The organism is Pantoea sp. QMID4 (assembly GCF_030270445.1).
In the GTDB taxonomy this organism is placed as follows: domain Bacteria; phylum Pseudomonadota; class Gammaproteobacteria; order Enterobacterales; family Enterobacteriaceae; genus Pantoea; species Pantoea vagans.
This window is the reverse complement of the sequence record NZ_BSXL01000007.1, coordinates 171,360-280,944: the sequence shown is the minus strand read 5'-3', so window position 1 is coordinate 280,944 and position 109,585 is coordinate 171,360. Positions and strand designations below refer to the sequence as shown.

Annotated in this window: 123 protein-coding genes, 1 tRNA gene, 1 other RNA gene, 4 pseudogenes and 1 other annotated feature (2 of these 130 only partly in view); of the genes and pseudogenes, 51 read left to right on the top strand and 78 right to left on the bottom strand. The window is 53.6% G+C overall.

What is annotated here, in order from left to right:
- The 8 genes from rlmH to lipA all read left to right on the top strand — a co-directional run.
- A protein-coding gene (gene rlmH, locus QSK07_RS17460) for a 23S rRNA (pseudouridine(1915)-N(3))-methyltransferase RlmH (RefSeq protein WP_098051231.1) crosses the window boundary here: on the top strand, positions 1-224 show its end. 247 nt of this gene lie to the left of the window's left edge; the window shows 224 of its 471 coding nt (coding positions 248-471); its start codon lies off the left edge, out of view; the stop codon is at positions 222-224.
- 34 nt (positions 225-258) lie between these two features.
- Positions 259-2,163 carry a peptidoglycan DD-transpeptidase MrdA gene (mrdA, locus tag QSK07_RS17455; protein WP_098051232.1) on the top strand — a complete coding sequence of 635 codons (1,905 nt, stop codon included), beginning with the start codon at positions 259-261 and terminating at the stop codon, positions 2,161-2,163.
- 8 nt (positions 2,164-2,171) lie between these two features.
- Positions 2,172-3,284, top strand: coding sequence for a peptidoglycan glycosyltransferase MrdB (gene mrdB / locus QSK07_RS17450; protein WP_098053063.1), 1,113 nt, complete (start codon positions 2,172-2,174; stop codon positions 3,282-3,284).
- 10 nt (positions 3,285-3,294) lie between these two features.
- Positions 3,295-4,389, top strand: a complete 1,095-nt coding sequence (gene rlpA, locus QSK07_RS17445; protein ID WP_285720849.1) for an endolytic peptidoglycan transglycosylase RlpA — start codon at positions 3,295-3,297, stop codon at positions 4,387-4,389.
- A 131-nt stretch (positions 4,390-4,520) separates the two neighbouring features.
- The gene (dacA, locus tag QSK07_RS17440) at positions 4,521-5,732 is read left to right on the top strand and encodes a D-alanyl-D-alanine carboxypeptidase DacA (RefSeq protein WP_275220087.1); all 1,212 of its coding nucleotides are present in this window, start codon (positions 4,521-4,523) and stop codon (positions 5,730-5,732) included.
- Positions 5,733-5,832: 100 nt separating this feature from the next.
- Positions 5,833-6,096 carry a DUF493 family protein YbeD gene (ybeD, locus tag QSK07_RS17435; protein WP_013357093.1) on the top strand — a complete coding sequence of 88 codons (264 nt, stop codon included), beginning with the start codon at positions 5,833-5,835 and terminating at the stop codon, positions 6,094-6,096.
- Between the two features lie 80 nt (positions 6,097-6,176).
- Entirely contained in the window at positions 6,177-6,836 is a 660-nt protein-coding gene (lipB, locus tag QSK07_RS17430) for a lipoyl(octanoyl) transferase LipB (protein WP_285720850.1), read from the top strand.
- 169 nt (positions 6,837-7,005) lie between these two features.
- On the top strand, positions 7,006-7,971 hold the full coding sequence (lipA, locus tag QSK07_RS17425) for a lipoyl synthase (RefSeq protein WP_098051235.1): 966 nt from the start codon (positions 7,006-7,008) through the stop codon (positions 7,969-7,971).
- Positions 7,972-8,093: 122 nt separating this feature from the next.
- Here lipA and tatE read toward each other — a convergent pair whose 3' ends face one another.
- The 5 genes from tatE to QSK07_RS22965 form a co-directional block, all read right to left on the bottom strand.
- Positions 8,094-8,297, bottom strand: coding sequence for a twin-arginine translocase subunit TatE (tatE, locus tag QSK07_RS17420; protein WP_003854033.1), 204 nt, complete (start codon positions 8,295-8,297; stop codon positions 8,094-8,096).
- Between the two features lie 133 nt (positions 8,298-8,430).
- Positions 8,431-9,219 carry a deaminated glutathione amidase gene (locus QSK07_RS17415; protein WP_285720997.1) on the bottom strand — a complete coding sequence of 263 codons (789 nt, stop codon included), beginning with the start codon at positions 9,217-9,219 and terminating at the stop codon, positions 8,431-8,433.
- A 485-nt stretch (positions 9,220-9,704) separates the two neighbouring features.
- A complete protein-coding gene (locus tag QSK07_RS17410; protein WP_098051237.1) occupies positions 9,705-10,136 on the bottom strand; it encodes a GNAT family N-acetyltransferase in 432 nt (143 codons plus the stop codon).
- 224 nt (positions 10,137-10,360) lie between these two features.
- Positions 10,361-10,570: a transcription antiterminator/RNA stability regulator CspE gene (gene cspE, locus QSK07_RS17405; protein WP_006118399.1), complete on the bottom strand. Its 210-nt coding sequence runs from the start codon at positions 10,568-10,570 to the stop codon at positions 10,361-10,363.
- 965 nt (positions 10,571-11,535) lie between these two features.
- Positions 11,536-11,619, bottom strand: a complete 84-nt coding sequence (locus QSK07_RS22965; protein ID WP_019105993.1) for a small membrane protein YohP — start codon at positions 11,617-11,619, stop codon at positions 11,536-11,538.
- Positions 11,620-11,875: 256 nt separating this feature from the next.
- Between QSK07_RS22965 and QSK07_RS17400 the strand changes: the two genes are divergently transcribed.
- Positions 11,876-12,121 (top strand): hypothetical protein, encoded by a 246-nt coding sequence (locus tag QSK07_RS17400; RefSeq protein WP_013357084.1) that lies wholly within the window; start codon positions 11,876-11,878, stop codon positions 12,119-12,121.
- 174 nt (positions 12,122-12,295) lie between these two features.
- On the opposite strand, the gene gntT is transcribed toward QSK07_RS17400, so the two are convergent.
- The gene (gene gntT, locus QSK07_RS17395; RefSeq protein ID WP_013357083.1) at positions 12,296-13,612 is read right to left on the bottom strand and encodes a gluconate transporter; all 1,317 of its coding nucleotides are present in this window, start codon (positions 13,610-13,612) and stop codon (positions 12,296-12,298) included.
- A 291-nt stretch (positions 13,613-13,903) separates the two neighbouring features.
- On the opposite strand from gntT, the gene QSK07_RS17390 reads away from it, so the two are divergent.
- On the top strand, positions 13,904-15,052 hold the full coding sequence (locus tag QSK07_RS17390; RefSeq protein WP_285720851.1) for an iron-containing alcohol dehydrogenase: 1,149 nt from the start codon (positions 13,904-13,906) through the stop codon (positions 15,050-15,052).
- Between the two features lie 83 nt (positions 15,053-15,135).
- On the opposite strand, the gene QSK07_RS17385 is transcribed toward QSK07_RS17390, so the two are convergent.
- From QSK07_RS17385 to QSK07_RS17370, 4 genes are all read right to left on the bottom strand, one after another.
- Entirely contained in the window at positions 15,136-15,972 is an 837-nt protein-coding gene (locus QSK07_RS17385; RefSeq protein WP_098051239.1) for a Cof-type HAD-IIB family hydrolase, read from the bottom strand.
- 117 nt (positions 15,973-16,089) lie between these two features.
- Positions 16,090-16,572 (bottom strand): RcnB family protein, encoded by a 483-nt coding sequence (locus QSK07_RS17380; protein WP_285720852.1) that lies wholly within the window; start codon positions 16,570-16,572, stop codon positions 16,090-16,092.
- A 271-nt stretch (positions 16,573-16,843) separates the two neighbouring features.
- A complete protein-coding gene (locus QSK07_RS17375) occupies positions 16,844-17,941 on the bottom strand; it encodes an ABC transporter substrate-binding protein (protein WP_098051241.1) in 1,098 nt (365 codons plus the stop codon).
- A gap of 231 nt (positions 17,942-18,172) precedes the next feature.
- Positions 18,173-19,459, bottom strand: coding sequence for an HAAAP family serine/threonine permease (locus QSK07_RS17370; protein WP_285720853.1), 1,287 nt, complete (start codon positions 19,457-19,459; stop codon positions 18,173-18,175).
- A 363-nt stretch (positions 19,460-19,822) separates the two neighbouring features.
- Between QSK07_RS17370 and QSK07_RS17365 the strand changes: the two genes are divergently transcribed.
- Positions 19,823-20,413 (top strand): hypothetical protein, encoded by a 591-nt coding sequence (locus tag QSK07_RS17365; protein ID WP_098051243.1) that lies wholly within the window; start codon positions 19,823-19,825, stop codon positions 20,411-20,413.
- 150 nt (positions 20,414-20,563) lie between these two features.
- Positions 20,564-21,757, top strand: coding sequence for a zinc-dependent alcohol dehydrogenase (locus tag QSK07_RS17360; protein ID WP_285720854.1), 1,194 nt, complete (start codon positions 20,564-20,566; stop codon positions 21,755-21,757).
- Between the two features lie 55 nt (positions 21,758-21,812).
- On the opposite strand, the gene QSK07_RS17355 is transcribed toward QSK07_RS17360, so the two are convergent.
- Both QSK07_RS17355 and QSK07_RS17350 read right to left on the bottom strand, forming a co-directional pair.
- Complete coding sequence (locus QSK07_RS17355) at positions 21,813-22,019, bottom strand: hypothetical protein (protein WP_285720855.1); 207 nt, start codon at positions 22,017-22,019, stop codon at positions 21,813-21,815.
- A gap of 139 nt (positions 22,020-22,158) precedes the next feature.
- Complete coding sequence (locus QSK07_RS17350) at positions 22,159-22,851, bottom strand: DUF421 domain-containing protein (protein ID WP_285720856.1); 693 nt, start codon at positions 22,849-22,851, stop codon at positions 22,159-22,161.
- A gap of 576 nt (positions 22,852-23,427) precedes the next feature.
- Between QSK07_RS17350 and QSK07_RS17345 the strand changes: the two genes are divergently transcribed.
- Positions 23,428-27,189, top strand: a complete 3,762-nt coding sequence (locus QSK07_RS17345; protein ID WP_285720857.1) for an NAD(P)-binding protein — start codon at positions 23,428-23,430, stop codon at positions 27,187-27,189.
- A gap of 14 nt (positions 27,190-27,203) precedes the next feature.
- On the opposite strand, the gene QSK07_RS17340 is transcribed toward QSK07_RS17345, so the two are convergent.
- Positions 27,204-27,533 (bottom strand): hypothetical protein, encoded by a 330-nt coding sequence (locus QSK07_RS17340; protein WP_285720858.1) that lies wholly within the window; start codon positions 27,531-27,533, stop codon positions 27,204-27,206.
- 351 nt (positions 27,534-27,884) lie between these two features.
- Here QSK07_RS17340 and QSK07_RS17335 point away from each other — a divergent pair, with 351 nt between their 5' ends.
- Positions 27,885-29,123 (top strand): AI-2E family transporter, encoded by a 1,239-nt coding sequence (locus tag QSK07_RS17335; protein ID WP_285720859.1) that lies wholly within the window; start codon positions 27,885-27,887, stop codon positions 29,121-29,123.
- 62 nt (positions 29,124-29,185) lie between these two features.
- On the opposite strand, the gene QSK07_RS17330 is transcribed toward QSK07_RS17335, so the two are convergent.
- The 3 genes from QSK07_RS17330 to QSK07_RS17320 form a co-directional block, all read right to left on the bottom strand.
- Entirely contained in the window at positions 29,186-29,503 is a 318-nt protein-coding gene (locus QSK07_RS17330; RefSeq protein ID WP_033731819.1) for a KPN_00521 family repetitive protein, read from the bottom strand.
- Positions 29,504-29,641: 138 nt separating this feature from the next.
- A complete protein-coding gene (locus tag QSK07_RS17325; protein WP_285720860.1) occupies positions 29,642-30,067 on the bottom strand; it encodes a DUF4186 domain-containing protein in 426 nt (141 codons plus the stop codon).
- A gap of 12 nt (positions 30,068-30,079) precedes the next feature.
- Positions 30,080-30,352, bottom strand: coding sequence for a cupin domain-containing protein (locus tag QSK07_RS17320; protein WP_285720861.1), 273 nt, complete (start codon positions 30,350-30,352; stop codon positions 30,080-30,082).
- A 168-nt stretch (positions 30,353-30,520) separates the two neighbouring features.
- On the opposite strand from QSK07_RS17320, the gene QSK07_RS17315 reads away from it, so the two are divergent.
- Positions 30,521-31,426 carry a lipid kinase gene (locus QSK07_RS17315; protein WP_285720862.1) on the top strand — a complete coding sequence of 302 codons (906 nt, stop codon included), beginning with the start codon at positions 30,521-30,523 and terminating at the stop codon, positions 31,424-31,426.
- Between the two features lie 17 nt (positions 31,427-31,443).
- On the opposite strand, the gene QSK07_RS17310 is transcribed toward QSK07_RS17315, so the two are convergent.
- The 4 genes and pseudogenes from QSK07_RS17310 to QSK07_RS17295 all read right to left on the bottom strand — a co-directional run bounded on the left by QSK07_RS17310 (position 31,444) and on the right by QSK07_RS17295 (position 34,964).
- A complete protein-coding gene (locus QSK07_RS17310; RefSeq protein ID WP_098051254.1) occupies positions 31,444-31,677 on the bottom strand; it encodes a BssS family protein in 234 nt (77 codons plus the stop codon).
- Between the two features lie 507 nt (positions 31,678-32,184).
- Complete coding sequence (locus tag QSK07_RS17305) at positions 32,185-33,150, bottom strand: magnesium and cobalt transport protein CorA (RefSeq protein WP_098053066.1); 966 nt, start codon at positions 33,148-33,150, stop codon at positions 32,185-32,187.
- 104 nt (positions 33,151-33,254) lie between these two features.
- A pseudogene (locus QSK07_RS17300) lies at positions 33,255-34,271 on the bottom strand (DUF481 domain-containing protein).
- 96 nt (positions 34,272-34,367) lie between these two features.
- Positions 34,368-34,964 carry a DUF1349 domain-containing protein gene (locus QSK07_RS17295; RefSeq protein ID WP_285720863.1) on the bottom strand — a complete coding sequence of 199 codons (597 nt, stop codon included), beginning with the start codon at positions 34,962-34,964 and terminating at the stop codon, positions 34,368-34,370.
- A 353-nt stretch (positions 34,965-35,317) separates the two neighbouring features.
- On the opposite strand from QSK07_RS17295, the gene QSK07_RS17290 reads away from it, so the two are divergent.
- Complete coding sequence (locus QSK07_RS17290; RefSeq protein WP_013357057.1) at positions 35,318-35,554, top strand: DUF2171 domain-containing protein; 237 nt, start codon at positions 35,318-35,320, stop codon at positions 35,552-35,554.
- A 181-nt stretch (positions 35,555-35,735) separates the two neighbouring features.
- Here the strand turns inward: QSK07_RS17290 and ddpX are convergent, their stop codons facing one another.
- Positions 35,736-36,317, bottom strand: coding sequence for a D-alanyl-D-alanine dipeptidase (ddpX, locus tag QSK07_RS17285; protein ID WP_285720864.1), 582 nt, complete (start codon positions 36,315-36,317; stop codon positions 35,736-35,738).
- Positions 36,318-36,511: 194 nt separating this feature from the next.
- Positions 36,512-37,691, bottom strand: a pseudogene (locus QSK07_RS17280) (IS3 family transposase).
- 284 nt (positions 37,692-37,975) lie between these two features.
- On the opposite strand from QSK07_RS17280, the gene QSK07_RS17275 reads away from it, so the two are divergent.
- Both QSK07_RS17275 and QSK07_RS17270 read left to right on the top strand, forming a co-directional pair.
- Positions 37,976-38,779, top strand: coding sequence for a DUF3289 family protein (locus QSK07_RS17275; protein WP_285720865.1), 804 nt, complete (start codon positions 37,976-37,978; stop codon positions 38,777-38,779).
- Positions 38,772-39,218 (top strand): DUF943 family protein, encoded by a 447-nt coding sequence (locus QSK07_RS17270; RefSeq protein ID WP_285720866.1) that lies wholly within the window; start codon positions 38,772-38,774, stop codon positions 39,216-39,218. The genes QSK07_RS17275 and QSK07_RS17270 overlap by 8 nt, the downstream gene beginning before the upstream one ends.
- Positions 39,219-39,352: 134 nt before the next feature.
- Here QSK07_RS17270 and QSK07_RS17265 read toward each other — a convergent pair.
- Positions 39,353-40,035 (bottom strand): annotated as a pseudogene (locus tag QSK07_RS17265) (tyrosine-type recombinase/integrase); the annotation flags it as partial.
- 387 nt (positions 40,036-40,422) lie between these two features.
- On the opposite strand from QSK07_RS17265, the gene QSK07_RS17260 reads away from it, so the two are divergent.
- From QSK07_RS17260 to QSK07_RS17240, 5 genes are all read left to right on the top strand, one after another.
- Complete coding sequence (locus tag QSK07_RS17260) at positions 40,423-40,794, top strand: hypothetical protein (protein ID WP_285720867.1); 372 nt, start codon at positions 40,423-40,425, stop codon at positions 40,792-40,794.
- A gap of 60 nt (positions 40,795-40,854) precedes the next feature.
- Positions 40,855-41,319, top strand: coding sequence for a hypothetical protein (locus QSK07_RS17255; protein ID WP_285720868.1), 465 nt, complete (start codon positions 40,855-40,857; stop codon positions 41,317-41,319).
- 221 nt (positions 41,320-41,540) lie between these two features.
- A complete protein-coding gene (locus tag QSK07_RS17250; protein WP_285720869.1) occupies positions 41,541-41,939 on the top strand; it encodes a hypothetical protein in 399 nt (132 codons plus the stop codon).
- Positions 41,940-42,018: 79 nt separating this feature from the next.
- Positions 42,019-43,092 (top strand): type II toxin-antitoxin system RnlA family toxin, encoded by a 1,074-nt coding sequence (locus tag QSK07_RS17245; protein WP_285720870.1) that lies wholly within the window; start codon positions 42,019-42,021, stop codon positions 43,090-43,092.
- Between the two features lie 2 nt (positions 43,093-43,094).
- Positions 43,095-43,451 (top strand): type II toxin-antitoxin system RnlB family antitoxin, encoded by a 357-nt coding sequence (locus tag QSK07_RS17240; protein WP_285720871.1) that lies wholly within the window; start codon positions 43,095-43,097, stop codon positions 43,449-43,451.
- 229 nt (positions 43,452-43,680) lie between these two features.
- On the opposite strand, the pseudogene QSK07_RS17235 reads toward QSK07_RS17240, so the two are convergent.
- Positions 43,681-43,826, bottom strand: a pseudogene (locus QSK07_RS17235) (terminase small subunit); the annotation flags it as partial.
- Between the two features lie 73 nt (positions 43,827-43,899).
- Here QSK07_RS17235 and QSK07_RS17230 point away from each other — a divergent pair.
- Entirely contained in the window at positions 43,900-44,343 is a 444-nt protein-coding gene (locus QSK07_RS17230; protein ID WP_285720872.1) for a hypothetical protein, read from the top strand.
- A 920-nt stretch (positions 44,344-45,263) separates the two neighbouring features.
- Here the strand turns inward: QSK07_RS17230 and QSK07_RS17225 are convergent.
- The 29 genes from QSK07_RS17225 to QSK07_RS17085 form a co-directional block, all read right to left on the bottom strand.
- Positions 45,264-45,938, bottom strand: coding sequence for a DUF6246 family protein (locus QSK07_RS17225; protein ID WP_285720873.1), 675 nt, complete (start codon positions 45,936-45,938; stop codon positions 45,264-45,266).
- A gap of 5 nt (positions 45,939-45,943) precedes the next feature.
- The gene (locus tag QSK07_RS17220; RefSeq protein WP_285720874.1) at positions 45,944-46,168 is read right to left on the bottom strand and encodes a hypothetical protein; all 225 of its coding nucleotides are present in this window, start codon (positions 46,166-46,168) and stop codon (positions 45,944-45,946) included.
- Positions 46,158-46,376, bottom strand: a complete 219-nt coding sequence (locus QSK07_RS17215; protein ID WP_285720875.1) for a hypothetical protein — start codon at positions 46,374-46,376, stop codon at positions 46,158-46,160. The genes QSK07_RS17220 and QSK07_RS17215 overlap by 11 nt, the downstream gene beginning before the upstream one ends.
- Complete coding sequence (locus QSK07_RS17210; protein WP_285720876.1) at positions 46,369-46,587, bottom strand: hypothetical protein; 219 nt, start codon at positions 46,585-46,587, stop codon at positions 46,369-46,371. Before QSK07_RS17210 ends, QSK07_RS17215 begins: the two co-directional genes overlap by 8 nt.
- The gene (locus QSK07_RS17205; protein WP_285720877.1) at positions 46,584-47,018 is read right to left on the bottom strand and encodes a hypothetical protein; all 435 of its coding nucleotides are present in this window, start codon (positions 47,016-47,018) and stop codon (positions 46,584-46,586) included. The genes QSK07_RS17210 and QSK07_RS17205 overlap by 4 nt, the downstream gene beginning before the upstream one ends.
- Before the next feature lie 82 nt (positions 47,019-47,100).
- The gene (locus QSK07_RS17200; protein ID WP_285720878.1) at positions 47,101-47,259 is read right to left on the bottom strand and encodes a hypothetical protein; all 159 of its coding nucleotides are present in this window, start codon (positions 47,257-47,259) and stop codon (positions 47,101-47,103) included.
- Between the two features lie 91 nt (positions 47,260-47,350).
- Entirely contained in the window at positions 47,351-49,714 is a 2,364-nt protein-coding gene (locus QSK07_RS17195) for a phage tail tape measure family protein (protein ID WP_285720879.1), read from the bottom strand.
- Positions 49,715-49,723: 9 nt separating this feature from the next.
- On the bottom strand, positions 49,724-50,050 hold the full coding sequence (locus tag QSK07_RS17190; protein ID WP_285720998.1) for a hypothetical protein: 327 nt from the start codon (positions 50,048-50,050) through the stop codon (positions 49,724-49,726).
- On the bottom strand, positions 50,050-50,223 hold the full coding sequence (locus QSK07_RS17185; RefSeq protein WP_285720880.1) for a hypothetical protein: 174 nt from the start codon (positions 50,221-50,223) through the stop codon (positions 50,050-50,052). Before QSK07_RS17185 ends, QSK07_RS17190 begins: the two co-directional genes overlap by 1 nt.
- A gap of 187 nt (positions 50,224-50,410) precedes the next feature.
- A complete protein-coding gene (locus QSK07_RS17180; RefSeq protein ID WP_285720881.1) occupies positions 50,411-51,550 on the bottom strand; it encodes a hypothetical protein in 1,140 nt (379 codons plus the stop codon).
- Between the two features lie 42 nt (positions 51,551-51,592).
- Positions 51,593-51,949, bottom strand: coding sequence for a hypothetical protein (locus tag QSK07_RS17175; RefSeq protein WP_285720882.1), 357 nt, complete (start codon positions 51,947-51,949; stop codon positions 51,593-51,595).
- Positions 51,950-52,053: 104 nt separating this feature from the next.
- Positions 52,054-52,323 carry a PerC family transcriptional regulator gene (locus tag QSK07_RS17170; protein ID WP_285720883.1) on the bottom strand — a complete coding sequence of 90 codons (270 nt, stop codon included), beginning with the start codon at positions 52,321-52,323 and terminating at the stop codon, positions 52,054-52,056.
- 173 nt (positions 52,324-52,496) lie between these two features.
- A complete protein-coding gene (locus tag QSK07_RS17165) occupies positions 52,497-55,280 on the bottom strand; it encodes a TOPRIM and DUF927 domain-containing protein (protein ID WP_285720884.1) in 2,784 nt (927 codons plus the stop codon).
- Complete coding sequence (locus tag QSK07_RS17160; protein ID WP_285720885.1) at positions 55,273-55,629, bottom strand: hypothetical protein; 357 nt, start codon at positions 55,627-55,629, stop codon at positions 55,273-55,275. Before QSK07_RS17160 ends, QSK07_RS17165 begins: the two co-directional genes overlap by 8 nt.
- 11 nt (positions 55,630-55,640) lie before the next feature.
- Positions 55,641-56,252, bottom strand: a complete 612-nt coding sequence (locus QSK07_RS17155) for a hypothetical protein (RefSeq protein ID WP_285720886.1) — start codon at positions 56,250-56,252, stop codon at positions 55,641-55,643.
- Complete coding sequence (locus QSK07_RS17150) at positions 56,249-56,479, bottom strand: hypothetical protein (RefSeq protein ID WP_285720887.1); 231 nt, start codon at positions 56,477-56,479, stop codon at positions 56,249-56,251. The genes QSK07_RS17155 and QSK07_RS17150 overlap by 4 nt, the downstream gene beginning before the upstream one ends.
- Positions 56,476-56,661 (bottom strand): hypothetical protein, encoded by a 186-nt coding sequence (locus QSK07_RS17145; protein WP_285720888.1) that lies wholly within the window; start codon positions 56,659-56,661, stop codon positions 56,476-56,478. The genes QSK07_RS17150 and QSK07_RS17145 overlap by 4 nt, the downstream gene beginning before the upstream one ends.
- Entirely contained in the window at positions 56,658-56,828 is a 171-nt protein-coding gene (locus QSK07_RS17140; protein WP_276724950.1) for a hypothetical protein, read from the bottom strand. The genes QSK07_RS17145 and QSK07_RS17140 overlap by 4 nt, the downstream gene beginning before the upstream one ends.
- The gene (locus tag QSK07_RS17135; RefSeq protein ID WP_285720889.1) at positions 56,821-57,030 is read right to left on the bottom strand and encodes a hypothetical protein; all 210 of its coding nucleotides are present in this window, start codon (positions 57,028-57,030) and stop codon (positions 56,821-56,823) included. The genes QSK07_RS17140 and QSK07_RS17135 overlap by 8 nt, the downstream gene beginning before the upstream one ends.
- A complete protein-coding gene (locus QSK07_RS17130) occupies positions 57,023-57,730 on the bottom strand; it encodes a host cell division inhibitor Icd-like protein (RefSeq protein ID WP_285720890.1) in 708 nt (235 codons plus the stop codon). The genes QSK07_RS17135 and QSK07_RS17130 overlap by 8 nt, the downstream gene beginning before the upstream one ends.
- A complete protein-coding gene (locus QSK07_RS17125; RefSeq protein ID WP_285720891.1) occupies positions 57,727-57,906 on the bottom strand; it encodes a DUF4222 domain-containing protein in 180 nt (59 codons plus the stop codon). Before QSK07_RS17125 ends, QSK07_RS17130 begins: the two co-directional genes overlap by 4 nt.
- Positions 57,906-58,493: a BRO-N domain-containing protein gene (locus QSK07_RS17120; RefSeq protein ID WP_285720892.1), complete on the bottom strand. Its 588-nt coding sequence runs from the start codon at positions 58,491-58,493 to the stop codon at positions 57,906-57,908. Before QSK07_RS17120 ends, QSK07_RS17125 begins: the two co-directional genes overlap by 1 nt.
- A 13-nt stretch (positions 58,494-58,506) precedes the next feature.
- Entirely contained in the window at positions 58,507-58,920 is a 414-nt protein-coding gene (locus tag QSK07_RS17115) for a PM1773 family protein (RefSeq protein WP_283342749.1), read from the bottom strand.
- Positions 58,920-59,117, bottom strand: a complete 198-nt coding sequence (locus tag QSK07_RS17110) for a helix-turn-helix transcriptional regulator (protein ID WP_239952730.1) — start codon at positions 59,115-59,117, stop codon at positions 58,920-58,922. The genes QSK07_RS17115 and QSK07_RS17110 overlap by 1 nt, the downstream gene beginning before the upstream one ends.
- A gap of 212 nt (positions 59,118-59,329) precedes the next feature.
- The gene (locus tag QSK07_RS17105; protein ID WP_239952731.1) at positions 59,330-60,016 is read right to left on the bottom strand and encodes a hypothetical protein; all 687 of its coding nucleotides are present in this window, start codon (positions 60,014-60,016) and stop codon (positions 59,330-59,332) included.
- 9 nt (positions 60,017-60,025) lie between these two features.
- Entirely contained in the window at positions 60,026-60,391 is a 366-nt protein-coding gene (locus tag QSK07_RS17100; RefSeq protein WP_285720893.1) for a hypothetical protein, read from the bottom strand.
- A 144-nt stretch (positions 60,392-60,535) separates the two neighbouring features.
- On the bottom strand, positions 60,536-61,750 hold the full coding sequence (locus QSK07_RS17095) for a tyrosine-type recombinase/integrase (RefSeq protein ID WP_285720894.1): 1,215 nt from the start codon (positions 61,748-61,750) through the stop codon (positions 60,536-60,538).
- Positions 61,751-61,916: 166 nt separating this feature from the next.
- Positions 61,917-61,993 (bottom strand) — tRNA-Arg (locus QSK07_RS17090).
- 94 nt (positions 61,994-62,087) lie between these two features.
- Positions 62,088-62,591, bottom strand: coding sequence for a DUF1198 family protein (locus QSK07_RS17085; protein WP_285720895.1), 504 nt, complete (start codon positions 62,589-62,591; stop codon positions 62,088-62,090).
- A gap of 173 nt (positions 62,592-62,764) precedes the next feature.
- On the opposite strand from QSK07_RS17085, the gene folD reads away from it, so the two are divergent.
- Together folD and ybcJ are read left to right on the top strand one after the other, a co-directional pair.
- Entirely contained in the window at positions 62,765-63,631 is an 867-nt protein-coding gene (gene folD / locus QSK07_RS17080; protein ID WP_033731804.1) for a bifunctional methylenetetrahydrofolate dehydrogenase/methenyltetrahydrofolate cyclohydrolase FolD, read from the top strand.
- Positions 63,632-63,844 (top strand): ribosome-associated protein YbcJ, encoded by a 213-nt coding sequence (gene ybcJ, locus QSK07_RS17075; protein ID WP_285720896.1) that lies wholly within the window; start codon positions 63,632-63,634, stop codon positions 63,842-63,844.
- 27 nt (positions 63,845-63,871) lie between these two features.
- Here ybcJ and QSK07_RS17070 read toward each other — a convergent pair whose 3' ends face one another.
- Both QSK07_RS17070 and cysS read right to left on the bottom strand, forming a co-directional pair.
- Positions 63,872-64,978, bottom strand: a complete 1,107-nt coding sequence (locus QSK07_RS17070; protein ID WP_285720897.1) for an AAA family ATPase — start codon at positions 64,976-64,978, stop codon at positions 63,872-63,874.
- A gap of 33 nt (positions 64,979-65,011) precedes the next feature.
- Positions 65,012-66,397 (bottom strand): cysteine--tRNA ligase, encoded by a 1,386-nt coding sequence (gene cysS, locus QSK07_RS17065; RefSeq protein ID WP_285720898.1) that lies wholly within the window; start codon positions 66,395-66,397, stop codon positions 65,012-65,014.
- A 212-nt stretch (positions 66,398-66,609) separates the two neighbouring features.
- On the opposite strand from cysS, the gene ppiB reads away from it, so the two are divergent.
- The 4 genes from ppiB to purK all read left to right on the top strand — a co-directional run bounded on the left by ppiB (position 66,610) and on the right by purK (position 69,518).
- Positions 66,610-67,104 (top strand): peptidylprolyl isomerase B, encoded by a 495-nt coding sequence (gene ppiB, locus QSK07_RS17060; protein ID WP_013357047.1) that lies wholly within the window; start codon positions 66,610-66,612, stop codon positions 67,102-67,104.
- Positions 67,104-67,820: a UDP-2,3-diacylglucosamine diphosphatase gene (gene lpxH, locus QSK07_RS17055; RefSeq protein ID WP_285720899.1), complete on the top strand. Its 717-nt coding sequence runs from the start codon at positions 67,104-67,106 to the stop codon at positions 67,818-67,820. Before ppiB ends, lpxH begins: the two co-directional genes overlap by 1 nt.
- Positions 67,821-67,950: 130 nt before the next feature.
- Positions 67,951-68,457, top strand: coding sequence for a 5-(carboxyamino)imidazole ribonucleotide mutase (purE, locus tag QSK07_RS17050; RefSeq protein ID WP_285720900.1), 507 nt, complete (start codon positions 67,951-67,953; stop codon positions 68,455-68,457).
- Positions 68,454-69,518 (top strand): 5-(carboxyamino)imidazole ribonucleotide synthase, encoded by a 1,065-nt coding sequence (gene purK, locus QSK07_RS17045; protein ID WP_285720901.1) that lies wholly within the window; start codon positions 68,454-68,456, stop codon positions 69,516-69,518. Before purE ends, purK begins: the two co-directional genes overlap by 4 nt.
- A gap of 84 nt (positions 69,519-69,602) precedes the next feature.
- Here purK and ybbP read toward each other — a convergent pair whose 3' ends face one another.
- Together ybbP and ybbA are read right to left on the bottom strand one after the other, a co-directional pair.
- Positions 69,603-72,020, bottom strand: a complete 2,418-nt coding sequence (ybbP, locus tag QSK07_RS17040) for a putative ABC transporter permease subunit YbbP (RefSeq protein WP_285720902.1) — start codon at positions 72,018-72,020, stop codon at positions 69,603-69,605.
- Positions 72,017-72,703 carry a putative ABC transporter ATP-binding protein YbbA gene (ybbA, locus tag QSK07_RS17035; protein WP_098051272.1) on the bottom strand — a complete coding sequence of 229 codons (687 nt, stop codon included), beginning with the start codon at positions 72,701-72,703 and terminating at the stop codon, positions 72,017-72,019. Before ybbA ends, ybbP begins: the two co-directional genes overlap by 4 nt.
- Here ybbA and tesA point away from each other — a divergent pair.
- Positions 72,671-73,297, top strand: a complete 627-nt coding sequence (gene tesA / locus QSK07_RS17030) for a multifunctional acyl-CoA thioesterase I/protease I/lysophospholipase L1 (protein WP_285720903.1) — start codon at positions 72,671-72,673, stop codon at positions 73,295-73,297. The genes ybbA and tesA overlap by 33 nt on opposite strands.
- Positions 73,298-73,617: 320 nt before the next feature.
- Here tesA and QSK07_RS17025 read toward each other — a convergent pair whose 3' ends face one another.
- Both QSK07_RS17025 and QSK07_RS17020 read right to left on the bottom strand, forming a co-directional pair.
- Positions 73,618-73,803 (bottom strand): hypothetical protein, encoded by a 186-nt coding sequence (locus QSK07_RS17025; protein WP_127645014.1) that lies wholly within the window; start codon positions 73,801-73,803, stop codon positions 73,618-73,620.
- Between the two features lie 135 nt (positions 73,804-73,938).
- Positions 73,939-74,409, bottom strand: a complete 471-nt coding sequence (locus QSK07_RS17020; RefSeq protein ID WP_285720904.1) for a hypothetical protein — start codon at positions 74,407-74,409, stop codon at positions 73,939-73,941.
- A 359-nt stretch (positions 74,410-74,768) separates the two neighbouring features.
- Here QSK07_RS17020 and QSK07_RS17015 point away from each other — a divergent pair, with 359 nt between their 5' ends.
- The 4 genes from QSK07_RS17015 to QSK07_RS17000 all read left to right on the top strand — a co-directional run bounded on the left by QSK07_RS17015 (position 74,769) and on the right by QSK07_RS17000 (position 77,897).
- Positions 74,769-75,542 (top strand): SDR family oxidoreductase, encoded by a 774-nt coding sequence (locus tag QSK07_RS17015; RefSeq protein WP_098051275.1) that lies wholly within the window; start codon positions 74,769-74,771, stop codon positions 75,540-75,542.
- 79 nt (positions 75,543-75,621) lie between these two features.
- A complete protein-coding gene (locus QSK07_RS17010; protein WP_098051276.1) occupies positions 75,622-76,479 on the top strand; it encodes a thioredoxin family protein in 858 nt (285 codons plus the stop codon).
- A gap of 57 nt (positions 76,480-76,536) precedes the next feature.
- Positions 76,537-77,451: an SPFH domain-containing protein gene (locus QSK07_RS17005; protein WP_061061862.1), complete on the top strand. Its 915-nt coding sequence runs from the start codon at positions 76,537-76,539 to the stop codon at positions 77,449-77,451.
- Positions 77,451-77,897 (top strand): NfeD family protein, encoded by a 447-nt coding sequence (locus QSK07_RS17000; RefSeq protein WP_285720905.1) that lies wholly within the window; start codon positions 77,451-77,453, stop codon positions 77,895-77,897. Before QSK07_RS17005 ends, QSK07_RS17000 begins: the two co-directional genes overlap by 1 nt.
- Here the strand turns inward: QSK07_RS17000 and cueR are convergent.
- Positions 77,885-78,289, bottom strand: a complete 405-nt coding sequence (gene cueR, locus QSK07_RS16995) for a Cu(I)-responsive transcriptional regulator (RefSeq protein WP_098051278.1) — start codon at positions 78,287-78,289, stop codon at positions 77,885-77,887. The two genes, QSK07_RS17000 and cueR, sit on opposite strands and share 13 nt — an antisense overlap.
- Before the next feature lie 97 nt (positions 78,290-78,386).
- Here cueR and copA point away from each other — a divergent pair, with 97 nt between their 5' ends.
- The 3 genes from copA (at position 78,387) to ybaK (ending at position 82,428) form a co-directional block, all read left to right on the top strand.
- Positions 78,387-80,900, top strand: a complete 2,514-nt coding sequence (copA, locus tag QSK07_RS16990; protein WP_285720906.1) for a copper-exporting P-type ATPase CopA — start codon at positions 78,387-78,389, stop codon at positions 80,898-80,900.
- A gap of 71 nt (positions 80,901-80,971) precedes the next feature.
- The gene (locus QSK07_RS16985) at positions 80,972-81,775 is read left to right on the top strand and encodes a TraB/GumN family protein (protein WP_275219941.1); all 804 of its coding nucleotides are present in this window, start codon (positions 80,972-80,974) and stop codon (positions 81,773-81,775) included.
- Positions 81,776-81,948: 173 nt separating this feature from the next.
- The gene (gene ybaK, locus QSK07_RS16980; RefSeq protein ID WP_285720907.1) at positions 81,949-82,428 is read left to right on the top strand and encodes a Cys-tRNA(Pro)/Cys-tRNA(Cys) deacylase YbaK; all 480 of its coding nucleotides are present in this window, start codon (positions 81,949-81,951) and stop codon (positions 82,426-82,428) included.
- Here ybaK and QSK07_RS16975 read toward each other — a convergent pair.
- The gene (locus QSK07_RS16975) at positions 82,425-83,294 is read right to left on the bottom strand and encodes a LysR family transcriptional regulator (RefSeq protein ID WP_098053067.1); all 870 of its coding nucleotides are present in this window, start codon (positions 83,292-83,294) and stop codon (positions 82,425-82,427) included. The two genes, ybaK and QSK07_RS16975, sit on opposite strands and share 4 nt — an antisense overlap.
- 89 nt (positions 83,295-83,383) lie before the next feature.
- On the opposite strand from QSK07_RS16975, the gene QSK07_RS16970 reads away from it, so the two are divergent.
- Positions 83,384-83,815: a multidrug/biocide efflux PACE transporter gene (locus tag QSK07_RS16970; protein ID WP_275219942.1), complete on the top strand. Its 432-nt coding sequence runs from the start codon at positions 83,384-83,386 to the stop codon at positions 83,813-83,815.
- Positions 83,816-83,849: 34 nt separating this feature from the next.
- On the opposite strand, the gene ushA is transcribed toward QSK07_RS16970, so the two are convergent.
- The gene (gene ushA / locus QSK07_RS16965; RefSeq protein WP_285720908.1) at positions 83,850-85,616 is read right to left on the bottom strand and encodes a bifunctional UDP-sugar hydrolase/5'-nucleotidase UshA; all 1,767 of its coding nucleotides are present in this window, start codon (positions 85,614-85,616) and stop codon (positions 83,850-83,852) included.
- A gap of 554 nt (positions 85,617-86,170) precedes the next feature.
- On the opposite strand from ushA, the gene ybaL reads away from it, so the two are divergent.
- Positions 86,171-87,865, top strand: a complete 1,695-nt coding sequence (gene ybaL, locus QSK07_RS16960; RefSeq protein ID WP_098051284.1) for a YbaL family putative K(+) efflux transporter — start codon at positions 86,171-86,173, stop codon at positions 87,863-87,865.
- A 358-nt stretch (positions 87,866-88,223) separates the two neighbouring features.
- Here the strand turns inward: ybaL and QSK07_RS16955 are convergent, their stop codons facing one another.
- From QSK07_RS16955 to QSK07_RS16910, 10 genes are all read right to left on the bottom strand, one after another.
- Complete coding sequence (locus QSK07_RS16955; RefSeq protein WP_098051285.1) at positions 88,224-89,525, bottom strand: inosine/guanosine kinase; 1,302 nt, start codon at positions 89,523-89,525, stop codon at positions 88,224-88,226.
- Positions 89,526-89,582: 57 nt separating this feature from the next.
- Positions 89,583-90,542 (bottom strand): ferrochelatase, encoded by a 960-nt coding sequence (gene hemH, locus QSK07_RS16950; RefSeq protein WP_098051286.1) that lies wholly within the window; start codon positions 90,540-90,542, stop codon positions 89,583-89,585.
- A 113-nt stretch (positions 90,543-90,655) separates the two neighbouring features.
- Positions 90,656-91,300 carry an adenylate kinase gene (gene adk / locus QSK07_RS16945; RefSeq protein ID WP_098051287.1) on the bottom strand — a complete coding sequence of 215 codons (645 nt, stop codon included), beginning with the start codon at positions 91,298-91,300 and terminating at the stop codon, positions 90,656-90,658.
- 71 nt (positions 91,301-91,371) lie between these two features.
- Positions 91,372-91,602, bottom strand: a complete 231-nt coding sequence (locus QSK07_RS16940) for a hypothetical protein (protein WP_098051288.1) — start codon at positions 91,600-91,602, stop codon at positions 91,372-91,374.
- A 78-nt stretch (positions 91,603-91,680) separates the two neighbouring features.
- Positions 91,681-93,555, bottom strand: a complete 1,875-nt coding sequence (gene htpG / locus QSK07_RS16935) for a molecular chaperone HtpG (RefSeq protein ID WP_285720909.1) — start codon at positions 93,553-93,555, stop codon at positions 91,681-91,683.
- Positions 93,556-93,652: 97 nt separating this feature from the next.
- A complete protein-coding gene (gene recR / locus QSK07_RS16930) occupies positions 93,653-94,258 on the bottom strand; it encodes a recombination mediator RecR (RefSeq protein ID WP_013357024.1) in 606 nt (201 codons plus the stop codon).
- On the bottom strand, positions 94,258-94,590 hold the full coding sequence (locus QSK07_RS16925; RefSeq protein WP_003850423.1) for a YbaB/EbfC family nucleoid-associated protein: 333 nt from the start codon (positions 94,588-94,590) through the stop codon (positions 94,258-94,260). Before QSK07_RS16925 ends, recR begins: the two co-directional genes overlap by 1 nt.
- A 55-nt stretch (positions 94,591-94,645) precedes the next feature.
- The gene (dnaX, locus tag QSK07_RS16920) at positions 94,646-96,715 is read right to left on the bottom strand and encodes a DNA polymerase III subunit gamma/tau (RefSeq protein ID WP_285720910.1); all 2,070 of its coding nucleotides are present in this window, start codon (positions 96,713-96,715) and stop codon (positions 94,646-94,648) included.
- Positions 95,243-95,304 (bottom strand) — a sequence feature (DnaX frameshifting element). Its footprint overlaps the gene before it by 62 nt.
- A 158-nt stretch (positions 96,716-96,873) precedes the next feature.
- Complete coding sequence (gene apt, locus QSK07_RS16915) at positions 96,874-97,425, bottom strand: adenine phosphoribosyltransferase (protein WP_275219949.1); 552 nt, start codon at positions 97,423-97,425, stop codon at positions 96,874-96,876.
- 144 nt (positions 97,426-97,569) lie between these two features.
- Positions 97,570-97,959 carry a DUF454 family protein gene (locus tag QSK07_RS16910; protein ID WP_285720911.1) on the bottom strand — a complete coding sequence of 130 codons (390 nt, stop codon included), beginning with the start codon at positions 97,957-97,959 and terminating at the stop codon, positions 97,570-97,572.
- 57 nt (positions 97,960-98,016) lie between these two features.
- Here QSK07_RS16910 and priC point away from each other — a divergent pair, with 57 nt between their 5' ends.
- The 3 genes from priC to rsmS are packed head-to-tail and all read left to right on the top strand — an operon-like array spanning position 98,017 to position 99,011.
- Positions 98,017-98,547 carry a primosomal replication protein PriC gene (gene priC, locus QSK07_RS16905; protein WP_285720912.1) on the top strand — a complete coding sequence of 177 codons (531 nt, stop codon included), beginning with the start codon at positions 98,017-98,019 and terminating at the stop codon, positions 98,545-98,547.
- Positions 98,548-98,604: 57 nt separating this feature from the next.
- A complete protein-coding gene (locus QSK07_RS16900) occupies positions 98,605-98,850 on the top strand; it encodes a GlsB/YeaQ/YmgE family stress response membrane protein (RefSeq protein ID WP_285720913.1) in 246 nt (81 codons plus the stop codon).
- An 8-nt stretch (positions 98,851-98,858) separates the two neighbouring features.
- Positions 98,859-99,011 (top strand): pleiotropic regulatory protein RsmS, encoded by a 153-nt coding sequence (rsmS, locus tag QSK07_RS16895; protein ID WP_275219951.1) that lies wholly within the window; start codon positions 98,859-98,861, stop codon positions 99,009-99,011.
- Here the strand turns inward: rsmS and acrR are convergent.
- On the bottom strand, positions 99,008-99,646 hold the full coding sequence (gene acrR, locus QSK07_RS16890) for a multidrug efflux transporter transcriptional repressor AcrR (RefSeq protein WP_275219952.1): 639 nt from the start codon (positions 99,644-99,646) through the stop codon (positions 99,008-99,010). The genes rsmS and acrR overlap by 4 nt on opposite strands.
- 142 nt (positions 99,647-99,788) lie before the next feature.
- Here acrR and QSK07_RS16885 point away from each other — a divergent pair, with 142 nt between their 5' ends.
- From QSK07_RS16885 to ykgO, 4 genes are all read left to right on the top strand, one after another.
- On the top strand, positions 99,789-100,982 hold the full coding sequence (locus QSK07_RS16885; protein WP_275219953.1) for an efflux RND transporter periplasmic adaptor subunit: 1,194 nt from the start codon (positions 99,789-99,791) through the stop codon (positions 100,980-100,982).
- A gap of 16 nt (positions 100,983-100,998) precedes the next feature.
- On the top strand, positions 100,999-104,154 hold the full coding sequence (locus tag QSK07_RS16880; protein ID WP_098051295.1) for a multidrug efflux RND transporter permease subunit AcrB: 3,156 nt from the start codon (positions 100,999-101,001) through the stop codon (positions 104,152-104,154).
- Between the two features lie 160 nt (positions 104,155-104,314).
- Positions 104,315-104,569: a type B 50S ribosomal protein L31 gene (locus QSK07_RS16875; protein ID WP_033782196.1), complete on the top strand. Its 255-nt coding sequence runs from the start codon at positions 104,315-104,317 to the stop codon at positions 104,567-104,569.
- An 11-nt stretch (positions 104,570-104,580) separates the two neighbouring features.
- Entirely contained in the window at positions 104,581-104,721 is a 141-nt protein-coding gene (ykgO, locus tag QSK07_RS16870; RefSeq protein WP_098051296.1) for a type B 50S ribosomal protein L36, read from the top strand.
- Between the two features lie 45 nt (positions 104,722-104,766).
- On the opposite strand, the gene QSK07_RS16865 is transcribed toward ykgO, so the two are convergent.
- Genes QSK07_RS16865 through QSK07_RS16855 form a run of 3 tightly spaced genes read right to left on the bottom strand, consistent with a single transcriptional unit; the run spans position 104,767 to position 107,165 of the window.
- The gene (locus tag QSK07_RS16865) at positions 104,767-105,645 is read right to left on the bottom strand and encodes a metal ABC transporter substrate-binding protein (protein ID WP_098051297.1); all 879 of its coding nucleotides are present in this window, start codon (positions 105,643-105,645) and stop codon (positions 104,767-104,769) included.
- Positions 105,646-105,660: 15 nt separating this feature from the next.
- Positions 105,661-106,500, bottom strand: a complete 840-nt coding sequence (locus QSK07_RS16860) for a metal ABC transporter permease (protein WP_098051298.1) — start codon at positions 106,498-106,500, stop codon at positions 105,661-105,663.
- On the bottom strand, positions 106,497-107,165 hold the full coding sequence (locus QSK07_RS16855; RefSeq protein WP_098053069.1) for a metal ABC transporter ATP-binding protein: 669 nt from the start codon (positions 107,163-107,165) through the stop codon (positions 106,497-106,499). Before QSK07_RS16855 ends, QSK07_RS16860 begins: the two co-directional genes overlap by 4 nt.
- Positions 107,166-107,494: 329 nt before the next feature.
- Between QSK07_RS16855 and QSK07_RS16850 the strand changes: the two genes are divergently transcribed.
- From QSK07_RS16850 to hha, 3 genes are all read left to right on the top strand, one after another.
- On the top strand, positions 107,495-107,848 hold the full coding sequence (locus QSK07_RS16850) for a hypothetical protein (RefSeq protein ID WP_275219956.1): 354 nt from the start codon (positions 107,495-107,497) through the stop codon (positions 107,846-107,848).
- A 147-nt stretch (positions 107,849-107,995) separates the two neighbouring features.
- On the top strand, positions 107,996-108,373 hold the full coding sequence (gene tomB / locus QSK07_RS16845; RefSeq protein WP_013357010.1) for an Hha toxicity modulator TomB: 378 nt from the start codon (positions 107,996-107,998) through the stop codon (positions 108,371-108,373).
- Between the two features lie 24 nt (positions 108,374-108,397).
- Positions 108,398-108,613, top strand: a complete 216-nt coding sequence (gene hha / locus QSK07_RS16840) for a hemolysin expression-modulating protein Hha (protein ID WP_003850458.1) — start codon at positions 108,398-108,400, stop codon at positions 108,611-108,613.
- Between the two features lie 138 nt (positions 108,614-108,751).
- Here the strand turns inward: hha and ffs are convergent.
- An RNA gene (ffs, locus tag QSK07_RS16835) (signal recognition particle sRNA small type) lies at positions 108,752-108,848 on the bottom strand.
- A gap of 187 nt (positions 108,849-109,035) precedes the next feature.
- Between ffs and QSK07_RS16830 the strand changes: the two genes are divergently transcribed.
- Entirely contained in the window at positions 109,036-109,380 is a 345-nt protein-coding gene (locus QSK07_RS16830) for an MGMT family protein (RefSeq protein ID WP_285720914.1), read from the top strand.
- Position 109,381: 1 nt separating this feature from the next.
- Here the strand turns inward: QSK07_RS16830 and QSK07_RS16825 are convergent, their stop codons facing one another.
- On the bottom strand, positions 109,382-109,585 hold the end of the coding sequence (locus tag QSK07_RS16825) for a YbaY family lipoprotein (protein WP_098051301.1). Its footprint extends 354 nt past the window's final position; 204 of the gene's 558 nt are visible here — the last part of the coding sequence; its start codon lies off the right edge, out of view — the gene reads right to left on this strand; it ends in the stop codon at positions 109,382-109,384.

Sequence of the window (109,585 nt, the reverse complement as noted above, 5' to 3'; positions counted from 1 at the left end):
CGCAACTGGCGCAGCAGCTTGAGCGCTGGAAGCTGGATGGTCGCGATGTCAGCCTGCTGATCGGCGGGCCTGAAGGCCTGGCTCCCGCCTGTAAAGCGGTGGCAGAGCAGAGCTGGTCACTGTCGGCATTGACGTTGCCTCATCCGCTGGTGCGCGTGCTGGTGGCCGAAAGTCTGTATCGGGCCTGGAGTATAACGACTAATCATCCTTATCATCGTGAATGACCGATCAGCCCACATCAGACATGACAAGTAGCGGATGAAATTACAAAGCAACGCCTTTCGCGATTACAGCGCCGAACAGAAACTCTTTGTCCGTCGGGCGTTCATCGCCTTCGTCGGTATCTTACTGCTCTCTTCAATCCTGGTAGTTAACCTTTACCATCTGCAGATTCTTCGCTTTGATGATTACAGCACCCGTTCCAACCAGAACCGCATTAAACTGGTGCCTGTCGCGCCCAGCCGCGGCATTATCTATGATCGCACCGGCACGCCGCTGGCACTGAACCGCACCATCTATCAGGCAGAACTGGTGCCGGAAAAAGTTGATAACCTGCAGCAGACGCTGGAAAACTTACGCCCGGTACTTGAGCTGACGGACGAAGACCTCGAAAACTTCCAGAAAGAGCGCAAGCGCTCGCGTCGCTTTACCTCCATTCCGGTTAAAACCGGTCTGAATGAAGTTCAGGTGGCACGCTTTGCGGTCAATCAGTACCGCTTTCCCGGCGTGGAAGTTAAAGGCTATCAGCGCCGCTACTACCCCTACGGCGCCACGCTGACGCATGTGGTCGGCTACGTCTCAAAAATCAACGATCGTGACGTTGCACGCCTCGATAAAGAAGGCATATGGCCGAACTACGCTGCCACGCACGACATCGGCAAGCTGGGGATAGAAGCATATTACGAGAGTCTGCTGCACGGCAAAACCGGCTTTGAAGAGGTTGAGGTCAACAACAGGGGCCGGGTTATTCGCCAGCTGCATGAGGAGTCACCTCAGGCAGGCCGCGATATCTATCTGACTATCGATCTCAAACTGCAGCAGTATGTCGAGACCCTGCTGGCGGGCAGTCGCGCCGCTGTTGTCGTCAGCGATCCGCGCACCGGCGAAATTCTCGCCATGGTCTCCACACCCAGTTACGATGCCAACTTGTTTGTCGACGGCATTTCCAGTAAGGATTATCGCGGCCTGCTGGAAGATGAAAATCGCCCACTCTATAACCGTGCGATTCAGGCAGCTTACCCGCCAGCTTCAACAGTGAAACCTTATGTGGCGGTCTCTGCCATGAGTGCGGGCGTAATTAACCGCAACACCAGCCTGTTTGATCCGGGCTGGTGGCAGCTTCCCGGTTCAGAAAAGCGCTTCCGCGACTGGAAAAAGTGGGGGCACGGTCGTCTTAACGTCACCAAAGCGCTGGAGGAGTCTGCCGATACCTTCTTCTATCAGGTCGCCTATGACATGGGCATCGACCGACTGTCAGAGTGGATGAATAAATTTGGCTATGGCAACCGGACCGGCATCGACTTACCGCAGGAGAGCGCCGGTAACATGCCCACCCGCGACTGGAAAATGAAACGCTTTAAAAAGCCGTGGTATCAGGGCGACACCATTCCGGTGGGGATCGGCCAGGGTTACTGGACGGCAACCCCGCTGCAGATGAACAAAGCGATGATGATTCTGATCAACGACGGTGTCGTCAAGGTGCCGCATATGCTGCGTGCCACCCGCGAAGGCCGGACCCTTGTGCCCTATCGCCAGCCGCCTGAGGCTCCAATCGGTGATATCCATTCCGGCTACTGGGAAATCGCCAAAGATGGCATGTACGGCGTGGCGAATCGCCCCAACGGCACCGCCCACAAAAGCTTTGCTGATGCGCCTTATAAAATTGCTGCCAAGTCCGGTACGGCGCAGGTCTTTGGCCTGAAAGAGAACGAAACCTATAACGCCCACAGAATTGCTGAACGATTACGCGATCATAAATTAATGACCGCGTTTGCCCCTTATGACAAGCCTCGGGTCGCAGTGACCATTATCCTGGAAAACGGTGGCGCCGGTCCGGCTGTCGGCACCGTCATGCGCCAGATTCTGGATCACATTATGTTGGGTGATAACAATACTGTCCTGCCGGACGCCGCCCCTGTGCCGCCCGGTTATGAAGGTGAATAAACATGTCGATGCAAGATAGTCCGCAGAAACGATCGATCTGGATGCGTATCCACATCGATCCGCTGTTTATGCTGATCATTCTCGGCCTGCTGACCTACAGCGCCGTGGTGATCTGGAGTGCCAGTGGTCAGGATCCCGGCATGATGGAGCGTAAACTCGGTCAGATCGCGATGGGGCTGGTGATCATGATTGTGCTGGCGCAGGTACCGCCGCGCGTTTATGAGGGCTGGGCACCTTACCTTTATATTGTCTGCGTCATTCTGCTGGTGGCGGTTGATGCCTTCGGGCAGATCAGTAAAGGCGCACAGCGCTGGCTCGATCTAGGCTTTGTTCGCTTTCAGCCTTCTGAGATTGCCAAAATCGCGGTGCCGCTGATGGTGGCGCGCTTTATTAACCGCGATGTCTGTCCGCCAACCCTGAAAAATACCGGCATTGCGCTTTTGCTGATCTTTGTGCCGACCCTGCTGGTCGCTGCACAGCCCGATCTCGGCACCTCGATTCTGGTTGCCGCTTCCGGTTTGTTTGTCCTGTTCCTTTCGGGAATGAGCTGGAAACTGATTGGCGTCGCCGTCCTGCTGGTCGCGGCCTTTATCCCGATTCTGTGGTTCTTCCTGATGCACGACTATCAGCGTGACCGCGTCATGATGCTGCTCGACCCGGAAACGGACCCGCTGGGCGCGGGTTATCACATCATCCAGTCGAAAATCGCCATAGGGTCGGGAGGACTGCGTGGCAAAGGCTGGCTGCAGGGCACCCAGTCTCAGCTGGAGTTTTTGCCGGAGCGTCATACCGACTTTATCTTCGCGGTTCTGGCCGAAGAGCTGGGTCTGTTTGGCGTACTGCTGCTGCTGACCCTCTATCTGCTGCTGATCATGCGGGGACTGATTGTCGCAGCACGCGCGCAGACCACGTTTGGCCGGGTCATGGCGGGCGGTTTAATGCTGATTTTATTCGTTTATGTTTTCGTTAACATTGGCATGGTTAGTGGTATCTTACCGGTAGTTGGCGTGCCACTGCCGCTGGTCAGTTACGGCGGCTCCGCTCTTATCGTGCTTATGGCGGGATTCGGCATTGTGATGTCGATCCACACTCACCGAAAAATGTTATCTAAAAGTGTCTAAGAGGCTGCAGATGCGTAAGGAATGGCTTGGCGTTGCACTGGCATCACTGGTTCTGGCGGCCTGTACCACGCCCGAACCCCAAAAGACGGCGCCGCCGCAACCGGCTTATAATGGGCCGGTAGTAGAGATTCCAGGCGTTGAGCCTCGTTATGAGCCAATCAATCCGGGTACCAGCCAGGATTACAGCGTTAATGGCAAAAATTATCGCATCATCAAAGATCCGTCGAACTACAGCGAGGTCGGCCTGGCTACCTGGTACGGCGAAGAGGCACAGGGCAACCGCACCGCTACCGGCGAAGCCTACGATCCCGATGCGCTGACGGCCGCCCACCCCACTCTGCCGCTGCCGGGCTATGTGCGCGTGACGAATATCGCGAACGGCCGTCAGATTGTGGTGCGCGTTAACGATCGTGGCCCCTACACGCCAGGACGTATCATTGACCTGTCGCGGGCAGCCGGTGACCGTCTGAACATCTCCAATAATTCACGGGTGCGGGTCGACTATATCAAGGTGGCTCCCGACGGTACGCTCTCAGGTCCGGGCACCATTGGTACTGTGGTCGCCAAACAGAGCTACTCGCTGCCTGCCCGCCCGGACCTGAGCGGTGGTGCGGTGATGAATGGCGGCAGCGCCGCAAACGCTGAGCCGCCTGCCCAAAACGTGGAAGCTATCAGCAACAGCACGCTGCAGGGCGGTGACAATATGGGCGCGCCAGTACAGAGCAGCGGCTTTCTTGGCGCACCTCAGCCATTAGCGAACGGCGTGCTGGAAGGAAGTGAACCACCCGCCGCCGCGCCCGTCAGTGCACCGGCCGCCAGCAGTGCTGCTCCTGTAGCCGCCAGTGCCGCGCCGGCAGCCAGCAGTGGTGCCGCAGCCGGATATGTTGTGCAGGTCGGTGCACTGAATGATCCGGCACGTGCTCAGCAGATGATGAAAAGCCTGAGCCAGCGTTACGGTGTGCCCGGCAAGGTCGAAGACGCGGGCAACAACGTTTATCGCGTTCAGCTCGGCGGCTACAGCTCCCGCGCTGAAGCGGCTGCGCTGCAACAGCGCCTGAGCAGTGAAGGCCAGACCGCCTCATTTATTACTAACACGCATCGCTGATCGGTTTATCAGACAGTGACACGTTACGTCTGCTAACAACCCAATCATCACGCCCGGTGCCAGACTGACTGGCATTGGGTATGATGAGTGACATTTTTAACCTCAAACTCACGGATGTTGTAGTCCTACACATGAACACGCTGAAATCATCTCGTTTGCTGAAACGCCTGACAGTGGGATCACTGATCGCTTTCTCTCTCAGCCATGCTGCTATTGCTGATGACGTCAATCTCAAGACCATGATTCCGGGTGTGCCGGACATTGATGCCGAAGCGTATGTCCTTATCGACTACAACTCGGGCAAAGTGCTGGCAGAGAAAAACGCCGATGCACGCCGCGATCCTGCCAGTCTGACCAAGATGATGACCAGCTATGTCATTGGACAGGCCGTGAAAGCGGGCAAAATTCATCAGGACGATATGGTCACCGTCGGTCCGGATGCCTGGGCGACCGGCAACCCGGTGTTCAAAGGCTCTTCGCTGATGTTCCTGAAGCCAGGCGACCGCGTGCCGGTCTCACAGCTGACCCGTGGGATTGTACTGCAGTCCGGTAACGACGCCTGTGTTGCGATGGCTGACTATGTCGCCGGCAGCCAGGATGCGTTCGTTAATCTGATGAATAACTACGTCAAAGCGATTGGCCTGCAGAATACTCACTTCGGGACCGTCCATGGTCTGGACGCTGAAGGTCAGTACAGCTCTGCGCGCGATATGGCGCTGATTGGCCAGGCGTTAATCCGCGACGTGCCGGAAGAGTACGCTGTTTATAAAGAGAAAGAGTTCACCTTCAACAATATCCGCCAGATGAACCGCAACGGTCTGCTGTGGGACACCAACCTGAACGTGGATGGGATCAAAACCGGTCACACCAATTCAGCCGGTTACAACCTGGTGGCGTCAGCGACCGAAGGCCAGATGCGCCTGATCTCGGCGGTCATGGGCGGCCATACCTTTAAAGGCCGTGAAACCGAGAGCAAGAAACTGCTCACCTGGGGCTTCCGTTTCTTTGAAACCGTTGCGCCACTGAAAGCGGGTAAAGAGTTCGCCTCTGAGCCGGTCTGGTTTGGTGATAATGACCGTGTACAACTGGGCGTGGAAAAAGATGCTTACCTGACCATTCCGCGTGGCCGTATGAAAGATCTGAAAGCCAGCTATGTGCTGAATAACACAGAACTGCATGCCCCACTGAAGAAAAACCAGGTTGTTGGCAGCATCAACTTCCAGCTGGATGGCAAGACGATCGAACAGCGTCCTCTGGTGGTGCTGAACGAGATCTCTGAGGGTGGTTTCTTTGGCCGTATCGTGGATTACATCAAACTGATGTTCCATCACTGGTTCGGTTAAGCGTTAAGGGTGATTGAAAAATCGCCCCTCCGTCCCCATTACCAGATATTATGATGCTCCCGCTCAGGCGGGAGCCTGTTTTTTATGCACCGGAGTGAATATGAAAACCAAACTGAATGAGCTGCTCGAATTTCCTACCCCGTTTACCTATAAAGTAATGGGTCTGGCGCAACCGGAGCTGGTTGATCAAGTGGTTGAAGTGGTGCAACGTCATGCGCCCGGCGACTACAGCCCTGAAGTTAAGCCGAGCAGCAAAGGCAACTATCACTCCGTAAACATCACTATCAACGCCACCCATATCGAGCAGGTTGAACGCCTGTACGAAGAGCTGGGCCAGATCGAAATTGTGCGGATGGTACTGTAATTTACGGGTCGGCAAGGCGCCGCTATCTGACGGTTTGCCGATGTTATCCTCAGCGTTTTTTCCTTTAGCGGGCTATCGCTTTGTCAGTTGAAACCCTCTTTGTCCGCCAGTCAGGTCTGCGTGACTGGCAATCAGTTTCCGACGCCATGCACCACTATACTGACCAGCGCGACGACCAGAGTCGTGACGAAATCTGGCTGGTCGAACATCCTCCGGTCTTTACTCAGGGTCAGGCGGGAAAAGCAGAACATCTGCTGATGCCCGGTGCTATTCCTGTGGTGCAGAGCGATCGTGGCGGTCAGGTCACCTATCACGGGCCGGGACAACAGGTCATGTATGTCCTGATCGATGTGAAACGCCGTAAGCTCGGCGTGCGCCAGCTGGTGACTATTCTGGAAGAGACGGTTATCGCCACGCTGGCAGAGTTCGGCGTCAGCGCCCGCGCCCGCGCAGATGCACCCGGCGTTTATGTCGGGGAAGAGAAAATCTGCTCGCTGGGATTGCGCATTCGCAAAGGCTGCTCGTTTCACGGTCTGGCGCTGAATGTTGCGATGGATTTATCGCCTTTCCTGCGCATTAATCCCTGTGGTTATGCCGGGATGAGCATGACCCAGTTAAAAAATTTCCAGCCAGAGGTCACCACAGAGCAGGTACGCGCTCCGCTGGTCAGCGCTTTTGCGCGGCTGGCAGGTTATGAAAAGGTTGAATGGTTAGCAGGCGATCCTTCTGTTAAGCCTTAACGCAGAATGCGAATTTACAAATATGTAACTTTTCAGCGCTGACGGTGGCTGCTTCCCAGACGATGAGATGATATAATTTTTGCACTTTTTTCAAATAAAGTTGAAAGCCCCTTTCCCGGTTTGAGTGGGAACGCTTTCAAATCGCAATCCGACCGGAACCTGCTGATTTATGAGTAAACCAATTCAGATGGAACGCGGCGTCAAATATCGTGACGCGGACAAAATGGCGCTGATCCCGGTGAAAACCGTGGTTGTTGAACGGCAGGAGATGTTGCGTAAGCCGGAATGGATGAAAATCAAGCTGCCAGCCGACTCCAGTCGTATTCAGGGTATTAAAGCTGCGATGCGCAAAAACGGGCTGCACTCGGTCTGCGAAGAGGCGTCCTGCCCTAATCTTGCCGAATGCTTCAACCACGGCACCGCCACCTTTATGATCCTGGGCGCAATCTGTACCCGTCGTTGTCCTTTCTGTGATGTGGCGCATGGCCGTCCTAATGCACCGGATGCTAACGAACCCGCTAAACTGGCGCAGACGATTGCCGATATGGGCCTGCGCTACGTGGTCATCACCTCGGTTGACCGTGATGATTTGCGTGATGGCGGCGCGCAGCACTTTGCCGACTGCATCAGCGCGATTCGCGAAAAAAATCCTACCATCAAAATTGAAACGCTGGTACCGGACTTCCGTGGCCGTATGGATCGCGCACTGGAGATTCTCACCGCGACGCCACCGGATGTGTTTAACCACAACCTGGAAAACGTACCGCGCGTCTACCGCCAGGTACGTCCGGGCGCGAACTACGAGTGGTCCCTGAAGCTGCTGGAGCGTTTTAAAGAAGCACATCCTGATGTTCCGACCAAATCAGGTCTCATGGTGGGACTGGGTGAAACCAACGCCGAAATCGTTGAGGTGATGCGCGATCTGCGTCGTCACGGCGTCACCATGCTGACGCTGGGACAGTATCTGCAGCCGAGCCGCCATCACCTGCCGGTTCAGCGCTACGTCAGCCCGGCTGAGTTCGACGAGATGAAAGCAGAAGCGATGGCGATGGGCTTTACCCATGCCGCGTGCGGTCCGTTTGTGCGCTCTTCCTATCATGCGGATATGCAGGCTAAAGGCGAAGAAGTGAAATAAGTACGCTTTACGGTCGGAAGCCTGAAAAAACAAAAAACCAGACTGGAAACAGCCTGGTTTTTTTATACCTGCCTGAAATGGTCTGAAATAAAAAGTAACAGTTATTTGCAGCAAATAACCGATTAATCTTTATGAACGACGCGTTCTGCCGGCACGTCTTCAGCCGTTGTTCGGGTTGCACTGGTATCTTCGTCTTTCATGGCTTTTTTGAAGCCCTTGATCGCGGAGCCCAGATCGCCGCCCAGTGAGCGCAACTTGTTGGTACCAAAAAGCAGTACGATAAGCGCACCAATAATCAGCAGCTTGGCAATACTGATACCTTCCATAATTAACCTTTCAACTTTATCGAATCACGGTGACTGTTATTTACGCGCAGTTTGCCTGCGACGACAACTGGAATCTGTAACAGAGTAAGATCTCTGCTGTAGCGAATTTGCGGTTGCTTCCCATTTCAGCCAATTACTTCAGTTCAGGCCGTTTAAAACGCCGGTTTTCAAGAACCGGTAATACCCGGCGGGCATAGGCGACACGCTCAGGATCAAGATCGGCAAACAGCAGTGCCGGAGACTCAGCCGCATTTGCCACTACCACGCCCAGCGGATCGACGACCAGACTATTACCAATATTGCGTGAGCCGCATTCACCCACCGCCACCATATAGCACGTGTTCTCCAGCGCACGGGCGCGTGTTAACAGCTCCCAGTGCATCTCTTTAAGCGGACCTTTAACCCAGGCGGCAGGAAGGACCAGAACTTGCGCACCATCCAGCGCCAGCCGACGCGCCAGCTCCGGGAATCGCACGTCATAGCAGGTCATTAATCCCACTTTCATACCCGCCACCTCAATCAACGGCGGAATGACATGACCCGGATTGACCCGCTGTGACTCCTGCATTGCAAAGGCGTCGTACAGATGCAGCTTTTCATAGGCGGCAATGACTTTACCCTCACGGATAGCCACCAGCACGTTAAGCGCTTTATGCGGATCGGTGGGAACATGCACGCTCATCATGGTAGTCAGCGCATTGTGCTCACTGGCAGCCAGCAACTGGCGGAGGAAAGGGCCATCCAGTGGCTGCGCCGCCTTCACGACTAAATCGGGATCGGCATTATCGCGCGCCAGCACCGCTTCCGGCAGCACCAGCAGATCTGCCCCCCCATCTGCCGCCCGCTGCATTAAGGCCAGACAGGTATCAGCGTTCTCCTGCCATTCCCGGCTCACTGCAAATTGCCCCAACGCCACTTTCATCATTTCTCTTCTCCCGCAGCGCCGGTCATATCACTACCAGCGTCACTTATGGGTGGATCAGTCTCTGCTGATAATGCCCGTATCCGGCGTACGCCGTCATCTTTCTGTTGGCGCTAAAACCATTCGGCTGACAGCAGAGCAGACATTGCTGCGTTGTGTACTGCAAATCCTCAGCCAGGCACCGCATCGTCCTGTTTTACGCTTAACGGTCTCTGCATGGATGTTCGCTCACCTCAGCTTAAAGCTACTGGCGGGCTGTGCACGGCTTTACCTTAGACAGAGTGCCACGTGTGTGCAGATGCCTTCTGCCCGCCATAGGATGTAGCCATGCTGGCAACCGTTTCTGCTATCTGGCTGCCACCGTGAAAGCAGAAAGTGCTGACAGGCACAGGATGCAGCGATCAGTCATCATTTCTGTCGCCAGCCTCAGAAAGGCACTGCGGAAGAATATCGCCGGAGTGCGGATCGTCCCTGCGTACGGTAAATTAACCCGCTTGCAGATCTTTGATGAGATAACGGGGGGACTCAATATAACCTTCACGGGCGTAGAATTGATTCGCCTTAAGACGTGACTGATGGCAATGGACTTCCATACGGTCGCAGCCACGACGCGCTGCCAGCGTTTCAGCGTGCTGAAGCAGCTGCTGGCCGACGCCTTTACTGCGCTCTCCTTCTGCAATGCAGAAATAGCTGATGCGGGCAAAATCACCGGCCAGGGCCAGCTGAGGTATAAAGTGCAGGGAAAGGAAACCCAGCACCTGGCTGCCATGTTCAGCCACCAGCAGCGCTTCACTGGGATCGCTGCATAACTGCGCCAGGCGCTGTTCAATGAAGCTTTCGGTCCCGCCATAGCCTAACTCGCTCAACAGGGCACTTAGCGCAAAACTGTCTTTTAACTCTGCCTGACGTATGTTCATCCTGCCTCCTCACTTACCCGGTTCTGTCGCACAGTTATATAGCGTCGCACGCTAAAAAGCAGCATGTCGTAATGTTATGAATATGTTACGAGGATTTATTGTGAGCCGCCGCGCAGTTTGTGCGGCAACCTGCCGATAAAGGGTACGATGGCGGGGATGAAGCGCAGATTACAGCCATAAAAAAACCCGCCATCAGGCGGGTTTTTAGAATTCTTACTGTTAACTTACAGACTGATAACGTTAGCAGCAGATGGGCCTTTAGCGCCGTCGGTGATTTCAAACTCTACGCGCTGACCTTCAGCCAGAGTTTTGAAGCCGTTGCTCTGGATTGCAGAGAAATGTACGAATACATCTTTGCTGCCATCTTCAGGAGTAATGAACCCGAATCCTTTAGATTCATTAAACCACTTAACGTTACCTTTGATCTTAGACATCTATATTACCTTTACATGAAAAATGGACACTAAACTGTGTCGGTGTCTAGTACAGCAATTGCGGAGGAATTTGTCCAGTACGATTTGATGAAAAAGTGATAAATATCGACTTTACGTGCATCCATCACACTTTCCTGCTTCCGGACTTGCGAATCGTCCGTAAACAGCTAGCAGGCCCATAACCTGCACTGGCCGTTAACCCGCTGTAAAGCCGCACCTTTTCTCTTTAAGAATTACACAGCACTCGCGTTAAAAAGAAAAATCTTATTGAAACGTATTCCTCTTCTTAATGATGGCGACATAAGTAAAAACGCAATTTTTTAACTTCATCGGGACAGCGCTTTTCTCTGTCAGATCCATTTTTTAAGGGTTCTCGCAGTTATCGTGGCAAAAACGCTCATTAAATGAGCATAAATTCTTGGATTTCTGAGCGCAGTTCCTGCTTTTAATTGCACCCGGTTAAGCGTTCAGTGCCAATAATCCCAGTCAGAGTGGGGTATTCGCGGGTATTTCAGCCAACAGCAAAGAAACATTGAGCGAGATCAAGGAAGTGCTTTTTAGTGATTGAATTCGCATTTGGCAACAAACATTCAACGTTATAAGAAATTACGTTTCTCATCGCAGTCCGAAATAATATTGCGCAGCAATAGATAAAACCTGCTTAACCGATCAGAGGCAGGCATCCGTCAGGGCGCTTCAAAAAGGAGGATGAGACGCAGAATGGTGATGAAGATACGCTGTAGCCAGTGTGGAAGCGCACGGTTCGTTTTCACTGATTATCGGGAGGGTAAGCGCAACTTTCATGGTGCCTGCTGCGCATGCTGTAAAAAACAGCTGAACTCTCAGGATCTGCTACCAGATACGCCGATGGATCCCATCAGCCAGTATTTGCTAGCGAGCCAGAAAACAACCCGGGCACCTGATTAGGTGCCCGCTGTCGCTGAAGCTTTAACAAAGCTATGACATCAGAAAATCAGTTTGAACACCCCTGTCAGGGTCAGCAAGCCCACGATAAAAATGATCGCGATAATCCACAGAATAATTTTCATTTCCTTTCTCCCTCACTGATTAAACATTTTTCCTGTAAGCAGTATAGACAGAAAAATTTGTCACGCCGCTTCAGTCAGTGTTCAACTGCTCATAAGTTCAGCAACTTTCGTTTTTATTTATGTTCTGAGATAACGATCGCAACACCACTTCTTACTGGCCCTCTTTCTTCGTTTTACTCACCACTCCTGGCTAAAATTCAGGCGGCAAGGCAGGCCTCAGTAGTGATGAGATTGAAGTGAGTCGCGAGGAGATCTTATGAGCACGATTAATACCAGCATGGGCCGCTACAGCCTTAAGGCAAAAAACAGCGGTAACCACATCAAAGGTTCTTTCGCCATCAACGATGAAGGCGGCACGCAGCTCTCTATGCAGGAGTTTGACGAGCACTATCTTGATGATGTGGTCAATAACGTGATCTATCCGGTCACCGGCGGCAATCGCGAAATTGCGCGTGCGCTACGGGAACAGATGGTCAAAGCCGGTTTTGAACCGCCTCATTAAGAGGCCAGATGTATGCTATTACAAACCTGTGGGCCGCGTTTTGCGGCCCTTATTATGTTCGTGGTCACGGGCTGCAAATAAACCAGCCTGGGAAGCAGTCCGCGATATAAAAGGAAACGGGCTGGAGAGAAGCAACGCGGAGGAGCCGCTGGCAGGGTTGCCAGCGGCCAGAGGTTAAATCGCCCAGGAGAGCAGCAGGCAACCCACCAGACCACAGACCGAAATAATAGTCTCCAGCGCCGACCAGGAGCGAATGGTTTCACCAATCGTCAGGTTGAAATACTCTTTGAAAAGCCAGAAGCCTGGGTCATTAACGTGCGAGAAGATCACACTGCCGGAACCCACGGCGATCACCATCAATTCCGGGCTGGCACCGCTGGTGACAATCAACGGTGCCACAATGCCCCCGGCGGTAATCGCCGCAACCGTGGCAGAACCCAGTGCAATACGCAGCACAGCAGCAATCGACCAGGCCATAAAAATGGGTGAAAGCTGAGTCGAATGCATCATGCTGGCGATATATTTATCCACGCCGCTGTCCACCAGTACCTGTTTAAAGGCACCGCCACCGCCAATGATCAACAGCATCATAGCGATGATTTTGATCGAGTCGGTCAGGGTATCCATCACCTGTTCCATCGTACGACCGCGATTCAGGCCAAAGGTGAAGATCGCAATCAGTACCGCAATCAGCGTTGCCATTACCGGGTCGCCAAAGAACTCCGCATAGGGCAGCAGTACATGGCCTTTTGGCAACAGCATCTCCGCCACGGCACGCAACGCCATCAGCACCACCGGCACCAGTGCTGTCCAGACGCTGACGCCAAAACTGGGCATTTCCGCTTCGGTAAAGGTCTTCGGGTTATAAAGCCCCTGTGGAATCGGTTTGTCGATGTTTTTCAGGAAACGGGCATAAACCGGCCCCGCCAGAATCACCGTAGGGATACCCAGCAGCGTACCGAACAGCAACGTTTTACCCATGTCAGCATTAAACAGCGTAGCAATGGCTGTAGGGCCAGGATGCGGGGGAAGGAAACCGTGCGTCACTGATAAAGCAGCCGCCATCGGCACCCCGACGTAGAGCAGCGGCACACGCGCTGACGCCGCCACGCTGAACACCAGCGGCAGCATCAGGACAAAGCCAACTTCGTAGAACAGCGCAAAACCGACGATAAAACCGGTCAGTACCAGCGCCCACTGAATATGCTTTGTACCGAATTTTTCAATCAGGGTGGTGGCAATGCGCTGCGCGCCGCCGCAGTCGGCCAGCAACTTACCGAGCATGGCACCAAAGCCCATGATCAGTGCCAGGCTGCCCAGCGTGCCACCTACGCCCGCTTTAATTGAGGTAATAACTTTATTAACCGGCATGCCCTGCATCACACCGACCGCCAGCGCCACCAGGATCAGCGCGATAAATCCATTAAGCTTAAAGCGAATCATTAGCAGCAGCAGTAACGCGACGCCGATCGCCACATAGAGTAATGGCATAGGTTTTCTCCACCTTGCGCACTGAAGGGAATTCAGTGTCGGTTTATTATCATGATCCCCGGAGGGCTGCAAAACAGCGCGCTGTAAGATGCTTACACACCCCGACAAACGCTGTTACCGATAACATGTTAAGGGTAACATCCGCAGGAAAGCACCACCCCGCCGACGGTGAATTTCTGTTTTGCGAAGATGATCAACTTTTTGCCAGTGTGTTATCAGAAAGTTTGCCCATGCTGGCGCCGCGCTTTTCGTTACACTCAGATTTTAGCGAAATGTAAAAAGGATGCGCTGGTGAGTGAGAACCTGAGTGAGCTGTACAGTAATCAACGAACCCTCTTTGGCCGCGGTAGTCTGGATAAACTGGTGCCGCTGCTGGCCGCACGGTCACAACCTACTCTGCTGTTTTGCGGACAATCTTTCCTGCAGGGGCCGGCCTATGCCCGGATAAAAGCTGACCTCAACGATCATATTCTCGGCTATGAAATTGTCAGCCATGAAGCCTCGCCCGCTGAGATCGATGGCTGGGTTGCACGCTGGCGCGGTCATGTTGATCGGGTGGTCGCGATTGGCGGAGGCAGCGTGCTGGATGCGGCGAAAGCCTTCAGCGCCATGATCCAACACCCGCTGCCCACGGCCCGCTATCTGGAAAAAGTGGGTGACACTGCAGTTCAGCCCATCACGCTGCCGCTGATTGCGGTTCCGACAACGGCCGGGACCGGCAGCGAAGTCACGCAAAATGCGGTAGTGACTGACCAGCAGGAAATTCAGATCAAAGCGTCACTGCGCCACCCTGTCTTTGTGCCGGAAGTAGCGATTCTTGACCCGGATCTGCTGAAAGGCGCGCCTGACCAGGTGCTGGTGACCTGCGGCATCGATGCTTTCACCCACCTGTTTGAAGCGTATCTCTCCGGCAAAGGCAACCTCTTCACCCGCCAGCTGGCGCTGACCGGTCTGCGTCAGTTTGTTCAGGCGTGGCCTGCCCTCAATCGCGAAGATGCGGCGGGTGACGCGGCACGTGAAGCAATGATGATGGCATCGTGGCTGGGAGGGGTCAGTCTCAGCAGCGCGGGTCTGGGGGTGATCCACGGTATTGCCGGGGAACTGGGCGCGATTAAACCGTTCCATCACGGTGAAGTGTGCGGACGCCTGCTGTTTCCGTTCCTGGATCTGCTGTCTGATAGCCAGCAGCCGCTGCAGCTTAAGCTGATGGCGGAGCTGCACCCGCAGCTCTTCAGCGAATCCACAGATTCACCGGCACAGTTTCTGAAGCAGTGGCTGCAGCAGCAGGCCATCACGCCATTCTGGCAGGAAGGCCCGTCGCTGAGCCGCACTGAGGTGGAGTGGATCCTGGCGCGTGCCAATAGCAAAAATTCGCTGGTGAATTACAGCCGCGAACAGATGCAGACAATGATTGCGCAGGCCTGGCCGATCACGGCGTGATCCAGGGCCACTTTGGCCTCTTGACTGACCTGCCAGCCTGGCAGGTCATGCAGCAGCCCAGCGCTATCCTGGCACGTTCAGTCTCAGTGCCGCGGTGCGGCAAAAGGCCCCTCACCTGCCAGCATCTGCTCAATGACCTGCAACACGCCCTGCTCATTATTAGACGGCGCGGCATAACGTGCCGCCTGCTTTACCCGCTGCGGCGCATTGTCCATGGCAAAACTGAAGCCGGACTGCTTCAGCATCTCCAGATCGTTACCGCCATCGCCAAAGACCAGCACCTGGTCATGCGTGATCCCCCAGCGTTTTGCCAGCAGATCCAGACCGTGCGCTTTGTGATTTCCCGGTACGATCAGATCCACCGAGCCATGACCACTTGACGTCGCGGCCACGCGTCCCTGGTGCAATCGCTCAATATCCGCCATCAGTGGCTCGATGTAATCATCCGAGAGGTTCAGCGCGAACTTAAACAGCCGGTCATCCTGCACCTCATCCAGATGATGAATTGGCTTCAGCCGGTGACAGTAATGGCGCATCTTCTTCAGCCAGCTCTCTTCCATGCCGTCGAAGTAATAGGCGCTGTCACGGCCACACAGCAGGTAACGCAGGCCGGGATAGTCGCCGTTTTGCAGGGTGCTGATTACCGCTTCAACGTCGCGGCGTTCAAAGGCACCGCAAAACAGCTCCTCATCGCGGTCAATAATCCATGCGCCGTTTTCCGCCACAAAGGCGATATCGCTGGCGATCTCCGGGAAAAAGGATTTGAGCTGGTAGTACTGATTGCCGCTGGCCACCACAAATTTGATGTCGCGGGCGGTGAGTTGCTGATAGCAGGCGAGAAAGCGGGATCGGTTGTACAGCTTATTATCGTCCAGAAACGTGCCATCCATATCGACTGCAACCATCTTGACCGTCGTCATCATGACTCCTTATACAGGAAATTTTCAGCGTGGAGTCTCAGGATAGCCGCTGGCGCAGCAAAACGGAAAGAAAGAGGGATGGCCGCAGCCATCCCTGGTGAAGGGTTCAGGATAGAATCAGTTCAGGGCGCTGTTCAGCACCAGCGCGGTAATCACACCGGTCGCGGCAGCAATCAGCACATAGTTGCCGTCGATGTTTGCCCAGTGATAACCGCGCGGCGGTTCACGCAGACCGCGTTCATGCCAGTCGGCTACGCGATAATGGTCGCCACGATATTCCTGCGGGACAGGATGGCCGCGACGGAAGTCATGACCCTGCCAGGCGAAATGGTCACGGTCATTGCGGGATTCTCTGCCACGATGGTAGTTACCTTCATCATGACGATTATTGCCCATGTCGCGAGGATTTTTATCATCATGGCGATTGTTGCCGCGGTCTCGATTCTGATCGGGGCCGCGATTATCAGGGCGTTTATCACTGTTCTGATGCGGCACCGGCTTACGCTGTCCGTCATCATGATCGTCTGCCAGTGAAACCTGAGAGAAGAGCGTGCTGCATGTTAAAAGTGAAGCGATAAGCGTTAATGTTGTTTTTTTCATGATACTGCCTCCGAAAATAACGGCTGTTCAGGCACCGTTGATCGGCATCATGGCAATAATTCTGGCGGGAGACATCGGCAAAAGTCTTAAAATCCGGTAACTTACACAGTATTACGCTTGCTTAGCGATTTCTTAACACTGGTCATATCTTTACAACTTTTCTGACGCAATCCAGATCTTAACCGGGCAGCCTGAACATCACGTCTCAGGCTAACCCGTTAAAACCTGTTCAACGTCAGGGTGCTGAAATGCACCCCGACGCTTCACCCGGTTATGGCGTGCTGAGGATCACCGGCGCATCCGGCAATCCCGTAAACTGTTTTACGATATGGTGATAATCGGCCGTCGGATCCAGATCGCTGAACAGGTCCGGATAGAGATCTTTAGCCAGAATTTCCATACCGATGATGTTGTAAGGGTGATTATAAAAATGGTGATAGACGCCATAGACCCGTTTCTGTTTCACCGGTTCGATCTGCTCCAGCCCGGTACGGTTCTGCAGGCGGTTAAAGGTGGCGGTCACGTCGCTCTGACTGGCACCATAACCAAACGGCAGCACGTTGCTGTTCGGACGCTTCGAACCGGTCATGATGTAAACGTCCGGCTTCATGGCGATAATCTTCTCCAGCGACACAAAACCTGAGCTGCCGGGCAGCAGCGCTGAGCCGATATTTTTCCCGCCGACCGCTTCCACCAGCGCACCCCAGCCGTTATGACCATGGGTAAAGCAGCAGTTGTCACTGTTACCGGCAATCGGTTCAATAAATACCGTCGGCTTGTGCGGCACCTGAGCGATCTTCTGCTGAAGCATCTGCCAGCGCTGCTGATAAAAATCAGCATAGGCTTTTGCCTCGGTTTCACGATTCAGAACGGTACCCAGCACTTTCACACTCTTCAGGGTGTTTTCTTTAGGGTGAAGCTCATCATCCAGGAACAGCACCGGGATATGCAGATTTTTCAGGGTAGCCAGCACGCCCGACTGCGCCAGTGCCGGTTTAGCGCGCAGCTGCGCAATCATCAGATCGGGCTGCTTCGCCAGCACGCTTTCCAGATTGACCTGCCCCTGATCGTTAAAGCCCATATCCACAATCGATGCCGCCTGCGGCCAGCGCTGCTTCAGCAGATCCCAGGTCTGGGTGTCCTGCTTTTTCGGCAGGTTATTCCAGGCAACGACCCGCTGAAACGGGTTCTGTCGATCCAGTAAGGCCAGCGCCATCACGTCGCGTCCATCCTGCAAAATCACATGCTGCGGCTCCTTTTGCAGCGTAATTTTCTGACCATCCATATCGGTCACCGTGACCGGATAGGTGGTCGCCGCGCAGGCGGTTGACAGTAACAGTGTGGTGGCAGCAACAATCCCGATTTTCATTTTTCTCCAGTCCTTTAAAGGAATAATAATTATTCGCGTTAACTCTACCATGTGAAAAAGTAACAAATGTAAATATTGCTGACGAGATGCGTCTGAGAGAGAGGGTTCACTGTGCGGCGGCTGGCTAAAACAGGGGGGCGCGGGTTGGCGATACACGGAGAAAATGACGCGTGGTGGGCAGAACAGCAGACGCCTCTCAATACTGCTGAGAAGCGCCTGTTGAGTGACCTGTTACTTCACCAGCGAATAGAAAATCGCGGAGATGGCAATCAGACCAATCAGCACAACAAACAGGTTACTGATTTTCCCGCTGTACTTACGCATCGCCGGGACTTTGTGAATGGCATACATCGGCATCAGGAACAGGATCATGGCAATCACCGGCCCGCCCAGCGTCTCAATCATGCCGAGAATATTCGGATCCAGCGTTGCCACCAGCCAGGTGGTAAGCAACATAAAGAGTGACGTCAGGCGATTCAGTCTGGCAGGCGCGATGGTTTTACCGCGGCTGCGCAGCGCCTTATTCACCATACCATTAAACCCTTCACGCGCGCCCAGATAGTGGCCGAGGAACGATTTGGTGATCGCTACAATGGCGATCAGCGGCCCGAGCCAGGCAATCATCGGCACCTGAAAATGGTTCGCCAGATAGGAGAGAATGGTAATGTTCTGCGCCTTAGCGGCATGCAGATCGTCAGGCGACAGGCTCAGCACGCAACTGAAGACAAAGAACATCACCGTCACCACCATCATCAGGTGTGAGCAGGCCAGAATGCGCGAGCATTTTTTCTCAGCGGCGTCGCCATACTCTTCGCGCTTCGCCAGTGCAAAGGAGGAGATGATCGGTGAGTGGTTAAACGAAAAGACCATAACGGGTATCGCCAGCCACAGCGTCATCCACAGACTTCTGCCCGCAGGCTGAACGTTCAGGGTTGAGAGTACAGCGCCGTGCCAGTGCGGGATCAGATAGCAGGCCATCAGCATCAAAACCGCCACAAAAGGATAGACCAGCACGCTCATCGCTTTGACGATCATCTTTTCGCCGAAGCGCACAATGGTCATCAGGCCGACAATCAGCAGCAGCGACAGCAGCACACGCGGCGGTGGCACAAGGCCGAGCTGATTCACCATCAGGCTTTCCACCGTGTTGGTAATCGCCACGCTGTACATCAGCAGAATCGGGTAAATTGCGAAGAAATAGAGCAGCGTAATCAACTTGCCCGCGCCAACGCCGAAATGCTCCTCAACTACCTCAGTGATATCACCCGCCGGATTTTTACCGGAAAGGACAAAACGCGTCAGGGCGCGGTGCGCGAAGAAGGTCAGCGGAAAGGCCAGCACCGCCATGATGATGAGCGGGATCAGACCGCCGACACCAGCATTGATGGGCAGGAACAGCACCCCGGCTCCGATTGCGGTGCCGTATAAACCCAGCATCCACATCGTGTCGGTTTTACGCCATCCCGTATCGACGTCACTCTCAAGCGCGCCCAGCGTGCCAGTTTGCGTGGTTTTCATCAGATAGTCCGTGTTAAAAGCCGCCAGTAACCTGAGCCGTCAGGCAGGTAACGTATGCCCCACTCTCAGCCTTAGCTGCAGACAGATCGGTGAAGCGTAAAAATGATCCGCACATGCATAAGTAATCGATTGCGTGCGCCACTTTTTACACTACCTGACGATAAAAGTTCAAGCCGCGAAGACAAACGCGCATGGATTGCTGAAAAAACCGTCAGGTTGTGCAAAGTGACTGCACAGCGATCATGCCATTTTTGCGCCCGTTTTACTGCCCCTGAAAAGGTGATCCCTGTAACGATTAAGCGCAACGGGCTACGCTTAAACGGACGCTGTCGCAATCACGCCAACAGGGACACAGGAGAAAAAATGAAAATTGCCTGCCTGGGATGGGGATCGCTGATCTGGAAAACCGGCGCACTACCGGTGGCCAGTCAGTGGCATCATGATGGACCTGCCATACCGATTGAGTTTGTGCGCATCGCTGACGGCGGTGAGTTGTCGACCGCCATCTGCCTGAATGCCCGCCCGGTGCCAGTGTTCTGGGCCTGGCTGAACACCGCTTCACTGGAGAGCGCCTGCAGCGCGTTGCGCATTCGGGAGGCGATACCGGAGAGCCGTGCCGATGGCATCGGGATGATGACGGTAACAGAAACCCCGGTGGGACCGCTGGCGGAGTGGGCGCAGGCGAAAGGTATTGAAGGAGTCATCTGGACCGGTCTTCCTGCCCGTATGGCGGGTGTTGAAGGTCAGATCCCGACGCTGGAGGAGGCGCGGCACTACCTGCAGAATCTCACCGGTGAAACGCGTGAGCACGCTTTTCACTACCTCGGCCAGATTCCGGCACAAATTGACACCCCTTACCGGCGCGCGCTGGCTGATCTCACCGGCTGGCAACCAGATGCGCTGTCCGTTCCTGCCGCCACACTGCAAAGGCCTTCACCCAGCCCGCCGGTCTGAAATCGCCCCGTCTCCAGCACCGCTCTGCTTACTCCTTAAAGAGTTACTACACTTCAGGCAGGTTTCGATTTCAGATTCACTGAGTCTTCCTCGCAGGTAGCCACACCTTCTGGTCTGGCCGCCCTTCCCCCGTCAGCAGGAGATCAACAAATGAAAGCATTAACGTATCACGGCCCGCATAAAGTCAGCGTGGATAACGTGCCCGACCCGGGTCTGGAAGCAGCCGATGACATTATTCTGCGCGTGACCGCTACCGCCATTTGCGGTTCAGACCTGCACCTTTATCGCGGCAAAATTCCCGGTACCGGGCATGGCGATATTTTTGGTCATGAGTTTATGGGCGAAGTGGTTGAAGCGGGCAGCGCAGTGACTGCCGTCGCCAAAGGCGACCGGGTAGTCATACCGTTTGTGATCGCCTGTGGCGACTGCTTTTTCTGCCTGCTGAGCCAGTATGCCGCCTGTGAAAATACCAACAGCGGACGGGGCGCTATTCTGAACCGTAAGAACATCACGCCGCCCGCGGCGCTGTTTGGTTTCAGTAAGCTCTATGGCGGTGTGCCCGGCGGCCAGGCCGAGTATGTCAGGGTGCCGAAAGCCAATACCGGCCCATTCAAAGTTCCGGCTGTGCTGTCAGATGAGAAAGTGCTGTTCCTGTCGGACATTCTGCCCACCGCGTGGCAGGCGGTCAAAAATGCCGAAGTTAAACCCGGCTCCAGCCTGGCGATTTTTGGTGCCGGCCCGGTGGGCCTGCTTAGTGCCGCCTGCGCACGGCAGCAGGGTGCCGAACAGATTTACATGATTGACCACAACAACTACCGCTTAAACTTTGCCCGCGATCGCTACGGCGTCATCCCGATTAACTTCGATGAGATCGATGACCCGGCTGGCTGGATTATTGAACACAGCACCGGCAATCGCGGTGTGGATGCCGTGATCGATGCCGTCGGATTCGAGGCGAAAGGCAGCCTGACTGAAACCGTGCTCACCAATCTCAAGCTGGAAGGCAGCAGTGGTAAAGCGTTGCGTCAGTGTATTGCTGCGGTGCGGCGTGGCGGTATCGTCAGCGTGCCGGGCGTCTACGCCGGATTCATTCACGGCTTCCTGTTTGGTGATGCCTTCGACAAAGGGCTGACCTTTAAGATGGGACAGACGCATGTGCATGCGTATCTGCCCGATCTGCTGAAGCTGATTGAACAGGGGCATCTGACGCCGGAAGAGATTGTGACTCATCATCTGCCGCTGGAAGATGCCGCACGCGGCTACGATATTTTCGCTAAACGCAAAGAGGAGTGCCGGAAGGTGATTCTGGTGCCGGGTATGACCGCTACGCAGGCCACGATTTAATCGCCTGAATCTCAATACCGGATCCCCGGCAGAACGCGCTGCCGGGGATCGCATTTTAATACGGCTTGCGCTGCAGACTACTTCGCCACTCCCGCCTCTCCAGCAGATGTTCATCCGGCGAGTCCGCCGTATCGACCTGACTCCCCTGCTCCAGCAGTCGCGCACTGCGTGAATGGGGATGACTTTCGCTTATCACCTGTTGTGAAAATGCACCAAACGATAACAGTAAAAACAGTAATGCACTGGCCACCCTCACTTTCATACGCACACCTCTCTGGTAACGGTGTCGCTATGCTGCCCGACGGGTTTTCATTTTCTGTCAGTAACAGGCAAAGTTATGTGGAGAGCGGGAACAAGCTGCGACGGGTTTAATCGCGGTTCAGCCCGATGCTCTGATACCGCTAATGCAGCCGACGTACGCTCAGTGCCGCAGACCAGCGCTGTCGCTGACAGCGCTCGCAGACAGCCTGCTGCTCCGCCTCAATCCTCTGCGTCTGGCCACAATGGGTGCAGGCGTAGAGCGCGCTGACCGGCACTGTGCTGTAATCCTGTCGGTGCTCTGGCGGCAGCACGCTTAATCCAGCGCGTATCTCGTCATCATCATAGAAATAGAGACTGAGCTGACCATCGACTTCCACCAGCGCCAGCCGGATTTGTCCCAGATGTTCTACGCCGCTCTGGCGCAACTCCATATAGAACTCATCTTCGGAAATATTCAGCTGATCCAGACTTTCCAGCACATACATGCCATCCTTAATCAGGGTAATGACGTCGCCCTGAATCAGCCGTGAAAAGCGCGGACTGTGTGACGTCAGCCAGGTGGTCAGGCGGTAGAGCGCCAGCAATACCACAAACACCATAATCACCGGCAGCACCGGTACATCGTCATAAAACGTGACGTCACCGGACGCAGAACCCAGCGTCAGGATCACCACCAGTTCGAACAACGACAGCTGACGCACGCCGCGTCGTCCTGACACTTTCAGAAAAGTAAAAACTACCAGATAAGCGATTAAAACCCGCGCCACCACTTCAAATAAAAAGGTGGCGGGTTGATCGTTAAGTAAAAAACGGTGCCAGTCGAATGAGAACATAGTCGGTTAAACATCCTGTTTTAAGCGGTGCGCAGCTTAACCCGCCGCCCGTTGATCGCCCACAGATTCAGGCCAGTAATAAGTCAATCTTGTCGCCAGCCCGTTAATAGGCAAGCGAAGCAGTAAGGTTAACACAGGCCAGTCTGACCGCTCTGCATGTTGAGGAAAAGGTTAACAAAGCTGAAACTAACGCTGATGCGCTTTACGCTGCGCTTATCAATCCGACAGCGCAGACAAAAGTGAATAATTCCTGTTTCTGAATGGATGATTTTGCCGCTGCGCTTTTTCCTTTTCACTTCAATAATTTGCGAAGCATCCTTCCCTGTCTATACTTTCCAGTAAGGCTTCCGCAAAATCCGTTAACATTCAGAGAAGCCACTCTTTTTCCTGCCGATAGCGCCGCACGTTTAGTTCTGCTATCTCACGCATCCAAACCGCCACAGGCTCTGTTGCCTGCAATTTAGCGTCTGTGGCTTATGGCAAGGATCGCCAGTCTGCTTTACATATCTGTAACGCCCTGACCCGTTTCACAACGGCTCGTCAGCGGGAAGCGTGTTGCTTTTTTTGGGAGATGCCATGACGCCCTTTTCCAGTTTCTGGCAGGCCGGTTACGAAGGTGCCGATCATATTAACCCGGCCGGTCTTGCGCTGTCGATGAACGATCTGAACCAGCATCAGGCGCGGGCGGCAGAAGATTATGCAGCGCTGAGCCCCTTTGCCATTCGCACCGTGCGGGAAAGCGTCGGCTGGCGGCTATGTGAACGCGATGGCCGCTATGACTTCTCCACGGTCGCTGCACGCATGCAGGCCGCAGAGCAGCAGGGTATTCAGTTAAGCTGGACAATCTGTCACTACGGCTGGCCCGCAGGCCTCAGCCTGTTTGATCACGACTTTATCCCCCGTTTCGCTGCCTTCTGTGGTGCACTGGCCCGCTTCCTGGCGCCCTGGTATCAGCAGGCACCGATCTACTCTCCGATGAATGAAATCTCCTTTGTCAGCTGGGGCATCTCGGTCGGGCTGTTTGCCTGTGAAGCGATTCCGGTGCCGGATCGGGCCGATGCCGCCAAGCGGCAGCTGGTGCGCGCCACCCTGGCTGGCTGTGATGCGATCTGGCAGGCCGATCCGCGCGCCCGTGTGCAGCACTGCGATCCGCTGATTCATATCGCGCCGGATCCCGCCGATCCCGACAGCGACCGTCTGGCGCGTGAGATGTGTGACACCCAGTATCAGGCGTGGGACATGCTCAGTGGTCGCCGTAATCCGGAGCTGGGCGGCGCACCCCGCTATCTCGATCTGATTGGTGTGAATTACTACCACGACAACCAGTGGGAACAGGGTTCAAACCGGCGGCTTTACTGGCATCTGGGCGACAGCCGACGCCAGCCGCTGCATCAGCTGCTGCTGCAGGTCTGGCTGCGCTATCAGCGGCCGTTGCTGCTGGCGGAAACCAGCCACGTGGGCAGCGGCCGCGGCGCCTGGATCCGTGAGATCGCCACACAGGTTGCACAGGCGCAGCTGGCAGGCGCGGACCTGCTCGGCATCTGCCTCTATCCGATTCTCGATCGTCCCTTGTGGGAGGAGACCACCTTCTGGACCCGCAGCGGCCTGTGGGATCTCGATCTTCTGGGCGCTGATCCTTATGCCCGCCAGTTACAGCAGCCTTATGCCGACGCCTTGCGTCAGGCGCAGCGCTTTTTGCAGCACATTACGTCCCTACAACATCCCAGCCAGGAGCACACCATGAAACCACCCGTTCTTATCGTTTTCAGCCATTTACGCTGGGGTTTTGTTTTTCAGCGTCCGCAGCAATTGCTGACTCGCCTGGCACAGCACTATCGCGTGCTATTTGTCGAGGAACCGGTCTGGCAGGCGGGACCACCGGGTCTGCACCAGAGTTCACCTGCCGCCAACATCACGGTGATCCAGCCACACACCGACAGCTACGCGCCCGGCTTTCACGACAGCCAGATCGCCCCGCTGCTGCTGCTGCTGACGCCGCTGCTGGAGGAGAACGAACAGCCGCTGATCTGGTTCTATACGCCAATGGCACTGCCGCTGCTGACGCCGTTTGATCCGGCACTGGTGATTTATGACTGTATGGATGAGCTTTCGGCCTTCCAGAATGCGCCGCGTCAGCTGCAGCAGCGCGAATCGGCGCTGATGACCCGCGCCGATCTGGTCTTTACCGGCGGCTCCAGCCTCTATGAAGCAAAGCGTGATAAACACGCTCAGGTTTACTGTTTCCCCAGCAGCGTTGATGCCATTCATTTTGAACAGGCGCGCGATCGCACGAATCGTCATCCGTTACAGGATGCCATTCCGTCGCAGCGTCTGGGTTATTACGGCGTGCTGGATGAGCGTATCGATCTGCCGCTGATAGCCGCACTGGCAGACAGCCATCCCGAGTGGCAAATCATTATGGTCGGGCCAGTGGTGAAAATTGATCCCGCCAGCCTGCCGCAGCGCGACAATATTCACTGGTTAGGTCAGCAGCCCTATCAGGCGCTGCCGCAGTTCCTGGCGGGCTGGGATGTCTGTCTGATGCCGTTTGCCATCAATGCTTCGACCCGCTACATCTCTCCGACCAAGGTGCTGGAGTATATGGCGGCGCAGCTGCCAATTGTCAGTACTGCTATTGTCGATGTGGCACGCCACTACGCAGAAGAAGTGGCGGTTGCAGAGACGCATGCGGAATTTATTGCCGCCTGTAAACAGGCAATGGCAATCAGTGCCGCAGAACGGCTGGCGCTGACGGGACGGATGCAGGCAAAAGTCGATGCCACCTCCTGGGACCGCACCGCAGAGCAGATACATGGCCTGATCGAACAGGCGCTGACGCAGCGTCAGCCTGCTCTGAAGTCTGCCAGCCAGACCCGCGCGCAGGCTAACATCAAGCCTTTAACGCCAGCGATGCTGGAGAGCGATGCGGTGCCCTGCCTGATTATTGGCGCCGGACCGACGGGTCTGAGCGCCGGGTATCACTATGGCGAAGGCGCGGTGCTGCTGGAGAAAAACAGTACGCCGGGTGGCTGGTGCCGCTCGATTGACGATCAGGGATTCACCTTCGACTATGCCGGTCACATCATGTTCTCGCAGGATCCCTACGTGTTGCAGCTCTATGAGATGCTACTGGGCGACAATCTGCACTGGCAGGCGCGCGAGGCCTGGGTTTACAGCGACGGTGTTTATACCCGCTATCCCTTCCAGTCAGCGCTGCATGGCCTGCCGGTCGAGGTGGTAAAAGAGTGTGTGCTGGGCGCTATCGAAGCGCGTTATGGCGAAACAGCGGTGGCTGCCGTGCCGCTGGATCGGGCGCGGGCGCGGCGGGATTGCTGCGCGGATGGCGCAATCCCTGATGAGGGCAGCAGCGCCGGTGTGGTGGAAGGCGAAGAGGATTTCCAGCACTTTATTATGCGCACCTGGGGCAAAGGCATCGCGCGGCATTTCGCCCTGCCCTACAACCAGAAACTGTGGAAAGTGCCCCTGACCGACATGGAAACCTCATGGCTCGGCGGACGCGTGCCGCTGCCCGATCTGTCACAGATTATCGATGGCGCGCTGCAACCGCTGGCGAAACCGGTCGGCCCTAACGCCCGATTCGGCTATCCGCTGCGCGGTGGCTTCCAGGCACTGATGTCAGGCTTTTTACCGCACCTGAAATGTAAGCTGGAAACCGATACAACGTTGACGCGCATCTACCCGCAGGCGCATGTCGCCCTGCTGGCGGATGGTCGCCACTACCGGTATGAGCAGTTGATCAGTACCATGCCGCTGCCGGAGCTGATTAAGCTAATGGGTGATGAGGTGCCAGAGAGCGTCCAGCTGGCGGCGCAGCAACTGCAGTTTGTGTCGGTGCGCTGTGTGAATCTGGGCATTGGCCGGGCTGACCTGACTGAAAAACACTGGATTTACTACCCTGGCGATACACTGTTCCATCGCATATTTGTGCAGGGTAATGCCAGTCCACACTGCAATCCGCCGGGTGGTTTCGGCTTAACCTGTGAAATTACCTACAACGCGGCTAATCCGCTGCCGCTGGAGGGTGATGCACTGATTGAGCGCTGCCGTCAGGATTGCATCCGGGTCGGCATGATTACCACAGACGATCCGTTACTCTGCGCATCAGAGGTTGATATGCCTTACGCCTACGTGGTCTATGACCATGCGCGCAGCGATAACGTGGCCTTGATCCGCCAGTGGCTGCTGACTCAGGATATCCATCTGTCGGGTCGTTACAGCGAGTGGGAATATTACAACTCGGATCACGCCTTTCTGGCCGGTAAACGCGCGGCCGAAAATGTCCGTTTGCAACATCTCAGCGCAGGGAAGCTTGGCTGATCTGACGCAGCCCGTTATGAAAGACGCTGGCTGCACTTTGCGGCTTTCAGCGACTGCAACGCAGTGACCCGCTTTTCCGCTTTACGGGTGGCATTGTATTTTGCAATGCCATTGCCCAGTCCGAAATCCCCGATAAAGCCCAGCACGGTCAGGGCATTGAACTGGCCGGTCTGCTCGATATCACTTTGCACGCTGTGCGCTTTGACCAGTTCCTGATCCAGGGCGTTGCAGCTCAGCGTCGCTGTCTCTTGCGGCGTCACCGCAGCCGCCTGTGGATAATGCTTGGTCGCGCAGCCGGTCAATACCAGCGTTACCAGCACCACTAAGACTCTCTGTTTACGCATTTCTCACTGCCTGTTTTTTGCTCACTCAATGATGTTATCGGCAGCATACACCGGGAACATGAGTTTCTGACCTACCAATAATGGTCGAAACCGCTACGCTAATGTAGGATTCAGCGCGCTGCCGTCAGAGGCAGCCCGCTACTGACCGAAAGTCACGCAGCGAACGCACATTACCCGTTCATCACTTCTGCAAGACCTTTCAGACAGTTAGCCAGAATAATGCTGCCCGCAGCAGCATTTAACGTGCAAAGCCTGAGCGTTATTTGTCACGAGGCTATCGCGCAAGCGAAGCCGGACACAGCAAATTTGCGCGTCGGGTTTATCAGAGTTTGTTCCAGATGAGGTTTCTCCATGCGTTTTAAAGGATTGAACATCGGGTTTTTCATTTTGATTCTGGCTATTGCCACCGTCGCATTTTTCGAGGTGCTTTCGCCCTATTTCTCGCCGATTTTATGGGCGGCGATTCTGGCGGTGATTTTCCATCCGCTGAAAACCTGGCTGCGCAGCCGACTGGGTGACCGCAACGGCGTGGCTGCGCTAATTACCCTGTTCTGTATCTGCCTGATTGTCTTCACACCGCTGGCGATTATTGCCTCCTCATTGGTGGTTGAAACCAACGCGGTCTATCACAAACTGCAGACCAACTCATCGCAGTTCCCGGCCGTCTTCGCCGATCTGCTACAGCATCTGCCGCGCTGGGCGAAGCATTTCCTGGCTGAAAATAATCTGGATAACGCCGAACAGATTCAGCAGAAGCTCTCCTCGTTTGCGCTGAAGGGCGGTCAGTATGTGGCGGGCAGCGCCTTTATCATTGGTAAAGGGACGTTCAGCTTCACCGTCGGTTTTGGCATCATGCTCTATCTGCTGTTCTTCCTGCTGAAAGATGGCTCCTATCTGGTGCATCTGATTCTGGAAGCATTGCCGCTTTCTACTTATGTGAAGCATCACCTGATGGTGAAGTTTGCTGCTGTGGCGCGCGCGACGGTGAAAGGTACGGTGGTAGTCGGCGTCGTGCAGGGTATTCTCGGCGGGCTGGCCTTCTGGTTTACCGGCATCGACGGCAGCCTGCTGTGGGGCGCGCTGATGGCATTCCTCTCCCTGATTCCGGCGGTCGGTTCCGCTATCATCTGGGTGCCTGCGGCGATCTTCTTCTTCGCCACTGGCGCACTGTGGAAAGGGCTGTTCCTGGTCGGTTTCTTCGTGGTGATTGTCGGTCTGGTGGATAATATTCTGCGTCCGCTGCTGGTCGGTAAAGATACTAAAATGCCTGACTATATGATCCTCATCGCCACGCTGGGCGGCATGGAGATTTACGGCATCAACGGTTTCGTGATCGGTCCGGTGATTGCCGCGCTGTTTATCGCCTGCTGGAACCTGCTTTCAGGCCGCGATAACCGCGAAAATATCGAAGTCATCGACGAAGAAGTAATTGAAGAAGGCAAAAAACAGTCAGAGACAGCCGCAGAAGCCGCGGCTGAAGCGGCGTCTGCGGCAGCCGAAGCGGCCGCTGAAGCGGAAATCAAAGTGTCGGCGTTAGCGGCGGCGGAAAAAGAAGCCGCAGAAAGAAAGGCGGCGGAAAACAAAGCGTAATCCGGTTCAGCCATAAAAAAACCCACCTTTCGGTGGGTTTTTTTTATCTGAAAACCAGCGTCTTAGTTGGTTGCTTTGTTTTTCAGATCTTCAGCACCCTGCTTGGTTTTATCCCAGCCTTTTTCAGTGCCTTCTTTGGTTTTGTGCCAGCCTTTCTGAGCACCTTCGGTGATTTTACTACCGGTGGTGTGGCTTTTGCCTTCAGCGGCGTGCTCAGACTTCAGCTTCAGCTCTTTGCCTTCGTTCTGGGTCTGATGCAGTTTTTCTTTCGCGGTGTCAGCGCCTTTATGCGCTTCCGCAACGGTGTTATCGGTAGTGGTAGCAGCAAATACTGGCGAAGCCAGCAAAATAGCAGACAGTGCAATAATTGATTTCTTCATAATTCCCTCTGTATTCGTCGTTGCCGTGTAGGTTTTAATCCTGGCATAGCCTTCCCAGGAAAGATTTAAGAATAAACCAGGAATGAAAAAGGGCCAGTTTTCACCAGAAAAAGCCGCTGACTGAAGCTTTTTTATCCATTACCAGAGTGCCAGCTGCGGATCGTCGCCCGGTTTCGGCTTATTCCGGCTCACGCGAGCGGGCGGTGCTGGCTGCTGCATCTGCCGGGAGATCCACGCCAGTAACACTGTCACGACATAATCCTGCTGCTCAGCGTTCAGCGGCTGATGCTGCCCGATGTTGTGCCACTTGTTCAGACAGCCACGACAGCAGGTCGCGGTGGCGTGCTGGGCGATAAACACCGGATGACCGCGCATCGGCGTCTGTTTGCCATCATTTTCCGGCTGAGCAGGCGCAAGTCGCTGTGCGACAAACTCGGCGGCGTGCTGTCGCAAAACCGGCTCGCCTTTGCTGCTCGCATAATCGTACTCAGCGCGTCCCAGGCGAAACCGCTGACGAAACGACGAACGTGCCAGTCGGGTAAACAGGTCGTCAGACACGTTCATACTGATTGCCCGTCACTCATATTTACGCCCCGCCAGATAGCTGACGCCCTGGGATCCGAACGCTTCGCGATGCAGTTCATTCGGCTGCAGGTGAAACGTCTGGCCAGGAGAGTAAGTGGTATCGCCCTGCTCGGTGCTGATAGTGATGTCACCCGTGATAATCAGTGCCAGCGCTTCAAAAGGATGGACATGATTATCAAGCCGGGCTGATGCGGCACGCTCAATCAGCAGTGGCTCATCAAAACCCTGTTCGGCTAACAATTTTCTGAATTCGTGTTCGGTCATCGCAACGCCTCAATATGGAACTGACCCTAAGCAGTGTAGACGATCTTTATCGCCGCTTATGGCACGGAACGGGTACGTAAAGTCGCGCAAACAGGGTTGTTCACGGGTCAGGCCGATGCTGTACTTGCCGTCTCGTTCCCCATTTTGACAGCAGGATGATGAAAAAGTATGTCTTACCCACAGAGAACGGCTCTGCTGCTGATTAATCAGCGCTCACGTAAAGGACGCATTGAGGCCAGTCGGGCACAGGCGCTGCTGGTTCAGGCTGGCCTCACCCTGCTGCAACCGGACGAGGATGAGACACGCAGCTTCAGCCAGCTCATCGCGGCGTATGCCGGTAGCGTCGATGCAGTGATCGTCGGCGGCGGCGATGGCACGCTTAATGCAGCCGCGCCGGGACTGATGCAGACCGGCCTGCCACTGGGCATTTTACCGCTGGGCACCGCCAACGATTTTGCCCGTACGCTGGGCATTCCCGCCAGCCTTGAACAGGCGGTGAAAATTATCGCAGACGGGCAGTTGCGCGCCGTGGATCTGGGGGAAGTGAATCAGCACCTGTTTCTCAACGTCTCGAGCATCGGTTTTTCGGCCGAGCTGGCGCGTAACCTCACGGCAGAATCGAAAAAACGCTGGGGTGTGGGCGGGTATGCCCTGGCGGCGTTGCGGCTGCTGCGGCAGAGCCGTCCGTTCAGCGCCACGCTGGTGAATCAGGGTCAGCGGATACCGATCAAAACGGTCCAGGTGTCGGTGGGCAACGGGCGCTTCTACGGCGGTGGCATGACGGTGGAACAGCGCGCAGCACCCGACGATGGGTTACTGGATGTCTACAGCCTGGAGTTGCAGCACAGCTGGCAGCTGATTGCACTGCTGCCCTCTCTGCGGCGCGGCACCCATGGCCGCTGGCGCGACGTGCGGGCATTCAGTACCACGGAACTGACCATTGAGACGCGTCGTCCTCACTACATCAATGCAGACGGCGAGATTATCGGTCAGACACCCGCGCATTTTCGCCTGCTCGCCCGTGCGCTGCGGGTCTATGCACCCGGTCAGAACGCAGCCAGCAGGCTATCGTAACCGGCTTAAGCATGAAGCTAATGTTCGTTACCGCTTTTTTCAGCGTAATCAATGTGCTCAGAAAGATTAATAACCAGTTTTTTTGCCATTTCAAGGGTCAGGCCCAGAAACAACGTTTCCTGCGGGCCCTGTTCACGCGGGGCGTCGGGGTCGATATAACCAAATTTCAATACCAGTGCACGGTGTGATTTTAGCGGGCCAATATGCCAGCCAGTAACCGGATAGAAGGTAAAACGATTAAATTCATTCACATTGATCCTGACTGTAAAGCATAACGCTGATTGGAAGTCAGGCCAGCTCTGATGATAAAGCATGAGTGGAGTACTGAGTCTGAACCAAATTCACAGGATTACAAGGGAAGCGGCAAAATAAGCGTAGCGTCAAACGGTTAGTATCGTTGCGGCGTCTGGAGCCTTGCCTGACAGGCAAATGTCGGTAAATGACGCCCGCGCTTCTGTTACCAGAGGCACTCGTCTGACGTAATCCATTCAACTCAGACGCTGTAATCAACCCCCGGCGCTTTTGTCCTGGGAATAACAGAACGTTGAACGTTTTAATGTCATTGCAGCCTGTTTCATCCGTTCAAATCGCGCCAGGATTGTGCCGCTTCCAGCACATCGCAGAATTAATGACGGTCGTCTTTGCGCGCATCAGGCACATACACGGGCAGCTGCATAAAGCATGCGAGATGACGCCGTATCAGGATTGGATGTGGTGCCCCTGCATCCGCTACTGCATCCGCCCCTGCCAGACGACAATCACAGCCAGCCAGAACGTCGCAGTCTGGCCCACAGACCACCACAGGCCACCAGCGTCAGCCCAACCGCCAGCGGATAGCCATACAACGACTTCAGCTCCGGCATATGTTCGAAGTTCATGCCGTACATGCTGAACACCACGGTCGGGATCACCAGGATCGCGCCCCAGCCCGCCAGCTTTTTGACCACCTCATTCTGCTGTACCGTCACCAGCGCCAGGTTGACCTGCATGGCGCTGGTCAGCATCTCGCGCATATCTTCCGCGTCGGTCACCACATGACGGGCGTGATCCTGTACATCGCGGATATAGGCGCGCAGCGGACGCGGGATTAGATCTTCATGCAGGTGGATCAGCTGGTTGCAGATCTCTTCTACTGGTAGCGCTGCATTGCGCAGTGACAGCAGATGACGCCGCATGGTGTAGACCGACTGAACCGACTTACGGTCAAATTCGCTGGTGAAGAGATCGTTCTCCATTTGCCCGACCCGCTCATTCAGCGAGGTAGAGAGCGCGGCATAACGATCAACAATGAAATCAAGCAGACAGTAGAGCGGCCAGGCAGGACCAAACTTCAGCAGCGCCGGATTTTCAGACGCCCGCTGCCGCACCGGGGTATAACTTTCAGATGCGCCGTGACGGATGCTGATCAGGAATTTTTTTCCGACAAAGAAATGGGTTTCGCCCAGTTCGCAGCTGTCATCCTTCGCACTAACCGTCTTGACCACGATAAACAGTGAGTCACCATAATGTTCGATTTTAGGTCGCTGATGGGCATTAAGCGCATCTTCAACCGCCAGTTCGTGCAGGCCGAACTCCTCTTTAATCTTCGCCATAAATTCAGCGTCTGGCTGCCACAGCCCGAGCCAGATAAACGCTTCCGGCTCTTTAATCACTTCACTGATATCTTCGACGTCGACCTCTTCGCCCGCACTTCCCGGACGATACACCCTACTGCTTACGATCATTTTCTGCATTCCCGTTGTGCCAGTACATGCAGCTTAGCCAAAGCCGGGACTGTAAACGGATAAAAACAGTAAGGATTTGCTGCGACTCCACTATCAGCGGGTTACTACTTCAGGCCTAACCCGGTGGAGAAGATGCCTTCGTTCAGAGTGTCGGGAATGCCGCTGACCAGATTGCGATGATAGCCAGGGTGCAGGGTTGACCAGGAGGTCAGGCTGTAACGCATCCCGACTTCAGCATCCAGCATAAATACCCCGTCATCATCCAGTGAATGACCGACATCACTGTTGCTGTAAAGCGTGACCGACTTGGGCAGCAGATAACGCTGATAGTTCCAGCGCAGCGAGCCGCCAAAGTGCCGCTCTTCGCGATCGTCGCTGTAGCCATACTCAAAGGCACCGCCGAGCAGCGAGAGTGAGAACGCGCTGAGTTCGGTGTCCCACAGCTGATAACCCGGGCCGGTGCCGGGCAGCGCCTGCCGTGAGAGGTTCTCTACCCAGTCGCGCTTGTAGGTCGCGCGGGTCTGCCAGAAGAACTGCTCACTGACAAGTTAGTCGAAGGCATAGCGCAGGCTGTAGTTGTCTGTGTTGACACTCGCGTTTTCCTGCTCGCGATTATAGGTCGCGCCGATGTCGTGCCGCCATTGTCCCTTGTTCAGTTTGGTGTTGAGAGCAAAGCTGTAGTCGTCAGTTTTAGCCGAGGCTTTTTTGACCTTCACACCGGCATCGATATTGCCGGTCCAGGCGAGCTGATCGCTGCGAACTTTGGCTTTCATAAACTCATCAATGCGACTGACAGAGACCAGCTGCTCCTGCTCATTGCGTTCCACCCAGACATAACCAGGATCGGACGAAGAGAGCCGCACCTGATAGTGTTCGCCGGTCTTTTTGTTTTCGACATTAACCGGCTTGTCGCTGGCGAGGGTACTGACCGCATTCCACGCCAGGGTGACGGTGCCCGCGTAGTGTGTCTCAATCGCCAGCTTGCCGTCGCTGAGATAATGGATCGTGCCGGTCAGCCGATCGCCATTAGTCAGCCAGACAGTATCGGCTGCGGCCTGCTCTGCCCATCCGGCACAGCAGAAGATGACCAGCAGCCGGGTCAGTAAGATAGCGCAACGCATAGCTTTCCCTGTAAAAGCGTCATCCGGTATGAACGACGCGTCACCGCAAATCCGGCCCTGACAATTAAGCGGATTCCGCGATGAGAGGCAATGCGGTCAGGAAAGGTCGTGCAGTGCTTTGCCGGATGGCGGACCCAGCGTGAAGTCGCTGAAACGGATCGCCAGCCCCTCGCGTTCAGGCGAACAGCCCATCACGCCGACAAAACGCCGCGCCTGACCCAGCCACGGGCAGAGTCGCAACAGCGGCCAGGTCAGGCCGTCGGTGGAGTACTGAATTCTCAGCGCCCCTTTTTCCAGCGTGGCGCGCAGCCAGAACTGACGCGCCTCACCAGGGAATACACCGGTAGACCAGTCAGAAAACTCACGCTTGACCACGCTGCCAATGGCAGGCTGGTCATCGTTAAACTCCATGCCCGCTTTAACCCAGTGCGTTTCACTGTCCTGAATAAACAGACCGGCCTGATCGTAGAGCTGGCTGAAGTCCGCCCTCACCTGCACCTGAACGGTAAAATCGTTTTCCACCCAGAAGCCAAAAGCGTGGCCGCTGTGCTGTTCGAAGCCGTACCAGGTGCGCTGCCAGAAATCGCTGTTCATAGCGGTTTCGAACTGCAATGTTTCACTATCAAAATTGTGTACCGGCGGCTGGTTAATCCAGACACCGCCTTCGGTGGTCAGTGAGCTGACTGCGGACATAGGGACTCCTTTATATGAGTTTAATCGCCTGAGTTCAGGCAGACCTGGGCACGGCGATTGACCTGATTATCATAGCGTTGATGGGTGAAACAGCCGGAGAGGATCGCGGCAAATCTGAACATGCCGGAGTGGAAAGTGCTTAACTGAGCAGACACGTTAAAGAAGGCAATTCAGCCCTTGCTGCGGTTTCGCTTATTTTTCTTTTATTCGCTTAATGGAGTAAATACCAGGGATCAGGACCAGTTCACTTAACTATTTCATTTTGTTAATTGCCTGGCTAAAACCGCATTTAACAACCAGGCTTGTTTTGTCTGAGGGCAACTGAACTCATCAAATTTAAGGATTAAATCAACATGGTAGATAAATCAGAGATTCTGGATCACGCGCAGGTTGTTGATGTAAATGGCGAACATGTCGGGATTGTTGACCATTTCGAAGGCGACGACAAAATTAAGCTGGCGAAAAGCGATCCTGAAGCAGGCGGTAAACACCACATTATTCCATTCAGCTGGGTGAAAGACGTTGATGACAATAAAGTTATCCTCTCTAAATCTAAAGCGGATGTAGAAAGTGAGTGGCAGTCTGCATAACGCGTTAGCCGTGGCATCTGCCACGGCTTATTTCTTTTCTTCGCGTTACGCTATTTTTTGGTTATCACCCTGCACAAACCCGCTCATTTTATCGCTCTGCCCTTCTGCATTCTCTGAATAAACAGCGAATAAACAGCGCTTTCTGCCTTTCCCCTGAATATACCAAAACTGTTCTGTCTTCTCAGAGGCTGATATTTTCTGCCTGCGGTGAGGAATAACAGCCAAATACGCCGTCAATCAGCAGATAGCTCTCTGAACCGGGTAATTCAAAATGCCACCATTCGGTCGCAATGCCGGTAAAGCCACCACCCAGCATGATGGCATTAAGCATCAGCCGGTTGCGCTGTGCCTGAAGTGGCACCGCAGGATGATAAGGATGGGAGTGCTCACTCATCTCATCGAAGCCGGCCCCCATATCCACGATTTCACCACGTTCGTCGATCAGCGTCACGTCTACTGCGGTGCCGCGGCTGTGGTTTGATCCGCGCGTCAGCGGTGCGACATAGTCCTGATTCGGGCAGGCCTGCCACAGGATTGCCTGCGCGGCAGGTGGCCGGTACGCGTCGAGGATCAGCAGCGAATAGCCCGCCACGTTTGCAATCCCGATACTTTTCGCCAGCGCTTTTGCCGCATTAACGTGCAGCAGACAGCGCGCATCGCGGTAGATTGGCTGTCCGGTAAGGTTGTCGGCGGTGGCGTATTTCAGATCGATGGCTAACTGAGGAAAGGCCTCAGCAATATCAACAAGATTTTTGCTTTCCATGATGGAGTGCTCCCTGTTTATGTGCTCTCTGGCGGGTTGTCGTAAGCGGAGGTTTTGAAGCGGCTATCATGGCATTGCGGCGGAAGGAAAAAAAGGTGTGACGATGGTCTGTGCTGTAACTTGGTATGGGATTTTTTACCCAGGATTCTGGGTGGCAGTTTTCTGGGCTTCAGTAATTGTTATAGGCGATGTCTTTAATTTCTCCATATTGAATCGCCACGGATAATCCAGACACTTCCGAGCCGTTGATAATACTGGTTTTCATATTCTGTCGGTGACATCTGATTGCCAGAACCATGCCGACACTTACTGTTATAAAACATTTCGATGTAATCAGAAATATCGCTGCGGGCTTCTTCCCGCGTTCCGTAGATCTTTTTCTTTATCCGTTCGCATTTCAACAACCGGAAAAAGCTTTCTGCAACCGCATTATCGTGGCAGTTATCGCGACGGTTCATGCTGCCTTCCAGGCCGTGTGATTTCAGGAACGACTGCCACTTATGGCTTGTGTACTGACTGCCCTGAACCGAATGAAGCAGCACCTGCTTTTGGGGATTACGCCGCCATACAGCCATCAGCAGTGCGTTCAGGACAATGTCCTTTGTCATCCGGGATTGCATTGACCAGCCGATAATTTTGCGTGAGAACAGATCAACAACCACGGCAAGATACAGTCAGCCTTCGTGGGTCCTGATGTAGGTTATGTCAGTTACCCAACGCTCATCCGGAGCATCCGGATTGAACTGTCGCTGGAGCCTGTTGGGCGATACGATACTGGCCTCGCCTTTACGTGCCCGCGGGCTCCGGTATCCGACCTGAGCCTTTATCACAACACGTTTCATTAGTCGCCAGACTCTGTTCACTCCGCACTGTTGCCCGCTGTCCCGCAGATCCAGATGGATCTTGTGATAACAATAGACGCATCCCGATTCCAGCCAGAACTGTTTAATCTGTCCTGTCAGTCTCAGGTCTGCCTGATGGCGTTGTGAATGCGGCTGCTGAAGCCAGGCGTAAAAACCACCGGGATGAACATCCATCACCCGACAGAGCAGGCGAACAGGCCAGCAACAGGTGTTGTCACGGATAAAGGCGTACCTCAGTCGGACAGCTTTGCGAAGTACGCCGCGGCTTTTTTAATATGTCCCATTCGTCGGTAACCCGCTTCAGCTCTTTCTGGAGACGGCGGATCTCGGCCTGATCATCTGACTGTTCTTTATTAGTGGAAGAATCCGGACCGTACTTCTTTATCCAGGCGTAAAGGCTGTGAGTGGTGATATCGAGACGTGTTACAACGCTCCAAACAGAATAACCACGATCAATTACCTGTTTGACTGCTTCAATTTTAAACTCTTCTGGATAACGCTTACCATTTATGGGCACCTCTCTTTAAGCCATCTTAAATGACTCTGAGATATCTGTTAAAACTCTGGCGATTCACAGTATTCTGTTCTATATTTAATTTCTTTATTTCACTTTGTGATCTGGCCCCAAAAATGCCCCCTTAGAAAACGACCACTCTCACGGCTGAGGTTAATCACTGCATGATTGTGTGAGCGTATATGACTCTGAACGTAATCAGTGTTAAGCAAATTCTTAATCTACTTCACCAACAGATAATGTATAATACTTAATCATTTGATTAACAGGGATTGATTTGAATGAAAGGAATCGACAGGAAACTTATCATCTTCACTACAAAAAAAAGATTCAATGACAGAAATGCCGATGACATGCAAAGTGGCGACATGGATGCTGATATACTGAAAAAGCATTATCATCTCGGGCAAGTATCAACTTTCATCGACTGGACTACTTTTGGTCCCTCCTATCAGCATCCTGCTACTAATTCTATACAGCCAGTTAGTAGAGAAAAAGTCATTGCGATGTTATATGATGAGCTACGATCTCAATCCTATGCCTTTTCTTTCCGAGGACCATACCAAGGCTTGATCATAAATCTTTTCAATCACATGCAACGTAGTAATGGAAATGATTTTCAGCATCCGTTTATGAACAATGCCTACAGAAATCTCATTTTGAGTGACAACTCTATCGATAGCACATTATCCATAATTAAAAACACTATCGAGCAATTTGATTATAATAAGTCACAATTGACGAAAGAACATTTTTCAAATGTGTTATCTAAAAGTCGTTTACCTAAATACACAAGATGGAAAGATTTCGTCAATGGAATGGGCATTACCGTCCATGACATAAACAGCACAGAAATTTCTATAGAAAGCCTGACATTCCAGGGCAATAAATATACTGCGGTTATCAAATACAGAGCACAAGACCACTTTGGCTTAGATAAAGAAGATATCTTAAAGGCTAAATTTAACTCAATTACTTTCTTTAGAATATGGTTTGTTCTACAGAGGGCTAAGCATTTTGCTCAAAAGCCATTTTTCACAAATTTCCAAGCCACTATAACATTGACGGGAGAAAACAATGTTTAAATATAAAAGGATTGGAGCAGTTCTGATTTTTTTAATAACAATATATTGCATATGGATTGCTGTAAGACCAGCAAAAATAGTCAGAGTTGATAATGGTGCGGTTTTTGTAGAGCATTTACCGATGACTACAGAAGGAAAACTAAATTGGTGGTTAGAAAACAAAGATTCGCTTCAGAATAAATATCATATTATCAATACCCCAGATAACTTCACTGTTATCATCATGAATTTCGATGGCTATGAAAAGTTACCAACAGGAACCAGAGATGGTTCAATTGATGACTATACCTGCTTTGATGCTACTAATGGCGAGCATAAGAGATGTGTTTATAACAGTATAGCATTAGTTGTTAGAGGGAGCGTCGATAGAAAGGCATTTATAAATATAGGCGATAAAACATATATACAGAGTTCTGATGGCAGAGTAACATTAAAATAAAAAAAGATATTTCTTACCAAATCGCTTCACAATTGAAATAGTCTGATCAACCAAGGCAGACTATTTTAAATTCTTTATTGCCAAAGTCTTTTTTAATAACCTCATCATATTCTTTATCAAGAACAGAATTTAATTTGAGTGATTTTACTTCCCGAATAGTTCTCCAGGTGACTTAGGGACTCACGCAGTTCATTTACTGAAAGATGAGAAAAATGTTTTTGTTTTGGTGCTTTCAGAACACCTACCAAATCTGAGACTGGATTGTGCTCTGCTCTGCCAGAAATGACTGCATAAGTGAAGATTTGACGACATGCCTACCGAGTTTTCTCCAGCTTATCGAGAACACCACGAATTTCCATTTTACGAAGAACATCGAGCATTTCCTTAGCATTGATCTCAGCAACATTCTGCCTATGTAGGGAAAGACATCTTTCCTCAGGTATTCAAGAATGTCATCAGCATAGCCCTCAGACCAGGAAGGTTTCTTATATTCATCCCATTCAATGGCAATCAGTTCAAAGCTGTTACTGACAGCCATAATCTTCGTGGCCTTGATATCCTGTTTCTGCTGACTTGGGTCACCACCTTCAGACAGGAGTTTCTTAGCTTCAGATCGTTTGATCCTTGCTTCAGCAAGGGTAAGTAATGGATAGGTACCAAAGACTACACGTTTTTCTTTACCTGCAATTCGATACTTAAGCCTCCAACTTTTTGTTCCATTGGGAAATATTTCCAGGTACATACCGCCACCATCGGCAAGTTTGTATGATTTTTCCTTTGGCTTAGCAGAGTCAATTTGTCGGGCTGTCAGCTTCATTTGGGGGCATCCAGTTGATTGAACCTGGCAATGCCCCTATCCTGCCCCCAATCAGAACAAGAACGCAATAGGTGACTTGGACTAAGCTGGACCACAGAGAAGTGTTATATTCTGATTTGAAAGGAAAAAGTAGACTAGAAAGGATGTTAATAGAAGAAAAGATGGCCCCTACAGGATTGAATAATAACCAACAATATATTGTTTAATAACGATATTTATGTATTTCAAAATCACACATACCCCCAAAGATACCCCCAAATGTTTTTGTGACACCTCACTTTGGCTGTTTTTCATCCATCGCAGATCCGTTCAACTAACTGCATAACGCCATAAGCTGAAAACCTTATTGTAAGATAGATCTCTCCTACATTAAGGAATCCACCAGCCATGAGAATGACCAGCCATAAAAAAGAGATACTGAGTTTCTTTGAGCCTGAACACCGCGAATGGGTTATAGGTGAGATTGGTGCTCCACCGTTCGATGTGTCCGGGGTCGCATATCTGCTCAGTGGCATGGACTCCTTCAAATCACGCCATCACCTGGAATCAGCCAGGCGAACCCTTGAAGCTATGGTGAAAGATGGTCTTCTTGAAAAGATAACCAGCTACGAGCCACGACAAGACAAAACACAATCAGGTGCAGGCAAAGGCGTTTGGTGTAACTGCTCACGCTATGGCATTCCTGGTTCGTGCGTAGTAGTTAAAGATAACGGCGGGAGAGTCGATGCTATTGAGGGAGAAGCATCGCGAATCAACTAAAGGCGATTCGGGTCTAACTAATTATGGATGTTGTTTGGCCTACTAAGGATTATTCAATTTATGAAGCATAAACTATTAGCCGCCACACTTTTGTTCACCTTGCCTGCAATGGCATCATCCACAAAGTTAATTGTATGCGAGCCTGCATCAAAAAATGACCAGACAGCAACAGGTATCTGGCCTGCCTCTTATTTAACTCAAGATAAGCTCTGCTTTAACATGAGGGCCAAATCTGGCGACACCTGTGTTAAGAATGGGCGCACCACATCCTGGTTTAGCGAGGCAGTGATTGTTTACATCGATGGTGAGTCGCAAGGCCGGGATGATACATGGTTTAGGGTGGTTAAGCCGGTGATAACTGATAGAGAAATTGAATACACAATTGAAGCCTCAAGAGATCAGAAACGGTGGGGAATCATGTCCCATGTCTCGATTAACCGAATATCGGGTCAGGCTGTGGATTGGCTAATCAATGAGCATGGTGGCACATCTTACGAATGCCACCTTGAAGGAAAGAAAATCTAAAAGCTCTTGGGGAGGAAATTTTTAATATATATAGGGAAAAACATGTCGTTCAGTTGGTTCAGTTTGTAAAGTTGGTTGTTTTAAAAGGATTAATTTCAAAAAAGTGAACCAACACAACCCCGGATTGAACCAACAACGGGCATTCTGAACCAACATACTTTAATGTCTTACGCTGTCTTACGGTGATAAAATAGCCGTCTTTTCCTCCAGTATGGTGTGTTATGAGCAAATCCCTGTCCGTTACCTTCCGAGTGCCTGCTGAATTAAGCGAGGCTTTTACTGGCGCTGTAAGTGCTGCTGGTGGAGATAAAACCGCCTGGCTGGTCGATGCCATCAGGCAGAAGCTGAACCTGCCAGAGAGTAATCCTGACGCTCGCTTAATGTCGCTAGTGGAGCGCATGGAAGTAGCAGCCGCTGCTCTAATCGTCGGTAAGCAGGGTGTGCCGGGTTTGCCATACGATGAGCCGGCTGTGATTCGTATCGTTGAAGAAGCTATCGCGCAGGGCTTTGATAACGGACGCATCATCGCAGAACGGCTTAATGAGGCTGGTTATCAGACTAAAGCTGGCAGAGCATGGGATAAAGATATATTTAGTGCGTGGAAGCGAAGAGTGAAATAATATTAATCCTAAGCGCTTATTAAAAAAACAACCCTAATCAAACAAAACCTTTAATATCATATAGTAACGGAGTCATGTGATGTCAGATGAAAGGAATTATTCTTCTCTAAATCTTAACAAAGATGTTATTCAGCCTCAGCTTGAGAAGTTTAACAATGAATTGTCATTGCAAACACGTTCTTATGGCGCAAGGCCTGGTGGCAAAGGGGTAAGGATTGTTATAGGCCGAGCGGGGCAAGATGACGCTACAGTTGATATATACTTTAATCAAGATGGTACCTCGACCATACACTATAAGTTGGGTCGAAACCAAAATTTAGGCTTAGCCTTAGCTGATAGACTTTATGACACCATAAACCCTGATGAATTTCAATCGGTTAACATGATACTTAAAGGAATCGATCGGGCGGATATTGTTGGGATCATTGAGGTTCTTGGCGAAGATGGTGGGAAGACTTTTCATATAGATTGTAAAGAAAACAATGGAAGTTTGCAGTGGAAAATAAACTGTGAAGAAGATAGTGATTCTTTAACTGTCACTCACCACCAGAACCTCAAACTCCAAATTCAAGGAAGGCCACTAACATGCTACAGAAAGCTAGTATACCTGTTAACCGACATTTTAGATCTTGCTGGGTTAGAACTCGTTTTAAGCCGTCAGGATGATAATGCGACGGTTCTAGTGCGTAAAGAGGTTGCAGCAGAATACCTAAAAATAGCATTGCCCCACTCATTCCCAAACCTTCCCGATATAACGAGAGACTTGCTTGTTTCAGGGCAGTGTGTAAAACTCGCAGGCCCATCAATGCCTGAATACTCGATGCTATTGTTCCCTGAGCTTAGATCGCTTGAAGGGGCTATAAAGTCAAAACTGGCTGGCTTTGGGCTTGATCCTGATGCTCATAATTTTGGTTACTTTTTCGACTATACCAACCCCGGCTATGAACTAAAGAGCTCATTCCATGGTCACATAGCTGATGTTACTGTGAGAGGGGAGCTAGATAAGGCCTATACTTTCTTCAATAAACACCGTCACGGTCTTTTTCATATGGATAGCTTTGAAGAAGCCAGCAGGAAAATCAGTACTATAGTACAGCTACTCTCTTTGACTACCGAAGCCTACGGACATATTGACAACCTATATAGAACCTAAATATGTATAAAATCATGCAATTAGTCGACAAAAGGTATCAAATATTGGTCGTGGCAGACAGCTACGTCAATCCTTTGTCATGCCTGAACTCGATTGCTGATAGCCTTAAGGATGGGGCGTACAAAGGTAGAGTTCTTTTTGATTTGTTATGCGCAAATGGTCATGAAGATAATCGTTTTGCTTCAATTGAATTTGATGGCGCTCACTTTGTAAGGAAGACTTTTAGCATAAGGACTCCTGACGAGCTTCCCTATAGCATAGTTCAATCTCAAAACGATTTTTTTGCTAGAAATCCCAATATGTTAATGGATTCTGTTCTTACTCCTAGCGAAATTTCCCAATTGATAGCTGGAAGATAATCGTTTTGTTTATGTCGATTATTTTCTATGATTGCAGTGCCTTATTGGGAATATTTTAGTCTTAAGTACACTGGTGTCTTTGCGCAGGCGATTGAGAGCAATTTCAATATGACGACCTAACGCACTGTGAGCATCTTCTCCCATGCCATATCAATCGTCTTTCGGTCAATCATGTCCCGTGCCTGTCTACAGTGAACGTCAGGCACACTTTATGCTAAATGCGGCTGGTGGCGTCAATCTGCAAGCGACCATTGCGATCAGTTTTCAGTTCGGCGATTCTGTCTTGGATGTCAGGTTTTGTTAGGTTCTCGCAACCTGATGCTCGAGCGGTCTTTTCACTGTACCTCACCCAATGGCCGCTTGCGTGGTGTTCATATCGATGAGGTACTCGCGACAGAAAATTTCTTTTTTGTCGGTGAGTGCCCTATCTAAACCTCTGGAGATAAAAATGACTGAAAAAACAATTGGAAGAATGAATAGCTTGTTAAGGAACCATTCCGAATTACTTGAAAGATACACATCAATGTTTCATGAAAACATTGCCAAGTACTGGAAGGGGCACGATGACATTCATTCTTTAATCGAGGTTAAATTAGACGAAAAAGGCAACATTGCTGGCGTCATGAAAGATTTCAAATTTTACTTTTCAACCTCTAATCGCCTCGTTATGGGTGATGATGAAATTTTCTCTGAAGTTAAATTTCATACTGAAGTCGAAGGTAAGCAGTTGACACTAATGAAGTGCTTCATTCATTACACGAGAGAGTTTTCTTTCGACTCGGTTTATTCAGAAGATCTTCTGGATATTGATTATGACGATTCTATAGAGAGAAAGATTCTCAATAAGCTAGCTACTGCTGCCTTTGATAAAAAAATCATTTCTGCCGATTAATTGTCTTAAGTGGGCGCAGTTATTAATGCGCCCTACGATGCCTATGACCTATAAACACCTACAATAGAATCGCGCAATGCGACTCATTATAGGGAGCAGAGCTCCTTCCGCCCATCAATGGTTAAAAGGAGGGATACATGTTTATTAAATTAATCGAGCTGGCAATCGCATACGCACCAACATCAACGTTATCGTTATTTGGATTCTTCGTCGCTAACTGGCACATACTACATATTAAGCACGTCATAAGGCGCGAGGTATACCCAAGCGCCAGTTTCCTTTGCCACACCAACGAAGCCGTTTACGATTTCAGGTTGTGATCTGCTCATCAGACCAACATGATTTAACCTGACTTTGTTTTAAATCTGATGCGGTAGGTGTCGTTCATATTGGCTCCAATAACAAAACGTCCGTAGGTGGCTAGTTATCTAAACCAAACTTCTTCTTAGCATATGATTTGAGCAATTCAACTCCAACATCTTTTAAAACAGATATTGGCTGATCACTTATCCCCTTTAACTTATCAAATACGCTTTTCTCATGCAGCGCTAAGGCGAAATCATATCCGTCAGAGGTTAATCTTACATTAGTATTCCAGCTGTCTATCCTATTCATGGAGAACATCAGCCCTAATTTTTAGGGTCGTGAAGAAGAAGATCAATCGTGCTTACGTATCCCTTCTCAATCAACATGGTGTAGTGGAAGTACCCTTTTTCTGAGGATATGTCGTAACCTTAATTTTCGAGTGTTTTGGTATCTACGAAAGGCATTTCGGCTCCGATAAATACATCCAGCATTCCCTTTAGGTATTCTAAATCTGTGCGCATAGAGATCCTCCCTTGATTGAGGTCTCAATTTATCATTACAGCTACCCTTACTGGAATCATCATCTGCGCACCCCTAAATGCCCCCTGTGATTGTCATGCCGCCTTAATCAACCTTTTGGCTTTCCTCTCGAAGTAATCATCAGCTACCTGATCATATTCTTCGCGTGTGAATCCTTTTTGGTCAGGGTACTTAGCCGATAGCATCATGGTGAACTCTGTCATGGTTAGCTGTTCAGCTTCTTCACGGCTCACTCCGAAATGATTTCTGGCCGCGCTGATATACTCAAGCGCATTGAACTCGCTGGTGGTCTGCGCTGACTCATTTCGTTGCAGGCGACGTACTTTAGCCTTGCCGATAATGCCGTGAGTCATAAGCGAATGCGCAAAGATGATGATGTCTGTAGCCGGCATCTTGCCAGGGCGATACAGAAATGTTCGCTTTTTGGTTTTGCTAGGCACCAGCACGCCCACCAGCGGTGAAGCATCACGATTACAACAGGCCGACAACACATCCATAGCTGCATAAAGCGCAGGCTTTGTGAACTCAGGCCGCTTAGCGTGATCGAGCACCCAGAGAGGGATAGTGCCATAGGCGTCGAGCGCGCGACGAAGCAAAGGCGTCGTCTTGTCAGTGTGAAGAGCGTGAAACGTGGTAACGATCTCGACGGGGTCACCAATGCTCGCCATAGCGATAAGTGACGGCCGGAAAAAGTATTCATCATCGCCATCAATAACCAAGCATTCGCCTATCTCTTTTAATGGGGTCATATCAGTTAGAAATCCTCAGCTTCTGCTATCTCTTCGGCCACCAGCGCCAACGGCTTACCAAATACTTCGATGCTCCAGCGGTCTGCGGCTGCTCTGTAACCATCATGGTCAAACGCGCCATTCTCTCGCATGTAATCCGCTCTGGCGGGTGGCTGTGGGCCATCAATGGATTTGCAGCCTTTATCTCTCGCTATCTTCTCCAGCGCAGCTAGGCGGGATTTAATGCTCATCGTTACCTCCCACCAGCAACGCTCTCAGTTCTGATGACTGCGGGAAGTTATGACCACGCACTGAGAGGCGCTCTATGGCCTTCTGATACGCACCCGCTGGGGCATTGCCGGCTAGCTCATCCATCAGGGTTGAAATCACCAGTACATCACCATCTTTCGGCGTCATGGCCTTTTCCAGCCGGTTCAGTCGTGCCAGTAGGCTAGCCATGATGATCACCCTGCAGTACAAACTGATTATGGCGCTGCGCTTCTTCAGCCGTGGCGGTGCGGAAAAGCCCTTTATCCTTCACCCAGCCGCCGCCACACTCTTGGGAGCCATCAGGGCTGACACCGATGAGCCAGATTTCATTGGGGCCACTGCTGGTGGTCTGAGCGCCGCTTGTGGCCTCCAGTGCTTCAATTCGTCTTAACAGGCTCATTGTCCGCTCTCCTGTGCCTTCTCCAGCTCAGCAACGCGCTCAGCCAGTTCTGTAATTTCGATAATCTTCGCCATGTTCGCCAGGCCATCCAGAATTATCTTCCCCTGGTCGGCGGGTAGTTCGCCTGCGGCAATCGCCTTAATCACAGAATGGGCTGCTGCAGGTAAGTCGCTGTCGTCCAGTTCAAAAGAAACAGGCTGGTAAACCGGCTTATTCGGCGGCACTACTCTGTCCAGAATGAGCCGGCATGCTGCCATGTCTCCTTCTTTAGCCGCGTCCATGATGGTTTTCACAGCATTATCAGCGCCACCTTCCAGCACACGCCTCAGTTCAGCTGCTTTGCTGCTGCGGCCACCGGGATTACCCGATGCGCCTTTCTTCCATTTGCCGCCTTTGTCACGGCTGGCCTGTTCTTTCGTGCTGTCAGGCATCTGTCTGCCACCTTTCGCTATTTCTCATACCCGTTTCACCTTGACCAAACTCAACATGATCGCGTCCCTGCGACCGTCTCGATTAGCGTTTGTGGAGCACTCCACCCGGGCGCTGAGCGTCCTTAATGGTCTCGTTAGCCACTTCACGCATCTGCTTTGCCAGTTCTTCTGGCGCTACCTGTTGTGCCTTGATTTGAGCTAATTCGGCCTCTAAAGCTGCTAATTTCTGTTCTAAGTTCATCTGTATCTCCTGATTTATTTTGAATCTGCCTAAAGTCGCAGTTGGTTAGTAAGTACTGCCGCCCATGGGAATAACTCGGAGCGGCATAGGTCTATCGTTTTTTGGGAAGTGATCCACCCGGTCTCTGCTCATCTCGGATGGCGCGCAGTGATTGCTCATAAGCGATTTTTGCCATCTGGTTAGCTATTTCCTGTGGATCACCGGTACTGGATTGAATGGTGAAATAGTTGGTTTGCTGAATGCCCGGGCTATTGCCTCCAGATGCTCCAATATCCTTATTACTAATCACCGAGCCGTTATCGCCCGGAATCATGTACTGGCTGCCATTACTGGCCTTGAAGATTTCAGGCTTGCCACCTTCGCCCACGCGATACATCGAGTTTGCCTGGACCGGGCCGCCGTGTTCACGCGCGCCGCCATAAGATGCGCCGCCAATCGCTGATATGACCTGTCCACCAGCAGCAGCAACTTGAGCCATATTGGCAAGGTTCCAAGGGAATGGTCCTGATGCCATGGCGTTAGATATGGCGAGCTGAAGGTTTAACCCGGCCTGAGCAATTGCGAATCCTTTGCTTACAGCGAAAAGAGCCTTGTACGCCGATGAGCTCTCACCGGCACCTCTAGCTACAATATTTGCTAATCCTTCAAACCCGGACTGGAATCCGCCCAGCATCATGCTCATGCTGTCTATTTGCTTCTGCGCCTCGTCTTTTACGATTTGCATCCGGGCGTAAGCACCCTGCTTCACAATAGCTGTACGAGTGTCCTGAGCCTGTTGCTCAGTCATGGCACCCATTGCCTCATACTTCGCCACGGCGGCGAGTTTCTGCTTCTGCTCCAGCTCGACCTGTGCCGCTGGGTTTGTTGCTTCGCCGGTATAGGGGTTTACAGCAACATCAGCAGCGGCTTTTTGCTGATCGGAGAAGCGTCCAGCCTGCTCAGTTTCTGCTTTTAATTTTTCTGCAGCTGCCTGTGCTTTGAGAGCGTTGGCGTTATCCCATATTTTTGCGGCGTACTCTCCCGCCAATCGAATTTGCTCAGTGGTGGCCGACTTCCCTAATGACTGTTTAGCCGTGAGAATTGCCATCTCACGCGACAGCTCACCTGTAGTGGTTGCTGACACTTCTGATTTTTGACGAAGCGCCTCCAATTTCTGGTTTACGCTCTCCTGTGATGACGCGACTCGCTTATTTTGTTGGTCTGCTTGTTTCTTCTTGTCCTGCTCATCTTCAATGGCAGCATTATTTTTAATCATTACTGCCAAAGCATCTTTCTGCTCTTTGGTCAGATCCTGCTGGCTTAGGCCATATAATTGGGCGGCAGTTTTACCTTGCGTAAGTAGGATTCTCTGCTGTTCAAGTTGCTTACTAATACTGCTGTAATTAGCTTGTTGTGCTTCCGTCTGAAGGCTGTGAAGTGACGCCTCCATGTCTTTAATTCTTTGTTCAGCCTCAGCAACTGAAGCCCCTGCTCTCGTTATTTCATCGCGGAAATTGGCGAGCGCCACCCTGCCAGAGTCTGTAGAACTAGACATTGATGACAATGCCTTAGAAAGAGTCGTAACATTTTCTGGTGTCGGGTTTTTTGACAAGTCATTAAGTTGCTTGACCAATTCAAATGCAGATTGGCTTGAAATGTCGAATTTGTCCGCAATCATCCCAACGCTTGAATAAATCGTTTGTGCTGAAGATCTGAAAGCGGGGCCTGCACTTTGGGCCAATTGAACTGCTTTTGTGAAATCGTTTGTTGAAATGTTCAGGGTATCAAGTGCGTTTCCAGCAGCATTAACGCTTGCAACCCCACCGCTTAGGCTTCGCCACCATGATGTTTGTTCAGCAGCTATGTTACTAATGGACTTTCTGGCATTTTCAATTTCGGCAGCATATTTTGCGACAGCCGCGTCTCTTAGTTGGGTGGCCAAAGCGGCATTTGTAACTGCCAGCCTCGCATAATCATTAGACAAAGCCGCGACACCTTGACTGTTAATCACAACAATTTTGTTCAGCGTCTCTGCTGCCTTACCAAGTTTATCCATTTCATTACCGGTGCTATCTAATGCGGTCATTAGTACACCGGTAAGTACAGATCCCAGAGCTATCAATGCGCCTACCATTGCGCCACCAGGCCCAAAAGCACCTGCCAATTGTGAACCCTGCTGGCTAAACGCAACTAAGGCTGACTGTCCGCCCTGAATCTGAACTATGAAGTCTTGGATCTGATAACCAGCCTGCTGGAATTGGCTCCTGAAGCTGCCACCTGCTTTTGTTGCTTGGTTTACAGCGATCGCTGAAGATTTTATCTGGGTTTCGAGAGTATTGATTCCGCCAGCAGCTCCCTTAGCCTGCGTCCCCAATGCTTTGAGCTCCTTTTGCATTACATCATTAGCTTTTAGCGCTTGGTCAACATCGATACTGACTTCGTAATAAATTCCACCAGCGTTGTATGATTCGGCCATTGCATGTCCTCAATGTTTGACGAGAGCCGCGGCCTTTCTGAGCGCGATTCGGTGCATGTTGTCAATGAGGGTTATGCCATGGTCTGTTACCTGATATTCCCGGCCGTCCAAAGAAATCATTGCCATCAGCATTGAATAGGCTTCACGCTCGTAATCAATCTTTCCATTACTTTTGGCGGCATATATACAGTTATCCACCAGACCAGAAGAAAGCAGATCACGGCTAATATCCCCGGTATTACCTTCATGAGTGAATATATTGTTTCCGTGCTCACGAATGCGATCACGAATGTATGTGTCTGCGATAGCTTCAGCTAAGCGCTGTAGTTGCTCCATCACGCCCCCTCCGCAAACTGAGCGATCGCTTTGTCCATTAGGCCGCGAGCAATAACATGAATGGTTGGTGCGACGCCTAATGGTGATTTGGCGCGTTCCTGCTGCTGGATTTTTTGGAGTGCCTCAACCTGTTCAAGGCTGAGAAGCACCGGCGATACTCTTTTCTTAATCATAACCACCCCCTGATATACATACAGTGATTATAATTGCTAAAAGTGAAACGGTTAATATTAATATGCCGATTTATGAAATGATGATTTGATCGTTTTGATCGAATATTTTGCTCAAAAAAAACCTCGCCGGAGCGAGGTGTGGTTACAAAATTTTATAAGCGTTGACGTATCAATATCGAGAAGAAAGTTATAACGAGCTTTTTTTAGCGTCTTCAATCTCCGCATTGCATGCATCTATGTTGTCGAAGTCATACTGAAGGTAAACATATCCCTCACCAGAACCATTGGCTCTTGCTTCCATAGATACCAATACAAGCTTGTTTTTAAGAGGGGTAGCGGGCGATCCTGCCCACTGAGCTGAGAGGAAACGCTCCTTTTTGTTCAGCGCCATCATCCAGTCTTGAGGTTCTTTCCAAATTGAGCCAGAAAGTAAAAGGTCAGTGCTTTTAGGTTTGCCATAAATTGAAGATAGGGAATCCAAGAGCTCTTTGTATTTTGATTGGAGCGCAATTCCATAGCTGTCTGTATCAACGTTTTTACCCAACGCCCTGATCTGACATAGGCCAGACTTTGGAGAAATGAGTAGACCAAAACCCTCAAATTCAGCGTTCTTTTTCGGTGGATATTTTATCGTATAGAGATTTGGCACGCCCTCATAAGGCTTAAGCTCTTCACCGGTCATGTCTTCAATATTCTTTTTGCTTAAACCTGACTCTAAACCAAACGGCCCCTCACCGGGTGGTAGTAATGGCTGAGTGTTACTGGCTTGTGTTGGTTTCCGGATTTGGTTTGCTTCCGAAACGGTTGCCTGCTTCACGTCCGCTGGTAAAGAGTTAGCAAGTCCATACTTGGCTGAAAGGTAGCGCTGCTGGAGCATTGCCATGGTTTGCTCTTGAGTTGCGATTGCTGCCAATTTCATCGCAAGAACCAAGCCACCGCTATATTGGTTCGCTTCTGCTTTAGCCTTAGAAATCTGAGCATTTAACGCATCTATTTCGGTCTTAACTGACTCAGCCGTTACCTCATCAGGTTTTGCCCCTGGCACATCCATCGTTATTTTTGCGCCTGATTCAATAGCATCAATCCGCTGCTTAATTAGCGCTTGGTTTGTTTTGAGAATTTCTACTCTGGCGCTGATTAAAGTCTTGATCAGTCCGCCAGAGTAGTTTTGATTGGTGGCATTGGCAGAAGAAATCTCACTTTCTGTTTGCGACAATTCTACCTTGAGTTGCTCTACCTTTTGTTTCTCTTCAGGAGAGAGCTCTTTTGGGCCACATCCTGTCAAAATGAACACAGATATTAGACATGCCAGAATAGACTTTTTCATTTCCTTACCCCATAGAAAAAGCCACCCGAGGGTGGCTTAGGATCAGATGTGGTTTTCACATCCCAACTGTGATTTATCGATGATTTGGGTTCCCTCTACACGGAACCCGTAGGTGCCGAAGAGGAAAGCGTGATTTAGCTGGTAGATAACCACGTCACTCAGGCCTACCGCACACTTATCTTTCTCAATAGCGTGATCCATAGCCGTTTTAACGTTCGGAATACCTAAAGGGAAAATTACTATTGGCGCTTTGTCTTCGCCGGTTACGCGAGCACCTTTCTCAAACTTAGCTGCGTTCAGATTGTAATTTTTGGTACTTGCTACAGTCATATCAGCAACACGCACAGTACATCCTGAAAGTAACAGCGCCCCAAGCGCCAATGCCAAAACCTTTTTCATTATTAATATTTCCATTGATTGCAATCGGAAACATCCTATCAATAATTATTAACATTGCAATTGTTGATACAGCCTTTATTACCCGGCCTAGCACGCCGGATAACTCACTTCGTTTTCAGTCTGAACGCCTCTCCGCCCGGTCTGGCTAATCCCATCCTGCGCTGTGTGTCACCTGCGGCTTTGGTCACGTCGCCAAAGGTGTCAATAAGCGCAGCAGCGCGAACACGCTTCGCCAGACACTGATTGCGCCGGGATCTGATCCACTCACGCCCGGCTTCTGAGTCGCAATTGTCGAACACCTCCAGCCAGCGAGAGGCTGCTCTTCTGTACAGGCCTTTCGCCTTAAGCTCTTCTGCTTTTTTGTCACTTACCATGTGTGCCGCCCTGAATTGACATCTGGTTTCTATGAGTTTGTTGGTTCAAAACAGCCATTTGTTGGTTCAGTGTTGGTTCAATAATCAAAATAATTTCCTTATAAATCATGACTGATAAAGAATTGAACCAACTGAACTAACTGAACCAACACTAAAATCCTCACATGTGAGGCTTACTCTTCCTTTGCTTCATCGTCTGGCCGGTACTGAATCACATAGACGTTATATTGACGCTTATTAATCCTCGGCGACTTACGCTGAAAACCTCTGCCGCTGGCTGGTGGTGTCATCATTCCGCTCTCCACCAGAACCCGGGCGAACTGCTTCGGGTTGAAACCGCTGGCGATCTCCTGCTCAAACGTTGCAGGAAAGGTGTAGAAGACGATGGGATCATCTTCATGGTTACCGCTGGCACGAAAGCCCGCCATTTCACGAATAGGCAGAGACTGAGGGTCGTAAGGGAATGGCGCAAACCGGCTATAGCCATTAGCATTGAGGAACGCTTCGCATTGGGCGATGATCTGCTGATGTTCTTTGTTGCCAGTGCCGAACTCGCGCACCCATGCGTTATAGCTGTGCTGAACGGCATCACGACATGCTTGCTCATCCCAGCCGGTGATCACCCGACCTAGCAGGAGCGCAGCCTCAAGGATGGCAAAGCGAGCGCCCACGCGGTGAACCTGCTCGCCATATTCTGCCGGTATCAACCCGCGCCAGCGTGCCTCCGCCTCTCTTACAGCCTCTGCGGCCTGCTGCTGGTTACTGGCTAACCATGTAATCCACTCACGCCCCGCTGCGCCGTGATGATTCTGATACGCATCCTTGAGGGCGTCGGAATGCTGCTTGCCGTTCGCGTGCTGGTGGAAGCGCACAGCCTTACTCAGTGGGATATTTAACAGCCTTACCAGCTGACCGGCTTTGGCCTTTCTTCCCGCCATAGCGATGAAGGTTTCTAAATCCATCTCGCCGGTGCTGATCGCCACCGTGCGCCAGCGCTTCAGGTCACGGTTACCGCCTTCTTTGGCTCCCTGCAGTTTCCCCACGCCGTTAAAGAGCGCATAGGCTGACTGTGAGACGCTAACCGGATCAGCGCCTTGTCCCACCTCATCCAGTGGCATCAGCGCATCATTATGAGCGGCAGCTTCGTTCGCCAGGCCTAACGCGGTACCGTACCACGTCAGGCGCAGCTGGTCAGGATTACCATAGAGGCTGCTGGCCACATTGGCGGTGGTAGTTTTACCGGCGCTCGATTGCTCGTAGAAGTGAATGCCGAAGCCATCAGCACCAGCAAGGCCGATTAACGGAGCAGCCAGCGCGGCAGCAACGCCCGTCATCATGGAATAGTTACCGGCAGCCAGAGCCCCAACATTTAGACGCCAGCTGTCAGCACTTCCCCGGCAGGTGTAACCAGCAGCGGCAGAACTGCGACCGTTGAACAGTACCGGCTTATCAGGAGTACCGATGATTTCCCCGTCAGGCATGATGTATGCGCCGCACTGCCACCCTGTAGCGTGTGCCACTCGCCATACCTCTCGTGAGCCGTTCCGCTGTAACCAGTCGGCCAGAATCGCTCTCAGGCCGCTTTTGGTTGTGACGTTCACGCCACCAGCTTTGAGCGTTCGCCATCCTTCACGCTCGCCAATGTCGGCCAACGGGATCGCCTGCGTGGTCTCGCTATCTGAACCCCATGCCTGCCAGCGTAGGATCAGAAACTGGTCTTTATCGTCGCGGCCGGTGCCGATAACCTGCAGGGGCGAACACAGCCAGCTTTCACGGTTGATGATTTCACCGGTCTGCTTATCGGTGTTTGGCTCAACCCAGTAAACGCCATCCTGACGGCTTTCAATTCGTGGCTTGAGTACATCGGGATCGGATGCTGCTGTTTTACCTCCCTCAATGACTTCCAACTGAGCACCCATGCTTTCCCCTTGCGGTTGGTACAGTGAATCGTTAAATGCTGCTGTGGCTGCCTCCAGCCCATTCTGCTGACGGTAATCATCCCAGTCGGCCTTGTAGTGTGTGGGAGGTAATGAAACGGTTCCGTTAACGGCTTCAGCGGCTTTGTCAGCGTATATCTTTCCGCCGTTTACCTTCGGCTTGCCGTTGTCATCGAGTTCGCCAGGCTCATGCCAATCGTTATCACCGGAAATGATGATTGCGGCGTTCGGATACAGGCGGCGCATAGTCTCCGCGACTGTCGGAAGATTACCGGCATCGAGCGCCACCACTGCCAGCGCATAAGGCCGTATCAGGTGAGCGGTGAGGGTTGTTGCCAAGCCTTCACCAATGATGATTTCCTTCACTTCCTGCGGCTGGTTAACGATGCGCCACGCTCCGCGCTTGGCTGAGCCATAGAGCACTTTCTTTTCCCCCTGCTGCGTGATGGTCTGTGCTGCGGCCACACCACCGGATTCGTCCACCAGCGGCAGCAAAATTGCTCCATCGGACAAGCAAGGCAGAGTGAAACCGTTTAGCCCTCTGGCAATCAGATATTCGCTTTCGCGCTGCGTGGTCTGTGCTGCGAGCCTCTGATAGTGGCTCACAAAACTTTCGCGGCGCTGCTCTGCCTCGGCGGCTTCCTTCTGCTGGCGCTCCTGCTCATGCTGGTGGCGCTGCTCGTCCAGTTGCTGCCTTCTCTGGCTGGCTGCTTTCTGGTCAATTTCCGTCACCCGGTAATCAATACCCAGCACATCAGCCGCCATTCGGGCGGCCTCAGTGGTACCGCACTGATTAACCTTCTGAATCAGGTCTAAACCATCACCCGCGCCGCACTGATTGCAGAAGAAGTTACCGCGCCCTTTATCATCGAAGCGAAAGCGATCTTTACCGCCACATGCGGGGCATGGTGCGTGCTTGCGTGGTGAACGGGGCACATCAATCCCCAGCTGGCTCAGCACCATCGGCCATCGGTTAGCCGCGGCGGTTGTTGTCTCCCGGATAAGGTCGTAATTACGCATGGAAACTCACCTCCCCTTTAGAAAGAGAGGCGCTCATGTCATTGATCATGCTCTGCCAGATGCTTTCTCCGCGCTCAGTGAGGCTGCTGCCGTCTGTGCAGAGGGTCAGCAGATTGCTCGCCAGTGCCTCCCAGTGCGGATATTCCTGCTTCATCGGCTCCAGCAGATAGCTGTCCACCAGCATCCTGATACCGGCTGAACCGTCGACAATGGCAACCTCAATCCGCTGGCCTTTAATTTCCATCGGGAACCAGTCGCCATCATTCTTCTGCCTGACGCGGTTATAAATTGCCGCTGAATATTGGTTCGCCAGCGCGTTCAGTCGGAAGTTTTTAGTGATAATTGTCATGGCTATCTCCCTCAGTGCGCTGTCGGTGCGGCTGGCATACCTTCGGTATTCAGCATTTCAATAAATCCATCGTGGAGCATGGTCATACCCTCACGCCCCCATTTGGATAGCGTCATGCCACCGTCCGGGGATGCTTCCAGCATGGACTGGTAAATCATCAGGGCTTTCTGATGAGGGTTGTCATGGGTGAACTGCTCAAACGCCAGTTCCTCAATATTTCTCGCCAGCGAGAATCGCTCGGTTGCCGGATAAACGACGATGCCGCCTTGCTCACCCACGTAACGCACCGCATGAGCCGTTGTGCCGTCACCCTGATCCACCTCGACTGTGCCATTGGCCTTCATCTGCTCGACGATAAACACGCCTGCGACCAGCCAGCGCCAGACGTTAACCTGCTGCTCTGCGCTGGGTTTGAACCAGCCGTTAATCTCAGCTAGTGACAACTCAGCAATCACGCCAAACCCTTCTGAGAGTGGTTTATCAAAGCGCCCATCATCCAGCTGGCGAATGACCGCTGAGTAACCAATCATCTTATTGCCAAAGCGCACCCCACCAGGGGTGGCCTCTGCTGAGAAAGAGCCGGATTTCACCGGCATTTTTGGGAAGTTAAGGATTTTCTTCATGCTGCTGCCTTAGCTCCCTTACCGCGTGATTTCAGCTCGGCATCTACTGCCGCCTCCAGTGCCTCAATAGTGTCGTGAACGGTGCCGTGTGCGAGGTTGATGAGCCAGGTGTAATCCTCGTTAACGTCAGTGCCTGGCATTGTTTCAAGTAGGATTGACAATACCGCACGCGCCTTCTTCAGATTGGCGGCCTGTGAGTCAATTTCAGCGAATGAAATAGCCATCATTTCTCCTCCATCTGTTGGGCGATCGCGTCTGGCAACCCATTGAGAATGGTCAGCACTGAATCCACCATGTCAGGCACTCGGCCATCGTCTGTTGTCATGGTTTCAAGCCAGACAGTAAGAACCACCTGGGCTTGCTGAATGCGGCACATCACGTCGCTTAATTCGATCTGGTTGGATTTCATGCCAGCACCTCCCGAACTTCCTGAGATTGACGTGCTACAGCTTCAATGACGCTGAGCAATTCGCTCTGAACTTTGCGCTCGTCATCGTTTGAAGTGAGAAACTGAGCGGCGATCACCAGGCTTTCAATCTTGTTCATGGTGTCGATGAGTTCGATTTGGCTACGCATTGCGGCTCTCCTGTTCAGCAACCATCTCAACCAGAAACGCTGTTACATCGCCTGTAAGGCGGCGAAGCAGTGCTGAAATAGCCGTTAAATCACCTTCTCCGATCTCGTCAGAACTGAGTTCGATTAAGCGGGAGATAATTTCTGCTTGATGCGCGCGCTCGGCGGCTTGCTTGAGGGTGATGTCATAAACGGGCTTAAACATGAGCCACCTCCTGAACCGGCAGGCGAGCAGCTAATGACAGGATGAAATGGGGTGCTAGAACGCGGCGTGCTTCCTTCTCGCTGATAGCTTCAACTGAGACGCGGCAAGGTTTAGCCAGCATGTCAGCGCGTGACAGTGCCAGAAAGCGAAACTGAAATTTGGGTGTGGCTTGGGTGAGGGTAGTAGCCATGATGGCAGCCTCCGATAACTGGTATTTGATACCACCACCGGAAACGCCAATTTCACTGGTGGTGGACTGAACAGGGTTGGCGTAACCGGCGTTATCGGAAACCGGCGCGGATTGCTCCGCCCCCATCCAGCCCACCATAACTTCGTGAGCGACACGGATTATAACCATATCGCTGAAAAAAGGGTGAGTCAGATCTACGACATAAAAAAAGACGCTAGGCGCGTCATTTGTCGCCGACAACATTACCAGGACGCCAATCCCGGCACTGGATTTTGCCAGTGCAAGGTGAGGATAGTCCGAAGTTTGCGGAGAGGGCAAGCGGTTTTTTAGCTGTTTGTGAGAACCTGCACCACCAGCGTAAGACACCGCCTTACGCATCATGGCATTAGCCGCTGTCAGGCACAAAGCCAAACTTTTGGCTGAGTGGATGTCAGGTTTTGTGAGGTTCTCAGGACTAACATTCGCTAACAGGCCAGCCAGCGGAAAGCCCTCATTCTGGACGGCCATCATGGTTTCACCTCCGTGAAATCACGCATAAAAAGCTCTGCCGGCTGTGTGCAGGGCGATGAATAGCCATCTCGATAGAACATCACGCGATTGAATTGCACGCTGTGTACCGTGACCAGCGCGCCGCTGGCGTCCTGATAGCGAGCGTTTGGGGTTGGATTGCTGGTGGGTTTAGTCATTAGTGAACCTCCGGCAACTGGGGCTGATACTTCAACCAGAGAGCGGCTTCCTCAGCAGCAAGGCTGGCTTTCTCGCCTTTACACGCCTGTAGGTCTTTACCGCGCTTGCTGGCTTTCTTGTCATAAACAGCCTGGCGCTTACTGTGATCGTTCAGGAAAGCGAACGGCACACCGTATGAGCCGGTTTTGCGGATTGATGGGATAACTTCGCGGAATACCCAGTTGCTGAAACGGTGGGCGAATGTGCCGGGCGTGGTGGCCTTGCGGCTGCGGGCGATCAGTTTGTAGAAACCAGATTCACCAACTGTGCGCATAAGCTGTTGGCCTCCGGGGGTGGGTGTTAAACACTCCCCCTTCTCATCGTGATCTAATCGACGCAACGCGACTTTGTGATCGGAAATTTCCAGCGCCTCACAAATATCTTTGGCGATAAACCAAGGCTCACCGCAGATGCTGACGATTCGCACCGACTTCCCCTCGAATTTAATAACCGAAATATTATCTTCATCAGCGGCGAAAATAGCGTTGATGCTGGTGGTAGGCTGAGGGGCGGCCTCAGAATTCAATCTGCTTTTTTCAGTTTTCATTTGTCAGGCTCCGTTAAGCGGCGTTGAACGCATCCGGGTAGAGGGAAAGAATGTCGTTAATCTCACGCTGAGACAGACCGACATAGCCACCAGCAGCGGCATTACTATTTACCAGTTGAATCACTCGCATCACGTCAGCGCGGCAGGTGATCCGGTAACGGAAGTGGCTACCAATACCATCGCCGTTAGGCTCGTCGATGCGCTCCAGGCGAATATCGAGCCTTCTCTCGAGTTCTGTCGCGTAGTTACGGGCGCTGGACAAGCGGCAGTAGCGTAGGATCTCGTTCTCAGTGAAACCATTAACGCCGGTGCGCATCATGTAAACGCGGGCGCGGTGTTTCTTTGGTGTTGGCTTAATAACTGCGGCAGGCGTAATATCAGAGGCGTCAGCTCCCTGATTAGCCGCCTGTAATGGGCGGTTTTTCATTAAGCCACCTCACCACGAGATTCGGCGATGCGCTGATTAATCCAGTCATCAACTTCACTTTCGACGAAAGCGATAGCGCGTGAGCCAATTTTCACAGATTGAGGAAAGCGACTTTCTTTAAGCAGGCGATAAATCCACGCCTTGCTATAGCCTGTACGGCGCTGAACTTCTGATAAGCGAATTAGTGATTGAGACATATTTACCTCGTAACGTCTATTGCGGTTTACGAGATTCATTTCATCAAAGTTGGGCTGCTAATTGTGGAAATTACCAAAAGAAAAATGGAACTATTCTTTTGAAAGTTCAAGCTACTAATGAGGGTTTTATTGAGTGTTTTGGAAATGAGAAGTCTGCAAATGCGGGACTTTAGAAATCGTTCCCGCATCGAGTTTTAGGTTGGAAATGGACACTACTCGCTTTCAGGGAGGATGACTTCCAAAGCCTCTTTGATAAGATTTGTCATTTGCTTATCGGTCACTACTATTCCTTGATAATTCTGGCTTGCAAGGTTTTGAGCCACAGAACGAGCTATTGCCAGCTTGTTCAACTTGTCACCATTCTTAAAGGACTTACTCGATTTCTCAAGTGCTAAAGCCATGCCAGCAATCATCATGAGAGCGGTGTTCTTTCCTGGAAACTCCCCCCACTGATCAAGGTATTTGGTCTCTAATGTCTGTGTTATTTCTGTTTTTTTATGTGCCAGAGGCAGAGGCCAATGAAAATTATGCTTTGTTACCCAAGACTCAACTTCAGTTCGAATTAATACACAATCCCTGCGGTCGTGATCATAATTGTCATAATGTGTTATATCTTTCGCAGTTAGCTCACCGCTATCCACGGCATCCCATAGCGAGTCTTTGTATGAATTAACTATTGTCTGCGCTTCACTTTTCAAGCCTAAATTTGGATTTTCATCTGCTAGAAAGTAAGCCGCATGTTCCAATGAGATATTAACCCTAGATAAATACGGGACCATCCACTTAGGAAGCGTGTTCTTTAGAGCCCAAGAATATTCATCTAAATTATCGTGCAAGTTAATACCCAAAAGCTTCTCAATTTCAGAGCGATCGAAGCCCACAAAGTCGAAAGAATTCATTCTTCACCCTCAAAATGGGATGTTGTCATCAAAAATAGATTCGCTACTATTTTGCAAATCCAGTTCGCTAGTTCTTGATGGGGACCAACCTTCGTAAGGCGCTTCATCCATATCAGGATTAACCATTACCTGATTAAGAAGCTCATAAGAGTTGAAACTCGGATCGCTAAGGCTCGGCCTTCTCGTTAAACCCCGGGAGTCCTGTATAAGTAGCTGAGGAGCATATTGCTCAGCTTCATCCAATTTAATAACTATCCAATTTGCAATTTGATCTCGAGTCATATCAGGAAATTTACTTTCGATTCTAATAATTAACTCTCGTATGCTAATGAACTGCTGCTTTTTGGCTTTTAACTCAATGATTGGATTTGTCATACGCCACCTCGCGTGCCTCTTTTTTTGGCGACTATGCCAGCCCATAGAGGTGTACGGGTTTTCGGGGATCAGCCTAGACATAGCCTATTCTTTGTTCGTCTACTGAAGTCTACTACCTTCACCTAACACTGTCTATTCATCCAGTTAAGCACGTTTCCCAAACGAGCCATGAACCACGTTCTCACCTTTCTCAAGCGCATCCATATAGTCGGCATACCACTGAAGCATTTCTCTGCGTCCGTCCAGATATTGAGCGTGGTTGTACGTTCCACGGATACTGTTTTTATCTGCGTGAGCCAGCTGCGTTTCAATCCATGCACTGTTGTAGCCCTGCTCATGCAGAATGGTGCTCATCGTGTGCCGGAAGCCGTGACCGGTAGCTTTACCGTCATAGCCGATACGTTTGATCACCTGATTGATACTCGCCTCGCTCATCGTCTTTCCTGCATCGTTGCGCCCGGGGAACACATAGCGCCCTCTTCCCGTCAGCTGGTGAATTTCTTCAAGGAGAGATTTAGCCTGGATGGAAAGCGGCACTACATGAGGGCGGCGCATTTTCATCCGTTCTGCAGGTATCTGCCAGATGCCTTTCTCTAAATCGAATTCAACCCATTCAGCAGCGCGTAATTCAATCGTGCGTGTGCCAGTAAGCATCAACAGCCGGGTGGCATTTTGTGTAACCTTGCTGCCAGTGTATTCACTAAGTGCGCTAAGGAAGCCGCCAATCTGTTCGGTGAGAAGATGAGGGAAATGCTTTTGCTTTGGCGCTTTTAGTGCGCCGGCGAGATCGGTAACAGGATTATGCTCTGCCCTGCCGGTAATGACGGCATAGGTAAAAATCTGACGGCAAGCCTGCCGAGTTTTCTTCAGCTTATCCAGAACGCCGCGTTGCTCCATCTTTCTGAGCACCAGCAGCATCTCTGCCGCTTTGATTTCTGCGATGGCCCGTTTACCGATAAACGGGAACACATCTTTTTGCAGGTACTCCAGAATGTCACTGGCATAGCCCTGTGACCAGTTGGGGCGCTTATGCTCATGCCATTCAATCGCCAGTGCCTCAAAGCTGTTACTGACCGCCAGAATCTTAGCCTGCTTTTCCGTCTGTTTAACTTCGCCCGGATCACCACCAGCGGCCAAAGTGCGTTTTGCTTCGTCACGCTTTGCCCTGGCATCCGCCAGCGATACGTCAGGATATACCCCCAGCGCCAGCAACTTTTCTTTACCGGCTACGCGGTACTTTAACCGCCAGTAACGTGAGCCATTAGTATTCACCAGCAGGTACAAGCCGCCGCCGTCAGAGAGCTTGTAGGCTTTATCTCTGGCCTTGGAAGTGTCCACTGTGCGGGCATTGAGCTTCAATTTGGGGGTATCTCATTTAATTGAACAGGAATCTACCCCCAAATGTACCCCCACATGATTGTTGATTTCAATAGATGATAGTAGACGTTGAGATAATGAGATTCGCAGGAAGGTGCTTACTGACTGGGATTTTGTGGACTTTAGTAGACGACAGGAGAAATGAAAATGGCACGCCCTACAGGATTCGAACCTGTGACCTACGGCTTAGAAGGCCGGTGCTCTATCCAGCTGAGCTAAGGGCGCATGGAGATGGCACGGATTATACGTCGGGAAGCGGGTACGTCAACGTTTTTGCCGTTTCACCGCAGCGAAGTGCTGCGGTAATAACCAATTAGCGTCAGTGACACCTGCGCCATTCGCTGAGCGACACGAGTTTACTGGTGCCGGTAAATTCTCCTTCCAGCTCAATCCCTTGTGATGTGAAACGCGCATTGTATTGCTCACGAAGTGCGTGCAGCTCCTGGCTGTCCGGCTCCAGCTGGCGCAGAAAGCCCAGCGCGAGCAGCAACTGCTGGCGGCTGATAAGCGGTGGAAAACCGGCACGATTGAGAATGGCATGCCAGCGCTGGCTGTTCTCCTCGCTGCCGTCAACAATCAACACCTGCCAGATCAGCAGTACCGCTGCGCCGTTGTGCAGATGCGTTTCATTATCTTTGCTGAGATAGTCGGTAAACTCTTTCGCCGCCTCTTTACCCATCATAGAGATCATTGATTCCACCTGTACCGGTGGCAGCTGCAGCCGTTTGCTGAGCCGCTGAGCAGCGTGGCGTGAGCCAGCGGTGAGCAGCTGAAATCCAGCGACAAACACCACCGCCAGCGTAGCAAGCATTATCCAAATCATTACATCGTCCCCGGATTGTCCTGCAGATATCATACGCATGCAGGCAGGCACTCGTCGCGACGAAAAAGCCGGAAAGCGCATACGCGGCTGAAACTGTGACTGACAGCGCGCCGCGCTTCTGACAAAATAGCCCCCTTCCCCGATTCAACACAACACAGTGGATTTCCTCTCTGATGGCAGCAAAAATTATTGACGGTAAAACGATTGCGCAGCAGGTGCGCGTTGAGGTTGCGGAAAAAGTGAAGCAGCGCCTGGCCGCCGGAAAACGAGCGCCAGGTCTGGCCGTGGTTCTGGTGGGTGAAAACCCGGCATCGCAGATCTATGTGGCCAGCAAACGCCGCGCCTGTGAAGAGGTCGGTTTCCACTCCCGCTCTTACGATCTGCCTGCTACCACCCGCGAAGCTGAGCTGCTGGAGCTGATCGATAAGCTCAATCAGGACGACGAAATCGATGGCATTCTGGTGCAGCTGCCGCTGCCAGCGGGCATCGATAATGTGAAGGTGCTGGAGCGCATCACGCCGGATAAAGATGTCGATGGCTTCCACCCTTATAACGTCGGTCGCCTGTGTCAGCGTGCGCCAACCCTGCGTCCCTGCACGCCGCGCGGTATCGTGACGCTGCTGGAGCGCTATAACATTGACACCTATGGCCTGAACGCTGTGGTGGTCGGGGCGTCCAACATCGTCGGTCGTCCGATGAGCATGGAGTTGCTGCTTGCGGGCTGCACCACCACCGTGACTCATCGCTTTACCAAAGATCTGCGCCATCACGTTGAGCATGCCGATCTGCTGGTCGTTGCGGTGGGCAAGCCAGGCTTTATTCCGGGCGACTGGATCAAACCTGGTGCCATCGTCATTGACGTGGGCATTAACCGTCTGGACAGCGGCAAAGTGGTGGGCGACGTTGATTTTGACAGCGCATCAGAGCGCGCGTCTTACATTACCCCGGTGCCGGGCGGTGTCGGACCGATGACAGTCGCAACACTGATTCAAAACACGCTGCAGGCGTGCGAAGAGTTTCACGATAAAGAGGACGTTTAAATGGCAAGTTTTTCACTGGGTAAATTCCCGCACGTCGATCTGTGTGACCTGCTGAAACTTGAAGGCTGGGTTCAGAGTGGCGCACAGGCGAAAGTCGTGATTGCCGAGGGTGAAGTGAAGGTCAATGGCGCGGTAGAGACCCGCAAGCGCTGCAAGATCGTTGCCGGTCAGACCGTGGAATTTGCCGGTTTCCACATCACTGTCGTCGAGTAATTCCCGGGCGTCCCTGCGGGGACGCTGTCACAGCAGTTCATCCCCCGCTACACGCGTCTCCCCTTCCCGCTGTACCAGTGCAATATGATTCACCGCCGTATGCTGCGCAATCAGCATCGCGAGCCGGGGTGAATGGCTGGTGATCCAGAGCTGACTGTACTCGCTGGCTTCGGCGATTAAACGCGCCAGCGCAGGCAACAGATCTTCATGCAAACTGTTTTCCGGCTCATTCAGTGCCATAAAGGCGGGCGGACGCGGGCTGAGCAGCGCCACAACCAGACAGAGAAAACGCAGCGTGCCATCTGAAAACTCCGCGCTCTCCAGCGGACGCAGAATGCCATGGCGGGACATCAGCATCTGAAAGCGACCGTTCTGCACGTCGACGTCAAACTGGCTGTCGGGAAACGCCTGCGTCATCACCTCAGACAACAGTTCTGAATGACCACGCTCCACGATGGTTGCCCAGGCTGCCGCCAGATTGCTGCCATCATGGCTTAGCACCGGCGCACGTACCCCAATCTGCGGCGCACGAATCGGTGAGCCAGGCCAGACGGCGAACTCATGGTAAAAGCGCCACTGCTGCAGCCGTTCGCGCAGCTGGGAAAGTTCCGGGTAGAGATGGGGTTCGCCAAGCTGACCAAACAGTGATTCTTCAGGATGCAGCACCGCCGGATAAGCGACGCGATCACCTTCAACGTTATGCAGAAAGGCAGTCTGATTTTCGCGCTGCATGATGCAGGCAGAAGGACGACGACGCTGGCCGCTGAGCCAGAGTCGCTCCTGCTTCACCAGCGGATCGAGGTTGAACAGGCTGGTCGACAGCGGCTCGGGAAAGCCAATGTCCAGCTGGTAATCCATGTCATCCATCACCACGGCCAGCTCCAGCCGCTTTGGATCGTGTCGGCGATCGCCCCGGCGTAAACCGCCCGCCCACATCGCTTTCTGAATGCCGCCCTCGTCAGCCAGTGCCAGCGCGAGACGACCGGAGGCCGCTTCGTGCAGCAGCCGCACCGCTTTGTAGAGGTTGGATTTTCCGCAGCCGTTGGGACCGCTCACCACATTCAGCTGCTGCAGTGACAGCGTCAGGTTACGTATTGAGCGGAAGCCGCGGATCTGAATCTGTTCAATCGCCATAATAAAAAAGGGCGATTGCTCGCCCTCTCCGGTTTATTTTCGACGCCAGCTGGAGCCCTGTGGTCCATCCTCGACGATGACCCCCAGCGCGTTAAGCTTGTCGCGCGCGATGTCCGCTTCCGCCCAGGCTTTGGCGGCACGCGCATCGGCACGGGCTTTTACCCAATGCTCAATCTCGGCAACCTCTTCGTCATTCACCTGCGCGCCGCTTTGCAGGAACAGCTCAGGATCCTGCTGCAGGATGCCCAGCACGTTAGCCATCTCACGCAGCTTCGACGCCAGCCCATGCGCTGAAGCGCCATCTTCGCTTTTCAGGCGGTTCACTTCACGCGCCATATCGAACAGCACCGAGTAGGCTTCCGGGGTGTTGAAATCATCGTCCATTGCGCTGCGGAAACGCGCTTCAAATGCTTCGCCGCCATGCGCTTTAACGCTGCTGTCGGTGTGACGCAGCGCGGTATAGAGACGCTCCAGCGCCGCACGCGCCTGGTTCAGGTTATCTTCGCCGTAGTTAAGCTGGCTGCGATAGTGACCGGACATCAGGAAATAACGCACCGTCTCCGCATCATAATGTTGCAGCACGTCACGCACGGTGAAGAAGTTACCGAGGGATTTAGACATCTTTTCGCGGTCAACCATCACCATGCCGGAGTGCATCCAGTAATTGACGTACGGACCGTCATGGGCGCAGCTCGACTGAGCGATTTCATTTTCATGGTGCGGGAACATCAGGTCTGAACCGCCGCCATGGATATCAAAATGGGTGCCGAGCTGTTTGCAGTTCATCGCTGAACACTCGATGTGCCAGCCGGGACGGCCGTTGCCCCACGGTGATGACCAGGCGGGCTCATCGGCTTTGGACATCTTCCACAGCACGAAGTCCATCGGATTGCGCTTCACATCAGCGACTTCAACCCGCGCGCCCGCCTGCAGCTGCTCCAGATCCTGACGCGACAGTGCGCCGTAATCGGTGTCGCTCAGCACATCAAACATCACGTCGCCATTGTCCGCCACATAGGCGTGATTGCGGGCGATCAGCGTCTGCACCAGCTCAATGATTTCAGCAATATAGCGGGTGGCGCGCGGCTCCTCATCAGGTGGCAGAATGCCCAGCGCGGCGAAGTCGTTGTGCATCTCGCCGATCATACGGTTAGTCAGCGTTTCGATGCTCTCACCGTTTTCATTGGCGCGCTTGATGATTTTGTCATCAATGTCAGTGATATTACGTACATAGTTAAGCTGATAACCGAGGTAACGCAGGTAACGCGCCACCACGTCAAACGCCACGAACGTCCGCCCATGACCAATGTGACAGAGGTCATACACCGTGATGCCGCAAACATACATCCCGATTTTACCGGCATGAATGGGTTTGAATTCCTCTTTCTGTCGACTCAGGGTGTTATAAATCTTAAGCATTGAACGGTTCCGTTTTCGCGTGTGGTTGGCTTTTTTAAGTATCCAGACATTGTGCCGTATTTTTATCGCTCGCGCGACGCAAAGCAAGCCAACTGCGCCGTGCTGCTGACGCGTCATTGGAAATTATGATATAAGAACGGTCGACTAAAAGGGGTACGCCAGTTAAGAGCGCGATCCCGGCAACTGATCACAACCTTTACAGGACAACAAAAATGGTAACTTTCCAGACGAACCATGGCGATATCGTAATCAAAACTTTCGATGATAAAGCGCCGGCAACCGTACAGAACTTCCTGGATTACTGCCGTGAAGGTTTTTACGACAACACCATTTTCCACCGTGTCATCAACGGCTTTATGATTCAGGGCGGCGGCTTCGAGCCGGGCATGAAGCAGAAAGCAACCAAAGATGAAATCCAGAACGAAGCGAACAACGGCCTGAAAAACACCAAAGGTACCCTGGCAATGGCACGTACCTCTGCGCCGCACTCTGCGACCGCACAGTTTTTCATCAACGTGGCTGACAATGACTTCCTGAACTTCCGTGACGAAAGCGTTCAGGGCTGGGGCTACTGCGTATTCGCAGAAGTGGTTGAAGGCATGGACGTGGTCGAGAAGATCAAAGCCGTTTCTACCGGCCGCAGCGGCATGCACCAGGATGTGCCAAAAGATGACGTCGTTATCCAGAAAGTGACCGTAAGCGAGTAATGTCCCGCACGCTGTTTATCGCAGATCTCCATCTGTGTCAGGAAGAACCGGCGATTACCGCCGGTTTTCTGCATTTTTTACAGCGCGAAGCACCCCACTGCGACGCGCTCTATATTCTCGGCGATCTGTTCGAAGCCTGGATTGGTGACGACGATTCCAATCCGCTGCATCAGCAGATTGCCAGCGCCCTGCGCGCCCTTCCGGTTCCCGTCTATTTTATTCACGGTAACCGCGACTTCCTGATTGGCCGACGCTTTGCGCGCGCCAGCGGCATGACGCTGCTGCCGGAAGAACAGGTACTGACGCTCTACGGCCATCGACTGCTGATCATGCACGGCGATACGCTCTGTACGGACGATGCGGGTTATCTGCGCTTTCGTGCCAAAGTGCACAATCTCTGGATTCAGCGGCTCTTCCTGGCGCTGCCGTTGTGGATACGTAAACGCATCGCCTCCCGGATGCGCGCCGACAGCAAACAGGCCAACCAGCACAAATCCCAGACCATCATGGATGTGAATCAGGATGCCGTGGCCGCCGCCATGTTGCGCCAGCAGGTGCCGTTGCTGATCCACGGCCACACCCACCGCCCGGCAATTCATACGCTGAGCCTGAAGGGTGAAACGGCGCAACGCGCGGTGCTGGGAGCCTGGCACAGCCGTGGCTCGATGATTCAGCTCGACGCCAGCGGCATTCAGCTTATCGAGTTCGACTTCTGATCGCCGGTTAAATCCACGACATCTGGCCGACGCAACCGTTTTCCTTGCGTCGTTGTCATGCTATTCTCGGTGCCCTTCAAAACCTGTCCGCCCGGCCAGGTGTGTTTGTTTATTCACAGGAGTAGACCGCATGTCATCCAACGCCCCGGCCCACATCGCCATTGTTATGGGTTCCAGAAGTGACTGGGCCACCATGCAGTTCGCTGCTGAAATCCTCACCAGTCTGGACGTCCCTTTTCATGTTGAAGTGGTCTCTGCGCACCGCACCCCCGATAAACTGTTCAGCTTCGCCGAAACGGCAGCGGACAACGGTTTGCAGGTGATTATTGCTGGCGCAGGTGGCGCGGCGCATCTGCCGGGGATGCTGGCAGCAAAAACCCTGGTGCCGGTGCTGGGTGTACCGGTGCAGAGTGCGGCCCTGAGCGGCGTCGATAGCCTCTATTCGATTGTGCAGATGCCGCGCGGTATTCCGGTCGGGACGCTGGCGATTGGCAAAGCGGGTGCGGCTAATGCCGCGTTGCTGGCGGCGCAGATTCTGGCGCTGCACGACAGCGCGCTGGCATCCCGCCTGAATACCTGGCGTGAGAGCCAGACCGATGAGGTGCTGAACCATCCCGATCCGCGGGTGGATGCATGAAGCCGGTCTGCGTACTGGGCAACGGCCAGTTAGGTCGTATGCTGCGTCAGGCGGGTGAACCGCTGGGCATCGCGGTCTATCCCGTGGGTCTGGATGCCGATCCTGCTGCCCTGCCGATCGCCGACAGTGTGATCACCGCCGAAATCGAACGCTGGCCGGAAACGGCGCTGACGCGTGAGCTGGCGAGTCATCCGGCTTTTGTTAACCGTGATATTTTCCCACGTCTGGCCGATCGCCTGACGCAGAAACAGCTGCTGGATCAGCTGGGACTGGCGACCGCGCCATGGCAGTTGCTGGCGGACAAAAGTGAATGGCCAGCGGTGTTTGATTCACTGGGCGAGCTGGCGATTGTGAAAAGCCGCACCGGTGGTTACGACGGGCGGGGTCAGTGGCGTCTGCGTGCTGATGAAACTGACCAGTTGCCGGAGGCATGCTACGGCGAATGCATCGTTGAGCAGGGCATTAACTTTTCCGGTGAAGTGTCACTGGTCGGCGCGCGCGGTCACGATGGCTCGGTGGTGTTCTATCCGCTGACGCATAACCTGCATCAGGACGGCATTCTGCGCACCAGCGTGGCACTGCCGCAGGCGGATCAGGCACAGCAGCAGCAGGCCGAAGCGATGCTGAGCGCGATCATGCAGGCGCTGAATTACGTGGGCGTGATGGCGATGGAGTGCTTCGTCACGCCAGCCGGACTGCTGATCAATGAGCTGGCGCCGCGTGTGCACAACAGTGGTCACTGGACGCAGAACGGTGCGTCGATCAGCCAGTTTGAGCTGCATCTGCGCGCCATTCTTGGCCTGGCATTGCCGCAGCCGGTGGTGTTTGCGCCGTCGGTGATGGTGAATCTGATTGGCACCGCCGTGAATCTCTGCTGGCTGCAGCAGCCGCTGGTGCATCTGCACTGGTACGACAAAGAGGTACGCCCGGGCCGTAAAGTGGGCCACCTCAATCTGACCGACAGCAATGCAGAGCGGCTGAAAGCGGCGCTGAATGCGCTGGTACCGGCGTTGCCGGAAGAGTACGCCAGTGGCATCGCCTGGGCCGTTGAAAAACTGTAGTTTCCCGTAACCCGCTTGCGGGTTCCGGGTTAGGCCTGGATAAAGGTGAAAGGCAGCCTGGTGCCGCCTGATTCCAGCCCGGCTTTACGCCGCATCAAACTTCCTGAACAGCGCCTTTCCTTTCAGTAACCGGATCCCCAGCCAGCCGCCACACAGCGATAACAGCAGCGCGCCACACAACGGCAATGCCAGCCATAATGTCCAGTCCGGCTGCCACGGGAAGTCGAAAATCTTCGTCTGTAATCCCCACAGCGCCGCTTCTGCCCCCATCGCCGCCGCCACGCCGGAGACCACGCCGAGCAGCGCGAACTCACACCACAGCGTCGTGCGCAGCAGTCGTTTCCCCGCACCCAGCGTACGATAGACCACCAGCTCCTGCCGACGCTGGCGCATCCCGACCTGAATCTGCGCCAGCAGCAGCAACACACCGCAGGTGGTGACCAGCACCACCATGATCTCCAGCGCCTGGCTGACCTGCGTCAGCACCTGACCGATCTGCCGCATAATGCTGCCGATATCCAGCAGACTCAGCGTGGGAAAGGCGCGGTTCAGCTGCGCCAGCAGAACAGGATTCGACTCCATGCGGAAGCTGGTGAGCCAGGTCTGCGGCTGGCTGTCGAGCGCACCCGGCGGGAAAATAAAGAAGAAGTTCGGCTTCAGGCTTTCCCAGTCCACTTTACGCAGGCTGGTAATACGGGCGCTGAACGTCTGCGTATCGCCGTCGAACGTCAGGGTATCACCGAGCTTCAGCCCCAGCCGATCCGCCAGCTCCACTTCCATCGACACTTCACCCGCTTTTGGCGGCCAGTTGCCAGCCACCAGCGGATTGTGATCCGGGCGATCGGCCAGCTCTGTCAGATTAAGTTCGCGGTTCAGGGCATTATCCAGCTTCGGATCGGCCGGTTTACCGTTGAGTTCGCTAAGCCGCACCCGCGCAATGGGATAGAAATTTTCGGGCTTAATCTTATGTGCTTGCAGGAAATCGCGCACCTGCGGCACCTGATCCGCCGTCATGTTGAGCAGGAAGAAATTTGGGCTGTCTGCCGGTAACTGCTGCTGCCAGCGATCCAGCAGATCGCCGCGCATCACCAGCAGCAGCGCCAGCAGCATAAACGACAGGGAAAAGGCCGCGAGCTGGCTCAGCGTCATGCCGGGCTGGCGCAGCAGCCGGTTGATCGCCAGTCGCAGTGCCAGATTGCGTACCACCAGCCGACGCAGCAGCAGCAGGGTTCCCCAGCCGAGTAACGCCAGTAATCCCGCCAGTACCACCACACCTGCCAGCAGCGCCCAGAGCATTTTACTGCCGCCAACCAGCAGCGCTAACAGCGTAACGACCACTGCGATCATTACCGGGATATAGAACTTTAGCGGCCAGAGATTTGCCACCGCATCGCGCCGCAGTACACGAAGCGGCTGGGTTGCCAGCAGCAGACGATAGGGACGCAGACCCACCAGCAGCGAAATCACAAATAGTGAACCCACCGCCCAGATCCACGGCCAGACGCTGGCCGCCGGTAAGCTGGCAGGCAATACGGGTTTCAGCATCGTCATCAGGATGGCTTCCACGCCCTGCCCAACCACGCCTCCCGCAATCGCCGCCAGCAGTAGCACTGCCAGCCACTGGCCGATGATCAACCGCTGCAACGCACCCTGCGTCGCGCCCAGGGTTTTCAGCACCGCCACCAGATCATAGCGGCTGCGGCAATAGTGGCTCATGGCAACCGCCACAGCCGCAATCGCCAGCATCAGCGTCAGTAATGCGGAGAGCAGCAGGAACTGCTGCGCGCGCTGCATCGAACGGCCCAGCGCATCTTCCGAGTTATCTACGCTGATCCAGCGCTGATCCACCTTCAGCTGTGGCTCAATCCAGCGGTCATAGCTGGCCAGCTGCTCAGGATTTCCGGAAAATTTATAGCGCCAGGTGATGCGACTGCCAGGCTGAATCGCGCCGGTTCTGGCGGCATCCGCCAGATTGATCAGCAGGCGCGGTGCCATCTCAAACGGGTTAAAGCCGCCATCCGGCTCCTGAATCACCTCACCGCTGATACGCAGCTGGGTATCCCCCACTTCCAGCATGTCACCCACTTTCAGATTCAGCAGCGCCATCAGGCGCGGGGCCGCCAGCGCGGTGCCTGCCTGCGGCCGCAGCCCTGGCGGCTGCGTCTGCAGCGTGCCAAACATCGGGTAGCGGTCATCCACCGCTTTGACGGAGGCGAGCTGCGGTGACTGATCCGCAAAGGTCATGGTCATAAAGGTGAGCTGAGAACTGACCGTCAGGCCGGTTTTCCGCGCCTTTTCCAGCCAGGCTTCGGGCGCAGCATCGGTGCTGCGCAGCGTGCGGTCACCGGCCATAAAATCACGGCTCTGCTGATTCAGCCCTTTTTCCATGCGATCGCTGATCGAACCCAGCGCCAGCACGCAGGCAACCGCCAGCGTCAGGGCCAGCCAGACAATCAGCAGCGAGGGCGAACGCCACTCGCGCCAGAACCAGCGCCAGATCATTGCTCCTCCCACAATTTACCGTCACGCAGCCGCAGACGACGATCGCAGCGCGCCGCCAGTTGCTCGTCATGCGTCACCAGAATCAGCGTGGTGGCGAAGTCGCGATTAAGGGAAAAGAGCAAATCGGCGATGCGATCACCGGTTTTACGATCAAGGTTGCCGGTCGGCTCATCGGCAAACAGCAGACCCGGACGACCACTGAAGGCGCGGGCCAGCGCGACACGTTGTTGTTCGCCGCCTGACAGCTGAGCGGGCAGATGATGCAGACGTTCACCCAGCCCGAGCAGCGTCAAAAGTTCCCGTGCCTGTTCGCGGCTCTGGCGGTCGCTGTCGCCGCGCAGGAGTGATGGCAGCTGGACGTTCTCCTGGGCATTCAGGGTCGGCACCAGCATGAATGACTGAAACACAAAGCCGACCTGCCGGGCACGCAGGGCCGCACGCTGCTCTTCGTTCATCTGGTGCAGCGGCTGCCCCAGCAGATGAACTTCGCCGCTGCTGCCATCGTCCAGCCCGGCCAGAATGCCCAGCAGGGTTGACTTGCCGGAGCCGGACTCGCCAATCAGCGCAATGGTCTCGGCTGGTTTGACAACCAACTCAACTCCGGTAAGGATGTTTAACTGATGCTCTCCCTGACCGACGGACTTAGTAAGATGATGAACTTCAACAATGTTTTCCGCTGGCATTATCCCTTCCTGTTATTGATTCTTCTGATGGTGTCGCGTCTTGCTGCTGCAGATACCCTGATGGTGCTGGGCGACAGCCTGAGTGCAGGCTATCGTATGTCTGCCACGGCGGCCTGGCCCAGCCTGCTTGATAGGCAGTGGCAGCAGAAACCGAAAGTGGTCAACGCCAGCATCAGCGGCGATACTGCCGCACAGGGACTGGCGCGTCTGCCTGCGCTATTAAAACAGCATCAGCCGCAATGGGTGTTAATCGAACTGGGCGGTAACGATGGTCTGCGCGGTTTTTCGCCTGACGCTATTGCGCAGAATCTGAGTAAAGTTATCGACGATGTTAAAGCCGCCAATGCAAAGCCGCTGCTGATGCAGATCCGCCTGCCTGCAAACTATGGCCGCCGCTACACCGAGGCGTTCAGCGGCATCTACCCGGGACTCGCGCAGCAGCATGATATTCCTCTGGTACCCTTTTTCATGGAGCAGGTCTATCTGAAGCCAGAGTGGATGCAGCAGGATGGCATTCATCCCAATCCTGATGCTCAGCCGTTTATCGCCGGATTAATGGCAAAAGAACTGGCCCCCTTAGTTAAGCAGCCGTAGCGCGCCCGGATGCGTAAAAAAGGTAAAGAAATGCAAAAGCACTTTGCAGCTTATAATAAATTATTTAAATCAATAATTTAATATTGTTTTTTTGTTATTGGCGGCAAAGTGGTGACAGCGGCTTAACTTGTGCCGCGCTATGAGGATGAGCTGTATAGGGTTATCAAGTGTGATGACCGCGCTTTTGTGTGGCGCAACGGGCGTCTGTGGCGTTCTGGTGGCAGGTTAGTTCAAAACGAACTCACCATTAAATAAAACATTGAGCCAGAACTACTCAACTCAATTATTAATAGCTGCAAAATCGCAGCAGCAATTAAGGTTCAGCCACCTCTGATTTTCGCCGCTCCGTATGAAATCACATAGCCAACTATTAATGCTCCGATACACCCGGTAAGTTTCAGCCATATACTTTCAAACCAGAAAAAAGAACCCATAGCAAAAATTACAGCTAAAAAGGTAATGATTCCTTCAATTGCGTGAGACATTAACGATTTTACAAATTTCATTCTGTATTCCTTTACAACTAATAGGATGCCCTTCGATGAAAACAAGGTAAGGTTCTAATTGTCGTTCAACAAGGAAGTAAACCATATCTAAGTTTTCTTTTGATACCCTGGCGTACGTAGCCGGATATTTGCTTTTCATTCTTCTCGATGCTCTTGCTGCTCTTCAATTGTACCCTGTACCATCATTACATTTAGAGAGGCTGAAGCACTGAATCGGATGAAATGCCTGTACGCCTCGTCAATAGCCAACCGACGCAACATTATACTTGCTGTTGTCTGTGCTAATGTAATTTGCCCGGCTGTTCGTCCAACAACACTTCCGGCACCGTAACCCAATTTATTTTTAACCGCCTCCTTTCCTTCATCATTAAGCTTTTGGTAAAACAAAGTAAAAACAATAGTAATCAGTCTGCGTAAAGGTGACTCAGCATTACCCAAGCTTTTGAGCATATAGAAAAAACGCTCCGTCTCAGACTGATTTCTATGTTTCGCACTTTGTCCTGCGAGTCCGCTTCCCTCCCAACTCCTGACCATACCCATGTAAGCCGTATTTGGTATGGAGGATATTCCATCGAGAATTCCAAAAGCAGCCTGTTTGATATCCATATCTCATCCTTGTTGTCCTGAATCTGTACAAAGAATAACTAAAGTTCATGAGCGCTTCCAGACGATTTTTTCATTTTACCCGACAGCCAGAATATCCGTCTTGCCGCGCAAGCTTTATCATTTCGCCAGATGATGCAAACAAGGCCAACAACATTATCATGACAGGGACTTTATGCCTGCTCTGGGTCTGATCATTATGAGGATGTTATCGTAAGAACTCATTTTCCACGTCAGACTCAAGGAAAATCAGGAGCAGAAGAATGAGATATGTGAAATGCTGACTCATAGCAATCAGGTGTAGATGCATAAGAAATAAAAGCTTAATTTTAAAAGAATAAGACTCGAAGGGGTAACAATTTGTGCAAAAAACCATTCTGATTACAGGTTGTTCCAGCGGTATTGGCCTGGTCGCCGCGCACGATCTGCTGGCGCGGGGTTATCGGGTGATCGCCGCCTGCCGAAAAGCCGACGATGTCGCCCGCATGAACACGCTGGGTTATACGGGCATTCAGCTCGATCTCGACGATCCGCAGAGTGTCGATCAGGCAGCAGATGCGGTGCTCGCACTCTGCGATAACCGTCTAGCCGCGCTATTCAACAACGCCGGATTTGGTCTCTATGGCCCGCTGCATACGCTCTCGCGTCAGCAGCTGGAGCAGCAGTTTTCCAGCAACTTTTTTGGCGTCCATCAGCTGACGCTGCGGCTGTTGCCCGCGCTGCAGGCCAGCGGTGATGGTCGCATTGTTAATACCAGCTCGGTGCTGGGCCTGATCTCCACGCCTGGCCGGGGTGCCTATGCCGCCAGTAAATATGCGCTGGAAGCCTGGAGCGATGCGCTGCGGCTCGAAGTGCGCAATAGCGGCATCCGGGTCAGTCTGATTGAGCCTGGCCCGATTGAGACCCGCTTTACCGACAATGTGACGCAGGGGGAACAGCATAACCCGGTGCGCAACCCCGGCATCGCGGCACGCTTTACCCTGCCAGCGGAAGCCATTCTGCCTAAACTTCGTCACGCACTCGAGAGTAAACATCCACGTTTGCGCTATCCGGTGACGCTGGTCGCACACATAATGAGCCTGCTGAAACGGTTACTGCCAGGCTGGATGCTGGATCGCATTTTGCGCAGCCATTAATCAGCCATACGCATTAGCGCTTGAAGCCGGGCCAGTTGGCCCCATATTCTTAGAACACTTTTTGCAAAGAGACTTATCCATGTCACCACATGCTTCTATCATCGACATCAACGAATCTAACCTGCAGCAGACCCTTGAGCAGTCGATGCAGCTGCCGGTGCTGTTCTACTTCTGGTCTGAGCGCAGCCAGCACTGTCAGGAGCTGACACCTGTTCTGGAGCGTCTGGCACAGGAGTATGCGGGTCAGTTTATTCTCGCAAAACTCGATTGCGACAACGAGCAAAGGGTGGCGTCGCAGTTTGGTCTGCGTTCAATCCCGACCGTCTACCTGTTCCAGGATGGTCAGCCGGTTGACGGCTTCCAGGGACCGCAGCCGGAAGAGGCGATCCGCACCCTGCTGGAAAAAGTCCTGCCGCGTGAAGAAGAGCTGAAAGCGCAGCAGGCGATGGCGCTGATGCAGGAAGATAAACCGCTGGAGGCGCTGCCGCTATTAAAAGATGCGTGGCAGCTGAGTAATCAGTCCAGTGAGATCGGTTTCCTGCTGGCAGAGGTGCTGATTACCCTGAACCGCAGCGATGAAGCAGAAGCAGTGCTGAAAGTCGTCCCCCTGCAGGATCAGGATACCCGCTATCAGAGCCTGATGGCGCAGATTGATCTGCTGAAACAGGCTGCGGATACGCCGGAGATTCAACAGCTGCAATCCGAGCTGGAAGCGGACCCGACTAACGCCGGGCTGGCTGCTAAACTCTCGTTACAGCTGCATCAGGTGGGTCGCAATGAAGAAGCACTGGAACTGCTGTTCAGCTTCCTGAAATCCGATCTCAATGCCGCTGATGGCCAGGCGCGAAAAATGCTGCAGGAGATTCTGGCAGCGCTGGGAACCGGCGATGCACTGGCTGCGCGTTATCGTCGCCAGCTCTATTCCCTGCTGTACTAACAGCAGCACCACGGGCCGAAGCGACTCGGCCCGTTAATCTGACAATGCGGAGGTTGTATGATAACTGTCATTCCTGCCCTGATTATTCTGGCACTGGTGGCGGTCTGGGCGACCGTCAAGATCGTACCACAAGGTTTTCAATGGACGGTTGAGCGCTTTGGCCGTTATACCCGCACGCTACAACCAGGATTAAGTCTGGTCGTGCCGTTCATGGATCGTATTGGTCGCAAGATCAACATGATGGAACAGGTACTGGACATTCCCTCTCAGGAGATCATCTCCAAAGATAACGCCAATGTCACCATCGATGCGGTCTGTTTTATTCAGGTCGTTGATCCGGCGCGTGCCGCCTATGAAGTCAGCAATCTTGAGCAGGCGATTCTGAACCTCACGATGACCAATATGCGTACCGTGCTGGGCAGCATGGAGCTGGACGAAATGCTGTCGCAGCGAGACAGCATTAATACCCGTCTGCTGCATATCGTGGACGAAGCCACCAATCCGTGGGGCGTTAAGATCACCCGCATCGAGATTCGCGACGTGCGTCCACCGCAGGAACTGATCGGCGCAATGAATGCACAGATGAAAGCAGAGCGAACCAAGCGCGCCGATATTCTGACGGCCGAAGGGGTACGACAGGCGGCGATCCTGCGCGCAGAAGGGGAGAAGCAGTCGCAAATCCTTAAAGCGGAAGGTGAACGTACCTCGGCGTTCCTGCAGGCAGAAGCCCGTGAACGTCAGGCTGAAGCGGAAGCTAACGCCACTAAAATGGTCTCGGAAGCGATTGCTGCGGGTGATATTCAGGCTATCAACTATTTCGTGGCGCAAAAGTACACCGATGCGCTGCAAAAAATCGGCGAAGGCACTAACAGCAAAGTTGTAATGATGCCGCTCGAAGCGAGCAGTCTGCTGGGGTCGATCGCGGGCATCGGTGAACTGCTGAAGGAATCGCGTACCGAGTCGAAACGCTGATGGTGATGGAAATCATCGCGCATCCGCACTGGTTCTGGCTGACGCTGGGTGGATTACTGCTGGCGGCTGAGATGCTGGGCACCAGCGGTTATCTGCTATGGAGCGGGCTGGCGGCAGTTATTGTCGGCATCGTTCAGTGGCTGGTGCCGGTGAACTGGACGACACAGGGGTCACTCTTTGCCGTGCTGACGCTGGTTTGCGTCTTTCTCTGGTATTGCTGGATGCGACATCGTGAAACGCGTCAGACGCCCAATGCCCTGAACCAGCGCGGCAGCCAGATGATCGGGTTGCAGCTGACGCTTGATACCGCGCTGCATAACCGCACCGGACACGTGCGTATTGGTGACAGCAGCTGGCGGGTTGAGGCGGAGCAGGATCTGCCTGCCGGCACGCCGGTCGTCGTAGTCGGCATTGAGGGGATTACTCTGCGAATTCAGCCACGCTGACCGCAGCACCCGGCCAGATTATTGATAATCGGGCACTCTGCGCTCTCATCGCCCGGACAGGCGTCCGCCAGCGCCAGCAGACGAGCGCGCATGGCATGCAGCTCTTCAATGTGCGCCGCAATTTCATCGGCTTTCTGCAGCGTGCGGGCTTTTACATCGGCACTGTGTCGCGACGGATTATTAAACAGCGCCACCAGCTCGCGGCACTCATCCAGCGTAAAGCCCACCTGCCGCGCCTGACGTAACAGGTTCAGTTCATCCAGATGGTGACCGTCGTAATGGCGGTAACCATTTTCACTGCGCAACGGCGCCGTCACCACCCCTTTCTCTTCATAGAAACGAATCGCCTTGCTGGTCAGCCCGGTCTTTTTCGCCACATCGCTGATGTTCATTTTCGTCCCCTTGACCTTCCCCTTGATGGAAGGTTTATGCTTAAGCATGAATCGAAACTGACCTATCGGTCAAATGGGATTACAAGAGGAGTTGATTATGTCACACACTATTTCTCTGGCACTGGACGGCTTGTCCTGCGGCCACTGTGTCAAACGCGTTAAAGAGGCACTGGAACAGCTCGACGACGTTGACCAGGTTGAGGTGACCCAACAGGAGGCGCAGGTCTCCGGTCACGCGGATGCGGCCGCCCTGATCGCCACTGTTGAGCAGGCGGGCTATCACGCGACGCTGAAAACGGCGGACGCGTCCCCAAAGTCTGAACCGTTGACAGCATCGGAGCCACCGCCGGAGGCGCTGACAACGGAGACCGCTTCTTATCCGGCAGAAAAAACATTACCTGCCCATATGCTGCTGATTGAAGGCATGACCTGTGCCAGCTGCGTAAGTCGGGTGGAAAAAGCGCTACAGCAGGTCGCAGGCGTCAGCCAGGCGCGGGTCAATCTCGGCGAGCGCAGTGCGCTGGTGCTGGGTGATGCTGACCCTCAGCAGCTGGTGGCTGCCGTTGATGCCGCGGGTTATGGCGCGCAGGTGGTGGATGACGAGCAGGAGCGACGTGAAAAGCAGCAGCACAGCGCCCGCAGCGCGATGCGGCGTTTCAGCTGGCAGGCGGCTGTCGCATTAGCCTTTGGCGTACCGCTGATGATCTGGGGAATGGTGGGCGACAACATGATGCTCACCGACCGTAATCACGGCATCTGGCTGACGCTGGGCGTCGCGACCCTGCTGATCATGGTCGTGACCGGCAGTCACTTTTATCGCAGCGCCTGGCGCAGTTTACGTAATGGCAGCGCCACCATGGATACGCTGGTGGCACTCGGCACCGGCGCGGCCTGGATTTACTCCTTTAGCGTGGTGTTGTGGCCCGACTTTTTCCCGCCACAGGCGCGCCATCTCTATTTCGAAGCCAGCGTGATGATCCTGGGCCTGATCAATCTGGGCCATGCCCTGGAGCAGCGCGCGCGTCAGCGATCGTCCAAAGCGCTGGAACGATTGCTGGATCTGACACCGGCCCAGGCGCGGCTGGTCGATCACCAGGGCGACAGGCTGATCGCGGTCAGCGACGTCCAGCCCGGCATGACGCTGCGGCTGGTCACCGGCGATCGGGTGCCGGTCGATGGCGAAATCGCCACGGGTGAAGCCTGGTTTGATGAAGCGATGCTGACCGGCGAAGCGGTGCCGCAAAGCAAAAGTCCGGGTGCAGCGATCTTCGCCGGCACCCTGGTGCAGGATGGCGCGGTAGAGTTTATCGCCCGGGCGACCGGGAATCATACAACCCTGTCGCGCATTATCCGGCTGGTGCGTCAGGCGCAGAGCAGCAAACCGGACGTGGGTCGCCTGGCCGATCGTATCTCCGCTGTGTTTGTGCCGATAGTGGTATTGATTGCGTTGCTCAGCGGCGCGGTGTGGTACCTTTTCGGGCCACAGCCGCAGATTGCCTACATGCTGGTGATCGCGACAACCGTCCTGATTATCGCCTGCCCCTGTGCGCTGGGACTGGCGACGCCGATGTCGATTATTGCCGGGGTTGGCCGCGCCGCCGAACTGGGCGTGCTGGTCCGCGACGCCGATGCCCTGCAGCGCGCCAGCCAGATCGACACGCTGGTGTTTGATAAAACCGGCACCCTCACAGCCGGGAAACCGCAGGTCAGTGAGGTGCTGGTCTGGGGTAATGCCAGCCGTGAATCGGTGTTAGCGACCGCGGCCGCGCTGGAGTTCGCCTCGGGTCATCCGCTGGCAAAAGCCATTGTCGCCGAAGCGGAACTGACTCAGCCAGCGTCATTAGCGCAATTTCGTACAATACGCGGCAAAGGGGTCAGCGGTAGTCTGGATGGCAGAACGCTGCTGCTGGGTAACGCTGCGCTGTTGCAGGATAATGGCGTCGACTACCGGGCTGCAGAAGCAGAGATTATGCGCATGACGCAACAGGGTGCCACGCCGGTGTTACTGGCGGAACAGGGTCAGCTCTCCGGGCTTATCGCGCTGCGCGATCGGCTACGTCCTGAAAGCAGTGCAGCCCTTAAGCGACTGCATCAGCAGGGTTATCGCCTGATTATGCTGACCGGAGACCATGAAAGTACCGCACGCGCCATCGCTGCCGAAACCGGCATTGATGAAGTGATTGCAGGCGTATTGCCTGAAGGCAAAGCGGCTGCAATCGAACAGCTACAGCAGCAGGGTCGTCGCGTCGCGATGGTCGGTGATGGCATCAATGACGCACCTGCACTGGCACAGGCGGATGTGGGCATTGCGATGGGTGGCGGCAGCGATGTGGCGGTAGAAACCGCAGGCATTACGTTGATGCGCACCGATCTCAACAGCGTGGCAGATGCGTTAGCGCTCTCTTCCGCAACGCTGCGCAATATCCGGCAGAACCTGTTTGGCGCATTTATCTATAACAGTATCGGTATTCCGGTAGCCGCAGGCGTGCTCTATCCGCTGACCGGCACCCTGCTCAGCCCGATTGTGGCAGGTGCAGCGATGGCGCTCTCCTCCATTACCGTGGTCAGCAATGCTAACCGCCTGCTGCGTTACCGGCCACCGCGCCAGTAATCGCCGTTTCAGCGCTGTTTTTCACGCTCTGAAGTGGCTAGCATGGGGTTTTGAATCGCAAAGGACCGGGAATGACAGGCAACATCTGGCGCTCACTGCGCGGCTTTATCAGCCAACTTTTTCCCGCCAGTTACCGCTGGCCTGCAATAGATGTCCGGTTTGGCAATCGTCAGCTGCATCTGGTGGGCAGCATCCACATGGGAACGCGTGACATGCAGCCGTTGCCCGCTCGCCTGCTGCATCAGTTGCAGCAGGCGGATGCGCTGATTGTGGAAGCGGATATTACGCAGGGTGGTTCACCCTTTGACCATTACGGCGATCGTCCTGCGCTCTCAGAACGACTGGAGAGCAGCGCGATGCAAACGCTCACCGCACTGTGTCAGGAGATGAGTCTTACGCTTAGCCTGCTGGATAATCTGCCTGCCTGGCAGGTGGCGCTGATGTTACAGGCACAACAGGCACAGAGGCTGGGATTACGGCCTGACTACGGCATTGATTATCAGCTGTTGCAGGCAGCGAAAGGCCTGAACAAACCCGTGATTGAACTGGAAGGCGCAGATGCGCAGGTCGCCCTGCTGACCGCGCTGCCGGATGATGGCATGGCGCTGTTACAGGATACGCTGCTGCACTGGCACACTAATGCACGACTGCTGCAGATGATGGTGAGCTGGTGGCTTGATACGCCGCCACGCCAGCCTGAAATCACCCTGCCCGCGACGTTCAGTCAGGCGCTGAATGATACGTTGATCGGTCAGCGTAATGCGCAGTGGTGTAACAGGTTGCAGGGGTTGGCGGCGGGAAACTATGTGGTCGCGGTGGGTGCTTTGCATCTTTACGGCGAAGACAATCTGCCTGAGATGCTGAAGAAGAACTGAAAAAAAGAGAGCCGATAAGTTTATCGGCCCGTCAAAGAGAAATTTGTTTATGATTTTGGTTATCGCTCAGCAATCAGATTGCTGGCGCGCGGCCAATTTTACGCAAAGAACAAAATTTCGCCACCTTTTTCCATAATTCTGCGTAATAAGATTTTTCTTAGTAAGGAACCTGTATGACGCCCGCCGTAAAATTGCTGGAAAAACAAAAGGTCAGCTTTACGCTGCATCCTTATCAGCATGACAGTAACGAAACGCATTTTGGTGACGAAGCGGTTCGCAAACTTAATCTTGATGCGCGCCAGGTCTATAAAACGTTGCTGGTGGCGCTGAATGGTGAGGCAAAACAGCTGGCGGTAGCGATTACGCCGGTATCGACCCAACTCGATCTGAAAAAGGTAGCAAAAGCGCTGGGCGCGAAGAAAGCGGATATGGCCGATCCGCAGCTGGCACAGCGGGTTACCGGCTATCTGGTGGGGGGCATCAGTCCGCTGGGGCAGAAAAAGCGTCTGCCCACGGTAATCGATGACTCTGCCAGCGCGTTTGACGCCATGTTTATCTCTGGCGGCAAACGGGGTCTGGATATTGAACTGGCACCTCAGGATCTTTCACGCCTGCTGGACGCGCCGTTTGCGGATATCGCCCGCCACGACTAAACCCGCGGCTGGGCGCACAGCTGATCGATCATCCAGCGGCCCGCCGGACCGGGCGGCGTTCGTCGTGACCAGACAACTTCAACGGCAATGTGCTGTGGCCAGCCCGGCATCGACAACTCTTTCAGCACGCCATGCCCAAACTGTTTTACCAGCCAGCGTGGCAGAATCGTCCAGCCAAATCCCTGCTCCGCCATCTCCAGCAGCAGTAAATAGGTGGGCGCTGACCAGATGCGACCCATGGGCGCGGGTTCATGCGCCTCAACCCAGGTGTTAAGCCGCAGATGTCGCACGCTTTCCAGTTCGCTTTCGCTCAGGGTATCAGGCTGGGCCAGCGGATGATCGCGATGTAAAAAGACCGCCATCTGCGCTTCAACCTGCAGCCGCGCCACTGCGATATCAACCGGCAGATTGGGCTGCGCCCGCACGACCCCCAGCTGTACCCGCCCGGCCTGCAGCAGATCCAGGACATCCCCATCTTCAGCAATCATCACTTCCAGTTCGATCTCCGGATAACGCGCATCAAATTGCCTGAGCAGATGTTCATGATGATCGGTTTGCCAGAAATCGGACATTGCAAAACTGAGCCGGGGTTCAACGCCCTGCGACAGACGTATCGCCAGCGCATCCAGCCGCTCGCTGGCGGACAGAATCTGCTGAACCTGAGGAACAACCCGGCGTCCCTGCTCGGTGAGGATCGGCTGACGGCCCGAGCGATCAAACAGCGCAAAGCCGAGGTCATCTTCTAAATTTGCCACCGCTGCGCTGATGGTGGACTGACTTTTACCCAGCGCACGCGCGGCTGCCGAAAAGGAGCCACTCGCCACGGTCTGCATTAACGCCTCAAGGGATTCCGGGGAGTATCGCATCTTTTCCATCGCTTTTTTCGATAGGTGTTCATTTTATCTTAGCATTCTGACATGTGAAAATGCGCCGCATTATTGAAGGAGAACAAACAATGCGTACCCGCTCACTTAAAGAACGTATTCTTCATGCTGTCTGCTTTGAAACGCTGGCGATCCTGACCGTTTCGCCGCTGGCGGCATGGATCATGAATAAACCGCTGTTTCAGATGGGCTCGCTGGCGATCATGCTCTCTACGGTCGCGATGCTATGGAATATGATTTACAACAGCGGGTTTGATCGGATCTATGCGCCCGGCCAGAAGCGCGGTCCGGGCGTGCGTGTGTTACATGCGCTGGGATTTGAAGGGGGATTTATCCTGATTGGTCTGCCGATCGCCGCCCTGATGCTGGATATCACCCTGTGGGAAGCTTTCCTGGTCGAAGTGGCCTTTTTCCTCTTCTTCCTGCCTTTCACCATGGCTTACAACTGGGGATGGGACAAACTGCGCGAGCGCTGGATCAGACGTCACCCCTGCCGGACATAAGAAAAACGGGGGGCGCAAGCGCCTCCCGGTCAGTTCAATGCGTGGCGGCTGTTTCATTCCCCCACGGCCAGATCCACGCCAGAATCATTTTGGGATAGTTACGCTTCCGCGCTTTCTCTGCTGCCTCATCCCGCGCCCGAATCTGCTCATCGGTCAGATGCACGATCTCGCCTTTCGGCTGATAGTCACTGGCTTTAACCGGTGAATGCGCCTTGATGAAGTCGCGCAGCACCTGCGCATCGACTGCTCCGCTGTTGACATACCCGGCATGATTGTCCAGACGCGGATAGCCGTCGCCGCCCGCCGCATTAAAGCTGTTGGTCGCCATGCGATAATGCTGTGTATCTTCAACCGGTTTGCCGTTAATACGGACGTGACTGACATGCTTACCATCGGCGGTCAGGCTGATACCGGTAAACTGGGCGTAGCCACCTGAGTCAGGCTGAATATTGGCAACCACATCCAGATATTTTTTGATCTCTGCGCCAGTCAGGCTGACCGAGACCACCTGGTTGCTGAACGGCTGGACCTGCAGCAGGTCACGCCAGCTCAGCTTGCCCGACTTCAGCGAGGTGCGAATACCGCCGCCGCTCATCACCCCAAAATCGGCTTTAGTATGCGTCATCTGGGCGCGCAGAATCAGCTGGCCGAGACTGGTCTGCTCAAACCGAACCTGCTCTTTTTCACCGCTGAAGTCGCCGTCAGCGCTGCCGACATTCAGGGTCAGCTTCTCCTCTGCCCGCTTCTGAAACGGCATCAGCAGCTTCATCATCGCGGTATTTTTCGGGATCTCTTCCTGCCAGGTGAGCCAGGTTTCACTGCCATCTGCATTCTTCACCTGATGTTTGAGGTTGACCGGCACCAGCTGATAAGCCTCCAGCGACACTTCTCCATTACGGAAGGTGAAATCGCCACGTCCGACATATTTGCCCCACTTGTCGGCCTGCATAATCCAGATGCCGTTCTGCTGATCGGGTTTACAGGGCTGGCCAGGCTGATAATTTTTGACGCTGACGTTCTCTTTTTCCATGCAGACCGCATCATGGGAATGTCCACCCACAATCAGATCGATTGTGCCGGCAGGCAGGCTGCGGGCCAGAGTGACGTCATCAATGCCGTTGCTGCCGTGCTTACCGTCGTCATAGTGACCAAGGTGAGTCAGCGCGACAATCACGTCCGGCTTCTCCGCGGCACGCAGTTCAGCAACCGCCTTCACCGTCTCTGCGACAGGATCGCGGAACTCGGTATCTTTCAGCCGAGCCGGATTAGCCAGTTTTGCGGTGTCCGGGGTAATTATCCCGACGACAGCGATTTTCAGCCCGAGACGGTTGAATACCGCCCAGGGCTTAAACAGGCGTTTATCGGTGCCTTTCTGATAGACGTTGGCAGCCAGCAGCGGGAATCGCGCCCACTTCTCCTGCTTGCGCAGAACCGCAATCGGCTTGTCGAACTCATGATTGCCCAGCGCCATCGCGTCATAGCCAATCAGGTTCATCGCGCGAAAATCGGGTTCAGCATCCAGCTCATCGGACTCCGGCACGCCGGTATTGACATCACCGGCAGAGAGAATCAGTGCGCCGCCGCCTCGGGCCTGGACATCGTAGCGCAGGGTGTCCATCAACGTTTTCTGCGCCGCCAGACCATATTCGCCCTGCGCATTAAACCAGAAGTGGCCATGCTCATCGTTGGTATGCAGCAGGCTGAAACGATAGGTGCGATCGGCCTCGGCGGCCTGTGACAACAGCGGCATCAGGGCCACCAGTAGCGCCACACCTGCCCCTGTCCATTTTGATAACAACACGGTGATCTCCTTAATTTACTTTCTGGCCCGAATATCTGCCGCTTTGCCCCACTGTGTCGCATATTCCCCCGGCGAACTCAAGGCCAATGCACATCTGCGTGCATGCAGGTTCTCACGCTTTTCGTCTCAGCTCCCTCTTTGCAGAGCAGAAAAGTGGCCGCAGAGTGACCCCCGAGCAACAGCGGGCTATCATTCCACCCCGGGTCCGGTTTCTCCCGACTGAGCAGAAGCAGGCAGTAAACCATGTTGTTAACCAATTGCTTACCGCTGCAAAAGTGTCGCTGGCAGGCTTTAACCCCTCTGCATGCATATTTCCCCCTTATTCGAGCCAGACCGGCGTAATTTACTGAAGCAAATTTTTATTTATCCGGACCAGTTTAAAGCGTCAAATCAGTCAATATTATAGATAATGGACAAAAACACCCTTTCGATTGTAGTTTTGACTTTTTTTCGCGGTTTTTTAAGGTATTCCCGCAAATTGCTCAGCGAAAGAAATGATTTTGTTTTAAACTCATTTGTTACAAGCGGATACATTTGTATACAAGGAGACTGGCATGCATCACACCACACCGCTGATCACTACCATCGTCGGAGCGCTGGTTCTGGCATTTCTCCTTGGGATGCTGGCAAACCGCCTGCGTATTTCGCCCCTCGTTGGCTACCTGATGGCCGGTGTGCTGGCTGGCCCCTTTACGCCCGGCTTTGTCGCAGATACTAATCTGGCCCCTGAACTGGCAGAACTCGGCGTCATCCTGCTGATGTTTGGTGTCGGCCTCCACTTCTCAATGAAAGATCTCATGTCGGTAAAGTCGATCGCCATTCCCGGTGCCATCGCGCAGATCGCCGTCGCGACGCTACTGGGAATGGGATTGTCATGGACGCTGGGATGGTCGTGGATGACCGGCCTGGTGTTTGGTCTCTGCCTCTCAACCGCCAGTACCGTGGTGTTACTGCGCGCGTTAGAGGAACGACAGCTGATTGACAGCCAGCGTGGACAGATAGCCATTGGCTGGCTGATTGTCGAAGATCTGGTGATGGTGCTGACGCTGGTACTGCTGCCAGCCATTGCGGGCATGATGGAACAGGGCAACGCCAGCGCCGGACTACTGGCCTGGGACCTGCTGTGGACCATCGGCAAAGTCGCTGCGTTTATGGTGCTGATGATGGTGGTGGGACGCCGTGCCGTGCCCTGGATCCTCGCCCGCAGTGCCGCCACCGGCTCACGCGAACTGTTTACGCTGGCGGTGTTAGCGCTGGCATTGGGCATCGCCTTTGGGGCCGTTGAATTCTTTGATGTTTCGTTTGCGCTGGGTGCTTTCTTCGCCGGTATGGTGCTGAACGAGTCGGAACTGAGCCACCGCGCCGCACGCGATACCTTGCCGCTGCGTGATGCCTTTGCCGTGCTGTTCTTTGTTTCGGTCGGCATGCTGTTCGACCCGTCGATTCTGGTGACGCAGCCGCTGGCAGTGCTGGGCGCACTGGTGATTATCGTGGTGGGCAAGTCGGTCGCCGCGTGGCTGCTGGTATCGCTGCTCGGCCATTCGCGTCGTACGGCACTGACCATTTCGGTCAGCCTGGCGCAAATTGGTGAGTTCGCCTTTATTCTGGCCGGTCTGGGCATTTCGCTGGGCCTGCTGAGTGATGAGGGCCGCAACCTGGTGCTGGCCGCCGCCATTCTGTCGATTATGCTTAACCCGATTCTGTTTACGCTGCTGGAGCGTTTCCTGGCAAAAACGGAAACGATGGAAGAGCAGACGCTGGAAGAAGCCATCGAAGAAGAGAAGCAGATTCCGGTGGATTTCTGCAATCACGCAGTGATTGTGGGCTATGGCCGGGTTGGCAGCCTGATTGGTCAGAAGCTTCTTGAGGCGAATGTTCCGCTGGTGGTGGTTGAAAACTCCCGTACGCGGGTCGAAGCGTTGCGCGAACAGGGCATCAAGGCGGTGCTGGGGAATGCGGCTCGCGCGGACACCATGGAACTGGCACGACTCGACTGCGCCCGCTGGCTGTTACTGACCATACCGAATGGCTACGAAGCGGGTGAAGTGGTCACTGCCGCGCGTGAAAAACATCAGAATATCGAGATTATCGCCCGCGCTCACTATGACGATGAGGTGGAGTACATCATGGAGCGTGGCGCTTCGCGCGTCGTGATGGGTGAACGTGAGATCGCCAGCAGTATGCTGCAAATCCTGCAGGATGAGATGACGCAGGGTGAAGATTTACAGCCCTGCGATGTCGTGCGCTGATTCGTTTTCAGCAGGATCTCGCCGGCTACTGGTATATCCAAATCAGGATGAATTTTATCGCAACGAATAAACTCAATGCACAGGGAACACGGGCAGAGGAGGAAAGCGTCCCGCCGCCCGGATAAAAACGCCGGGAGCGTTTTTGAATAACGCGAAGCGTTGGCCCGTCAACGGGCCAACTCAGGGATGAGGGGCGGAATCGCGCGGGATGAGCGGCCAGAGATGGCTTAAGCGCCTTTCCGATCTGACCGTGTTTCCTAAGCAGGCTCGATCTCACCGCTAAACGAGCCAGACGTTGCCAGTCATCTAAGGCCCTTCTGTTCAGAAGGGCCTTTTTTACGCCCTATGGCGACCCGCGTTACCGATCCCAGTAAGACTCTTCCAGACTGTCTTCCCGCTCCGGCAGGCCGCGGGTTAAACGCGGCGAATGCTGATTCAGCACCTGATAGCTGACGCGGTTAGCATACTTACACACCTGCGCCAGCGACGAATAGGTCAGATATGGACGCGCATGTTTACTGGAGTTCGGCACATTCAGGCTGTGATAGTTGTTGGCCGTAATGTCATGCAGCAACGCCGCCAGCGCACCATCTCCGGCGCCGTTGGTGTTCATGATCTTTTCTGGTCCGCCCATATAAGGCGCGATGTGCGAGAAGATGCGCAGCGGCTGCTGGCAATCCTGCTGGCGCATCACGCGGCTGAACTCATACTGGTTGAATTCCGCAATCGCGCCAGGCAGCAGCGGATGGTTGGTTTTACGTTTGAACTCGTCTTCGGTGTAGCCCGCCATATAAAGCCCAATCGGGCCAGCGGTGCAGAGCACCAGATCCACCCAGTCCAGCGCCATATCGGAAGCAAGCAGCGGATCGGATTCGCCGGTCAGCGCCAGCGCTTCCTCCTCGTTCATCGCCACGATGCTGACGTGCTCGCGCAGGAAGTCCCGCCAGAACTGAGGATTGTCGCCTATCACATGTTTGGTGCCCAGCGTCAGCACCACCGGTACGTTGTGGCGTCTGGCATATTCAATCGCCTGTAACGTTGCCTGTGGCATGGGTTCACCTTCGGCGCAGCGCACCAGATAGGAGGTCAGCACCAGCGCAGAAGCCCCGGCAATCATCGCTTCCGGCACATTATCCGGATGCAGCTGGTTCATCTGGCCGGGGCTGATCGCGAAGGTTCGCTCGCCATGTTCGCCAATCAGCGTAAAGCAGCGGCCAATAGCGCCATCAACGCCCTGCAGATAGTTGAGATCGACCCGGCTTGAGGTGTTGCAGAGATAGCGGTAGGCGTAGCCGCCAATCTGGATATTGTTGCACATCACGCCCAGCAGCACGGAGCGGTCGTCGGCCAGCACCGAGAAGTTGTGCAACGTGTTACCAATGGTGCCACCGGCAAACTGATGAGTGATCAGCCCATCGCGCATCAGCTCGTTGTACAACGCTTCCGCGACGGCATTATCGATAACCAGCGAGTGTCCGGCACTCAGGCCGTAACGGGCGAGAAAGTCGTCATCGACTTTGGCTTCGATATCCACCAGCGTCTGGTCGATACCCACCACCCAGCTTCCAGCATCAACATCGTGCTGAGCGGGCTGTAACAGGGGATCGCGTGCGCTGACGGGAAAGTAATGTTTGGATTTGCGTTTGCCGGGAAATTTCATCGGGAATGTCATCTGGAAAAACAGGCGGGGAATGATATCACACTCTCCGCCCGCGCTTTAACGGCGTGCGTCGACCAGTTGCACCATCATGTCGATATGCGCCTCATCGGCGTTCAGCGCCGGGATATACTCAAACTTCTCACCGCCGGCATGCATGAAGATTTCGCAGTTTTCACCACTGATTTCCTCCAGCGTTTCCAGGCAGTCAGACGAGAAGCCCGGACTCATGACCTGAACATGTTTAATCCCTTTGGCAGGCAGGCTTTCCATGGTTTTGTCGGTGTAAGGCATCAGCCAGGGCTCACGACCAAAACGCGACTGGAAGGTCATCATGTATTGATCCTCACGCAGACCCAGCGCTTTAACCAGCGCCGCCGTAGTATCGGCACAGCGTTGCGGATAGTCATCGCCTTCGTTGGCGAAGCGCTGCGGAATGCCGTGGAACGACAATACCAGCAGATCGGGCTGACCGTGCCGCTCAAACGAGCGCTCAACGGTCGCTTTCAGTGCAGCGATATAGGCCGGATGTTCGGCGTAATCACGGATGAACTGCACATCGGGCAGCGAACGATACCCTCTGAAGACGGTGGTCAGGCCATCCCAGACTGCGGCCACGGTGGAGCAGGAAAATTGCGGATAGAGTGGCAGCACAATCAGGCGGGTGACGCCCTGCGCCATCAGCTTATCGACTGCGCTTTTCAGGCTCGGATTGCCATAGCTCATACCCAGTTCGACGGGCATATCAACCCGTGCCGCCAGGGCATCGCGCTGACGCATGCTGTAGACCAGCAGCGGAGAACCGTCTTCCATCCAGACCGATGCGTAGAGCTTCGACACGCGCGGCGAGCGAAACGGCAGAATGACAGCATTGAGAACCGGCCACCAGAGCCAGCGCGGTGCATCGACCACGCGCGGATCGCTTAAAAACTGTTTCAGATAGCGTTTAACTGCAGGTGTGGTTGGGGCGTCTGGCGTACCTAAATTAACCAATAACACGCCGGGCTTATCTTGCCTCATTTGAGTTCCTTGATGACAACGGGGATGCGTGAAAACAGGGAAATTGTAGCGGAATTAGTGGGAGGTAAAAGCAATTACTGCAAAAGGGGCCAGTGATACCGGCCCCATTGAGCTTAGCCGAGGATCTCAGCCAGCTCGGCACTCACTTCGTTCACCTTACGGGTGCCGTCGATTTTGTGATAGGCGGTGTTGCCCGCTTCCGCTTCTTTGCTGTAGTAAGCAATGAGTGGCGCGGTCATCTGATGGTATTCCACCAGGCGCTTACGCACGGTCTCTTCCTGATCGTCTTTGCGCGTGGTCAGCTCTTCGCCTGTCACATCATCTTTACCTTCCACTTTCGGGGGATTAAAGGTGACGTGATAAACGCGGCCAGATGGCGCGTGAACGCGACGGCCCACGATACGTTCAACAATCAGCTCGTCCGGTACGGCGAACTCCAGCACGTGATCAACGGCGATCCCGGCCTCTTTCATTGCATCTGCCTGAGGAATGGTGCGCGGGAAACCGTCCAGCAGGAAACCGTTTTTGCAGTCTTCCTGAGTGATACGCTCTTTAACCAGCGCAATCACCAGCTCATCGGTTACGAGTTTGCCAGCATCCATGATGGCTTTCGCCTGGTTACCCAACTCGCTGCCTGCTTTTACTGCTGCACGCAACATGTCGCCAGTGGAGATTTGCGGAATGCCGTACTTCTCCATGATGAATTGGGCCTGAGTCCCCTTACCTGCGCCCGGAGCTCCGAGCAGAATAATACGCATTGCGTAAATCCCCTTGCGAATCGCATTGATCTATCTTAGAAGCGGAAGAACATACCATTATGACCCGCTCATCACAAGGAAGGGCGAGGATCGCTCAGGATGACTTTACCTTCTTTATGGACCTGAACACGACCCGGCTGGCTGGCCTGTCGCATTTTCAGATTTACCGCCTGTGCTGAGCAGAAATGGCGGGATGCCGCACAGCCATAAAAAAAGCCGGTGATCATCACCGGCTTCAGACTGCTGAAAAACTTAATGCTTCTGACGGTATAAACGCGTTCGCGATTGATGCTGAGCAGCATCAGCGTGTTTGCGTATGATTCCTGAACCCATGCTGCATTTGTCACTACAGGCCGGTGAAAATCACCGGCCTGTTGCCGTTATGCGGTCAGCAGCTGATTCATGCGACGGATAAACTGGTTAGGGTCGTCCAGCGTGCCGCGCTCGGCCAGCAGCGCCTGATCCAGCAGCAGTTCAATCCACTCACCAAAGCGTGTTTCATCCTGAGTATCGGCAACACGTTTCACCAGCGGGTGATCCGGGTTGATTTCAAACAGGTACTTCACTTCCGGCACGTCCTGTCCGGCCGCCGCGAACAGCTTCGCCATCTGCGTGGTCATCTCGTTGGCATCAGTGGTGACAATCGCTGGCGTATCGGTCAGACGATGGGTCAGACGCACCTCTTTCACGCGTTCGCCCAGCAGATTTTTCACCCGCTCAACAAACGGCTCCAGCGCTTTTTCCGCCTCTTTCTGCTCTTCGGTCTCTTCATCCGCCAGCTTGCTCAGCGACTCATCCGCTTTGCTGACCGACTGGAAGGTTTTACCGTCGAACTCAGTGAGGTAGCTCATCATCCATTCGTCGATGCGATCGGAGAGCAGCAGCACCTCAATGCCTTTTTTGCGGAACAGCTCCAGATGCGGGCTGCTCTTCGCAGCGGCATAGCTGTCAGCGGTGATGTAATAAATCTTCTCCTGACCTTCCACCATGCGGCTGACGTAATCTTCCAGCGAAATGGTCTGTGCTGAACCCTCGCTCTGGGTGGTGGCGAAGCGCAGCAGTTTTGCAATGGTTTCCTGGTTGGCGTTATCTTCCGCCGGGCCTTCTTTCAGCACCAGACCGAACTCATTCCAGAAGGTCTGGTATTTCTCGTTATCCTCTTTCGCCAGTTTTTCCAGCATCTGCAGGGTACGCTTCGTCAGCGCAGCACGCAGACTCTGTGTCACGCGGCTATCCTGCAGGATCTCACGGGAGACGTTCAGCGGCAGATCGTTCGAGTCAATCAGACCACGCACAAAGCGCAGGTAGTTCGGCATAAACTGCTCAGCGTCATCCATGATAAAGACGCGCTGCACGTAGAGTTTCAGGCCATGCTTCTGATCGCGGTTCCACATATCGAATGGCGCACGCGCCGGAATGTAGAGCAGACTGGTGTACTCCTGCTTACCTTCCACCCGATTGTGGCTCCAGGCGACCGGGTCGCTGTAGTCATGGGCGATATGCTTGTAGAACTCATTGTACTCGTCGTCGCTGATCTCAGATTTGTTGCGGGTCCACAGCGCCTGGGCTTTGTTGATTTTCTCCCAGTGCGTTCCCTCGCCTTCGTCATCTTTGCTCTCGATCTCAACCGGCAGCGCGATATGATCGGAATATTTGCTGATGATGCTGCGCACGCGCCACGCGTCCAGGAACTCATCCTCGCCTTCGCGCAGATGCAGGGTGATCTCAGTACCGCGATCGACTTTCTCGATCTCCGCCAGGGTATATTCGCCCTCGCCCGCGGATTCCCAGAATACGCCTTCATCGGCTGATGCGCCTGCGGCACGGGTACGCACCGTGACTTTATCCGCCACGATAAAGGCAGAGTAGAAACCGACACCGAACTGACCGATTAGCTGGCTGTCTTTCGCCTTATCGGAGCCCAGGGATTCCAGGAAAGATTTGGTGCCTGATTTGGCGATAGTCCCGAGGTTCTCAATGACCTCATCGCGACGCATACCGATACCGTTGTCACTGAGCGTGATGGTACGGTTGTCCTTATCAACAGAGAGACGAACACGCAGCTCGCCATCACCTTCATACAGGCTGGAATCTGACAGCGCACGGAAGCGTAGTTTATCTGCCGCATCCGAGGCGTTGGAGATCAGCTCACGCAGAAAAATCTCTTTGTTTGAATAGAGAGAATGGATCATCAGGTGCAGAAGTTGTTTTACTTCCGACTGAAAGCCACGGGTCTCTTGTCCTTTCATGGTCATTGCTACCTCAACAAAACAGGTTGAACAAACGTTGAGGTTGATGTGGGGATGACCGGAGGAATTTCAAGCCGGTGTCTGTCACAACACCGGCAAGTGATTAAAATTTAAACTTCTGGCGACCTGCCAGCGAGTGGGACAGCGTGGTGCCATCCACCATCTCCAGCTCTCCGCCTACCGGCACACCGTGCGCAATACGGCTGGCGTCAACGCCATACTGACCACAGAGCTCCGCGATGTAGTTTGCGGTGGCCTCGCCTTCTACCGTCGGGTTGGTGGCGAGGATCACTTCCTGCAGCGTTTCACTCTCCAGCCGCTGCTCCAGACGGTCCAGACCGATGTCCGCCGGACCGATTCCGTCGAGCGGCGAGAGATGCCCCATCAGCACAAAGTAGCGACCACCAAACTGGCCGGTTTGCTCAATGGCGTGGATATCTGCCGGGCTTTCCACCACGCAGATTTGACCATTCTGCTGACGCCGTGGATTGGCGCAGATGGTGCAAATTTCCTGTTCGGTGAATGTCCGGCAGTCGGAACAGTGTCCGATCTCCGACATCGCCCGGGTCAGCGCCTGCGCCAGCCGCATGCCACCGCTGCGATCGCGCTGCAGTAGCTGAAAAGCCATGCGCTGTGCCGACTTCGGCCCAACGCCGGGCAGACAGCGCAGCGACTCCATCAATGATTCAAGCAGTGGACTGGTTTGCATCAGAACGGCATCTTAAAGCCTGGTGGCAGCTGCATGCCTGAGGAGACAGACGCCATCTTCTCTTTCTGAGTTTCATCAATACGACGGGCTGCATCGTTGAACGCGGCGGCAATCAGATCTTCCAGCATATCTTTGTCATCTTCCAGCAGGCTGGGATCGACTTCCACGCGACGGCAGTTGTGCGCGCCATTAATGGTGACTTTTACCAGACCAGCACCCGACTCACCGGTCACTTCAATCGCGGCGATCTCTTCCTGAACCTTGGCCATTTTGTCCTGCATCTGCTGGGCCTGTTTCATCAGGTTACCCAATCCGCCTTTACCACCAAACATAGTTTTCTCTCTCAGCTGAGGCTACAACGCTATCGTTACGATAGCAGCAGCGTGTCTAAACAGGTCGGATACTCTCCTCATCCAGATCGGCATCAAAAAATCGCTGCAGCGTCTGAATGTGGGTATCACAGGTGATCGACTGACGCGCCTGCGCCAGTTTCTCTTCGTAAATGGCCTGACGCCACTCCAGTGGCGTCAACACCGATGAATTATCGTCTTCAACGACAGAGAGTTCAACTTTCTGCCCGGCACGCTGGCTAAGCGCATCACTTAATACCTGCTGCGCCGACAGTGAATTAAGGTGACGCTGGCTGCTGCGCAGATGCAGGCAGACACCATTTTCAGTTGTCTCTTTCCAGGCATTTAACGCCAGCTGCTGCACCAGCTTCGGCAGCGGCAGAGTTGTAATCTCTGCGGCCCAGGGATCGCGCTGCTGCGCCTCTTCGGCCAGACGCGCCGCCAGCTCAGGAGTTTTCTCATGCTCCAGTGCGGAACGCAAGGCCTTAGGCGTCGCCACCGGCTCCGCCACTTCAACCGGCTGATTAACCGCTTTCCAGCGGTATGCTTCCTCTTTTACCGGGGCGGCAGGCTCACGATCACGGATACGCTGCTGACTGCGCTCGGTAACCGAGGCCAGCCGCTCCAGCGCGGAGTTGGCCGGCCGCGCACCTGGCGCCGCCGGCTCACTCTTTTTTGGCTTGTTCGCTCCCTGACGCAGCAACTGAGTGCGCGCCTGCAGGAGCTGGCTGGTGGAGCTGGAGAGTGCCGAGTCAGGTGCCGCATCCGGTGGCGGCGCAGGCTGCGAAGCCGAATCGGGCGCGGCCATCTGTGGCTGAGCGGCAACCTGCTGTTGCGGCGCAGGCATCGGCTGCTGCGCTACGGGCGACCTTGTCTGAGCAGGTGACGATGTGGCTGGCTGTGCTGTCGTATGTCGTGCTACAGGCGCAGAACCGGGTGGTGCCGGTGACGTCTGCGCCGGAGCAACAGGTGCCATCTGTTCCGTTAACGCGGGACGCGCAATGGGTTCTGCCACCGCCGCTTTAGGATGAAACGCCAGAGCGCGCAGCAGCGTCATCTCAACGCCCATGCGGCGATCGGGCGCAATCGGCAGATCCTTACGGCCCATCAGCAGGGTCTGATAATAGAGCTGCAGATCGGCTGGCGGCACCACGCGGGCCAGTTCACGCAGCCGGATTGCATTGCTTTCTTCGTCATCGTTGAGCGAGGCCGGCAGCAGTTGCACCATCGCAATCTGATGCAGCAGGCGCAGCATCTCGACCAGCAGCGCCTCCCATTCCACCCCGCGTGACGCGGCCTGGCTCAGCAGGTTCATGACCTGCTGACCGTTACCGTCAACCAGCGCTTCCAGCAGACCCAGCGGCTGTTCATCATCCAGCGTGCCGAGCATAACGCTGACCGTGCTGCTGGTCACCGCGCCCTGCCCCATGGCAATCGCCTGGTCGGTGAGGCTCAGCGCATCGCGCATACTGCCATCGGCGGCACGCGCCAGCAGCTGCAGCGCCCGGGTTTCGCTCTCAATCTGTTCCTGCTTCAGTACATGCTCAAGCTGCTGACGGATTTGATCAACATCCAGCGCTTTGAGGTGGAACTGCAGGCAGCGCGAGAGAATGGTCACCGGCAGTTTCTGCGGATCGGTGGTCGCCAGCAGGAATTTAACGTGTGAAGGCGGCTCTTCCAGCGTCTTTAACAGCGCATTGAAGCTATGACGCGACAGCATGTGCACTTCATCGATCAGATAGACTTTGAAACGGCCACGCGCGGGCGCGTACTGCACGTTGTCGAGCAGATCGCGGGTATCTTCAACTTTGGTGCGTGAGGCGGCGTCAATCTCGATCAGATCGACAAAGCGGCCCTGCTCAATTTCACGGCAATTATCACACTGACCACAGGGGGTTGCGGTGATGCCGGTTTCGCAGTTAAGACCTTTGGCCAGCAGACGCGCAATAGTAGTTTTCCCTACGCCGCGGGTGCCGGAGAAGAGATAAGCATGATGGATGCGTCCCAGAGACAATCCATTCGCCAGCGCCGTCAGAACATGTTCCTGACCGACAACATCAGCAAAAGCCTGGGGACGCCATTTTCGCGCAAGTACCTGATAGCTCATGTGGAGTTCGACGAAGTTGGATGGAAAGATGAGCGCAGACGCTCTGCAACCCCTGTATAAGATTGCAGTAGTCTATCAGCTACGCTTTTGGCTGGCACTCGTTATCTTGACGCCGGAGGCATGACGGCCTCGCCGGGTGGCGAGGCCGAAAGCGTGGCTTAGTGGCCGGGGAATTTGACCAGGCTGTAGCTCTCAACGCCCAGGGCATTGAGACGCGATTCACCGGTCAGATCGAACAGGTTAATAATGAAGGCGGCATCTTTCACTTCACCGCCAGCGCGGCGAATCAGTTTAACGGTCGCTTCAAGGGTGCCGCCGGTCGCCAGCAGATCGTCAACCACCAGCACCCGATCGCCTGGCTGGATGGCATCTTTGTGCAATTCCAGCTTGTCGGTGCCGTATTCCAGCTCATAGGATTCGCTGTAAACCTCACGCGGCAGTTTGCCAGGCTTACGAACCGGAACAAAACCGACACCGAGGCCTAATGCCACGGGTGCACCAAACAGAAAACCGCGCGCTTCCGTGCCCACCACTTTGGTGATGCCTTTATTACGGTAACGCTCAACCAGCAGCGCAATCGACGCGGCATAGGCTTTCGGGTCTTCCAGCAGGCTGGTGACATCGCGGAACAGGATGCCTGGCTTAGGATAATCGGGGATACTTTTAATGCTGTTTTTAATGAATTCAAGCTGCTGCGCAGTGTCGGTCATAATGATACGCCTGGTAAAAAATTCTGTTTCGCGCAGCTTCAGGAGCGCTAATACCTGGTAAAAGGCTCAGCGGAAGTCAATTCACAAAGGGAAGCCACGCACGAAGACGCCCAAATCTAAGCAAATGACCGGCTAAATGCAACTTTATCGCGGCGGTGGCGGTGCGTCCGCTGTTTCTGCCACCACCGGGATTCGCCACATAAACAGCAGCAGCGCCGCCAGTATGATCAGCAGCATGATGCGAACCCAGAGCTGATGCACCAGAAAAAGTGAGAGACTAAAGGTAGCGACTATCAGGCAGATAGCGCGCACTTTGGCACCCGGCGGCATGGCGCGATGCTGTTGCCAGTGACGCAGATAGCGGCCAAACGGTGATTTCCACAGCAGCCAGTGATGGAAACGCGGCGATGAACGGGCAAAACACCAGGCCGCCAGCAGCATGAATGGCGTGGTGGGTAATAAAGGTAATACAATGCCCAGCGTCCCCAGCACAATCGCCAGCCAGCCGAGGGTTAATAACAGAATGCGTTGCATGAATCTCGCCCAGCTCTTTCCTCATCAGCGTACGTTAGCACAACTCAGGGCCAGACGATGAGTGCGATCGCTGTACAACAGCGCCTGCACCAGCTCCTTATCGCCCTGCGTCAGGAGATTGCCTGCCATCCCGATGGCGTTTGCCGTCTGCCACGTTTTGATACTCAGCTATTCCAGACCAAAGGTACGCGACTGGCAGATTATCTGCAGGAGGTGGAACAGAACTTCGCCCGATTATGCGATGTTAGCCATGACCTTGCCCGCAGTGCCTGGCTGGCTGAACGCCTGGTCGATCAGATTGCCGCCCTCCAACGTGAGGCGAGTACCCAAGAGTTGCGTACCCGACGCGAACAGCCAGTAAAGAACCCACGCGCGACCCGATATCAGGAGTACCGTGAATTTGAACGGCGTTTACTGGCGATGATCGATCAGCGTGAGCAGCGGCTGGCACTGGCTGAAACGCTGGCGGTACAGCATCAACTGAAGCATGATCTGGAAACGCTGGAGGGACGACTGGCACGCTGTCGACAGGCGATTCGCTCGGTTGAGTGGGCCTCGTCATTGCGCGGCAGTGAAGACGGCGAATAAAGCGCAGCGTGATAAAAGCGCTTCTATACTGGGTATAATTCTGCGTGGAGAAGAACCATGGGTTTACTGACCTGGCTGCTATGCGGGCTACTGCTGGGATTGCTGAAGCGTCTGCTGATGCCGGGACGACCCGGCGGCCTGATGGCGACGCTGACGCTATCGATGATCGGCGCACTGATTGGCGGCTATACCGCCACCTATTTTGAACTGGGCTCGCTGGCAACGTTGCATGCTGGCGCGCTGGGCATGGCGATTCTCGGCGCAGTGCTGATGCTGCTGGTCGCCGCCCGCTTACGTATTTAGGAGAAGAGATGTCACTGGAAAACGCCCCTGACGACGTCAAACTGGCAGTGGATCTGATTCAGCTTCTGGAAGAGCATCAACTGCCGGTTGAAACGGTGATTTCAGCGCTGGCCATGGTGCAGCGCGATTTCGAGAACAAGCGCGATGGGCAACCTGCTTAGCGCTGAGCAGTCAGCGTCGGACTAAGACGCAGCATATCGATAAAGGCATTGACCAGCGTTGGCGCGTCAGCGGCTAAGTCAAAACTCTCGGGCGCAAACAGCCAGCTTTCCATCATGCCATTAACGTAACCACGCAGGATAAATGCGGCCTGACGCGTACTGAGACTGCCCGGAAGTTGTCCGGCTTCAATGCACTGACGCAGGACATCTTCTATTTTGTCGTAGCACTCCAGCAGCAGGCTTTGCTGAATATTTTTCAGCGCCGACATTTCGCCTACAAATTCACATTTATGGAAAATGATCTCCATCAAAGCGCGGCGCTGCGGATCCTTTGCTGTTGCATCAAAGATATAGACCAGCATTGCGCGCAACACTGAGAGTGGATCGCCAGGGTATTTTGTCTGATACTCAAGTTCCACATCGTCCAGACCAGCATCACAACGAAGCCATATTTCATGTAATACATCGGCTTTATTTTTGAAGTGCCAGTAGATAGCCCCACGCGTGACACTGGCGGCGGTGGCAATCTCTGCAAGAGAAGTGGCTGAGACGCCCTGCTGCGAAAACAGAATAATGGCGGCATCAAGAATTTGATGCCGCGTTTCAAGTGCTTGCGCTTTGGTTTTTCGTGCCATAGGGGGCTTTTTTTACAAACAGGTAAGTTTACATACATTTGTGAATGTATGTACCATAGCATGACCTGCGACTTGACACAGCAATGGGTTTTTCAGTTTGTGATCCATTGGCCAATTGATATCGGACACTAGAGGTTTATTTATGAATAAAATCAGAGGATTATCGCCTCTGGCGGCCGTCCTGATGCTATCAGGCAGCTTTTTGTTAACAGGATGTGACAACAATAAATCCGAACAAGCCGCCCAGCAACCGCCAGCAGTGGGTGTTGTGACACTTAAAACTGAACCCCTGAAAATTTCGACTGAATTACCTGGCCGCACCTCAGCATATCGTGTGGCTGAAGTCCGTCCGCAGGTTTCCGGTATCATTCTGAAGCGTAATTTCGTTGAAGGCAGCGATGTCAAAGCAGGTCAGTCTCTTTATCAGATCGATCCGGCGACTTATCAGGCCGCTTACGACAGCGCTAAAGGCGATTTGACTCAGGCTCAGGCGAATGCACGCATCGCTCAGCTGACCGTCAAGCGCTATAAACCGCTGCTCGGCACCAGGTATATCAGTCAGCAGGATTACGACACCGCCGTTGCCACTGCCGCGCAAAACGATGCTGCCGTGCAGGTGGCAAAAGCCAACGTGGAAACGGCCCGTATTAACCTGGCTTATACCAAAGTGACTTCGCCTATCAGTGGCCGCATCGGTAAATCCTCTGTTACCGAAGGTGCACTGGTACAAAGCGCACAAACCACCGCGCTGGCTACCGTGCAGCAGCTTGATCCCATGTATGTCGACGTGACCCAGTCGAGCGAAGATTTCATGCGCTTACGTTCCGAACTGGAATCGGGTCAGCTAAAGCAGAACGATGGCAAAGCTAACGTGACGCTGCTGATGCAGAATGGCAGCAGCTATGCACAGACCGGTACGCTGGAGTTCTCTGACGTAACCGTTGATGAAACCACCGGTTCCATCACCCTGCGCGCCATTGTCCCGAACCCGAACCACACGCTGTTACCGGGCATGTTTGTTCGTGCGCGTCTGGATGAGGGGATCAACCCGAATGCAATGCTGGTGCCGCAACAGGCTGTCACCCGCACGCCAACGGGTCAGGCAACCGTGATGGTTGTGGGTGCAGATAACAAAGTTGAATCACGTCAGGTCACCACCTCTCAGGCGATTGGCGACAAGTGGTTAGTGACCGACGGCGTTAAAGCAGGCGAACGTGTGATCAGCACCGGTCTGCAGCGAGCCAAGCCGGGCGCACAGGTAACCCCACAAGAAGTCTCAGACGATGCGAAAGCGGCACCCGATTCAAAGCCGCAGTCTGACAAGTCATCGTCATAACAGGAGCCGTTGATTCATGGCTAAGTTCTTTATCGATCGCCCCATCTTTGCGTGGGTGCTCGCCATCATCATTATGCTGGTCGGTGCGCTATCGATTCTCAAACTTCCGATCGAGCAATATCCTAATGTTGCGCCGCCGGCGATTGAGATTCAGGCGACCTACCCTGGTGCGGATGCAAAAACGCTGCAGGACTCGGTGACGCAGGTCATTGAGCAAAATATGAATGGTATCGATGGACTGATGTATATGTCCTCGAGCAGCGACTCATCCGGTACGCTGACCCTGACTATCTCCTTTGAGTCAGGAACAGATGCGGATATCGCGCAGGTTCAGGTGCAGAACAAACTGCAGCTGGCGACGCCGCTGCTACCGCAGGAAGTGCAGCAACAGGGGATTCAGGTCAAAAAATCCTCCAGCAGCTTTCTGATGGTTGCGGGCTTCATCAGCGACGATGACAATATGACGCAAAATGATATTTCTGATTTCATTTCGTCGTCCATTAAAGATCCCATCAGCCGTACCAAAGGCGTGGGTGATACCCAGGTATTTGGTGCGCAGTACGCGATGCGTATCTGGATGGATCCGCACAAGCTCAACAACTACAACCTGACACCGGTCGATGTGATCAGCGCGCTGAACACTCAGAACACCCAGGTCGCTGCCGGTCAGTTGGGCGGTACGCCTCCTGTTCCGGGCCAGCAGCTTAACGCCTCCATCATTGCGCAAACCCGTCTGACCTCAACGGATGAGTTCGGTAAAATTCTGCTCAAAGTAAACGAGGATGGTTCTCAGGTTCGTCTGCGTGATGTGGCCAGAATTGAGCTCGGCGCAGAAAACTACGAGATCGTTGCCCGTTATAACGGCAAGCCTGCATCCGGTATCGGTATCAAGCTGGCCACCGGTGCAAATGCGCTGGATACTGCCAATGCGGTAAAAGCCGAGCTGGCCAAATTGCAGCCAACGTTCCCGGCCGGGTTAAAGGTAGTCTATCCGTATGACACCACCCCATTCGTTAAGATCTCGATTTTCGAAGTAGTGAAAACGCTGATCGAAGCGATTGTGCTGGTGTTCCTGGTCATGTACCTGTTCCTGCAAAACTTCCGCGCCACGCTGATTCCTACCATCGCCGTACCCGTGGTATTGCTGGGTACGTTTGCCGTTATCAGCGCGTTTGGTTATTCGATAAACACCCTGACGATGTTCGGGATGGTGCTGGCCATCGGTTTGCTGGTGGATGACGCCATCGTGGTGGTAGAGAACGTCGAACGCGTCATGGCGGAAGAAGGATTGCCGCCAAAAGAAGCGACTAAGCGTTCCATGGAGCAGATTCAGGGCGCGCTGGTCGGTATCGCGCTGGTGCTCGCCGCCGTATTTATTCCGATGGCGTTCTTTGGTGGTTCGACCGGCGTTATTTATCGTCAGTTCTCAATCACCATCGTTTCAGCGATGGCGCTGTCGGTGCTGGTCGCCTTTATTCTGACGCCGGCACTCTGTGCCACCATGCTGAAACCGGTTAAAAAAGGCGAGCACGGCAAAACCACCGGTTTCTTCGGCTGGTTCAACCGCATGTTCGACAAAAGCACCCACCACTATGTCGACAGCGTCGGTCACATGATCCGCAGTACGGGTCGCTATATGGTGATCTACCTGCTGATTGTGGTCGGTATGGCGTTTCTGTTTATGCGACTGCCCTCTTCATTCTTACCGGAAGAGGATCAGGGCCTGCTGCTCGCTCAGGCACAGCTGCCAGCAGGTGCTACTCAGGAACGTACCCAGAAAGTGCTGGATCAGGTGACGGATTACTTCCTGACGCAAGAGAAAGATACGGTTAAATCGGTGTTCACCGTTAACGGCTTCGGCTTTGCTGGCCGTGGACAAAACACCGGTATTGCCTTTGTCAGTCTTAAGCCCTGGGATGAGCGTGCCGGTAGCGACATGAAAGTACCGGCGATTGCTGGCCGTGCCATGCAGGCGCTGGGCGCGATCAAAGATGCAATGGTTATCCCCTTCAACCTGCCAGCGATTATCGAGCTAGGTAACGCGACCGGCTTTGACTTTGAGCTGATCGATCAGAACAACCTCGGCCACGATAAGCTGACGGAAGCACGTAATCAGCTGTTCGGTATGATTGCGCAGCATCCTGATACGCTGGTGGGTGTTCGCCCTAACGGGATGGAAGATACACCGCAGTACAAACTGACTATCGATCAGGAAAAAGCGCAGGCGCTGGGCGTATCACTGAGTGATATCAATACCACGCTGGCAGCCTCCTGGGGCGGCTCCTACGTAAACGACTTCATTGACCGTGGTCGTGTGAAGAAAGTTTACGTCATGGGCAATGCGGATTCCCGTATGCTGCCGGACGACATTGGTAAATGGTACGTGCGTAACAGCAGTGGAACCATGGTGCCCTTCTCTGCCTTCTCGTCAGCGAAGTGGCAATATGGTTCACCGCGTCTTGAGCGCTACAATGGTCTGCCAGCCATGGAAATTCTGGGCCAGGCCGCACCCGGCAAAAGCTCCGGTGCAGCAATGGACCTGATGGAAGAGCTGGCGGCGAAGCTGCCTGCGGGCATCGGCTATGACTGGACCGGTATGTCCTATCAGGAACGTCTGTCAGGCAACCAGGCACCTGCGCTCTATGCCATCTCGCTGATTGTGGTCTTCCTGTGTCTTGCCGCACTGTACGAAAGCTGGTCGATTCCATTCTCGGTCATGCTGGTTGTTCCACTCGGGGTCATCGGTGCGCTGATCTTTACCACGCTGCGTGGCCTGAGTAACGACGTCTACTTCGTGGTGGGGTTACTGACAACCATCGGCCTCTCAACCAAGAACGCCATCCTTATCGTCGAATTTGCCAAGGATTTGATGGATAAAGAGGGTAAAGGGCTGATTGAAGCAGCGCTGGAAGCCTGTCGTATGCGTCTGCGTCCTATTCTGATGACGTCACTGGCGTTTATTCTCGGGGTACTGCCGCTGGCGATCAGTACGGGTGCTGGCTCCGGTTCGCAAAACGCCGTAGGTACTGGCGTTATCGGGGGCATGGTCACCGCGACCATACTGGCGATCTTCTTCGTTCCTGTGTTCTTTGTGGTGGTACGCCGCCGCTTTGGCAAGAAAAAAGACGAATCAGCGCACAGTCATCCGGTTGAGCACAACCAGACTCACTAAGCTGTAAATCATCTGAGGCCGCGCAAGCGGCCTTTTTTATGCCTGCGATTCTGCCCTTCTCATTTGTTCATCCTTACTTTTACTGACTCACTGCCCGTTGCAATCCTGGTCAGGGCGGCGCATACTATTGTTATAGTATAACATTACACAGGCGAATATTATGAAAGCGAACATTCATCCTCACTATCGTCACGTGGTCTTCCATGACACATCAGCTGACGTTTATTTCAAAATCGGTTCGACCATCAAAACCGATCGCACCGTAGAGTTTGAAGGTGAAACGTTGCCCTACGTCACGCTGGATGTGTCGTCGGCTTCACACGTTTTCTACACCGGCAAACAGAAAGATTTTGCTAAAGAGGGCAGTACCGCGCGCTTCAACCAGCGGTTTGGGCGCTTTCTTGGCCGTAAATAAGGAAAAGATTCATGCAGGTATTAAGCTCGCTGCGTTCAGCAAAACTTCGTCATCGGGATTGTAAAGTGGTGCGCCGCAAAGGCCGGATTTACGTGATCTGTAAAACGAATCCACGCTTTAAAGCCGTACAGGGAAGGAAGAAAAAACGCTAGTGTGTGTCGTGATGACTGGCCGGGCTTGCCCGGCCTTTTTTATGCTTAGCGCATGCTCTTCAGCATCGCATTCACGTTATGTTTAAAGGCCACCTGATAAGTGGCTGCCGGGCCAGAGGCCGTGGACAACGCTTCCGGATAGAGCTCACCGCCCGGCTCAGCGCCGGTGGCGCTGGCAATCTGTTTAACCAGGCGCGGATCGGTCTGGTTCTCGATGAAATAGCGGCTGATATGCTGCTGCTTTAGTTGGGTAATTAAACTACCCACGTCACTGGCACTCGCTTCCGCTTCGGTAGAGAACCCCACTGGCGCAAGAAACGACACGCCATAACGCTGTCCAAAGTAGCCAAACGCATCATGACTGGTCAGTACTTTCCGTTTGTCGACAGGCACCGCATCAAAAGCCGTTTTTGCCCAGCTATCCAGCGCCTCCAGTTGCTGAATGTAATTCTGACCACGCTGACGAATGGCCGCGGCATCTTCAGGATCGGCTTTGACCAGTGCATTCATTACGTTAGTGGCATAGATCACGCCGTTCTGCATGCTGTTCCAGGCGTGAGGATCGGTAACCGTTTTGCCCTCCTCCTCCATGCTGCGGGTGGTGACTCCAGCCGAGGCCACTACGGGCTGGCCGCGATATCCGGAGGCACTCACCAGCCGATCCATCCACCCTTCCAGTCCCAGTCCACTGACAAAAACCAGATCGGCCTTTGCCAGTGCCTGACTGTCCTGTGGCGTGGGTTCAAACGTATGAGGATCGCCATTCGGCCCCACCAGGCTTTTCACGTTGACGTGATCGCCGCCGACCTGCTTAACGATGTCTGCCAGCACAGTAAAGCTGGCCACTACATCCACCGTTTTTGCCATCGCAAAAGGCGTGGCAAACAGCGTCGCGATCGCCAGGCTAACCGGTAATTTCTTCATAGATACCCCTTAAGATTAATGGCGGCGCAAAATTCCGCCGCACGGCCCTGCAAGAATGGAGAGGAAAAACAGCATAGCGGCGCTCAGCACCACAGCGGGGCCGGCCGGCAATGAAAAGTGCCAGGAAAGCATCAGTCCCGCCAGCGCTGAAATCATTGCCAGGAAAATGGCAATCACCAGCATTGCGGCAAGATGACGGCTCCAGAAACGGGCGCTGGCGGCGGGCAGCATCATCAGTCCCACCGACATCAGCGTGCCCAGAACCTGAAAGCCCGCGACCAGATTCAGCACCACCAGCATTAAAAACAGACCATGCACCAGCGGCGCGCTCCATTTCCCCTGCGCCCGCAGAAAGTCACCGTCAAATGCGTCGATGACCAGCGGACGATAGATGATCGCCAGAACAGTTAGCGTAAAGGCGGCGATGCCGCCGACCAGCAGCAGCGCGGCGTTATCCACCGCCAGCAGCGAGCCAAACAGAACATGCAGCAGATCCACGCTTGAGCCGCGTAATGAGACCAGCGTGACACCCAGCGCCAGGGAGCCAAGATAGAACCCGGCAAAACTGGCATCTTCTTTCAGAGGCGTATAGCGACTGACCGCACCAGAAAGCAGCGCCACGGCTAAACCGGCGATCAGGCCGCCGATTCCCATCGCAACCAGTGACAGGCCGGAAATCAGATAGCCAATAGCGGCACCGGGCAGCACTGCATGTGATAAGGCATCACCAATCAGGCTCATCCGGCGCAGTGAAAGGAACACGCCGAGCGGCGTAGCGCTGACCGCCAGTGCAAAGCAGGCCACCAGCGCGCGTCGCATAAAACCAAACTCAATAAAAGGCTGCATCAGGGTCACGGCGCACAACTCCGCAAAGGGATAGCGGGCTGGCTGGTGCAGTTGACCTCACGGTTATCCATCGACATCACGTTACTGAAGTAGCGCGCCACCAGCGGACGATCGTGCAGCACCACCAGCAGAGTTGTGCCGGCCAGCTGTTGCTGCTCAAGGATCGACATCAGTAATGTCACGGTCTGGCTGTCAATGCCGTTGAAAGGCTCATCCAGCAGCCAGAGCTGGCTGCGCTGCAACATCAGCCGCGCAAACAATACACGCTGAAGTTGTCCGCCTGATAAAGTCGCGGGCTGCGCATCTGCATAATCACCCATCTGAACGGCCTCCAGCGCCTGCCAGATTTCCCGGCGTAGTACCCGGTTAATACCGCCGAACCAGCCGCAGCGCGGCCAGCAGCCTATGGAGACCAGTTCAAATACTGTCAGGGGAAAACGGATTTCAAGTTCTGTACGCTGCGGCATCCAGCCGATATCCCGACGCGAAACCTGCAATTCACAACGTCCGGCTATCGGTGGCAACAAACCCGCAATGGTTTTTAGCAAGGTTGATTTGCCACTGCCGTTAGCACCGACTAAGGCTGTCATCGAGCCAGCTGCAAGCTGCCCGGAAACCGGCGGGGTTACGCTCTGTCCCTGATAGCCAGCACGAAGCGTATTGAACCGGATCATGCGCTGATCCCCCATTTTATGGCCATAGCTAGCAGCGCGATAAATAGCACCGCGACACTCAGCCGCCCACCCAATGACATAAGTAATCCACTCTGACGCATTGCTTCACCAATATGTTATAACATAACACATAAGATACCGGATATCCCTTCAGTGGAAACGCGTGATTGTGTATCAAAAGATAAACAGCGACAGGACCTGCGACAGGATGCTGGCAGGCACAGTCGCCGGCTGACGCGCAGATGCTGACAGATTTGTGCTCTGCAGGCTTGCAAAGCAGTTGCAGAAAACCAATGATAGGTTTATTAACGGTTATTAGTGGATCAGATATGCTGTCACGTATCGAATGTGATATTGCCCTGGGCGAATCAGACTGCGCAAAAATAGCAGAGATTATTCAGCGGAATATTCTCAAAATAACAGATTTGCTGGTGGGAGATTTACGCTGGTACTCACAGAACGCACAGTTAGTTCCAGGCAGTTTAAAAATTGCTTCGGTTGAATACCTGGATATGAATAGTTTTAAATTACTTTACGATTTTGACTGGAATTTATTTAGTCCCTGTCTGGATCTAAATGAAACCGTGACGCAATCTGAGCAGGTAAACTTTCACATTAAGCCCGGAGCACTTGAGTTTGATGTGATCGACAATCAGCAGCCCTCCTCTGGCGATGAATTGTAATATTTAGTAATGGAGGTGAGCAGAACTAATGGTTCTACACTATCTTTAAGGTATCCCGTTTAATAACTGCCCGAATAATCGCTTCCTGGCCGCGTTATCCAATATCGCCGCCCTGCGGCAACTGTGCTAGCTATGGAGGGGAAAAAGATGGACGAATACTCACCGAAACGGCATGATATTGCCCAGCTTAAATATCTGTGTGAGAGCCTGTTTGACGACAGCATGGCAACATTAACCGACAGCCATCACGGCTGGGTGAATGACCCCACTTCTGAAAGCAATCTGCAGCTTAACGATTTGATTGAACACATTGCCTCTTTCACCATGAATTACAAAATTAAGCATGTTGAAGATGAAGCGCTGATTTCGCAAATCGATGAATATCTTGATGATACTTTTATGCTATTCAGCAACTATGGTATCAATAGTCCGGATCTTCAACGGTGGCAACGTTCAGCAAAACGCTTATTTAATCTGTTTACTGAAGAGTGCGCTTTTCTCCAGCAACCAAGCCATTCATTATAGTACAGACATGAGAACGGTTTATTTATGAACAAAACCTTGACCAAAACCGATTATTTGATGCGACTGCGGCGTTGCCGCTCTCTGGATACCCTGGAAAGGGTCATTGAAAAAAATAAGTATGAATTACCAGAGGATGAATTAGCGGTATTTTACTCTGCAGCTGACCATCGTCTGGCGGAACTGACGATGAACAAGCTCTACGATAAAGTTCCGGGTTCAGTATGGAAATTTGTCCGTTAATCTGACGGATTGCTGCTACGTTTAATCTCCTCTTTAGTACCAGATATTCCTGCCTGCCGGCAAAGGATCGGCCCAGGCGGGTTTTGTCTGTCTGCAGTTTATGGAGAAGAGATATTCAGAGGGAGAAAATGGTGGGGGCCCTGCCAGCTACATCCCGGCACACGCGTCACCTGCTGCGGCTGCTTCCTTCCGGATCTGACCGAGTTCACAAGCTAGCATTGCGGGAGAACCAACAGGGCCCCCATTGACAAGCCCTCTTTACGAGAGCGGGGGCATTATCTGGGAAGGAGGTGGCAATTGCAAGCGTAGTCGGGACAACCGTTGTTTTCTTGAACAACCACCGCGCTGGCACTGTCTCTTGGGCCTTCCCATGCTAAAGTTAAAACCCTATTCCTGATGAAAAAAGCAGACGAAATAAGCACATGGATCAGCCTGACTCTTTCCGGCAACGTATCTGGCAAATTGTTGCCGCCATTCCCTATGGCCACGTCGCGACCTATGGTGATGTTGCGCGACTGGCGGGTTCCCCGCGCGCGGCACGTCAGGTGGGCGGTGTACTGAGCCGGTTACCAGAAGGCACCACGCTTCCCTGGCATCGTGTCGTCAATCGTCACGGTACTATCTCACTACAGGGCGACAGTCTGTTGCGGCAGCGGGATGCACTGGAAGCAGAAGGAATAGCGGTAAGTGATGAGGGACAGCTCGATCTTGAAATTTATCGCTGGAATTTCAGGCAGGAAAAAGGGGCGACAACGTCGCCCCGATAAATTAAATACGTGTTGATGCCGGAACAGCAGCCGATGGCGTCACCTGAGTGGGTGAAGTCGACGGAACAGTCGTCGCTGCGCCCGGCTGGGTTGGCATGGCTACTGACGGTACCGGTACCAGCAGCAGTTCAGCTTTGGTACCGCCCTGGTTGATGACCGGCTTCACGCCTTCAGTGACAAAGGCCAGCTTGCCGTCTATTGAGAT

Excerpts from the sequence above, each read along its gene's own strand:
- QSK07_RS16955 (WP_098051285.1), bottom strand. The coding sequence starts at position 89,525 with ATGAAATTTCCCGGCAAACGCAAATCCAAACATTACTTTCCCGTCAGC.
- lipA (WP_098051235.1), top strand. The coding sequence starts at position 7,006 with ATGAGTAAACCAATTCAGATGGAACGCGGCGTCAAATATCGTGACGCG.
- QSK07_RS17330 (WP_033731819.1), bottom strand. The coding sequence starts at position 29,503 with ATGAAGAAATCAATTATTGCACTGTCTGCTATTTTGCTGGCTTCGCCA.
- QSK07_RS17170 (WP_285720883.1), bottom strand. The coding sequence starts at position 52,323 with ATGGTAAGTGACAAAAAAGCAGAAGAGCTTAAGGCGAAAGGCCTGTAC.
- QSK07_RS17410 (WP_098051237.1), bottom strand. The coding sequence starts at position 10,136 with ATGAACATACGTCAGGCAGAGTTAAAAGACAGTTTTGCGCTAAGTGCC.
- QSK07_RS17340 (WP_285720858.1), bottom strand. The coding sequence starts at position 27,533 with ATGCGTAAACAGAGAGTCTTAGTGGTGCTGGTAACGCTGGTATTGACC.
- QSK07_RS17415 (WP_285720997.1), bottom strand. The coding sequence starts at position 9,219 with ATGAAAGTGGCGTTGGGGCAATTTGCAGTGAGCCGGGAATGGCAGGAG.
- QSK07_RS16875 (WP_033782196.1), top strand. The coding sequence starts at position 104,315 with ATGAAAGCGAACATTCATCCTCACTATCGTCACGTGGTCTTCCATGAC.
- tatE (WP_003854033.1), bottom strand. The coding sequence starts at position 8,297 with ATGGAAGGTATCAGTATTGCCAAGCTGCTGATTATTGGTGCGCTTATC.
- QSK07_RS17140 (WP_276724950.1), bottom strand. The coding sequence starts at position 56,828 with ATGCGTAGCCAAATCGAACTCATCGACACCATGAACAAGATTGAAAGC.
- cspE (WP_006118399.1), bottom strand. The coding sequence starts at position 10,570 with ATGTCTAAGATCAAAGGTAACGTTAAGTGGTTTAATGAATCTAAAGGA.
- QSK07_RS17005 (WP_061061862.1), top strand. The coding sequence starts at position 76,537 with ATGATAACTGTCATTCCTGCCCTGATTATTCTGGCACTGGTGGCGGTC.
- QSK07_RS17260 (WP_285720867.1), top strand. The coding sequence starts at position 40,423 with ATGAGAATGACCAGCCATAAAAAAGAGATACTGAGTTTCTTTGAGCCT.
- QSK07_RS16970 (WP_275219942.1), top strand. The coding sequence starts at position 83,384 with ATGCGTACCCGCTCACTTAAAGAACGTATTCTTCATGCTGTCTGCTTT.
- QSK07_RS17335 (WP_285720859.1), top strand. The coding sequence starts at position 27,885 with ATGCGTTTTAAAGGATTGAACATCGGGTTTTTCATTTTGATTCTGGCT.
- folD (WP_033731804.1), top strand. The coding sequence starts at position 62,765 with ATGGCAGCAAAAATTATTGACGGTAAAACGATTGCGCAGCAGGTGCGC.
- QSK07_RS16855 (WP_098053069.1), bottom strand. The coding sequence starts at position 107,165 with ATGATCCGGTTCAATACGCTTCGTGCTGGCTATCAGGGACAGAGCGTA.
- QSK07_RS22965 (WP_019105993.1), bottom strand. The coding sequence starts at position 11,619 with ATGAAAATTATTCTGTGGATTATCGCGATCATTTTTATCGTGGGCTTG.
- tesA (WP_285720903.1), top strand. The coding sequence starts at position 72,671 with ATGATGAACTTCAACAATGTTTTCCGCTGGCATTATCCCTTCCTGTTA.
- acrR (WP_275219952.1), bottom strand. The coding sequence starts at position 99,646 with ATGGCACGAAAAACCAAAGCGCAAGCACTTGAAACGCGGCATCAAATT.
- ybaL (WP_098051284.1), top strand. The coding sequence starts at position 86,171 with ATGCATCACACCACACCGCTGATCACTACCATCGTCGGAGCGCTGGTT.
- QSK07_RS17185 (WP_285720880.1), bottom strand. The coding sequence starts at position 50,223 with ATGATTAAGAAAAGAGTATCGCCGGTGCTTCTCAGCCTTGAACAGGTT.
- copA (WP_285720906.1), top strand. The coding sequence starts at position 78,387 with ATGTCACACACTATTTCTCTGGCACTGGACGGCTTGTCCTGCGGCCAC.
- QSK07_RS17270 (WP_285720866.1), top strand. The coding sequence starts at position 38,772 with ATGTTTAAATATAAAAGGATTGGAGCAGTTCTGATTTTTTTAATAACA.
- QSK07_RS17255 (WP_285720868.1), top strand. The coding sequence starts at position 40,855 with ATGAAGCATAAACTATTAGCCGCCACACTTTTGTTCACCTTGCCTGCA.
- QSK07_RS17305 (WP_098053066.1), bottom strand. The coding sequence starts at position 33,150 with ATGATCGTAAGCAGTAGGGTGTATCGTCCGGGAAGTGCGGGCGAAGAG.
- QSK07_RS17100 (WP_285720893.1), bottom strand. The coding sequence starts at position 60,391 with ATGACAAATCCAATCATTGAGTTAAAAGCCAAAAAGCAGCAGTTCATT.
- QSK07_RS17245 (WP_285720870.1), top strand. The coding sequence starts at position 42,019 with ATGTCAGATGAAAGGAATTATTCTTCTCTAAATCTTAACAAAGATGTT.
- ybeD (WP_013357093.1), top strand. The coding sequence starts at position 5,833 with ATGAAAACCAAACTGAATGAGCTGCTCGAATTTCCTACCCCGTTTACC.
- apt (WP_275219949.1), bottom strand. The coding sequence starts at position 97,425 with ATGACCGACACTGCGCAGCAGCTTGAATTCATTAAAAACAGCATTAAA.
- QSK07_RS16900 (WP_285720913.1), top strand. The coding sequence starts at position 98,605 with ATGGGTTTACTGACCTGGCTGCTATGCGGGCTACTGCTGGGATTGCTG.
- QSK07_RS17000 (WP_285720905.1), top strand. The coding sequence starts at position 77,451 with ATGGTGATGGAAATCATCGCGCATCCGCACTGGTTCTGGCTGACGCTG.
- QSK07_RS16830 (WP_285720914.1), top strand. The coding sequence starts at position 109,036 with ATGGATCAGCCTGACTCTTTCCGGCAACGTATCTGGCAAATTGTTGCC.
- QSK07_RS17240 (WP_285720871.1), top strand. The coding sequence starts at position 43,095 with ATGTATAAAATCATGCAATTAGTCGACAAAAGGTATCAAATATTGGTC.
- QSK07_RS17350 (WP_285720856.1), bottom strand. The coding sequence starts at position 22,851 with ATGTTCTCATTCGACTGGCACCGTTTTTTACTTAACGATCAACCCGCC.
- QSK07_RS17135 (WP_285720889.1), bottom strand. The coding sequence starts at position 57,030 with ATGTTTAAGCCCGTTTATGACATCACCCTCAAGCAAGCCGCCGAGCGC.
- QSK07_RS16940 (WP_098051288.1), bottom strand. The coding sequence starts at position 91,602 with ATGCTGCTCAGCATCAATCGCGAACGCGTTTATACCGTCAGAAGCATT.
- QSK07_RS17325 (WP_285720860.1), bottom strand. The coding sequence starts at position 30,067 with ATGAACGTGTCTGACGACCTGTTTACCCGACTGGCACGTTCGTCGTTT.
- QSK07_RS17345 (WP_285720857.1), top strand. The coding sequence starts at position 23,428 with ATGACGCCCTTTTCCAGTTTCTGGCAGGCCGGTTACGAAGGTGCCGAT.
- ybbP (WP_285720902.1), bottom strand. The coding sequence starts at position 72,020 with ATGATCTGGCGCTGGTTCTGGCGCGAGTGGCGTTCGCCCTCGCTGCTG.
- QSK07_RS17400 (WP_013357084.1), top strand. The coding sequence starts at position 11,876 with ATGAGCACGATTAATACCAGCATGGGCCGCTACAGCCTTAAGGCAAAA.
- dacA (WP_275220087.1), top strand. The coding sequence starts at position 4,521 with ATGAACACGCTGAAATCATCTCGTTTGCTGAAACGCCTGACAGTGGGA.
- priC (WP_285720912.1), top strand. The coding sequence starts at position 98,017 with ATGAGTGCGATCGCTGTACAACAGCGCCTGCACCAGCTCCTTATCGCC.
- mrdB (WP_098053063.1), top strand. The coding sequence starts at position 2,172 with ATGCAAGATAGTCCGCAGAAACGATCGATCTGGATGCGTATCCACATC.
- rsmS (WP_275219951.1), top strand. The coding sequence starts at position 98,859 with ATGTCACTGGAAAACGCCCCTGACGACGTCAAACTGGCAGTGGATCTG.
- QSK07_RS16885 (WP_275219953.1), top strand. The coding sequence starts at position 99,789 with ATGAATAAAATCAGAGGATTATCGCCTCTGGCGGCCGTCCTGATGCTA.
- recR (WP_013357024.1), bottom strand. The coding sequence starts at position 94,258 with ATGCAAACCAGTCCACTGCTTGAATCATTGATGGAGTCGCTGCGCTGT.
- QSK07_RS17085 (WP_285720895.1), bottom strand. The coding sequence starts at position 62,591 with ATGATTTGGATAATGCTTGCTACGCTGGCGGTGGTGTTTGTCGCTGGA.
- mrdA (WP_098051232.1), top strand. The coding sequence starts at position 259 with ATGAAATTACAAAGCAACGCCTTTCGCGATTACAGCGCCGAACAGAAA.
- QSK07_RS17150 (WP_285720887.1), bottom strand. The coding sequence starts at position 56,479 with ATGATGGCTATTTCATTCGCTGAAATTGACTCACAGGCCGCCAATCTG.
- ybbA (WP_098051272.1), bottom strand. The coding sequence starts at position 72,703 with ATGCCAGCGGAAAACATTGTTGAAGTTCATCATCTTACTAAGTCCGTC.
- dnaX (WP_285720910.1), bottom strand. The coding sequence starts at position 96,715 with ATGAGCTATCAGGTACTTGCGCGAAAATGGCGTCCCCAGGCTTTTGCT.
- QSK07_RS17320 (WP_285720861.1), bottom strand. The coding sequence starts at position 30,352 with ATGACCGAACACGAATTCAGAAAATTGTTAGCCGAACAGGGTTTTGAT.
- QSK07_RS17295 (WP_285720863.1), bottom strand. The coding sequence starts at position 34,964 with ATGTCCGCAGTCAGCTCACTGACCACCGAAGGCGGTGTCTGGATTAAC.
- QSK07_RS17215 (WP_285720875.1), bottom strand. The coding sequence starts at position 46,376 with ATGGCTAGCCTACTGGCACGACTGAACCGGCTGGAAAAGGCCATGACG.
- QSK07_RS17200 (WP_285720878.1), bottom strand. The coding sequence starts at position 47,259 with ATGAACTTAGAACAGAAATTAGCAGCTTTAGAGGCCGAATTAGCTCAA.
- tomB (WP_013357010.1), top strand. The coding sequence starts at position 107,996 with ATGGACGAATACTCACCGAAACGGCATGATATTGCCCAGCTTAAATAT.
- QSK07_RS17360 (WP_285720854.1), top strand. The coding sequence starts at position 20,564 with ATGAAAGCATTAACGTATCACGGCCCGCATAAAGTCAGCGTGGATAAC.
- lpxH (WP_285720899.1), top strand. The coding sequence starts at position 67,104 with ATGTCCCGCACGCTGTTTATCGCAGATCTCCATCTGTGTCAGGAAGAA.
- QSK07_RS17105 (WP_239952731.1), bottom strand. The coding sequence starts at position 60,016 with ATGAATTCTTTCGACTTTGTGGGCTTCGATCGCTCTGAAATTGAGAAG.
- QSK07_RS17160 (WP_285720885.1), bottom strand. The coding sequence starts at position 55,629 with ATGACAATTATCACTAAAAACTTCCGACTGAACGCGCTGGCGAACCAA.
- QSK07_RS17165 (WP_285720884.1), bottom strand. The coding sequence starts at position 55,280 with ATGCGTAATTACGACCTTATCCGGGAGACAACAACCGCCGCGGCTAAC.
- purK (WP_285720901.1), top strand. The coding sequence starts at position 68,454 with ATGAAGCCGGTCTGCGTACTGGGCAACGGCCAGTTAGGTCGTATGCTG.
- cueR (WP_098051278.1), bottom strand. The coding sequence starts at position 78,289 with ATGAACATCAGCGATGTGGCGAAAAAGACCGGGCTGACCAGCAAGGCG.
- ybaK (WP_285720907.1), top strand. The coding sequence starts at position 81,949 with ATGACGCCCGCCGTAAAATTGCTGGAAAAACAAAAGGTCAGCTTTACG.
- QSK07_RS17020 (WP_285720904.1), bottom strand. The coding sequence starts at position 74,409 with ATGGATATCAAACAGGCTGCTTTTGGAATTCTCGATGGAATATCCTCC.
- QSK07_RS17385 (WP_098051239.1), bottom strand. The coding sequence starts at position 15,972 with ATGACGACGGTCAAGATGGTTGCAGTCGATATGGATGGCACGTTTCTG.
- QSK07_RS17010 (WP_098051276.1), top strand. The coding sequence starts at position 75,622 with ATGTCACCACATGCTTCTATCATCGACATCAACGAATCTAACCTGCAG.
- QSK07_RS17375 (WP_098051241.1), bottom strand. The coding sequence starts at position 17,941 with ATGAAAATCGGGATTGTTGCTGCCACCACACTGTTACTGTCAACCGCC.
- QSK07_RS17370 (WP_285720853.1), bottom strand. The coding sequence starts at position 19,459 with ATGAAAACCACGCAAACTGGCACGCTGGGCGCGCTTGAGAGTGACGTC.
- QSK07_RS17190 (WP_285720998.1), bottom strand. The coding sequence starts at position 50,050 with ATGGAGCAACTACAGCGCTTAGCTGAAGCTATCGCAGACACATACATT.
- QSK07_RS17315 (WP_285720862.1), top strand. The coding sequence starts at position 30,521 with ATGTCTTACCCACAGAGAACGGCTCTGCTGCTGATTAATCAGCGCTCA.
- QSK07_RS16985 (WP_275219941.1), top strand. The coding sequence starts at position 80,972 with ATGACAGGCAACATCTGGCGCTCACTGCGCGGCTTTATCAGCCAACTT.
- ppiB (WP_013357047.1), top strand. The coding sequence starts at position 66,610 with ATGGTAACTTTCCAGACGAACCATGGCGATATCGTAATCAAAACTTTC.
- QSK07_RS17145 (WP_285720888.1), bottom strand. The coding sequence starts at position 56,661 with ATGAAATCCAACCAGATCGAATTAAGCGACGTGATGTGCCGCATTCAG.
- QSK07_RS16975 (WP_098053067.1), bottom strand. The coding sequence starts at position 83,294 with ATGCGATACTCCCCGGAATCCCTTGAGGCGTTAATGCAGACCGTGGCG.
- ybcJ (WP_285720896.1), top strand. The coding sequence starts at position 63,632 with ATGGCAAGTTTTTCACTGGGTAAATTCCCGCACGTCGATCTGTGTGAC.
- adk (WP_098051287.1), bottom strand. The coding sequence starts at position 91,300 with ATGCGTATTATTCTGCTCGGAGCTCCGGGCGCAGGTAAGGGGACTCAG.
- QSK07_RS17220 (WP_285720874.1), bottom strand. The coding sequence starts at position 46,168 with ATGAGCATTAAATCCCGCCTAGCTGCGCTGGAGAAGATAGCGAGAGAT.
- QSK07_RS17365 (WP_098051243.1), top strand. The coding sequence starts at position 19,823 with ATGAAAATTGCCTGCCTGGGATGGGGATCGCTGATCTGGAAAACCGGC.
- htpG (WP_285720909.1), bottom strand. The coding sequence starts at position 93,555 with ATGACCATGAAAGGACAAGAGACCCGTGGCTTTCAGTCGGAAGTAAAA.
- QSK07_RS16850 (WP_275219956.1), top strand. The coding sequence starts at position 107,495 with ATGCTGTCACGTATCGAATGTGATATTGCCCTGGGCGAATCAGACTGC.
- QSK07_RS17130 (WP_285720890.1), bottom strand. The coding sequence starts at position 57,730 with ATGATGGCCGTCCAGAATGAGGGCTTTCCGCTGGCTGGCCTGTTAGCG.
- QSK07_RS17380 (WP_285720852.1), bottom strand. The coding sequence starts at position 16,572 with ATGAAAAAAACAACATTAACGCTTATCGCTTCACTTTTAACATGCAGC.
- QSK07_RS17230 (WP_285720872.1), top strand. The coding sequence starts at position 43,900 with ATGACTGAAAAAACAATTGGAAGAATGAATAGCTTGTTAAGGAACCAT.
- hemH (WP_098051286.1), bottom strand. The coding sequence starts at position 90,542 with ATGAGGCAAGATAAGCCCGGCGTGTTATTGGTTAATTTAGGTACGCCA.
- ykgO (WP_098051296.1), top strand. The coding sequence starts at position 104,581 with ATGCAGGTATTAAGCTCGCTGCGTTCAGCAAAACTTCGTCATCGGGAT.
- QSK07_RS17225 (WP_285720873.1), bottom strand. The coding sequence starts at position 45,938 with ATGACCCCATTAAAAGAGATAGGCGAATGCTTGGTTATTGATGGCGAT.
- QSK07_RS17275 (WP_285720865.1), top strand. The coding sequence starts at position 37,976 with ATGAAAGGAATCGACAGGAAACTTATCATCTTCACTACAAAAAAAAGA.
- QSK07_RS17120 (WP_285720892.1), bottom strand. The coding sequence starts at position 58,493 with ATGAAAACTGAAAAAAGCAGATTGAATTCTGAGGCCGCCCCTCAGCCT.
- QSK07_RS17115 (WP_283342749.1), bottom strand. The coding sequence starts at position 58,920 with ATGAAAAACCGCCCATTACAGGCGGCTAATCAGGGAGCTGACGCCTCT.
- QSK07_RS16910 (WP_285720911.1), bottom strand. The coding sequence starts at position 97,959 with ATGCAACGCATTCTGTTATTAACCCTCGGCTGGCTGGCGATTGTGCTG.
- QSK07_RS17195 (WP_285720879.1), bottom strand. The coding sequence starts at position 49,714 with ATGGCCGAATCATACAACGCTGGTGGAATTTATTACGAAGTCAGTATC.
- QSK07_RS17025 (WP_127645014.1), bottom strand. The coding sequence starts at position 73,803 with ATGAAATTTGTAAAATCGTTAATGTCTCACGCAATTGAAGGAATCATT.
- QSK07_RS17355 (WP_285720855.1), bottom strand. The coding sequence starts at position 22,019 with ATGAAAGTGAGGGTGGCCAGTGCATTACTGTTTTTACTGTTATCGTTT.
- QSK07_RS17125 (WP_285720891.1), bottom strand. The coding sequence starts at position 57,906 with ATGACTAAACCCACCAGCAATCCAACCCCAAACGCTCGCTATCAGGAC.
- hha (WP_003850458.1), top strand. The coding sequence starts at position 108,398 with ATGAACAAAACCTTGACCAAAACCGATTATTTGATGCGACTGCGGCGT.
- QSK07_RS17250 (WP_285720869.1), top strand. The coding sequence starts at position 41,541 with ATGAGCAAATCCCTGTCCGTTACCTTCCGAGTGCCTGCTGAATTAAGC.
- gntT (WP_013357083.1), bottom strand. The coding sequence starts at position 13,612 with ATGCCATTACTCTATGTGGCGATCGGCGTCGCGTTACTGCTGCTGCTA.
- purE (WP_285720900.1), top strand. The coding sequence starts at position 67,951 with ATGTCATCCAACGCCCCGGCCCACATCGCCATTGTTATGGGTTCCAGA.
- QSK07_RS17175 (WP_285720882.1), bottom strand. The coding sequence starts at position 51,949 with ATGAAAAAGGTTTTGGCATTGGCGCTTGGGGCGCTGTTACTTTCAGGA.
- QSK07_RS16880 (WP_098051295.1), top strand. The coding sequence starts at position 100,999 with ATGGCTAAGTTCTTTATCGATCGCCCCATCTTTGCGTGGGTGCTCGCC.
- QSK07_RS17180 (WP_285720881.1), bottom strand. The coding sequence starts at position 51,550 with ATGAAAAAGTCTATTCTGGCATGTCTAATATCTGTGTTCATTTTGACA.
- QSK07_RS17110 (WP_239952730.1), bottom strand. The coding sequence starts at position 59,117 with ATGTCTCAATCACTAATTCGCTTATCAGAAGTTCAGCGCCGTACAGGC.
- QSK07_RS17205 (WP_285720877.1), bottom strand. The coding sequence starts at position 47,018 with ATGCCTGACAGCACGAAAGAACAGGCCAGCCGTGACAAAGGCGGCAAA.
- QSK07_RS17210 (WP_285720876.1), bottom strand. The coding sequence starts at position 46,587 with ATGAGCCTGTTAAGACGAATTGAAGCACTGGAGGCCACAAGCGGCGCT.
- QSK07_RS16925 (WP_003850423.1), bottom strand. The coding sequence starts at position 94,590 with ATGTTTGGTGGTAAAGGCGGATTGGGTAACCTGATGAAACAGGCCCAG.
- cysS (WP_285720898.1), bottom strand. The coding sequence starts at position 66,397 with ATGCTTAAGATTTATAACACCCTGAGTCGACAGAAAGAGGAATTCAAA.
- QSK07_RS17070 (WP_285720897.1), bottom strand. The coding sequence starts at position 64,978 with ATGGCGATTGAACAGATTCAGATCCGCGGCTTCCGCTCAATACGTAAC.
- QSK07_RS16865 (WP_098051297.1), bottom strand. The coding sequence starts at position 105,645 with ATGAAGAAATTACCGGTTAGCCTGGCGATCGCGACGCTGTTTGCCACG.
- rlpA (WP_285720849.1), top strand. The coding sequence starts at position 3,295 with ATGCGTAAGGAATGGCTTGGCGTTGCACTGGCATCACTGGTTCTGGCG.
- QSK07_RS17290 (WP_013357057.1), top strand. The coding sequence starts at position 35,318 with ATGGTAGATAAATCAGAGATTCTGGATCACGCGCAGGTTGTTGATGTA.
- ddpX (WP_285720864.1), bottom strand. The coding sequence starts at position 36,317 with ATGGAAAGCAAAAATCTTGTTGATATTGCTGAGGCCTTTCCTCAGTTA.
- QSK07_RS17155 (WP_285720886.1), bottom strand. The coding sequence starts at position 56,252 with ATGAAGAAAATCCTTAACTTCCCAAAAATGCCGGTGAAATCCGGCTCT.